This window comes from Serratia plymuthica, from assembly GCF_018336935.1.
GTDB lineage: Bacteria > Pseudomonadota > Gammaproteobacteria > Enterobacterales > Enterobacteriaceae > Serratia > Serratia plymuthica_B.
The window spans coordinates 1,209,667-1,321,690 of the sequence record NZ_CP068771.1 but is presented as its reverse complement, the minus strand read 5'-3'; the positions used below and the strand labels follow the sequence as shown (position 1 = coordinate 1,321,690).

Genomic DNA, 112,024 nt, shown 5'->3' with positions numbered 1-112,024 from the left:
CTTGAGCAGGCGTTGGAGAAGATGCTCGGCCAACTCTCCCCTCTGCAGCAGACCGAATCCATCCCCCTGAACGCCGCCGCCGGCCGCATTACCGCCGCGCCGGTGATTTCACCGATCGACGTGCCGCCGTTCGCCAATTCGGCCATGGACGGTTATGCGGTACGTATCGCAGACCTGCATGCCAACGCCCCGCTTCCGGTCGCAGGCAAAGCCTTTGCCGGTGCGCCGTTCAACGGCGACTGGCCGGCCGGCACCTGCGTACGCATCATGACCGGCGCGCCGATCCCAACCGGCGCCGAGGCGGTGATCATGCAAGAGCAGGCTGAGGTGAGCGATGCCGGCGTTCGCTTCAATGCCGTAGTGCGCGCCGGGCAAAACATCCGTTTGGCGGGAGAAGATATTCAACAGGGCGCCGGCGTGTTGCCGGCCGGCGTCAAACTGGGCGCCGCGCAGTTGCCGCTGCTGGCCTCGCTCGGCGTCGCCGAGGTGCTGGTGATCCGCAAGTTGAAGGTCGCGGTGTTCTCCACCGGCGACGAGTTGCAACCGGTAGGCCAGCCGCTAGAGGCCGGGCAGATTTATGACACCAACCGCTTTGCGGTACGCCTGATGCTCGAACAATTGGGCTGCGAGACTCTCGATCTGGGCATTATCCGTGATGACCAAAATGCGCTGCGCGCCGCCTTCGAGCAGGCGGACAGCCAGGCTGACGTCGTGATCAGCAGCGGCGGCGTGTCGGTGGGTGAAGCCGACTACACCAAACAAATGCTCGATGAGTTGGGCGAGGTCAGTTTCTGGAAACTGGCAATCAAACCCGGCAAACCCTTCGCGTTTGGCAAGCTGAAGCACGCCTGGTTCTGCGGCCTGCCGGGTAACCCGGTTTCCGCCGCCCTGACCTTCTACCAGTTGGTGCAGCCGTTGCTGGCAAAACTGGCCGGCCACGGCGAATGGCGTCTGCCACCACGCCTGCGCGCACGCGCATTGACACCGCTGAAGAAGGCGCCGGGTCGTCTTGATTTCCAGCGCGGCGTGTTTGGCAGCAATGCCCAGGGCGAGTTGGAAGTGAGCACCACCGGCCATCAGGGCTCGCACGTATTCAGTTCGTTCAGCCAGGGTAACTGTTTCATCGTGCTGGAGCGCGAACGCGGTTCCGTGGCGGTTGGCGAAATGGTGGAAATCGAGCCATTCAACAACTTGCTGAGGAGCTGAACATGCTGCCGGAATTAACCGACGCCGAAATGCTGCGCTATAACCGCCAGATTATCCTGCGCGGCTTTGACTTCGACGGCCAGGAAAAGCTGAAGGCCGCTCGAGTGCTGATTGTCGGCCTTGGCGGGCTGGGTTGCGCTGCTGCGCCTTACCTGGCCGCGGCGGGCGTCGGCCAGCTGACGCTGGTTGATTTCGACACCGTCGCCCTCTCCAACCTGCAACGCCAGATCCTGCATCGCGATGCGCGTCTTGGCATGACGAAGGTCGAATCGGCTCGACTCGAGCTCAGCGCCATCAATCCGCATATCCATATTGATACCCTGGACGGGCAGTTGAGCGACGAACAAATGGCGGAGCACATTGCCGCCTGCGATCTGGTGCTGGACTGTACCGACAACGTAGCGACACGCGATCTGCTCAACCGCCAGTGCCATGCGCAACGCAAACCGCTGGTTTCCGGCGCGGCGATCCGCATGGAGGGGCAGCTCAGCGTATTTACCTACCAGCCGGACGAGCCCTGCTACCGCTGCCTGAGCCGGTTATTCGGCGAAAACGCCCTGACCTGCGTCGAGGCTGGGGTTATGGCACCGCTGGTGGGCACTATCGGCACGCTGCAAGCTCTGGAAGCGATTAAGCTGTTGACGCATTACGGCCAACCTCTCACCGGAAAACTGCTGATGTTCGACGCCATGACGATGCAGTTCCGCGAGATGAAGTTGCCGAAAAACCCGCAGTGCGAGGTGTGCGGCGGAGAATAACGGAGACAAAAAAGGGCGGGATAATTCCCGCCCTGCTTTTTCGCTCTTCGTACTTAAACGATACCCTGGCTACGCAGATAGTCTTCGTAGTTGCCGGTAAAGTCGATAACCTTGGTCGGCGTCATTTCCAGCACGCGCGTCGCCAGCGAGCTGACGAACTCACGGTCGTGGGAGACGAAGATCAACGTACCTTCGTACATTTCCAGCGCCATGTTCAGCGATTCGATGGATTCCATATCCAGGTGGTTGGTTGGTTCATCCATAACCAGAATATTAGGGCGCTGCATCATCAGCTTGCCGAACAGCATACGGCCCTTTTCACCACCGGACAGCACCTTAACTTTCTTCTTGATGTCGTCCTGGCTGAACAGCAAACGGCCCAGCACGCTGCGCACCGCCTGCTCGTCGTCTTTTTCCTGCTTCCACTGGCTCATCCAGTCGAACACCGTCAGGGTATCATCGAACTCGTATTCGTGATCCTGAGCGTAGTAACCGATCTTGGCGTTTTCGGACCACTTCACGCTGCCGCTGTCCGGCTGAGCGTCGCCCACCAGCGTTTTCAGCAGGGTGGATTTACCGATACCGTTCGGGCCCAGCACCGCCACTTTCTCGCCGACTTCAACCATCAGGTTGAACTTGCTGAACAGCGGGCCGTTATCGAAACCTTTGCTCAGCGCTTCCACTTCCAGCGCGTTACGGAACAGTTTCTTGTCCTGATCAAAACGGATGAACGGGTTCTGACGGCTGGAAGCCTTCACTTCCTCCAGTTGGATCTTGTCTATCTGGCGGGCGCGAGACGTCGCCTGCTTGGATTTGGAGGCGTTGGCGCTGAAGCGGCTCACGAACGACTGCAGTTCGCTAATTTGTGCCTTCTTCTTGGCGTTGTCCGCGACCAGACGCTCGCGCGCCTGAGTGGCCGCAGTCATGTATTCGTCGTAGTTACCCGGATAAACGCGCAGTTCGCCGTAGTCCAGATCCGCCATGTGAGTACAGACCATGTTCAGGAAGTGACGGTCGTGCGAAATGATGACCATGGTGCTGTTACGATCGTTCAGCACCTGCTCCAGCCAGCGAATGGTATCGATGTCCAGGTTGTTCGTCGGTTCGTCGAGCAGCAGGATTTCCGGATCGGAAAACAGCGCCTGTGCCAGCAATACGCGCAGTTTGAAGCCCGGCGCGATCTCGCTCATCGGGCCGTAATGCTGTTCAACCGGGATGCCTACGCCAAGCAGCAGTTCGCCGGCGCGCGCTTCTGCGGTGTAACCGTCCATCTCGCCGTAAGCCACTTCCAGATCGGCCACTTTATAGCCGTCTTCTTCGCTCATTTCGGCCAGACCGTAAATGCGGTCGCGCTCTTCCTTCACCGCCCACAGCTCGTGGTGGCCCATGATGACGGTGTCCAGCACGCTGTATTGTTCGAAAGCGAACTGATCCTGACGCAGTTTGCCCAGGCGTTCGTTCGGATCGAGGAACACGTTGCCGCCGCTCGGCACCAGATCGCCGCCCAGAATTTTCATAAAGGTGGATTTGCCGCAGCCGTTGGCCCCGATCAAACCGTAGCGGTTACCGCCGCCAAACTTAACGGAGATGTTTTCAAACAACGGCTTACTGCCAAACTGCATAGTGATGTTGTTAGTGCTTAACACAGCGCTCGCTCTTCATATCATTGGGAATGTGATTTGGCGCGCATTATGCCATAACGGGCAACAGAGATCGCGGGAAGTTTCGGTGACAATTTGAGCAAAGGTGCGGCGATTGGCCGGGTAAGGAACCGCCCCGCCCACCAACATGCCGAATGCGATAATCCCCCATCCGGCAAGCTGACTCGTTAATCGGGAAAACAGCCGTTGATGCGCGAGTAAGGCGCTGCGTCACCGAACAGCGGTTCGGAACTGCCATCGGCCAGAAAACCTGCCGCCAATCTGGCGGTGTGCGTCCACAGGCTTTGCGGGATCCATGAGCCGACGCTCACCCGACGTACGCCAAGCGCGGCAAGTTGCTCCGCCGGCAAAAGACCGGGCCAGGCGATCACATTAAGCAGCAGATCGGTTTGGCCGGCAATTTTACGGATCTCTTCCGGATCCGTCACGCCCAAAACAAACAACCCATCAGCCCCCGCCTCGTGGTAGCTCTTGGCTCGACTCAGCGTTTCACTGACGCGCATGGCGGCAGGGACCAGGCTGCGCGCATAAACGTCCGTGCGCGCATTGATATAAAGTTTAACCCCCATGCGCTCCGCGACATTGCGCACCTGGGTGATTTTCTCGCACAAGATCTGCGGCGAATCCGCCCCATCCTGAATATTGACGCCCACCGCACCGGCGTCAATAAAGCGCGCCACCCGGCTTTCCAGGCTGCCTTCCTCATCCGGGTAGCCACTTTCGATATCCACGCTGAGCGGCACTTTAATGACGCGCGCGATCGCCGCAATGCTCGCCAGATGCGGGGCTAACGGCAACCTGTCGCCATCGCGATAGCCCAGCGACCATGCGACACCGGCGCTGGTCGTGGCGATCGCTGCGGCGCCGAGGCTTTCAATCAACAATGCGCTGCCGGCGTCCCAGGCATTGGGCAGGCGCAATGGGTGTGGCTGGCGGTGCAGATTGGCAAAAACGACGGCGTTATTGTGAGTATCCATAAGGTTCTCCCGATAAAAAACCCATTCTAACCACTGCCAATTTGGATGATAATAGCCACAAATTTCAGACATTCATTCCCCAGGAGAACGAATGGAAGAGCCTTCCCTGCAACTGGTAAAAGCCTTTGTCGCCGTGGCAGAACATCAGAGCTTCGTCAGAGCGGCACAAGCGCTGAATATGACGCCTTCTGCCGTCAGTCGCCTGGTCAAAAAGCTTGAACAACAGGTTGATATGTTGCTTATCAACCGCACCACCCGGGCGATGTCGCTGACCGACGCCGGCCAGCGCTACTTCACGGACTGCAGCGCCGCCCTGGAACAATTGAGAATGGCCTATGAGCGAATGCGCGATGAGCAAAGCCAGCCACAGGGAACGTTGCGTGTCAGCACGTCGCTGTCGTTTGGCCGCCTGCACGTCGCGCCGCATCTGGCGGCATTTATGACGCAGTATCCCCAACTGCGAATAGACCTGCTGATGACCGATCGTTATGTCGACATTGTTGCGGAACGCGTGGCAGTCGCTATTCGCATTGGCCGGCTACCGGATTCAAGCCTGGTGGCACGCAAGCTGCTCGACAACCGGCGGATCCTGGTCGCCTCACCGCATTATCTGCAACGGCACGGCATACCGACAACGCTTGAGGAACTGCGGCAGCATCAATGCCTGGTCTCGACGGCGAGCCACGACGGCGAGAACTGGCGCCTGTTCGGGCCCCAGGGAGAAATAATGTTTCAGCCCAAGGGCCGAATGCGGGCGGATAATGGCGATGCGGTCAAACAATTTTGTATCGACGGCCAAGGCATCGCATTTCATTCCGCCGTGACGATGGCCGAATCGATACGTTTGGGGGAATTGGTGCAACTGCTGCCGCAATGGACAGGGAGAGAAACCGGGGTTTATTCCGTTTACCCGCCGGGGCCGGTGGGGCCGGCAGCGCGGGCGTTAGTCGATTTCCTGACCCTGAGATGGCAACAGGAACCTTGCCTGCAAACGCACAAAACAGCAGTTTAAGAAAAATCAGCGGGGCTTGGCCACAACCTTCGATAGCCCCGCCTTTTGCATGACGGGCACAAAGCCTGTACCGGCATCGGGGCACAGCAAGCCTGGTTCGAGACGCCTTAATATCCTGGATGACGCGTATCCCTGCCTGCGCGCGCGAAAACACATTTGTATTCACCACTACGATTATTTAAATAAATTAAATTTACACAAAATATTAATCACTCACAGACAGGCCTAAAAAATCATCGAATTTATCACCTGAGCGATAGAGAGAGACAATATTTACGTTAAACATCTCAACAAAAAAATAACCTCAGCCTGCGGGTGATAAACCATTATTCCCGTAGATTAAGTAAATGCGTTGCCTTTACTCTCTCCTTCAGGTCGAGTAGCCATTTTTATTGCTACGGCAGAACCTCATCACCCTAGATCCCACTCTACGATTAAAATTGTGATTCACCTCTTAAAACCCACAAGGAATCGGATCCTTTGTGTGTGGCAGGTCACTAAATCGTCAATCAGTCAGGGGTAACACCCTGACCAGACACAAAACAAACTATTTAATAAACAATTAATTAAGTTGATTATTATCCGGTTTTACGCCACGAGAAACCTGTATTGCATATAATTGTACATACAAGTATATGTAAACAAGAGGTTGCAATAGTGTGAACGCAACAAACAGCATCCCTCAGGTATCACTGGTGAAACTTTAACAATAAAAACATGCCACCCATCGAGAGAGATAGAGATAATGACGAACACTGTTGAAAACGGATTATCCGAGAAACGGACGATCGACAAGAAAACGATAAATTATAAAATCATCTTGGGTGCCAGTCTCGGTAATGGACTGGAGATTTTCGACTTTACCGTTTACAGCTTCTTCGCTGCCATTATCGGAAAACTGTATTTCCCCAGCGATACGGCCTACGGTTCTTTATTAATGTCGGTGGCCGTGTTTGGCGTTGGTTTTATTATGCGTCCGCTAGGCAGCATGGTGTTGGGTGCCTACGCCGATCGGGTCGGCCGTAAGGCTGCGATGTTAATGACCATTGTCCTGATGGGCGTCGGCACCGCGCTGATCGCCTTTGCCCCCACTCATGCGCAAATTGGCATTTTCGCGCCGATGCTGATCGTGGCCGGGCGCTTAATTCAGGGCTTTGCCGCCGGCGGTGAAGTAGGGTCGGCAACCACCCTGCTTCTGGAGTCGGCCGGAGCCAATCAGCGCGGGTTCTTTGTCAGTTGGCAGGCGATCAGCCAGGGTATCAGCGCTTTGCTCGGCGCCTCTTTCGGGCTGCTGTTGACCTATTTTCTGCCGGAAGAAGCCCTCTATTCCTGGGGCTGGCGCGTGCCTTTCATCATCGGCCTGCTGATTATTCCCGTCGGCGTGTATATCCGTAGACACCTGGAAGAAACCTATAACGGCGAGGTTATGGATCAAGAACGTCCGCCGGTCAACCCGGTCTGGGATGTGCTGCGCAATCACTTTAAGGACCTGCTGCTGGGGATGCTGATCATCATGTCCGGCACCGTGATGGTTTATATTGTGCTGCTGTATATGCCGACCTATATGATGCAGACCTATCATATTGCCGCGCCGACCGCCTATCTCTTCAGTTGCATTGCCTCCGTGGTGCAAATCGTCGCCGTTTATTTCGCCGGCCGTTATGTCGATCGGGTACAAAACTACAAAAGGCCGCTGCTTTTCTCTATCTTTGCCTCCCTGATACTGATTTATCCCACATTCTGGTTCCTGGGCGCCACACACTATCTGTGGCTGGCAATCCTCTTTCGCATCTTGCTGATCGGCGCTTTAGGGATCAATATGCTGTCTAGCACCATGCTGATCGTCTCTGCGCTACCGCGCCAGGTACGCGCTACCGGCACCTCGATGATTTATGCCTTCGGCGTTACGCTGTTTGGCGGGTCGGCGCAGCTGGTCGTCACCTGGCTGCTGGACGTCAGCGGCAATCCTATGGCACCGGCCTGGTATGTCACCGGCATGCTGACTATCAGCCTGATTGCCACCAGGGTGTTCAAGGAGCGGCACAAAAACTGACGCAATAGTCCTATTCCTGGAGCGAAAAGAAGTATGGATACCCCTTATAATTTGGCATTACTGACGGGCGCAGGACTGAGCGCCACTGCGGCCCTGGTGCATATTTGGGTGATCAAGGCGGGGCCGCGCGGATATCGCCTGTGCGGCGCCGGCGATCGCTTTATCCGCGCTTCCGAAGCCGGCAAGAAATTTCCGGCCATCGTGACCGCAGGTATCGCCCTGGTGCTGTTTATCTGGGCACTGTACGCTTTGGCCGGTGCCGGCATTATTGCGCCGCTGCCGTTGCTGCGCCCCGCGTTGTGCCTCATCACGTTTATCTATCTGTTGCGCGGCGTTGCCGGCCCCCTGGCGTTGCGCAATACCGGCCGCAGTCACGGATTCATCGTCATAAGTTCGTTGATTTGTCTCTGCCTGGGCCTGGTTCATCTGCTGGGGCTTGCGCAGCGTTGGAACGCGTTGGCATAGCTTTCCGTTAACGCGGGAATAACACCCGCTCTGCACCGCAGAGCGGGTCGCTGTCGATAGCGCGTTTGAAACCACATCGCTCAAACGGCTGGCTCAGGCATGATCGGCGTATCTGACCACGGTCAGCCGCTCTTCCTCAGCAGGGGAAACAAAGTAGCGGGTAAGCAGATCGAAGGTGTCTTCGCTTAGCACGAAAGGATGATCGCCCTGCTCGTTTCTCAGTTTTATCCGGCTCTTGCATTGCACATCGCTGACGTCCAGAAAATGCAGACAATGGCCAACACCGGCGGCGTCCGCCAATTGTCTGGCCCAAAGACGGCTTACCGGCGTGTTCATCGGAAAATCGAGCACCACCGACAGCCCATGACGCAGCAGCTGTACGATGTGTTCACTCAACGCCTGCCGCAGCCGGGCCGAATAGCGGACGTAATCCTGCAACCCGGCCATCTGTTGTTCATACAGCGTCGCCAGCCAGCTGTCCTCAACAATCAACAGCGTGTGTGGCTGCTGCGACAAGCGGTTTGCCAACGTTGACTTGCCTGAGCCGGCTTTGCCGCACATCAGATGTAAAACAGCCTGGGGGTGATTTTCCATGACGTCCTCCTGGGTGATGGCCAGCAGGAGGAGAGATTGCCCCGCCTTACTGGCGGGTTTTGGCTTGAAAGAGACGCGCTATCCCACCACTCTGAGAATGGTGATAATAATCTGCGCGAATACAAGCCGGTTTTTGTTCATCCACTATCAATAGAATAAAATCGGGAGTGCTGTCAACGGCAAAACCGGCTTTGCATCAATCTGCGTGATAGCCGCAGCTGTCCTGCGGCACTTGATCGCGCTGCTCCAAACCATAGTCGCGCACCACCTCAGCTACCCGCAGGCGATACTGCGCCAGCACATCATGGCGGCCACGCGCCTGCGCAGCCCGGTGCTGCTCGAGATTGCGCCACTGTTTTACCGCCTCCTCATCCCGCCAGAAGGACAGCGACAGTAACCGCTGCGGATCGGCCAGGCTTTGAAAGCGTTCGATGGAGATAAATCCGTCAATCTCCGCCAACAGCGGCTTTAGCTCTGCCGCCAGCTTAAGATAGGTTTCGCGCTGCCCGTCGGCGGCCTGCAGTTCAAAAATAACGGCAATCATAGGAAACTCCTGTCAGGAAGATTGCCCCTATCCTGACGCTGGACCTACAGCCATACTTCGCCTAATCTCGAATTATGAATGACATCGATATTGAAGATCGCCTGGCGGCACTGACCGCCGCTATCGCCGACCGCACTCGTGCGCGCATGTTGTGCCTGCTGATGGACGGGCGCGCCTATACCGCCACCGAGCTCAGCGCCGCCGTGGACGTCGCCGCCTCTACCGCCAGCGGGCATTTGGCGCGCTTGCAGGAACAGAGGTTGATCGCCTGCGTCAAACAGGGGCGCTATCGCTATTTCCGCCTGGCGGGGCAGCCGGTGGCCGATGCGCTGGAAACGCTGATGGCACTGGCCGGCGTCGAACGGCCGACGGTGAAAAGCACGGCCCCCACCTCGCTGCAATTCGCCCGTACCTGCTACGATCATATGGCCGGTGAAGTGGCGGTAAGACTGCATGACCGTTTGCATCAGTTGGCCTGGCTGGCGGGCGATGAAGACTACCGGCTGAGCGACGCGGGGCGGACGGCCCTGACGCGGTTGGGCGTCGACTGCACGCCTGCGCCTTCACGACGGCGCTTCGCCTGCGGCTGCCTGGACTGGAGCGAGCGCAAGGCTCACCTTGGCGGCGCACTTGGCGCAGCGGTGCTGAACGCTTTTATCGCGCGCGGCTGGATAAGGCGCCGGCTCGATAGCCGCGAGCTGCAGCTCACCGCCGCCGGCAAGAATGCGCTGAAAGCACATTTTGACCTCACGGTTTAACCCCGCAACACGTTAGCTTTGGTGCAATACTCAATAGGCAAACCGTCAACCCGAGGACTCTTCATGCTCGATCAAACCCAATTCCCCATCACCAAATTGTGGCCGGCACAGCACCCGGAACGGCTGCAGCTTTACTCGCTGCCAACGCCTAACGGCGTAAAAGTCTCCATCATGCTGGAGGAAATCGGCCTGCCGTATGAAGCGCATCTGATCGATATCGGCAAGAATGAAACCTGGACGCCGGAATTTCTGTCGCTGAACCCGAACGGTAAAATCCCGTCGATTATCGATCCCGATGGCCCAGGCGGCAAGCCGCTGCCGCTGTTCGAATCCGGCGCCATTCTGCTGTATCTGGCGGAGAAAAGCGGTCAATTCCTGCCGCAGGATCCTGCGCAGAGCTACGAAACCATCCAGTGGGTATTTTTCCAGATGGCCGCGGTCGGCCCGATGTTCGGCCAGCTCGGCTTCTTCCACCGCTTCGCCGGGCGTGAATACGAAGATAAACGCCCGCTGGAGCGTTATAAAAATGAATCCAAACGCCTGCTCGGCGTGCTGGAAAGCCGCCTCGAAGGCCGCGACTGGATCATGGGCGAGGACTACACCATCGCCGACATTTCGCTGCTGGGCTGGGTGCGCAACCTGATCGGTTTCTACGAGGCGCGCGAACTGGTGGAATTCGACAGTTTCCCACGGGTGGGGCAGTGGCTGGAGCGCGGTTTGGCGCGCCCGGCAGTACAACGCGGCCTGAATATTCCCGCGCGTAACGAATAATTTATTGCCTGGGATAGCCGCCGGCTATCCCATTTTCGCCCCCGCTTATCGTCATAAAAATGTCACACCTCTGCACTACTCTCCCTGCGTAACAAAATGATGCTATTTATGTTTTATTATTACGACAAGGAGCTTTCCCATGCTGCAGCCCGTTTCTTTGATCGCCGGCGCCGTGTTATCCGCCCTGCTTTGTTCCACCGCCTTCGCCGATGAAACACCGGCCAATACCGTCGGTTTTTCCGAGCGCGCGGCGCGCGGTAACATCGCGGAGCCGGGCGGCGCACGCCGTCTGAGCGGCGATCAAACCGCCGCGCTGAAAGCCTCGCTGTCTGACAAAACGGTCAAAAACGTGATTTTGCTGATCGGCGACGGCATGGGCGATTCCGAAATCACCTCGGCGCGCAACTACGCAGAAGGCGCGGGCGGCTATTTCAAAGGCATTGACGCCCTGCCGCTGACCGGCCAATACACCCATTACTCGCTGGACAAGAAAACCCACAAACCGGATTACGTGACGGATTCCGCCGCCTCGGCGACCGCATGGTCAACCGGCGTAAAAACCTATAACGGCGCGCTGGGCGTTGACGTCAACGGCAAGGACCAGCCGACGCTGCTGGAAATCGCCAAGGCGGCGGGTAAAGCCACCGGCAACGTCTCCACCGCCGAGCTGCAGGACGCCACGCCGGCCGCTCAGGTTTCGCATGTCACCTCTCGCAAATGTTACGGCCCGGAAGAAACCAGCGAAAAATGCGCCACCAACGCGCTGGAGAATGGCGGCCGTGGCTCGATCACCGAGCAATTGCTCAAAACCCGCGCCGACGTCTCGCTGGGCGGTGGAGCGAAATCCTTTAATCAGCTGGCGAAAAGCGGCGAATGGCAGGGAAAATCATTGAAAGACCAGGCAACCGCACTGGGTTATCAGTGGGTGGAAAACCTCGACGGCCTGAATGCCATCAGCGTAGCCAATCAGCAAAAACCGCTGCTCGGGCTGTTTGCCGCCGGCAATATGCCGGTGCGCTGGCAGGGCCCGAAAGCCTCGCATCACGGTAATATCGACCAACCGGCGGTCACCTGCGAGAACAACCCGGCACGTACGGCCGACATTCCGACGCTGGCGGCAATGACCGAAAAAGCGATAGACCTGCTGAAAAACCAGCAGAACGGTTTCTTCTTGCAGGTGGAAGGCGCATCGATCGACAAGCAGGACCATGAGGCCAACCCGTGCGGCCAGTTCGGCGAGACGGTCGATCTGGATGAAGCGGTACAGAAAGCGCTGGCCTTCGCCCGCGCCGACGGCAACACCCTGGTGATCGTCACCGCCGACCACGCCCACTCCAGCCAGATTATTGCCGTCGATGCCAAAGCCCCAGGCCTGACGCAAACGCTGACCACCAAAGATGGTGCGCCAATGACCATCAGCTATGGCAATTCGGAAGAAGGCTCTCAGGGACACACCGGCACCCAGTTGCGCGTTGCCGCCTACGGTCCGCATGCCGCCAACATCGTGGGCCTGACCGATCAGACCGACCTGTTCTACACCATGCGTGACGCCATGGCGATTAAGTAAGTTGGTTGCCAGGTAGCTCGCGCTGTCCCTTCTCCTCCTGAATATCAGGGGGAGAAGCGGCTCTAACAGGTTAAAAATGATCGATTAACGGCTATATTCCCCCTTGCGTCTTCACTTCGCGCCAACGCGCCCAGATGAAAGGATGAACCCTTGAAGTTGATTAGCCTGCCATTGACCACCGAACGCCTGCGGCTACGCCGCTTTACCCTTGCCGATCTCGGCGCCTACGCGGCTTATCACCGCCTGCCGGAGGTTTATCGCTATCTGTACGCCCCCACGCCGAGCGACGCTCAGCTGGAAGCGCTGCTTGCCCAGGCGGTGGCTTCGCGCTTCAGTGAGGATGGCGATATTTTTTATTGTGCGGTCACCTTGCGAGACAGCGGGGAACTGATCGGCGAAGTACTGCTGAAACTGGCCAACCGCGCGGCATTGCAAGGAGAGATCGGTTATATCTTCAACCCGGCCTACGCCGGTAAAGGCTATGCCGCAGAGGCGGTGCGTGCGGTGCTCGATCGCGGGTTCGGCGAAGTAGGTTGCCACCGCATCTTTGCCCGGCTCGATGCCGCCAATCAGGGCTCGATCGGCGTGGTCGAGCGGCTGGGCCTGCGCAAAGAGGCGCACCTGCGGCAAAACGACCGTTTCAACGGCGAATGGGGCGACGAGTTTATTTACGCCTTATTGAACGAAGAGTGGCAGCGCAGGCTGCCGTAGCGCGTTCTAGGCATCTGCCAGCACCTTCGCCGCCATTTGCTTATAGCTCTCCACCAGTTCGCGGCCCTCGTCGGGGCCGGTACTGACCGCCAGGCGCATCGTCGCTTCCCCCAGGTGCATCAGCAGAAAAGCGGCATTTTCAACCGCAACGGGATCCGCCTGCGGCCGCAAGCGCCGTATCGCCGCCGCCAGCAATGCACCGTTCAACCTGCTTTCCGCCACCTCTTCTTCGCGCAGCGTTTTGTTGGCCTGCGTCGCCGCCCAGATATCCCGCATGACGGGTTCGGCCATAAACAGGGCATAATATTCGTCAATCAGGCAGCCAAAAGCCTCGATCAGTCGAGGAAAGTCTTGTACCTGAGTTAAACACTGCTCAATGCATTCGCGCGCTTCCTGGTTATAACGCTGTGCCAGCACGCGCACGATAGCGGTCTTGTCCGGAAAGTACTGATACAGCGCCCCAATGGAAATACCGGCATTTTGCGCCACTTCGCTCATGCGCATCGCATCGCTGCCCTGCTGGGCTATCAGCGCGGTGGCGCAATCCAGGATCAGCGCCACCTTCTCGCGGCTCCGCGTCTGGCTGGGTTTACGCCGCAACGCGGGCGGATTTTTTTGCTTGTCATTCATCAGCATCGTCCTTTGAACCAAAAACTACCTTGACAATAATACGAGGGTTTATCATATTTACAAAACATGAGCATTACTCACATTTGGAGACGAACGATGGACAACAGCGATAAGACCTCACCGATACTGGTTTTAGGGGCTACCGGTAAAACCGGCAGCCGTGTAGCGGCACGTTTGCAACAGCAAGGCGTGGCCGTACGCCCCGGCCATCGTGGCGCCGCCATTCCTTTTGACTGGGAAGACAGCGGCAGCTGGCAACCGGCCTTACAGGATGTGAAAAAGGTGTATCTCAGTTTCCAGCCCGACCTGGCGGTGCCGGGCGCCATCGACACCATTGAACGTTTTTGCCGACAGGCGGCCACGGGTGGCGTGCAAAAGATCGTATTGCTCAGCGGGCGCGGAGAAGACGAAGCACGCCAGGCAGAGGAAGTGGTAGCGCGTAGCGGCGCGGACTGGACGATATTGCGCGCCAGCTGGTTTATGCAAAATTTCAGCGAAAGCTTTATTCTCGATGAGCTGCTGAACGGCACGGTTTATTTGCCGCCGGGCGAAATTCCAGAACCCTTTATTGATGCCGATGATATCGCCGACGCCGCAGTCGCCGCTCTCACCCAACCCGGCCACAGCAAGAGAGTATATGAGCTAACCGGCCCGCGACTGATGACGTTTGAACAAGCCATTAGCGAAATTGCCGCCGCCAGCGGACGCGAGATTCTCTATCGGCAGGTGCCGATAGCCGATTATGTCGGTTATCTGCGCGAAGCGCAGTTGCCGGAGGAGATGGTCAACCTGCTGGAGTATTTATTCAGTACGGTACTGGATGGGCGCAACGCGTCACTGACCGACGACGTTCAACGCAGCCTTGGGCGCCCGGCGCGTGATTTCGGCGCCTATGCCGCCGACACCGCAACCCGCGGTATTTGGCAGCCGCGCTAATCGGATGCCGGCCGCCAAAACGGCGGCCATTTTCTTTTTGTTACCGGCTACCCTTTGCAATTCATCGCTAAATATTGTGTGATAATGAAATATCGTTTAAATCAACGGCAATTAAACCCTGCTAATTTAACGGTTATATTTAACCCGCAATAATAAATGAATTATTCCTGCCCATATTTCTCTTTTTTTAGTTACAAAAGTAGTTTTTAACATTCTTGCAAACAATAATATCCCCTCAGTAACCTGAGTTGAACAATCCGCCTCCAGGCAGCCTGTAATAATCCACTTTTCGTTAAAGAAAACTATTAACAAAAAGACATTATCACTGCAATTCGGCTCATGTCTGGCGGTCTGTTTTGGCTTATTTCCAGGGTAACTCCCGATAAATTCTTTCACCTGCAATGAGTAGAATTTACACATAAGAGATTTGATTTAATGAGAAAATTACTCGTCCTGATCTTCTGTCTGAATCTGTTCGGCGTCACGCAACAGGCTGCGGCAGAAGAGAATAAGACCGTCGATGTGGTACTGATTGGCGGCGGCATCATGAGCGCCACCCTGGGGACTTATCTGCATGAGTTGGAGCCGAACTGGTCCATCGACATGTATGAACGCATGAACGGCGTTGCGGAAGAAAGTTCCAACGGCTGGAATAATGCCGGTACCGGCCACTCCGCTTTCGCCGAAATGAACTACACCCCGGAGAAAGAAGACGGCACCATTGATATCAGCAAAGCCGTGGTGGTTAACGAGTCTTTTGAAATTTCTCGTCAGTTCTGGTCTTATCAGGTAAAAAATAACGTCCTGAAAGATCCAAAATCCTTTATTAACAGCGTACCGCACATGAGCTTTGTCTGGGGTGACGATAACGTCAATTTCCTGCGCAAACGCTATGCGGCGCTGCAGCACAGCACCCTGTTCCGCGGGATGGAATACTCCGAAGACCCTAACCAGATTAAACAGTGGGCGCCGCTGGTGATGAACGGCCGCGATCCGGCGCAGAAAATTGCCGCGACCCGCATGCCGTTGGGTACCGACGTCAACTTTGGCGTGATCACCCATCAACTGGTGGATACGCTGACCAAAAATCCTAACTTCAAGCTGAACCTGAGCCATGAAGTGCGCGATATCAAACGCAACGCCGACAACACCTGGCGCGTGACCGTGGCCGATCTGAACCGTGACGGTAAAGAAACCACCGTTAACGCCAAATTCGTGTTTATCGGGGCAGGCGGCGCCTCTTTGACGCTGCTGCAGAAATCCGGCATTCCTGAAGCCGACGGCTACGGCGGTTTCCCGGTCGGCGGCCAGTTCCTGGTGACCAGCAATCCGGAAGTGGCGAATCAGCATCTGGCCAAGGTTTACGGTCTGGCCAGCGTAGGTTCGCCGCCAATGTCGGTTCCGCATCTGGACACCCGCATGCTGGATGGCAAGCGCGTCGTACTGTTCGGGCCGTTCGCCACCTTCTCCAGCAAGTTCCTGAAAAACGGTTCGCTGTTCGATCTGCTGCACTCTCTGAGCACCTCTAACCTGTTGCCGATGACCCACGTCGGGCTGGATAACTTCGATCTGGTGAAATACCTGGTTGGCCAGTTGATGATGAACGACGATGACCGTTTCGCTGCGCTGAAAGAGTACTTCCCTGAAGCCAAACAGGCCGACTGGAAGCTGTGGACCGCCGGACAACGCGTGCAGATCATCAAGAAAGATGATGAGAAAGGCGGCGTGTTGCAGTTCGGCACCGAAGTGGTCAGCTCCGAGGACGGCAGCATCGCCGCCCTGCTCGGCGCATCGCCGGGCGCCTCTACCGCTGCGCCAATCATGCTGCACCTGATGGAAAAAGTGTTCAAAGATAAAGTGGCGACGCCGGAATGGCAGAGCAAGCTGAAAGAGATCATTCCATCCTATGGTCACAAGCTGAACGGCGATATTGAAATGACCAACAAGATCCGCGGCTATACCAGCAGCGTCTTGCAGTTGGACTATATCGAAGTGAAGCCGGAAACTGACTGATCCGACGTTTGTTTCCCCTGCCATCAAGGCCGCCTCGCGCGGCCTTTTTTGTTTCCCCGCGGCGGTAAAAGCACGTTTAGCCACCTTTAGCCCGCCAGTTAACACTTGCGTAACCCGATTCAGCGGCCTATTATCAAAGAACTGGCTTGGATAATTACTCTTACCTACTGTGACCTGAATGCCGTACCGCGGGAGAACTTAAACAATGGATCGCGTCAATATCATTCACGATTTGCTGAACTGGATTGAAACTCACCTGGATCAACCGCTGCTGTTGGACAACGTGGCGGCGAAGTCAGGCTACTCTAAATGGCACCTGCAAAGGATGTTCCGCAGCACCACCGGCCATGCGCTGGGCAGCTATATCCGCGAGCGCCGCCTGTCACAGGCCGCGCAGGCGCTGCGTTCGACCCCACGCCCTATTCTCGACATCGCCCTGCAGTTCCATTTTGATTCCCAACCGTCATTTTCACGCGCGTTTAAAAAACAGTTCGGCAAAACGCCGGCGGTGTATCGCCGCACTACGCGCTGGGACGTGGTGGAAATGCGCCCGCAACCCATCGCGCCGCTGAACGGGCACCGGCACGAGTCGCCGGGCGTACATTTATGGTATGCGGGGAAATGCGTGGACAGCGCCTGCACTCATTGGATGGGCCTGCGCTGAGACGGCTAAACAACAAAAAGCCAATGGGCAACCCCATTGGCTTTTTTAATGCCCGCAATACTCAGTTGTATTCGATGGTAAAGGTTGCGGTCGACTTGATATTACCGCCTTTGATCGTGTTACCGGTGCGATAGTAACGGGCTTTCAGCGGCAGGGTCAGGGTGTTGGCCTGGTTTGGCACGGTGCGGCCGGCATTGACCACATCGCCATTCTTGATAGGTTGCGTCGTGGTGCCCGTCAACAGCTGCACGGCAACGCCGGAAGCCGTATTGGCGCCCGGCTGCGATTTGATCACGCCTGGCGCATTGGAGGTATCCTGATCGTAATTGAAACGCACATTCACAATCCCCTGCCCGGCACTGCCCGGCAGCAGATCTTCGCCGATGCCGCCAACGCAATTAATGTTGATATCAAAGGCTTTTTCACCCTGAGTTGAGCCGACGCCGCCAAAAGAGGCTGCCGTGACGCTATCCAGATTGACCACCTTGTCCTTTGAACCACTGTCGACGTTACAGGTTGAGGTGACAATCGTCAGGCTGTTGGCGTCGACAATCGATTGCAGCAATGGCAACCCAGGACCGGTACCGTCCATGTAGTAGTTGGTATAGAGCCCGGTAGTCAGTTGGCCGGTGCCTGTCTGAGCCGCAGTTTTCACGATATCGATCTTGAAGTAACCGCCGTTCAGGTTAACGGTCGTGTTCCCGCCCAGCCGCAAGGTATGCGGGTAAAAGGTACTGATCGATCCGGCTTCACGATACAAACGGATACCAATTCCCGGAATATTGGTGCTCCAGACGTTGGCAAGCGTAGAGCGGCTCCCCTGCAATATCTGGCCGATGGCGCTACCGCCACTGCTGCTGCAACGACCGATACCGTTCACGGCATTAATCGGGAACTGGCCGGTGGTCAGGGTATCACCGACCTGGCTGCCAGGCGTGACCAGCACGCGCCCGAGCCTCATATTGATCACCTGAGCCTTGTAACCGTTGGTGACCGTACAGCTGGCGTAAGCGCTCTGACCGGCGGCCATCAACAAGCCGAACAGCGCCAACCGTTGGGCCGCCGTTTTGTTCAGCGAAAGAACCCGCGTTAATTTCATCATTTGCAACTCGCCTCAATAATTTCGTAGTCAGTATTGCCCTGCGCTTTCGCGCTGTAGCTGACAGAACACTGCTGCGTAGGCTGCGTGCCCCATTTCACCTGCAACAGCCCTTTTTGCGCTTCGGTACGCAAGTAGATGCGGCTGCCCTGACCCACGATGCCCACCACCTGATTGCGGGTATCCAGCACTTCCGAGCCAAATGGCAACGCGTTGCCGTCCGGGCCGAGGGCATGGATGATCAACGCCTGGCCTTTGGTGGTCTTGAACTCCAGCCGTGCGATGGCTCCGGCATAAGGCGCAACCTGCTGGCTGCTGCTTTCCAGTTCCACATCGCGCGACATGCCGCTGGGATCGAGCGTAACGTTGGTCATGCGATAAGGCGCCACATAAGGCACTACCGCATAACCGTTGTCATCGATACGCACGCCCGGCGAGTTGGTCACGATAGCCCCGGCGGCGTCCGGCGCCTCTACCAGCACCATGGTCTGGCCGCGCTGCGGCGTCATGGTCACCCCGCCGCTGTGGGCCACGACGCTGCCCGATGCGCCGATCGATGACTGGCGATAATCTTTGCCGTAGCTGTAAGAGCCGTTCAGCGTCGAGAACCGGCTGCGGTATTCGCCGCTTACGCTGCTGTTGGTGCCGCCGGATTGATCGTTGGCCAGCGTCGCGCTGTAGCTGACGTTGTTATCTTCACCGGTAGAACCGTTGATACCCACGCGGCTGCTGTCGTAGCCGTTATCGGTATAGCCCAGAGAACTGTTCAGGCTCAGGGTCTGCGAACCGACGCTGAACGGAACCGACAGCGTCAGGTAATAACGGGTCTCATCGCGGTTATACATGTCCGAGGTGCGCATGGCGGACAGACCATAGGTGACGCGGCCATAGTAGTTGTTATAGCCCACCTGATATTGCTTGGTGCTGCCGCCCCGGTTCCAGTAATCGCGAACCGAACCGGTGATATACAAAGAGCCGTAGTTATCGCCCAGCCCCTGATTCAGGGTCAGCTGGTATTCGCTGCGCTGGCGGTTAACGGCGTCGGCGCTCATGTTCCTGCGTTCGTTGTCGCGCGAGTAAACGGCGTCACGCAACGAGAGGTAACCGGAGGTGGAATAGCGATAAGCGGCGATGGTGAAGTTGGTGTTGGTTTCAGTCATCAACTTGCTGTAGCTGAGCTTATAGCTCTGGCCGGATTGGTCGCCCTGCTTCAGACGGGTATTGGCCTGGGTCACGTCCAGGGCAAAGGCGCCGATCGGCGTTGCCACCGCGCTCCCCAACAGCACGGCACCATAGCCGTCACTGGCGATGGCCCCCGTGTAACCGGTGATGATATTGGTGAACCCGCGCTGATAAGTCGCCTGGAACATATCGGGTTCCTTGCTCAAATTATCATCGCGCACTCGGCCGGCGGTCAGGGAATAACGCTGGATCCCCGGACGCAACATCTGCGCTACCGAAGCGTAAGGCACGCTGAACTGGCGTTTGCTGCCGTCGGCCTCGTTGACGGTGACGTCCAAATCGCCGCCGTAGCCGGTAGGGTAAAGATCGTTAATCACGAATTCACCCGGGGCGACGGTAGTCTGGTAGATCAACTGGTTATTCTGGCGGATCTCCACCAGCGCGTTGCTCTGCGCCACGCCACGCACCACCGGCGCATAGCCGTTCAGAGAGTCGGGCAACATGCGGTCATCCGTCGCGACCTGCACGCCGCGAAAACCGATAGAATCAAAGAAGTCGCCGCTGGTATAGGTATCCCCCAACGTCAGCATGCCGCGCACGGCCGGGATGGCGCGCTGTGCGTAAGTGGCGGTGTTTTGCCAATGGGTGCTTTCGTTGGAGCGCCAGTTGACGTTCGAGTCGTGGCGCAACTGCCAACCGGCCACGTTTAACCCGGCGTTCAGGGTCAGATAAGCGTTGGTGGAATCCGCGTTGCTGCCGTTGGCAGAATTGTGGGTATTAAAGGCATTAAAATTATACGAAAGGCTGCCGGCGGTAATGCCGCGATCCCAGAATTTCGGGTCAACGTAACCGCGCGCACTGCGGCGCAGCGACGCCTGCGGAATACTGATATCCATACGCAGCGAACTGGTATCGAGGCGATAATAAGCTTCCGGCACCCACTGCGGCAGGCTTTTGCAGGTATCGGTATTGACCGACGGATCGCTGCTCAACGCCGCAGTATCCACACCGAACTCATCCAACGACAGCAAAGAAAAACAGGTGTCGGCGCTGTTTTTACCCGGCACGTTTTTGAAATCGATACTTTTCTTGCCTTTCCACTCCCCGTTAACATAAACGTCGAGTGAGTATTTGCCTGCCAGAATAGGATTGCCGTCGCGAAAACGCGAAAGATCGACGCCCTGCGCCTCGCCAATCAGGAAGCTGCTGTTGAAGGACGCTTCAACCGGGGCGGTGGGCTTTTTGCTGTCGACAACGATTTCCGCCCGGGCAAAACCGGGGGCAGCCAGGAAAAGCGCGCCACCGGTCAGCAGCAGAATCGATTTACAGTTAAATAGCGCCAGTTTAATGGCCGCAGAAATAGGCAACTCTTTCATATAAAAGCATTCCTTTACCAAATTAAGCTCACCCCGCCGACAGCCTGCGCTCGGGGATATGAGTCTCTCTTCCAAGAGTTACTTTTGCTTATTCTTAGTGCGGGACACCCGTCCGCCAAAATCGTTAATAGTGGTAAATGCAACGTCCGCAATGCGCGAGCTGTCACCGGAAAACGACAACGTTTTTTCCTGGCCTGGGGCCAGCATGTCGCCGTGTGGCGCCAACGGCACTTTCTTCTGGTTGACGACGGCATTGATTTCAGTGAACGACACGTAATAAGGCGTTGGGTTTTTCACGCTGACGCCGGCGCCGCTAAAGCGCCACTGCAGTTTTTCAGGCGCATCGTTCGCTTCGCCAGTCAGGCCGGCCGGACGATACAGCAGTTTGACGCGGGTGCGGAAAGCCACCTGTAAAAAGTTTTCAGGCGTGCTGCTGTTTGCCCCGGTCGGCGCTGGAGGGATCTCCAGTACGTTCAACCAGAACAGGGATTCTTTATCTTGTGCCAATGCTGACGTGGTCAGTGAAACACGCAGCGCCTGGCCGGTAGCCGGTTCAACACGGCTGATTGGCGGGGAAACGATAAACGGCGCCTTGCTGTTCTCTGGCGTGGTTTTCGCATCGCCTTCGTCAATCCAGGATTGGATCAATGCCGGTGAAGTTCCATTATTTGATAATTGGACGGTAACTTCCCGTTGTTTTCCCGGATAAATAATGCGAGTACCGTTAATGATGACACTGGAAAAAACGCTGCTGCTGAATAGCGTGGCGATCAGCAATACACTGTATTTTTTAAATGAGTTTTTCATTATTTTATCACTACGGTAGGGAAAAACGGCGGGAGTATTATCCCCCGCCCGAATAGGAATATGACTTATTGGTAAATGATGGTGTACTGAACGCTTGAAGTCACATCACCGGCACCGGCAGCATTGGTCGCGTAATATTCAGCGTAGTAGTTCAGGTCAGCAGAATCGCCTTCGTTAGCCACGGTAACCCACTGGGAGTTATTCTGCGCGCCATTGGTGCCGGCTGCCAGAATTGGCAGGAACTGGTTGTTGCTGCCCAGCAACTGAATTTGCACGTTGGTCGCTGCATCAGTCTGCGCCTGGTTGTTCAGACGGCCAGTGTTGAAATCAACAGTTGCGCCTGGTTCGAAATAAGTGGCTACCTGGCCTTTAGAACATTTGGTCAGGTTGATTGCAAATGGAGTACGGCCGGCAGTCGCGCTCTGAGTTGCCAGAGTTGAAGCAGAAACGGTTGGCAGAGTTACGGTGAAATCTTTACCGCCTGGGGTGCTGATAGTACAGGTCTGGTCAGTCACTTTACCGTTGAAAGTAATAGTACCGTCAGTCGCTTGTGCAGAGAAAGAAGAAATGGTAGCGGCGCTTACAGCCAATGCCAATACGGCAGACAGTTTAGAAATTTTCATATTTAGACTCTCGATGAATTAATACAACTATTAAGTACATTCAACGATGCTACTCCTTGTCAGGAATGAAGCCCCGATGAATCCATTGCCCGGCGAAATATAGACTAGGCGCATTCTTATTGTTAAATCGTTTATAACATTCATATCACCCCTCTTGATAGGAAAAAACTATCAACAAATACCTATCGATCGATGTTGACGATTTAACTGAATAGGAATAATCTGTGTTTTGAAAAGCCAGGTAGTGCAACATTTTACTTTAACTCATGATTATCAGGGTATTATCCTGTAAATTTACATTCAGTTACTTTTGAAACCATTTGGACTTCACGAAAAATTGCGCGTTTAATGGTCTGCGAGCGACCTGACACGTCCCGGCGCCAATAAATAAGATAATTACCAATAAACACCGTGTTTTTAATTTTTTTATTGTTAAAAAACAAATAGTTATATATCAATCAAGGGATTGAGGAATGAGCAGTTCTTTTAGAGCGAAAAATAACGGAATTAATTACGTTTTTCAGCCTATGTTCGGAAAATCCGGACAATTGCTGGCCGTTGAATGCTTATCCCGATTCACTTTCAATAGCGAATATGCTCATTTTTCCCCTGAGCAATTTTTTCGTTCTGCCGATAGCGCTACCCGGATTGAGATTCTGTTAGAACAAGTCAGTCTGATAGAAAAATATAATCACTGGTTTCGCGAAAATCAGGTTATCGCCACATTGAATGTGGACGATCATTCTCTGAAATCGCTGGCCAACGACCATTTTGCAGAAAGAATTCGCGCCACTCATTGTATTCATTTTGAAATCAGCGAGAACTCAACCCGACTGGTGAAAGATCGGGTTCATGGCGATCCTTCGCTGAAAAGCTATTCGTTTTGGCTGGATGATTTTGGTTCTGGTTACGCCGGTTTTTCCGCGTTGTATAACAGCCAGTTCCGCTTCGTTAAGCTCGACCGTTTTTTGTTATGGGACTTTATGAAAAAGTCCGGCGGCGACGGCTTAATGCGCGCTTTATTGCGTTTTTTTTACCTTAACCATTACAAGGTAATCATCGAAGGAGTTGAAACTCCCGACCATAAAAAATGGCTGGACGAAATGCCATATTACGCACTGCAGGGAAAGCTGTGGAAGGAATCCGACATCAAGGATTTGAACTCGCTTCTTACAGCTGAATACTTTTAACTCATTATTGGTGTCTGCCATTATGTCTAAAAACAATGTCCTTGTTATTAGTGAGTGTAAGTACAGCTATGTCGGCCTTTCGGTGTTAGTGAAAAAACATTACGGCAAGTACGATATCAGACTGTTTTCGGATTTTATGCAGGGCGGGTCCAAGGCGGAAAAGATAATTAAGCACGATATTGCGCTGATCTTTACTTCGCGAAATCTGGAGCAAAGCGTCAACGTCGTTGAAAGCCTAGTGTCAATGCATCAGCAATACAACACCAAAACGCGGATCCTGGTGTTTTATGATGATGAACGCGTAGTGAAACTGCTGTCGATACTGGGTATTTCCGTTGAATTGGTCTCAACCCGCATTCCACTTTATTCGCTGCAGGAAAAAATACAAAACCTGTTGGAAAGCAAAGAGGCAGGCGGGATAAAAATGCAGAAAACCCGCGAGCTCAGCCCGGCGGAAAGCGATGTCATCTTCAATCTGCTGCGTGGCGACAGCCTGCTGCATATTGCCCAGAAGCGCGGCACGCACCCCAAAACCATTTTCTCGCAAAAATACAGCGCGATGAAAAAACTGCGTTTGCGCAGCATGAGCTCCATCTTCGTCGCCAGTAAATAACCCTTCAGGCCGCGACCTCGCGGCCTGGCTTCATCACGCCAGGTTAAATTAATGTAACAATAAACGACAAAGCAGTAACAGCCACATAACACTCCTGGCTATTGATTACGATTTGCCCACGGGATTTTCCCGCGAGTCATGTCGTGGATTAAATAAAAACATCAGGAGATGTCATGAAATCATCCTTATTCAGCCGTTATACCTGCTTTGTTTTGAGCATCTTGCTGGCGCTGACGTCATTGGCGCTATCGCCGCAACAGCCCTGGTTTTGGTTGCCGACCATCATTTTCGGTTGCCTGAGCGCACTGGGCATTTACGATCTGACTCAACAACGCCACGCCATCTGCCGTAACTACCCGATCATCGGCCGCCTGCGCTTTTTCTTCGAATTTATTCGCCCGGAAATACGCCAGTACTTACTGGAAGAAGATAACGCGCAGATCCCGTTCTCCCGTACTCAGCGCACGCTGGTCTACCGCCGCGCCAAAAATGAAATGGGCGACAAACCCTTCGGTACCCAACTGGACGTTTATCAAACCGGCTATGAATGCATCGGCCATTCCATGCGCCCGGTAGCGGCATCCGATCCCACCAGTTTTCGCGTGGCGATCGGCGGCCCGGATTGCCGCCAGCCCTATTCCGCCTCGATCTTTAATATCTCCGCCATGAGCTTCGGCGCGCTGTCGGCCAACGCCATCCGCGCCCTCAATCTTGGTGCGGCAAAAGGCAATTTCTATCATGACACCGGCGAGGGCAGCATCAGCCGCTATCACCGCGAGAACGGCGGCGATCTGGTGTGGGAACTGGGCAGCGGCTATTTCGGCTGCCGCACCGCCGACGGCCATTTCGATCCGCAGCGCTTCGCCGAGCAGGCAAAAAGCCCGCAGGTGAAAATGATTGAAATCAAACTCAGCCAGGGCGCAAAACCGGGCCATGGCGGCATTCTGCCGGCGAAAAAAGTGGATGCGGAAATTGCCGCCACGCGCGGCGTGCCCGAAGGGGAAGACTGCATTTCTCCAGCCTCGCACAGCGCCTTCAGCACGCCGGTGGAAATGATGCATTTTATCCAGCAGTTGCGCGAATTGTCCGGCGGCAAACCGGTGGGATTCAAGCTTTGCATCGGCCACCCGTGGGAGTTTGTCGCCATCGCCAAGGCGATGTTGCATACCCATATTTTGCCGGACTTTATCGTAGTAGACGGTAAGGAAGGCGGCACCGGCGCCGCACCGCTTGAGTTGTCCAACTATATGGGCATGCCGCTGCGCGAAGGGTTGCTGTTCGTCCACAACACCCTGGTGGGCTGCGGGCTGCGCGACAAGGTCAAAGTCGGCGCCAGCGGCAAAATCATCAGCGCCTTCGACATCGCCAGCGTGCTGGTGCTGGGCGCCGATTGGGTTAACTCGGCGCGCGGTTTCATGTTCGCCGTCGGCTGCATCCAATCGCAAAGCTGCCACACCAACCACTGCCCCACCGGCGTCGCCACACAGGACCCACTGCGCCAGAAGGCATTAGTGGTGCCGAACAAAGCGGAACGCGTTTACCACTTCCACCAAAATACGGTCAAAGCGCTGGCGGAAATGCTGGCCGCGGCCGGCGTCAGCCGCCCGGAGCAACTGACGTCTCACCATATGCTACGCCGCATCACCTCAACCGAAATCAAGGTCTACGCGGATATCTATTACTACCTGGAGCCGGGCGCATTGCTGGAAAAAGAGATCCAAAGTGATTTTTATGCGCGTATGTGGCGCATGGCGACGCCCAACAGCTTCGATCAGGCGATCTCGCTGCCGGCTTAAGCGGTACCCTATAGCTTTCGAGTTTGGCGCCTGGCGGCAGCTTGATAGATGACGGGTATGAATTGCCCCCTCGCCTTGGGGAAGAGCATTGGAGAGGGGTGCTTGCTACAGCGGCCCTCCCCCTCAGCGGCGAGAGGGCATGTAGGTTATTGCTTGCGCGCCGGGGCGTCGCCCGCCACGTAATACTCTGCGGTACTGCGTGGCAACGGCGCACGCTGGCGAATGTTGTCAGCAATCTTCTCGGCAATCATGATCGTGGTGGCGTTCAGGTTACCGGTAATGATCAGCGGCATGATGGACGCATCCACCACCCGCAACCCTTCCATGCCGTGTACCCGGCCCTGGCCGTCGACCACCGCCATCTCGTCTTCGCCCATTTTGCATGAGCAAGAAGGGTGAAAGGCGGTTTCAGCATGTTCGCGCACAAAGGCGTCCAACTGCTCGTCGGTCTGCACCTCCGGCCCCGGGCTGATTTCGCGACCGCGGTACGCATCCAGCGCCGGCTGAGCCATGATTTCACGCGTAATACGGATCGCATCGCGGAACTCCTGCCAGTCTTGCTCTGTCGCCATATAGTTGAACAGGATGCTCGGATGCTGGCGCGGATCTTTCGATTTCACCTGCACCCGGCCACGGCTTGGAGAGCGCATCGACCCGACATGAGCCTGGAACCCGTGCTCTTTCACCGCGTTGCTGCCGTTATAGTTAATCGCCACCGGCAGGAAGTGATATTGGATGTTCGGCCAGGCGAATTCCTCGCGGCTACGGATAAAACCGCCGGCTTCAAACTGGTTGCTGGCGCCGATGCCGGTGCCGTTGAACAGCCACTCTGCGCCAATCTTCGGCTGGTTGAACCATTGCAGCGCCGGATACAGCGACACCGGTTTTTTACAGGCGTACTGCAGATACATTTCCAGGTGATCCTGCAGGTTCTCGCCGACGCCCGGCAGATCCTGCACCACATCGATATCCAGGCTTTTCAGCAGCTGCGCCGGGCCAACGCCGCTGCGTTGCAGGATTTGCGGCGACGCAATCGCCCCAGCGCACAGCAGCACTTCGCGCCGCGCGCTTGCGCTGGCGATCTGATTGCCGTCGCCCTGCAAGTAATCAACACCCACCGCGCGTTTGCCGTCGAAGCGGATACGATCGGTCAGCGCATGGGTAACGATTTTGAGATTTGGGCGTGAACGCGCCTGATCCAGATAACCGCGAGCGGTGCTGGCGCGGCGGCCTTTCGGCGTCACGGTGCGATCCATCGGGCCGAAGCCTTCCTGCTGATAGCCGTTCAGATCCTCGGTACGCGGGTACCCTGCCTGCACGCCGGCTTCCACCATCGCGTGGAACAGCTCATTGTTGCCGGCTTTCGGGGTAGTGACGCTGACCGGGCCGTCGCCGCCGTGATAGTCGTTAGGGCCGATGTCGCGGGTTTCCGCCTTGCGGAAATACGGCAGGCAGTCCAGATAGCTCCAGTTTTCCAGACCCGGCGCTTTTGCCCAGTTGTCGAAATCCATCGCGTTGCCGCGGATGTAACACATGCCGTTGATCAGCGAAGAACCGCCCAGGCCTTTGCCGCGGCCGCATTCCATACGGCGGTTGTTCATGTGCGGCTCAGGATCGGTTTCGTAGGCCCAGTTGTAGCGGCGGCCCTGCAGCGGGAAGGCCAGCGCGGCCGGCATTTGGGTACGGAAATCCATCCGATAATCCGGGCCGCCGGCTTCCAGCAGCAACACGCTGACATCAGCGTCTTCGGTTAAACGGGTGGCTAATACGTTACCGGCAGAGCCGGCACCGATGATGATGTAATCGAATTCCATCGATATCTCCTTATACCCTTCGTCTTTCAAGCCACAGCGTTGTTGGCTGCGTACGGCCACCCCAGTCACTGACTTAAGTAAGCTCCTGGGGATGCCCGAACTTGCCGCCTGGCTGCAGCTTGAAATCCATTGGGTATATATGTAGGGTCAAAAACTTGAGGGCCTCGGCATTTGGAAGCCCCAACAACGCTGTAGCTCGAAAGACGACGGGGATATCAGAACACCGAGGTGTATTCGCCCAACTCGACTTGCACCGATTTGATCTGGGTGTAGTGCTCCAGCGTGCTCAGGCCGTTCTCGCGGCCGACGCCGGATTGCTTGTAGCCGCCAACCGGCATTTCCGCCGCCGACTCGCCCCAGGTGTTGATCCAGCAAATGCCGGCTTCAAGCTGGTGAATCACGCGGTGAGCGCGGGTCAGATCGTTGGTCACCAGACCGGCGGCCAGGCCGAAGGTGGTGTCGTTGGCACGGCGCACCACTTCTTCTTCGCTGTGATAGCTGAGGATGCTCATCACCGGCCCGAAGATCTCTTCACGCACAATTTCCATGTCGTCGCGGCAATCGGTAAACACCGTCGGCGCCACATAGGCGCCCTTGGCGTATTCGCCTTCGGTCACGCGCTCACCGCCGCACAGCAAACGCGCGCCGCTGTTCTTGCCGCTCTCGATAAAGCGCAGCACGGATTCCATATGCGCGAAGCTGACCAGCGGCCCAAAGTTGGTTTGCGGATCGGTCGGATCACCCAGGCGAATACGCTTCACGCGCTCGAGAATTTTCGCTTCAAACTGCGCCTGCAACGCCGCCGGGACAAACACCCGCGTACCGTTGGTGCACACCTGGCCGGAGCTGTAGAAATTGGCCATCATGGCGATGTCGGCGGCGCGATCCAGATCGGCGTCGTCAAAGACAATCAGCGGCGACTTGCCGCCCAGCTCCATGGTGACTTCTTTCAGCGTGGAGCCGGAGGCGTTGGCCATCACTTTCTTGCCGGTTTTCACCCCGCCGGTGAAAGATACCTTGGCGATGCCCGGGTGATCGGTCAGATACTGGCCGACGTCTGCGCCGCTGCCGGTGAGCACGTTGAACACGCCGTCCGGCACGCCGGCTTCGGTGTAGATCTCGGCCAGTTTCAGCGCGGTCAGGGAGGTTACTTCGCTCGGTTTGAAGATCATCGCGTTGCCCGCCGCCAGGGCCGGCGCGGACTTCCACAAGGCAATCTGAATCGGGTAGTTCCAGGCGCCGATACCTGCCACCACGCCCAGCGGTTCACGGCGGGTATACACGAAAGAGGTGTCGCGCAGCGGGATCTGCTGGCCTTCGATAGCCGGGATCAGCCCTGCGTAGTATTCCAGTACGTCGGCGCCGGTGACGATATCGACCGCGGTGGTTTCCGACATCGCCTTGCCGGTATCCAGCGTTTCCAGCGCCGCCAGTTCGTCATTGCGCTCGCGCAGAATATCCACCGCGCGGCGCAGAATGCGCGAACGCGCCATCGCCGTCATCGCCGCCCACACCTTCTGCCCGCTGGCTGCGCTGGCAACCGCACGGTTGACGTCTTCAGCGCTGGCGGACTGGATCTCGGCAAGCACTTCGCCATTCGCCGGGTTCACTGCGTTGAAGGTTTTCCCCTCGGTACTGTCTACATAGGCGCCATTGATATAGAGCTTCTGCAAGCCAAAACGGGACATAGGTTCTCCTTGGATTGTCCTCAGGGTGGCGTTTGCCCCCGGAGTTGAAACGTAATGTAATCGGTAGTGAGCGCGATCGCCTGCGCCTGGTTAAACGCCGCGCCGCGCAGTGCGCTGCGCAACCACAGACCGTCGATCAATGCCGCCAGCCCTTTGGCCGCCAAACGCGCCTGCGCCTGCGGTAAGCTGCGCCTGAACTCGGCGCACAGGTTGGAATACAGACGGCGGCCGTTCACCTGCTGTAGCCGGTTAAGCTGCGGCTGATGCAGGCTGCTGGCCCAAAAGGCCAGCCAGGTTTTCATCGCTGCGCTGTTGATCTGGCTGTCGTCGAAGTTGCCGGCGACGATCGCCTGCAGCCTCGAAGCCGGGCTCTGGTCGTTCAGCGCCTGCAACCGCAGCTTCACCGCTTCGCCCAAATGGCTGATCAAATAGCGCATCGTGGCTTCCAGCAAGCCGTTCTTGTCCTTGAAATAGTGGCTGATGATGCCGTTGGAAACGCCCGCCCTGCGCGCTATCTGCGCAATGGTGGCGTCATGCATTCCGACTTCGTTTACCGCGGCCAGCGTGGCATCAATCAACTGCTGCCTTCTTATTGGCTGCATTCCTACCTTTGGCATAATTCGACTCTCACAAAACCGACTTCGGCCTCATCTCAGCGGCGAATTTCATCGACCTTTCGCCTGCTGAACTTGGTCTTCATGCGGACTATTAAACTTTTTTTTGATTGAACGTTCAATAAAAATTGCATATATTTTATTGCTGCCTGGTTACAAAAATGTACTTTTCGGTTGTGGAACTGGCTGATTTTTGTGAGGTATTTAACGAATCTGACCAAAATCAGTGTCTGTAAGCGGTTCCCACCACGAAACGATTTCCCGTTTCGTTAACAGGCTAAACGGCAAGCAGTGCCGCTTTTTATCCGCACTTTCCGGACGACGCCTGCGCGTCGTTCAGAGCAGAAATGTGGGCACGATTTTACTCAGTTGTTAAAAACAGAGGACGACGATGACAACCAGCGAAACCTCCTCAAAACCGCAAAAGGATCGCCTTAATCCTGTGGTTTTCTTTACCTCGGCAGGGCTGATTCTGGCCTTCTCGCTGATGACCATCTTTTTTACCGATTTCTCCGGGCGATGGATCACCCGTACCCTGAATTGGGTTTCAACCACCTTCGGCTGGTATTACCTGCTGGCCGCCACCCTGTACATCGTATTCGTGGTATTTATCGCCGCCTCGCGCTTCGGTTCGATCAAGCTCGGGCCGGAACAGTCCAAGCCCGAGTTCAGCCTGATGAGCTGGGCGGCGATGCTGTTCGCCGCCGGTATCGGCATCGATTTGATGTTCTTCTCGGTCGCCGAACCCGTGACGCAATATATGATGCCGCCGGAGGGCGATGCCCAAACGTTGGAAGCCGCGCGCCAGGCCATGGTGTGGACGCTGTTCCACTATGGGTTAACCGGCTGGTCGATGTATGCGTTGATGGGCATTGCCCTCGGTTATTTCAGCTACCGCTATAACCTGCCGCTGACTATCCGTTCGGCGCTGTACCCGATCTTCGGTAAACGCATCAACGGCCCGATCGGCCACAGCGTGGATATCGCGGCGGTGCTGGGCACTATTTTCGGCATCGCTACCACGCTCGGCATTGGCGTGGTGCAGCTCAACTACGGATTGAAGGTGCTGTTCCAGGTACCGGAAAACCTGACGGTTCAAAGCGCGCTTATCCTGCTTTCGGTGATTATGGCCACCATTTCGGTGACCTCCGGCGTCAACAAGGGCATTCGTATTTTGTCGGAACTCAACGTATTGCTGGCGCTGGGGCTGATCCTGTTCGTGCTGTTCTGCGGCGATACCGAGTTCCTGCTCAATGCGCTGGTGCTCAACGTCGGCGATTACGTCAACCGCTTTATGGGCATGACGCTCAACAGCTTCGCCTTCGATCGTCCGGTGGAATGGATGAACAACTGGACCCTGTTCTTCTGGGCATGGTGGGTGGCATGGTCGCCGTTTGTCGGCCTGTTCCTGGCGCGTATTTCACGCGGGCGTACCATCCGTCAGTTTGTGGTCGGCACGCTGATCATTCCTTTCGTGTTCACCCTGCTGTGGCTGTCGATATTCGGCAATAGCGCGCTGTACCAGATTATCCACGGCAATGCCGCCTTCGCGCAGGAAGTGATGCAATACCCGGAGCGCGGTTTCTATAGCCTGCTGGCGCAATACCCGGGCTTCACCTTCAGCGCCTCGGTGGCCACCATTACCGGCCTGCTGTTCTATGTGACCTCGGCGGATTCAGGTTCGCTGGTGCTGGGCAACTTTACCTCGCGCCTGGTCGACATCAATAACGATGCACCCAACTGGCTGCGGATTTTCTGGTCGGTGGCCATCGGCCTGTTGACCATCGGCATGCTGATGACCGACGGGGTGCCTGCGTTGCAGAAAACGACGGTGATCATGGGCCTGCCGTTCAGCTTCGTGATCTTCTTCGTGATGGCCGGGTTGTATAAATCGCTGCGGGTTGAGGACTATCGCAAGGCCAGCGCGCTGAACACCAACGCCCCCATGCCGATATCCAGTAATGACGTACTGAACTGGAAGCAGCGCCTGTCGCGGGTGATGAACTACCCCGGCACCCAGTACACGCAAAAAATGCTGGATACCCGTTGCAGACCGGCCATGCAGGAAGTGGCGCGCGAGCTGGAACTGCGCGGCGCCAAAGTGGAATTTACCGAAGTGCCGCCGGCAGAAGATGAGCGTTTGAACCACCTGGAGCTGCTGGTGCATTTGGGTGAAGAGCAGAACTTTATCTATCAGATTTGGCCACAGCGTTATTCGGTGCCGGGCTTCACCTACCGCGCCCGCTCAGGCAAATCGCACTATTACCGGCTGGAAACCTTCCTGATGGAAGGCACCCAGGGTAATGACCTGATGGATTACAGCAAGGAGCAGGTGATCGGCGACATTCTCGATCAGTACGAGAAGCACCTGAACTTCCTGCATATTCACCGCGAAGCGCCGGGCAATACCCTGACCTTCCCGGATATGTAACCCGGCTCAGGCACGGCAAAAAGGCGCAGCGGGTTTCGCTGCGCCTTTTTTATTACTGCCCCATCGCATCTTTTATTACTGCCCCATCGCATCCTTTTTCATGGCGTCTTTCTTCATAGCGTCTTTCGCCATGTGGTCCTTTTTCATCGCGTCATGCTTCATGGCGTCTTTCTTCATGCAATCCTTGCCCATGCAATCTTTCTTCATACCGTCCTTAGCCATACCGTCTTTCGCCATGCCGTCATGCGACATCTGGCTCATGCCGTCCTTCTTCATCGCATCCTTACTCATGCTGTCTGCGGCATTGGCACCGGCCACGCCCAACATCAACGCGCTGCACATCATCATTGCGAATAACTTTTTCATGGTATTTCCTTCTTTCATGTCAAAGACACCTGAGGTGTCAGGGGATAGTTGCGGCCGCCGTCAGCTGCCGCCAAACCAGTTATAACCTTGGTCTTCCCAGTAACCGCCCGGGAAGCGATTGGTGATTTCAATCACCTGAATGTGTTTCGGATTCTTGTAACCGAGTTTGGTCGGCATGCGCAGCTTCATCGGATAACCGTATTTGCGCGGCAGAATCTGGCCGTCATAGGTCAGCGCCAGAATGGTCTGGGGATGCAGCGCGGTAGCCATATCGATGCTGGTGTAGTAATCGTCGGCGCATTTAAAGCTGACATAGCGCGCGTTCAAATCCGCGCCAATCGCCTTGAGAAAGGTCGCAAAGGGCACGCCTCCCCACTTGCCGATGGCGCTCCAGCCTTCGACGCAGATATGGCGCGTCACCTGACTGATTTGCGCCATCCGGTGCAACTGCGGCAATGTCCAGGCGCTTTTGTCCAGCACCAGTCCGCTGACTTCCAACCGATAGTCGTCGCCGTTGATGTCCGGCGCCTCTTCTTCGCCGTAAAAGGCGTTGAACGGAAACGGCCGGGTCATCATGGATTCGGGATAGACCGGCGCCAGATGGTCGGCGCTGAACAGCCAACCCTGCACCCGATCGTTAAAACGCGAAATGCGACTCAGCGCCTGCTCGACGTTGGCGTTGCTGCTGAGATCGCAGCCGGTGAGCATCGCTATGCCGCCCAGCGTCAGACCGTTGCGCAGAAAACGGCGGCGTGACGAAGACGCCAGCAACCGCTGCGCCTCTTTGACAATCTCCTGCCCCTCACTCACCGTAATGGATGGCTTATCCGTTTTCATTGCGATCCCCTTAACGTCCGCGCAACATGGCCAACAAGGTGCGGGGCACCAGCGCCACCATCACCAAATGAATCACGACAAACCCCACCAGCGCCGACATGGCGAAAAAGTGGATGTAACGCGCCGTGTCATAACCGCCAAGCAGTTCGCGCAACAGCGGAAACTGCACCGATTTCCACAGCACCAGCCCGGAGAGCGCCATCAGGATGCTGTCGGCCATCACGAACAGATAAGCCGCGCGCTGCACCATGTTGTAGTGGCGCAAATCGGCATGCTGCAGCCGGCCACGCAACGCGGCGCTCAGATCGGTGAAAAACTGTCTGGGGCTGAGCGGCCAAAATTTGCGTTTGAAACGGCCGCTGACCAGGTTAATGAGCAGGTAACACAGCCCGTTAAACCCAAACAGCCACATGCCGGCAAAGTGCCACTGCAGTGCGCCGCCTAACCAGCCGCCGAGCGTCAGCTCGTTGACAAAGCTGAAGTTGAACAGCGGCGAAGCGTTATAGATGCGCCAGCCGCTGGTCACCATGATCAGCATCGCCAACGCGTTCAACCAATGCGTCAACCGCAACCACAGCGGATGCACAAGCGGTGGCTTTTCCGGTGCGCGAGTCATGCTCATGATTTTCTCCTGGCGGCCAAGGTGGCGATGAACCCAGTATTTCGCGAATTTGTTCCCCAAGACCTCACGCAAAGTTAAATAAAATGTGATAACTCCCCGCACCGCGCTTGTGTAGACTTCAGAGAGAAGCGGGTCATCGGTGGCGGAAAAGATGGAAAAACCAAAGAGAATTTTAATCGTTGAGGATGACGGCGATATCGCCGAACTGCTGCAGTTGCACCTGCGCGATGAGGGCTACAGCATCAGCCACGCCGCCGACGGCAATCTGGGCATGACGATGCTGGAACAGGGCGGCTGGGACGCCCTGATCCTCGATCTGATGCTGCCGGGCATCGATGGGCTGGAGATCTGTCGCCGGGCGCGCAACATGACGCGCTACACGCCGATCATCATCACCAGCGCGCGCTCCAGCGAGGTGCATCGCGTGTTGGGGCTGGAGCTTGGCGCCGACGATTATCTGGCCAAGCCTTTCTCGATGCTGGAGCTGGTGGCGCGGGTCAAGGCGCTGTTCCGCCGCCAGGAGGCGATGAGCCGTAACCTGCGCCTGGACGCCGGCACGCTGAGCTTTGACGGCCTGACCATCGATCCCATCGCCCGCGAGGTGCAATTGAATCAGCAGCCGATCGATCTGACGCCGCGCGAGTTCGACCTGCTGTATTTCTTCGCGCGCCATCCGGGCAAGGTATTCTCCCGCCTGAGCCTGCTCAATCAGGTGTGGGGTTATCAGCATGAAGGGTATGAACACACGGTGAATACCCATATCAACCGGCTGCGCATCAAGATAGAAAGCAACCCGGCGGAACCCCAGCACATCCTCACCGTGTGGGGCATGGGCTATAAATTCGCGGCGTCGCCGCAAGAGTAAAACATGAAAAATCTCACGCTGACACAGCGCCTGACGCTGATCTTCGCCCTGCTGCTGCTGCTCTGCAGCGCCTTCTCCGGCTGGCTGCAGGTGCGCAGCAACACCCAGTTCAGCCAGGCGACCATTCAACGGCTGTCCGGCAATCTGGCGCAGCATATCGCCGCCAGCAACCCGCTGCTGGGCCAGAACGGTTTGAACCCGCAGTCGGTGCATACTCTGTTCGATCAACTGATGGCGGTAAATCCCAGCGTAGAGGTCTATCTGCTCGACAAAGGGGGCAATATCATCGGCAACGCCGCGCCGGCCGGCCACCTGAAACGGCAAAAGGTCGACTTGTTGCCGCTGCAGGCGCTGCTCGACGGCGCACAGATGCCGGTGTACGGCGACGACCCGCGCAGCGCCGACGAAGAAAAAGTGTTCAGCGTCGCACCGCTGAAGGTTAACGGCCAGGTCGAAGGTTATCTGTATGTCGTACTGCTGGGCGAGAACTACAGCGCGCTGGCCAACAACGCCCAGTTAAGCTCGGCGGTCAGGATGGCGCTGTGGTCGATGGGGCTGGTGGTGCTGTTCGGCCTGCTGGCCGGCGGCTTCGCCTTCCGCTGGGTCACGCGGCCAATCCGCCAACTCACTCGCCAGGTCAGTGCGCTGGACAACGGCGGTATCGCCGCGGTGCAAGCCTATGCGGCGCAGCCGCTTCCCAACGCCGGGCGAGATGAAGTCAGCCAGTTGCAGCAGGCGTTTCGCAGCATGGCGCAGCGCCTTGCCGAACAGTGGCAGTCGCTCTCTCAGCAGGATCAGCAGCGGCGTGAATTTATCGCCAACATCTCTCACGACCTGCGCACCCCGCTCACCTCGCTGCACGGCTATCTGGAAACGCTGTCGGTAAAATCCGCCACGCTGAGCGAAAACGATCGCCGGCGCTATCTGGACATCGCGCTGGCGCAGAGTCGCAAGGTGGGCAAGCTGGCGCAAGAGCTGTTCGAGCTGGCGCGGCTCGAGTACGGCGTGGTGAAACCGCAAAAAGAGCCGTTCTCGCTCAGTGAACTGGTACAGGACGTTTTCCAGAAGTTCGAGCTGGCGACCGAAGCGCGCCACCAGCGCTTGCGCGCAGACATCGCCCCCGGCATTCCGCTGGTGTTCGCCGATCTGAGCATGATCGAACGGGTGCTGACCAACCTGTTGGACAACGCCATTCGCCATACGCCGCAGGGCGGTGAGATAGACGTGCGGCTGTGGCAACAGGAAGACAAAGTGCTGGTGCAGGTCAACGACAGCGGCCCCGGCATTCCGCAGGAGCTGCGCGCCGATCTGTTCGTGCGGCCGTCTATCCTGAGCGGGGCGCGACGCCACACCGGCGGGCTGGGGTTGATGATCGTCAGGCGTATTCTGCAGCTGCACGGCAGCGATATTCAGTTGGTGGATCAAGCGCAAAGCGGCGCCTGCTTCCGCTTCGCCATTGCGCCGCGCGAGTAGACGCCGGCGCTGAAGATTCAGCCGATGAATACGCGATAATAGCTTAGCCCGATGTTGGAAATATCAGGCTAAAGGTGATGCAGGCCGACGGGGGCTCGCCGGTGCAATGCACGCCGGCTTCACCGCCGTGCAGCGTCATAATGGCACGGACGATCGACAGCCCCAGCCCGCTGGCGTGATTACCGGCGCTGCGCGCGGCATCGGCGCGGTAAAAACGGTCAAACAGTTTGCTTAAATGAGCGGCGGCCAGCGGCGGCCCCTGATTGCTCACCTGAACCACCATCGCCCCGGCCTGGCGGTTAACCCGGAGCCATATCCGGCTGTTTTCGTCCGAGTAGCGCACGGCGTTGGCCACCAGATTGCTCAGCGCCCGCTGAAACAGCATGGCATCCGCCCGTAATACGCCTTCGCCTTCGCAGCACAACGTGATGCCGCGCTCCTCCGCCAACCCATCGAAATAGTCCGCCACACGCTGAAGCTCCTGCGCCACATCCAGGCGGCTATAGTTCAGCACCGCCTGCCCTTCCCCGGCGCGAGCCAGAAACAGAATGTTTTCCACCATGCGCGAAATGCGCTCCAGCTCGTCCATATTGTTCGACAACAGGGTTTCATATTCTTCCACGCTACGCGCTTGATACAACGCCACCTGACAATGGCCCATCAGCGCGCCCACCGGCGTGCGGATTTCATGCGCCAGATCGGCGGAGAATTGCGTCAGGCGCTGATAACCTTCATTCAGCCGATCGAGCATGGCATTAAACGAACGGGTCAGCTGTTGCAGTTCTTTCGGCGCCCCCTGCTCGCTCAGGCGGGTCGACAGCGTATTCGGCGTGATCACTGCCGCCTGCGCCGCCATGCGCCACAGCGGCCGCAACCCACGGCGCATCACCCAGTACCCCAGCAAGGCGATCAGAACAAACGCCACCGCCACGGCCGCCACAATTCGCCAAAGGTAACGCGCCAGCATCTTCTGTTCATTGACCATCACGTGGGCCGCCGAGATCTGCAGCAGGTTACCGTCATCCAGCCTCACCAGCGCCGATGCGACGCGCAACGGCACGCCTTGCGCCGTCTCCCCGCTTCGTATCGCACTCAGCAGCTGCGGCGCATCGGCCGGCGTCGGCGTAACGGGCGGCAGGATCAACCTGGCCGGATTAACGTTGATTAACGGTTTTTGCCCCGGCTGCTGAAAAATCAAAACGTCCTGTTCATTGCCCAGCATGTTTTCAAACAGGCCGGTATTGGCCACCAATCGATCGAGCGGAAAGCGCTGGCTCAGCAAATGGCGAAAATACGCCACCCGGCCGGTAACCTGGAAATCGCTGCGGATGGTCATCTCCTGACGCATCGCGCCATACAGATACCAGCCTGCGCCACTGACCACCAGCGCCGCCACCAACGCAAACAGCATGGCGCTGCGCAACGTCAGCGACAGGGTGCGCCAGCGTTGGGCCAAGGCGTTCATGAACGCGGCTCGCAGACATAGCCAATGCCGCGCACGGTATGGATCAGCTTGATATCGAACGGCCGGTCAATCTTGGCGCGCAGACGTTTGATCGCCACATCCACCACGTTGGTATCGCTGTCAAAATTCATGTCCCAGACCTGGGAAGCGATCAGGGTACGCGACAATACCTCGCCCTCGCGCCGCACCAACAGGTGCAACAGCATAAACTCCTTATTGGTCAGCGGGATCACCACATCCTGCCGCACCGCCTTGCGGCGCAATACGTCGAGTTGCAGATCGGCAAGGGTATAGTGATCGGCTTCACGCACCGTGCCGCGTCGCAGCAGCGTACGGATACGCAACAACAATTCCGTGAAAGAAAAGGGTTTAATCAGATAATCCTCGGCCCCCAACTCCAGGCCATGAATGCGATCCTGCACCCCGTCACGCGCAGTCAGAAACAGGATCGGCACGTCGCTTTTCTTGCGCAGCACTTCAATTATCTGCCAGCCGTCCAGCCCCGGCAGCATCACGTCGAGCACGATGGCGTCGTACCCATGCTCCAGCGCCCGGAACAACCCGTCAGTGCCGTTACGCGCCAGATCGACGCCGTACCCCGCCTCTCCCAGCCCTTTCTTCAGGTAATCACCCGTGCTGATGTCGTCTTCAACCACCAGTATCCGCATTGTCGTCACCTCATTGCACTTGCGGAAATATTAGCAGTTTCGGCGGACATTCTTGATGACATTAATGTCATCAAACGGACATGGTGCTGTCCCTATTGTTCAACCATGCTTAACCGGCAACCCATACAAAGGAGAACTTTATGATTACCCGTCATCGTTTTGCCGGTTTACTGCTGTCCACCCTGATGCTGTGCAGCGGTGTTGCCGCCGCCGCCCCGGCGCCGGGGAAAGTCATTGCCCCACTGCGCGGCACTATCGATCAGATCACCGACAACAGCCTGCAATTGACCGACCGTAAAGGGGAAAAGGTCAGCGTAAAAATCAACGATCAAACCAAGGTGTTCAGCGTTTCGAAAGGCACGCTGGAGGATATCAAGCCGGACAGCTTTATCGGCACCGCGGCCGTGCCGCAAGCGGATGGCACCCTGAAAGCGCTGGAAGTGCACGTGTTCGCCGCCAGCCTGCGCGGCACCGGCGAGGGCCACTCGGCCTGGGAATCCGCCGACGGCAAGGTAGACACCATGACCAACGGCACCGTCGGTAAACTGGTGAAATCCAACGGCCGCACCCTGACCGTGACCTACGGCAACCAGCAGAAAACCGTCACCGTGCCGGAAGACGTGCCGATCGTCACTCTGGATCCCGGCGACCGCAGCCTGTTGAAACCGGGCGCGCATATCGTGCTGTTCTCCGCCGCTGACGATAAAGGCGAACGCGTCGCCACCCGCATCTCCGCCGGCAAAGACGGCACCGTTCCGCCAATGTGATTCGGGAGAAAAAGATGACAACCAACGCGCCGCGGCCGGTGCATCGCTGGCCGGTTCGGATCACCCATTGGGTTAACCTGTTCGCCATGGTTTGCATGTTCATGAGCGGCTGGGAAATCTACAACGCTTCACCGCTGTTCGGCTTCCGCTTTCCACCGCAGATGACGCTCGGCGGCTGGCTGGGCGGCGCGATTGGCTGGCATCTGGCGGTGATGTGGCTGCTGGCCTTTAACGCACTGTGCTACCTGCTGTGGAGCCTGTTCAGCGGCCATTTCCGGCGCGATCTGCTGCCGCTCGGCATCGGCGCGCTGCGGCGCGATATCGGGCAGGCGCTGACGCTGCGTTTGAAGCATCAACATGGCCGCTATAACGCCATTCAGAAGTTGATGTACCTGGGCGTACTGTTACTGGGGCTGCTGCTGGTGCTCTCAGGACTGGCCATCTGGAAACCCGTGCAGCTACAAGGCCTGGTGCGCCTGTTCGGCGGGTTTGACACCGCGCGCTACGTGCACTTTTTCGCCATGTCCGCCATTGGGTTATTTGTGGTGATTCACCTGCTCATGGTGATTATCGTGCCACGCACGCTATGGGCAATGATTACGGGCGGCAAACATGAATGATAAACCACGGCGCCCTTCGACGCCGGCCCTGGAACCGGATCAGAAAAAACAGCTGGTCAATCTGCAACGTCGGCTGATGCTGCGCTCCGGCCTGACGCTGGGCGGCATCGCCATGCTGACCGGCTGCAACATGCAAGACGGCGATCAGGTGGATAAAGTGCTGTGGGCCATGTCGCGCTGGAACGATCGGGTGCAGGCCTGGCTGTTCAGCGGCCAGCGGCTGGCGCAAACCTATCGGCCGGATCAGATTACCCATCCCTTCCCGTTCAACGCGTTTTACCCCGAATACAACGTACCTGAGGTGGATCTCGCCGGTTATCGGCTGGAGGTTTCCGGCAAGGTGGAGAAAACCGTGCCCTGGACGCTGGAACAATTGCAGCGCCTGCCGCAGCAAAGCCAGATAACCCGATTGATCTGCATCGAGGGCTGGAGCGCCATCGGGCAATGGGGCGGCGTACCGCTGCGCAGCTTCCTGCAGCATGTCGGGGCGGATCTGAATGCCCGCTACGTCGGTTTTAAATGCGCGGATCGTTATTACTCCAGCATCGACATGGCCACGGCACTGCACCCGCAGACGCTGCTGGCGCTGGATTTCGGCGGCAAGGCGCTGCCGGCGGACTATGGCTACCCGTTGCGGCTGCGGGTGCCCACCAAGCTGGGCTTCAAGAACGCCAAGCATATCGCCGCCATTTTTGTCAGCGATACCAATCCCGGCGGCTACTGGGAAGATCAGGGTTATAACTGGTTTAGCGGTATTTAGTTTTCTGCGCAACACATCGACCGCCAAAGCCCCCTTTCTCCATCGGGGGCTCTGTTTAACTTCACTCTCTGGTCGTCATCAGCGTGATATCCGCCTGCAGGATCGCTTCGCGCGCCGTGGCAGGTAGGTTGCCATCGGTAATAATAGTGTCAAACACCGTAATCGGCAGCGCCAGATAGGTGGCTATTTTGCCGTATTTGGAGGCGTCGCTGAGCAGGATACAGCGGCGGCTGGCCTCGACAATGGCCTTCTTCACCATCACCTTGTCTTCATTCGGCGTCGACAGGCCGCGCATTCCCCATGACGAAGCGGAAATGAACGCCAGATCGATAAACAGCCCACGCAGTGCCTGAGCGGCCGCTTCGCCGACGCACGAACGGTTCTCGCGGCAGACAGTGCCGCCGGTATGAATGATCTTGCACTGACTATGTTCGATCAGATAGCCCGCGATCACGAAATCATTGGTGACCACCGTCAGATCTTCGCGCTCACTGATGTGCTTCGCCAGCGCCAGCGTGGTGGTGCCCGCATCCAGATAAAGGCAGCTGTTGGGCGGGATCTGCCGGGCAGCCAACTGACCGATGGCCGCCTTTTGTTGGCTGTACATCCCTTCTTTATCCTGATGAGAAGGTTCAATAGCGATCCGTTCAGCGGACTGTACCCCTCCCGACACCGCCAGTACCGCTCCCTGCTCCTCAAGCTTTTGCAGATCGCGGCGGATAGTCATGTGCGACACTCCCAGCCGCTCGGTCAGTTCAGCAATGCTGACCACCCCGCGTTCTGATACCAGCGCTAAAATTTGCTGATGGCGTTCTACAGGTATCACGATTCTCTCTCTTTATCGCAGTGATAATAATTGTGATTTTACGTCAATTATCGTTCGATGATAGCAACCTTTTTACAGGCCGTGAGATCGGTCATGTTATCGAATATTTTTTTAACTACTTTTAAAACAGCAAGATAAATAGAAATCACTCTTTTTCGTCGAATGTGTTCAGGCTGCGTTCAATGTTAATAATTGTGATGGCGATCGCTGACCCGGTGCGACAACCTGCTTATATTTAACACAACAAAACAAATATTAACTAAATTTAACACGAGGTTTGTATGACACAACCAGGGGATTTTGCAGTGTGCATCGTAGGACTAGGTTCCATGGGCTTGGGGGCGGCGAAGTCGTGCATCAACGCCGGGCTGACGACTTACGGCGTCGATCTTAACCCTCAAGCACTGGCCACCTTGCAGCAGGCCGGGGCGAAACAAGCAGCCACCAGCGCAGACGATTTCGCAGCCGAGTTGGATGCCCTGCTGCTGCTGGTGGTCAATGCCGCGCAGGTGAAACAGATCCTGTTCGGCGATAACGGCCTGGCGGCAAAATTGAAACCGAATACGCCGGTGATGGTCTCTTCCACCATTTCCGCAGCCGACGCCAGGCAGATCGAACAAAAGCTGCTGGCACTCGGCCTGAACATGCTGGATGCACCGGTTTCCGGCGGGGCGGCAAAGGCCGCGGAAGGCCAGATGACGGTAATGGCTTCCGGCGCAGACGCTACCTTCAGCCAGTTGCAACCTGTCCTGGACGCCATTGCCGGCAAGGTCTATCGCATTGGCGAAGAGATTGGTCTGGGAGCTACGGTGAAAATCATCCACCAACTGCTGGCGGGGGTACATATCGCCGCCGGAGCTGAAGCCATGGCGCTGGCTGCCCGCGCTGGCATCCCCCTGGACGTGATGTACGATGTCGTCACCCACGCCGCCGGCAATTCATGGATGTTCGAGAACCGCATGCGCCACGTCGTCGACGGCGACTATGCGCCAAAATCGGCGGTGGATATCTTCGTGAAGGATCTGGGGTTGGTGGCAGATACCGCCAAAGCGTTGCATTTCCCGCTGCCGCTGGCGTCTACCGCTTTCACTATGTTCACCGCCGCCAGTAATGCCGGTTTCGGTAAAGAGGACGACAGCGCAGTGATCAAAATCTTCGCCGGCATCAATCTGCCGCAAAAGAAGGAGAACGCATGATGCTGCTCGGCGTGATTGCAGATGATTTTACCGGCGCCACCGACATTGCCGGCTTTCTGGTGGAAAACGGCCTGTCGACGGTGCAGTTAAACGGCGTACCGCAAGAGACGGTGCGGGTCGACGCGCAGGCGGTAGTCATTAGCCTGAAATCAAGATCTTGCGAGCCATCGCAGGCGATTGAACAATCGTTACAGGCGCTGGCGTGGCTCAAGCGCCAGGGCTGCCGGCAATTTTATTTCAAGTATTGTTCGACCTTCGACAGCACCGCTCAAGGCAATATCGGCCCGGTGACCGACGCATTGCTTGAAGCGCTGGGCGAGAGTCAGACGGTGATCTCCCCGGCGCTCCCGGTCAACGGCCGTACCGTGTATCAGGGTTATCTGTTCGTGTTGGGGCAGCTGTTGTCGGAGTCCGGTATGCGCCATCACCCGGTTACGCCGATGACCGACAGCAACTTGCTGCGGCTGATGGAGGCGCAGGCTCAAGGGAAGTGTGGGTTGGTAACGGCCGCAGAAATGGATCGCGGTGCCGAAGCCGTGACGGAAAAGCTGCAGTTACTGGCGCAACAGGGTGTGCGCTATGTCGTGCTGGATACGCTGAATGAGCGGCACTTACTGACTCAGGGCGAAGCGCTGAAAAATATGACGCTGGTAACGGGCGGCTCCGGCCTGGCTATCGGCCTCGCACGTCAATGGGCTCAACCGGGGCAAGGCAGTCCGCAGAATGCGGGCGCCCCGCAGGGGGAAAAAGCGGTGGTACTTTCCGGCTCCTGCTCCGTCATGACCAATCAACAGGTCGCACGATACCGTCAGCAGGCTCCTGCCATGGCTATCGACGTGGCACGTTGCCTGACCGAGGCCGACCGCACGATGTATGTCAAAGAACTGGCCGACTGGGTGCAGCAGCAGGCGAACGCGCCATTGGCTCCGCTGCTGTATGCCACCGCAGAGCCTGAAAAACTGCGGCAGGTGCAGCAACAATACGGGATGGCAGCCACCAGTCAGGCGGTAGAGTCGCTGTTTGCCGGGGTGGTTAAACAGCTCCGGCAACATGGATTCAGCCGCTTTATCGTTGCCGGCGGCGAAACTTCCGGTGTGGTGACGCAGGCGCTGGGCATTCGCGGCTTCCATATCGGCCCCAGTATCTCTCCCGGCGTACCTTGGGTTCGCGCCATCGAACAACCGGTTTCACTGGCCCTTAAGTCGGGCAACTTTGGCGATGAAAACTTCTTCGCACGGGCGCAAACGGAGTTCCCATTATGACAATCACGACTGAACAACAGGCACGCGAAGAGATGGTGCGCCTGGGGGCCTCATTCTTCCAGCGCGGTTACGCCACCGGTTCTGCCGGTAACCTTTCGTTGCTGCTGGCGGACGGCACGCTACTGGCGACGCCGACAGGATCTTGTTTGGGCGAACTGCAAGCCGAGCGTTTGTCGAAAGTCAGTCTGAACGGCGAATGGCTGTCCGGCGATAAACCGTCGAAAGAGATCAGCTTTCACCGGGCGCTGTATCTGAATAACCCGGAATGCAAAGCGGTGGTCCATCTGCACTGTACCTACCTCACGGCGCTGTCGTGCCTGCAAGGGTTGGACGTCGAGAACGCGATCAAACCCTTTACCCCTTATGTGGTGATGCGGGTCGGCGAAGTGCCGGTGGTCCCTTACTACCGCCCCGGCGATCTGCGGCTGGCGGAGGATTTGGCCAAACTGGCACCGACCCACCGAGCCTTTTTGCTGGCCAATCACGGCCCGGTGGTGACGGGGAAAGATCTGCGAGCGGCAGCAGACAATACCGAAGAAATGGAGGATGCGGCCAAGCTGATTTTCACCCTCGGCGACCGCCCTATACGTTATTTGACCGATGACGAAATTACCGAGTTACGGAGCTGAACCATGCCTAAATTTGCTGCCAATTTATCGATGATGTTCAACGAGCTGCCGTTTTTGGCGCGGTTCGAGGCCGCGGCCGCACAAGGTTTTAACGCCGTGGAGTTCCTGTTTCCCTACGACTATCCGGCCGCGCTGCTGGCGGAAAAATTGCGCAGCAACGGTTTGCAGCAGGTGCTGTTCAATACCGCTCCCGGCAATGTCGAAGCCGGTGAGTGGGGGTTGGCGGCAATACCGGGCCGCCAGCAAGAGGCGCGCGCGGATATCGACCGCGCCCTGACCTACGCCATTGCACTGAACTGCCCCAGCGTACATGTGATGGCCGGCGTCGTTCCCCCAGGCGAAGACTGGCAGCGCTACCGTGATACCTTTATCGACAATATCCGCTATGCTGCGGACAGCTTCGCCAACCACGGCGTCAAGGTGCTGATCGAAGCGCTCAGCCCAGCGGTCAAACCCCATTACCTGTTCTCCAGCCAACACCAGGCGGCAGAGCTGCTCGAAGCCATCGATCGACCGAACGTCTTCGTTCAGTTCGACTTTTTCCATGCCCAACTGGTGGACGGCAACATCAGCGGACTGATGCACTCCCTGGCCAGACGCTACGCTCATATTCAGATTGCCTCGGTGCCGGATCGCCATGAACCGGATGACGGCGAACTGAACTACCCGTGGCTGTTCGCCCAACTGGATGCCATCGGCTATCGAGGCTGGATCGGTTGTGAATATCGCCCGCGCGGCGAGACCTGCGCCGGGCTGGGTTGGATAAAACCTTACCTGTAAGAGGCCGGTCTACCAGCCGCTAGCCTGCAACGACATAAAAATTAAACTCACCCGTATCGCCCACCGGCGATCGCGGTGCCTGACTCTTACCCGAATAAGGCTATTCCATGTCTACTTCTATGCTTTTGACGATTGCCGTATTAGGTGTGGTGCTGCTCCTGCTGATGGTCATAAAGGCCAAGATCCAACCCTTTGTCGCCCTGTTGGTGGTCAGCCTGCTGGTGGCGTTGGCCAGCGGCATTCCTACCGGTGAAGTAATGAAAGTGATGACCGCCGGAATGGGCGGCGTACTGGGTTCGGTGACCATTATCATCGGTTTGGGCGCCATGCTCGGCCGAATGATCGAGCATTCCGGCGGCGCAGAATCGCTGGCCCAACGCTTCAGCAAGGCTTTGGGGCCAAAGCGCACCGTTGCCGCACTGACCACCGCCGCATTTATTCTCGGCATCCCGGTCTTTTTCGACGTCGGCTTTATCATCCTGGCACCGATCATCTACGGTTTTGCCAAGGTCGCTAAAGTTTCACCGCTGAAGTTCGGTCTGCCGATGGCCGGCGTGATGCTGACGGTGCACGTCGCCCTGCCGCCGCATCCCGGCCCGGTCGCCGCTGCCGGATTGTTGAACGCTGACATCGGCTGGCTGACCATTATCGGCCTCGCGATCTGCATTCCGGTAGGCGTTATCGGCTATTTTGCGGCGAAGTGGTTAAACCGCAAAACCTATCCGCTGTCGATCGAGGTGCTGGAACAGTTGCAACTGGCGGCACCGGAACCGGCGCCTGAAGGCAAAGCGCCGTTAAGCGATCGCATCAATCCACCTGGTGCCGGCCTGGTGGCCGCGCTGATCGTAATCCCGATAGCAATCATCATGCTGGGCACCGTTTCCGCCACGCTGCTCGCACCGGGTTCGGCGTTGCGCGATACATTGTCGCTGCTCGGCGCACCGGCGGTGGCGTTAATGATTGCCCTGCTGCTGGCGTTCTATTTTCTGGCGATGCGTCGCGGCTGGAGCCTGCAGCATACCAGCGACGTCATGGGCGCGGCGCTGCCTACTGCCGCCGTGGTGATCCTGGTGACCGGCGCGGGCGGCGTGTTCGGTAAAGTCCTGGTGGAATCCGGCGTTGGCAAAGCCTTGGCCGATGTCCTGACCACCATCGGCCTGCCGTTGATTCCGGCGGCCTTTATCATCTCGCTGGCTCTGCGTGCCTCACAAGGATCTGCCACAGTGGCTATCCTGACGACCGGGGGTTTGCTGTCGGAAGCGGTCAGCGGACTGAATCAGCTACAACTGGTGCTGGTCACTCTCGCCACCTGCTTCGGCGGACTGGGCTTGTCGCATGTGAATGACTCCGGTTTTTGGATCGTCACCAAATACCTCGGCATGTCGGTCGCCGATGGCCTGAAAACCTGGACGGTACTGACCACACTACTCGGCCTGAGCGGTTTCCTGTTTACCTGGTTGCTGTGGCTGGCGGTGTAATTTCTCTGGCATACTGCACAGACCGCTTTTGGTTCTGTGCAGGAAAAAACAATGCCGCTTATCACCACCGCCCCACCGCTGCTGACCGAACGTTTACGCCTGGATGCGCATACACTTGACGACTTTGAATCGCTGGCCGCCATGTGGGCCGATCCCGAGGTGGTGCGCTATATCGGCGGCACCCCAAGGGATGGTGAAGACTCCTGGGGCCGCCTGATGCGTTACGTCGGCCACTGGGCGCTATTAGGTTATGGCTACTGGGCGGTACGCGATAAAATCAGCGGCGCTTATCTTGGCGGCATCGGTTTTTCCGACTTCCAGCGCACTATTACCCCGGCGCTCGACGCCCCGGAGATGGGCTGGACGCTGGTTACGGCGGCTCAAGGCAAAGGGTATGCCACCGAAGCGTTGCGGGCGGCGTTGGCCTGGGGGAAAGAGCACTTACCCAGCGATAAGGCGGTATGCATTATCTCGCCGGAGAACCAGCCTTCGCTGGCATTGGCGAGAAAAGTCGGTTTTAGCGAAAGTCACCGCAGTGAATACCACCAGAAGCCGATTGTGGTGATGCACTGCTCCTTATGAACGAGGGCTTTAAGGCACCTGCACCGTCGCCAGCGCAACCTGAATAAAATTATCCCGCAACGCGTCGGGTTGCTGCGGGTTCCAGGCAATGCCCACCTGCCATTCGGTCGCCTCACCGCTTAACGGCAAGATATCGATGCCCGTCGGCACAATATGGGTGACGCTGTGCGGCAACAGCGCCACGCCAATGCCCGCGGCGACCAACGCCAGCAGCGTCTGGATGTCGCCGGCCTGCTGCACCACATTCGGCGTCAATTGATGCGCGGCAATAAAGCGCAACGACTGATCGCTCAGACCGCGCCCGCGTTTTGGCGTCAGTTGCAACAGCGGCAACGAGTTAAATCGCGCCATCAGGGTTTCCGCTCGCAGCGCCAGCGCCGATGGCGCCGCCAATACCAGCCGATCGCTCAGCAATGCCGTGGCCCGCAACGGCGCACTGACCGGTAACCGCACGAACCCCACCTGCAATTCGCCCTGCAATAACAGCTGATATTGCCGCTCCGAAGGCAAATCCTCCAACCCCACGGCAACCGCGGGAAAACGTTGGCGGAAGGCGGCGACCAACTGCGGCGCCAAATGGAAGCTGGACAGGCCAAACCCGAGCGCCAGCCGCCCCGCAGCCCCTTGCACCACCCGCAGAGCGTGCTGCTGAAACTGCAGATGCCGATCGACCAACGCCTGGGCTTCGGGATACAACCGCTGCCCGCTGGCGGTAAGCTGAGCGCCCTGACGGCCACGGTTAAACAGCCGGGTCCCCAGCAGTGTTTCCAGCGCCTGTATCTGTTTGCTCAACGCCGGCTGAGTGATGCACAGCCGCTCCGCGGCCAGGCGATAATTACCCTGTTCGACCAGCACCACGAAGGCGCGCAGTTGTTTTATATCCATTCCACCAGGTTATCGATTCAGGAATTTAATTGATTATACAGTAATCAATATGCCTGCTGTAATCAACGCAAGATAACAGCCAAAGGTAACCTTATGACAACCTCTCTGCGCGCCGCGACGGTGCAATTTCAGCATCGCGCCAATGATAAAAACTACAACCTGTCGGTGATGGAGGGCTTTATCGCCCGCGCCGCCGCCGAACAGATCCAGGTATTAACCTTTCCGGAAATGTGCATTACCGGCTACTGGCACGTAAGGCACCTCAGCGCCGGCGAAATTGGCGCGCTGGCGGAACCTATCGCCGACAGCCCTTCGCTGGCGCGCATTCGTCCGTTGGCGGAACGCTATAATATGGCAATCGGCGTCGGGTTGATCGAGTTGGGCGAGGATGGCAACTATTACAACGCCTACGCCGTATGCCTGCCCGACGGCGCCCTTCACGTCCACCGCAAACTGCACGCCTTTGAACATGAGGCGATAGCCAGCGGCGACAGCTTTACCGTGTTCGATACTCCCTGGGGGGTGCGGATGGGCGTTCTGATTTGCTGGGACAATAACTTGGTGGAAAACGTACGCGCTACCACCCTGCTGGGAGCGGACGTGCTGCTGGCACCGCACCAGACAGGTGGCACCCACTCGCGCAGCCCACACGGCATGAAACCGATCCCGCTGGCGCTATGGCAGCAGCGCAAAGACCATCCGGCGGCGATAGAAGAAGCCTTTCGGGGCGAACATGGCCGTGGCTGGCTGATGCGCTGGTTACCGGCGCGCGCACATGACAACGGCCTGTTTATTCTGTTCAGCAACGGCGTGGGTCGCGATGACGACGAAGTGCGCACAGGCAACGCGATGATCCTTGATCCCTATGGCCGTATTCTGGCGGAGACCTGGGCGGCAGAAGATAACATGGTGATCGCCGATCTCGATCTGTCGCTGATCCCGCTCAGCACCGGGCGCCGCTGGATCCAGGGTCGTCGGCCGGCGTTATATGACATCCTTACGGAACCGCAGGGTTACGAGCGCGATGCCCGGAGCGCCCGCTTCTCGTCGCAACCGACGCAAAAACTGGGTAAATAGCGCCGAATTTCAGGCAAAAAAAATCCGCCCGAAGGCGGATTTTTATCCGGTACGGCCAACTGCGCCGTACGCTCACGCCCGCAGGCATGGAGAAATCTTAGAAACGGTAGCCTACGCCAACCATCCAGGTGCCAACGTCAACACTGCGGATGCGGCTCTGCTCGTAACCTACGTCCAGAGCAACTTCCTGGATTGGGTTGAACTGCAGACCAGCGCCGTAAGTGAAGCCGTAGTCGCTGTTGCCGTTACGATCGGTGCCATCTTGTGCATTATCGATGTTTTTGCCGTAGCCAACACCAACTACACCGTAGATGCTTGCCCAGTCGTTGAAACGGTAAGCTGGACCGGCAGTGATAGAGTTGTACTGCGCTTTACCGTAGTAACCGTCTTGAGAACCGTTCTTTTCCAGATGGGTAAAGGAACCGATCACGCCCAGTGGGCTGTTGTCGAACTCGTAACGGTACTTCAGGTTGAAACCGTCGGCTTTGTTGGCAACGCCTTGGAAGTCACCCTGCGCATAGCCAGCGGATACGGTGCTCTGACCAGCGAATGCGGTACCTGCGGTTACTGCTAATACACAGGCTGCTACTGCGGAAAGACATGCAATTTTTTTCATAACCACCTCAAACGCGTTATATTTTTAAGTAAATCCATTTGTTCATGCATTGAAAATATAGCAAAAATTAGCGTGAAACTCTGCCTTAAAATGAGTGTCTAACGCTTTATATCGTGTAACATAAGATTTCAAGAACAGTGTATCTGCTTCTTTTCGCTCTATTTTCGAGCCGCATTCTACTCGTTTGTGTGACAACAATCACCTATTTAATATCCAGACAATTCCGAAATAAATGCGCATTTTTTGACCACATCTGCTTGTTTGGTGCAGGAAGGTGGCAGCTTTTATCGTTTTGTACGCTTTTCGCAGACACATTTGCCCCATTTCATTTACACTGCCCTCATCCGGATTTCGACTGTCTTCCCAAGGCTGTGGAAGGCGAACAAAAGGCTCATAAGGATGTCTGCGTCTACACCCGCTAAAGCGCCTTCCGCGCTGCTCCCCATCTGTTTGCTGGTCATCGCCATGGTATCGATCCAGGGCGGCGCCTCGCTGGCCAAAAGCCTGTTTCCGCTGGTCGGCGCGGAAGGGATCACTACCCTGCGCCTCAGCATCGGCACCTTGATTCTGTTTATTATCTTCCGCCCATGGCGCATGCGTTTCGCCGCCGGCAGCCGCCTGCCGCTGCTGGTCTATGGCCTGGCGTTGGGCGCCATGAATTACCTGTTTTACCTTTCGCTGCGCACCCTGCCGCTCGGTATCGCCGTGGCGCTGGAGTTCACCGGGCCGCTGGCGGTCGCCATGTTTTCCTCACGCCGCGCGATCGACTTTTTATGGGTAGCGCTGGCGTTGGTCGGGTTGTGGTTCCTGTTGCCACTTGGCCATGATATGGGCAGCATCGACCCGTTTGGCGCAGCTTGTGCGCTTGGCGCAGGCGCCTGCTGGGCGGTCTATATTATTTTTGGCCAGAAGGCCGGCGGCGATCACGGGCCGGGCACGGTGGCGGTCGGTTCGCTGATAGCCGCTTTGGTATTCTGCCCGATTGGGGCCTGGCAAGCCGGTAGCGTATTGCTGAATGTCGATATTCTGCCCACGGCGCTGGCGGTCGCGATCCTCTCCACCGCACTGCCTTATTCGCTGGAGATCATCGCGCTGCCCAAAATCCCGGCGCGCACCTTCGGCACGCTGATGAGCCTGGAGCCGGCAATGGCGGCGCTTTCCGGCATGCTGTTCCTTAATGAGCACCTGACAGTCGCGCAATGGCTGGCTCTGGCGGCGATTATCACGGCATCGATGGGCTCGACTCTGACCATCAAATCCAAACCGCAAATCGAAAAACTGTCCTGAAAATCGGAGACGCCCACATTTGTCAGAAGCGCAATGCCGGGGGTTATCGAGAAAGCGGGGGTGAACGCGCATTGCATTACAGCCTGCTGCCGTAACCGATTACCCTTGGGGCAAAGAACGAATAAACCTCAGGGTCTGCCTGGGTGAACGCAGCCGAATAAAACGGATGTGTCCATACCGGGCATCATTCATATCGTCGAGGTAACCGGTCCGGTTTTTACGGTAGGTTTTGAGAGTCCACAGAATTATCGAATCGCGGCTGAAAAAAGAGCGGCGAAAACTCTCGCGATTCCCGGTGTCGGGCCACAATTCAGTGCGGGTCCAGGCGCGCATGGCTGCACGGCGCACAGCCTGAAACAACGTGCGGCAGAACCCGTAGTCCACCCACACGACCCAATCGACCTCACGCCATTTGAGCGATTTGGTTCGGGTATAATTGCCGTCCAGCACCCAGCCGCTGTCCGCATCGCCCAATACCTGTGCGAGACGGGCCAAAAACTCGTCATCCGGCGTGCCTTGCCAGTCCCGCCGCCAAAACAGCGTATCCAGTTCGATATAAGGAACGGCAAATTTCTCTGCCAACTGACGCGCCACCGTGCTTTTGCCACTGCCGCTGGTTCCCACTACGTTAATTTTCATAGGATTATAGCGATAAATAATGAGGAGAAATTATTTTAACCAGATGTTATCAAGCTATCAACCTGAATTGACAGTCAATTAACGTGCTGGAAAAATAATTAACCGTTAAAAACACACTCTTATTGAAAATAAAAACCCTAACGCTAATCGCCCTCACACATCAATTATCCCCCTTGTTCTCCTCACACTTCCCAATCAAAACAAAAACCATATAATTCAATTAATTATAAAAACAAAAGGTAGGAAAATAGTATTTTCACTTTTAATTCCCATTTTCCATTCGTTATGACCTATTTATCCAATAGCCATTTTTTGTGCTGCAAGAACGAATATGGCTGCTATAATTACCTCCGTGACCAAAATAGGACAACGACCCAAAAAGAGGATATCTGATATGAGTACCGCTAAACTGGTGAAAACGAAATCTTCTGATCTGCTTTACACCCGTAATGACATGGACGAAAAAACGAAACTGGCCGCGATCAAGGCCCTGAACCATCAGGTCGTGCAGTTTATTGACCTGTCGTTGATCACCAAACAGGCACACTGGAATATGCGCGGCGCCAACTTTATTGCCGTCCATGAAATGCTGGACGGGTTCCGCACCGCGATCATCGATCATCAGGATACCTTCGCCGAGCGCGTAGTGCAGTTGGGCGGCGTGGCGCTGGGTACCGTGCAGGTGGTAAACGATAAAACCCCTCTGAAAAGCTACCCAACCAACATCCACAGCGTGCAAGAACATCTGAAAGCCTTGGCGGATCGCTATGGCGCAGTGGCGAACGACATCCGCAAAGCCATCTCCGAAGTGGAAGATGAAGACACTGCCGATATGTTCACTGCGGCATCACGCGATCTGGACAAATTCCTGTGGTTTATCGAATCCAATATTGAATAACCCCGGGTAAGGGCTATCCCCCACCCCGCATCGCGGGGTTTAAACAGGCTGCGGGCTTTTTCCCGGCCTGTTTTTCTTTTTGTGCCGCTTGAATTGCTCAAAAAAACGCCCATAGTAGGTTTAATCAGAGAGCGACCGGTGGCGTTATCTGCAGAGGAATGCGGCGAAGACACCGAAGCGAGGTCACCATGGCAAACGGATGGGCGGCGGATGGCGCCGTACAGGATCAAATCGACTCCACCGTTGATGACGCTGTGCAACGTGCACGACATGCACTGGGTCAAGGTGAAAGCGAACGTTATTGTCAGGAATGCGGCGAAGAGATCCCTCTGGCGCGCCGCCAGGCGTTAAAAGGCGTCCGCTATTGTCTGGCCTGCCAAGCCGAACAGGACAAAAAACAGGCCGACGGCGGCTTATATAACCGGCGCGGAAGCAAAGACAGCCAGTTGCGCTAAGGTAGCGGCCAATCAAGAGCGCCGGCTTCTGAAACCATTTTCTGTACTTATCGAACACTCCTGCACCATATGCAACAATCGTGAATCATAAAAGTTAGAGTTAGTTATCAATATTGAAGCGAAACTGTTAACTATCGGTTGTTTCACCCCCATTATTTGGTTAATGATAGGCCGATGCACCAGCACGAAACCCAAAGCACCATTTTGGGGCCTCAATTTGGTGCATAAAAATAATAATACGCCTTTGCGGCACAACATCGCATCACAACTCTTTGTTTTTATAGTAGTTGCAAACATGGCACGATTTTTTCATGGCACCAACTGCAATATAAAAAATGGGTAATCCGCAACCTGTACAGGAAATTCCTCATATGAAGTCAATTTTCAAAGTCTCCCTGGCCGCACTTTCGCTGGCTTTTGCCGTAAGCTCTCACGCAGCAGATAAACTGGTCGTCGCAACCGATACCGCATTCGTTCCTTTTGAATTCAAACAAGGCGACAAATACGTTGGCTTCGATATCGACCTGTGGGCCGCGATCGCTAAAGAACTGAAACTGGATTACACCCTGAAACCTATGGATTTCAGCGGTATTATCCCGGCGCTGCAAACCAAAAACATCGATTTGGCGCTGGCGGGCATCACCATCACCGAAGAACGTAAAAAAGCCATCGAGTTCTCCGACGGTTATTACAAAAGCGGCCTGTTGGTTATGGTTAATGCCAACGACAACAGCGTGAAAAGCGTGAAGGATCTGGACGGTAAAGTGGTGGCGGTGAAGAGCGGCACCGGCTCGGTGGATTACGCCAAGCAGAACATCAAAACCAAAGATCTGCGTCAGTTCCCGAACATCGATAACGCTTATATGGAACTGGGTACCAAGCGCGCCGATGCGGTACTGCACGACACACCAAACATCCTGTACTTCATTAAAACCGCAGGCGCAGGCAAGTTCAAAACCGTCGGCGAATCACTGGAAGCTCAGCAATACGGCATCGCCTTCCCGAAAGGCAGTGACGAGCTGCGCGTGAAGGTGAACGGCGCGTTGAAAACGCTGCGCGACAACGGCACCTACAACGAAATCTACAAAAAATGGTTCGGTACCGAGCCTAAATAACGGCTGAAGCCAGCCATTGTTTAACTTGAGCACAGGGGTTGTGCCTTAGCCCCTGCGCTTTGTTGTATCTGATTCCCAGCGTTGGGATCATCGGGAGAAAACACCATGCAGTTCGACTGGAGCGCCATCTGGCCCGCCATCCCCATTCTGTTAGAAGGCGCCAAAATGACCCTGTGGATTTCGATCCTCGGTCTGACTGGCGGCCTGATTATCGGCCTTGTCGCCGGCTTTGCCCGTACCTACGGCGGTTGGATTGCCAACCATATCGCCCTGGCGTTCATCGAAGTGATCCGCGGTACGCCAATCGTGGTGCAGGTGATGTTTATTTACTTCGCCCTGCCAATGGCGTTCAGCGATTTGCGTATAGATCCGTTCAGCGCGGCGGTGGTCACCATCATGATCAACTCCGGCGCCTACATTGCGGAAATTACCCGCGGCGCGGTGTTGTCGATCCACAACGGATTCCGTGAAGCGGGCCTGGCATTGGGTCTGTCGCGCCGTGAAACCATCCGTTACGTCATTATGCCGCTGGCGCTGCGCCGCATGCTGCCGCCGCTGGGTAACCAGTGGATCATCAGCATCAAAGACACGTCGCTGTTCATCGTGATCGGCGTAGCGGAACTGACCCGTCAGGGCCAGGAAATTATTGCCGGTAACTTCCGTGCGCTGGAAATCTGGAGCGCCGTGGCGGTTATCTATCTGATTATCACCCTGGTGCTGAGCTTCGTTCTGCGTCGTCTGGAAAGAAGGATGAAAATCCTGTGATTGAATTTAAAAACGTCTCCAAGCATTTTGGCCAAACCCAGGTGCTGCACAATATCGACCTGAAAATCAACCAGGGTGAAGTCGTAGTGATTATCGGGCCTTCCGGCTCCGGCAAATCCACGCTGCTGCGCTGCATCAACAAACTCGAAGAGATCACCAGCGGCGATCTGTTCGTCGATGGTCTGAAAGCCAACGATCCCAAGGTTGACGATCGCCTGATCCGTCAGGAAGCCGGCATGGTATTCCAACAGTTTTACCTGTTCCCGCACTTGACGGCGCTGGAAAACGTCGCCTTTGGCCCGATCCGCGTACGCGGTCTGAAAAAGTCGGAAGCGGAAAAACTGGCGCGGGAACTGTTGGCCAAAGTGGGCCTGGCGGAACGCGCGCATCACTACCCTTCCGAACTGTCCGGCGGCCAACAGCAGCGCGTGGCTATCGCCCGTGCGCTGGCGGTAAAACCGAAAATGATGCTGTTCGATGAACCCACTTCGGCGCTTGACCCGGAACTTCGTCACGAAGTGCTGAAGGTTATGCAAGATTTGGCCGAAGAAGGCATGACCATGGTGATCGTGACACACGAAGTCGGCTTTGCCGAAAAAGTGGCGTCGCGTCTGATCTTCATCGACAAGGGCCGTATAGCCGAAGACGGCAACCCGCACGATCTGATCAACTCGCCGCCAAGCCCGCGCCTGCAAGAATTCCTGCAGCACGTTTCCTGATTTATCCTGCTCAGCGGCGGGCGCATTCTGCGCCCGCCGTTTCCAACGATTTTTTCTTAGCAAGCGATCAATACATCGCCGCTTGGCGTAATTGATCCCCTGCGGGACACACAAGCGGCGGCAGTAGAGTTGAAAGGAAAATGCGAAGTTTTATTGGCGCTGGTTAGCTGACCAGCGCCTGAGGAATCAACGCCAGCGTTCCGCCGCCCAGGCAGCCTGCTGCTCGGCGTCATGGAAGGTCCAGGCAACGAAACGACTGATTTTTTGCCCCTGCGCCATCTCGATGGTGCGCACTTCCACCGCGCCCGCCAGCTTCAGCGCATGGTAAATGCTTGGCAGAGTGGCATTTTTGGAGATAAGCGAGGTAAACCACAGGCAGTTCCGTGCCTTGCCGACGCTCTCCTCAACCATCTTGCGTACGAAGGCTTCTTCGCCGCCTTCACACCAGAGTTCGTTATTCTTGCCGCCGAAGTTCTGTATCGGCTTATCGGCCACTTCGCCTTTGCCCAGTTTGTGCAGTTTAAGGCGGGTGCTGGCGCGCGCTTCCTGTTCTGAACCGTGGAACGGCGGGTTACACAGCGTGGCGTCAAACTTCTCCGCCGCGCCGATAATGCCGTTAAGGATAAACTCCGGCTGTTTTTGCAAACGCAGGCGCACGCTGTTTCTCAGTGTCGGGTTCATCTCTACGATCATCTTGGCCGAATTGAGCGATACCGGGTCGATCTCCGAACCGGTGAAGCGCCAACCGTACTCGCGCAGGCCGACGATCGGATAAATGCAGTTGGCGCCGATGCCCACGTCGAGAATAGCCACGCCTTTACCGCGCGGGATCTCGCCACCGTTGCTGGTGGCCAGCAGGTCCGCAAGATGGTGCAGGTAATCGGCTCGCCCAGGGATCGGCGGGCAAAGGTAGTCGGCGGGAATATCCCAGTGTTCGATACCATAAAAATGTTGCAGCAACGCACGGTTGAGCATTTTAACCGCCGCAGGATCGGCAAAGTCTACCGAGATATCGCCCCAGGCGTTCGGCTTGACGAACGGCTCCAGAGCCGGGCAACTGGCGATCAGCGCCGGAAAATCATAGCGTGAGCGATGACGGTTACGCGGGTGCAGACCGCTTTTCTGCTGCGGGAAGGTTTTCTTTTTTTCCACCGTGACGGGCTCTCTTTAAAGGCATTTCTGGCGCGTAAGATACCATAAAGCGACGTCAAACTTGCAGCCGACGAGAAACCCGTCAAAATAAAAGCTCGGTTTATCCACACCAGGTCGTTTATGAGCAGTGAGTCTCGTTATTACTATGAACCCGCCGCAGGCCACGGTCTGCCGCACGATCCGCTGAACGCCATCGTCGGCCCCCGCCCTATCGGTTGGATCTCCTCGGTCGGCGCCAACGGCCAGCGCAATTTGGCGCCTTACAGCTTCTTTAACTGTTTCAACTACCGCCCGCCCATCATCGGCTTCGCCAGCACCGGCTGGAAAGACAGCGTGGCGAATATCGTGGAAACCGGAGAGTTTGTCTGGAACCTGGCGACACGCCCGCTCGCCGAGGCCATGAACAACAGTTCCGCCAGCCTGGCGCGCGGCGAAGATGAATTTGCCTTTGCCGGCGTGACGCCGCTGCCCGGCCGGCGAGTGAAGGCCGAGCGCGTTGCGGAAAGCCCGGTTAACTTCGAATGCCGCCTGACGCAGTGCATTCAGTTGCAAAGCGCCACCGGCGAGAAGGTGGACACCTGGCTGGTGCTGGGTGAAGTGGTCGCGGTGCATATCGACCCCGCGTTGCTGGACGAGCATGGCGTTTATCAAACCGCCGCAGCCGAACCTATCCTGCGCGCCGGCGGGCCGAGTGCCTACTATGGCATTTCGGAACAGCACCGTTTCGATCTGCTGCGCCCGGATGCCCTGAAGCGCTGAACAAGCCCTCGCAATCCCTCGGGAGAGCGGGGGAATTAATGATCAAAAATTCTGAAAAAGATCATCAACACCCTCCGATTTCATCCTGCCTGTCACTGCGTAATAATCACTCCATCGAAAGGAAAACCCCTTTCCCCCTTACAAAATTGACAGGAATGACCCTCATGAAAAACATCAAAACTTTTGCTGCTGCTATCGCTCTAGCTACCGTATCTTTCACTTCTTTTGCCGCTGAACACGTCAGCGTACAAGATGCCGCCCAGTTCGAAAAAGCCGGCGTGATCACCGCCAGCGGCGCTACCGACCTGAGCAGCCTGAAAGCTCAGTTGGCAGCCAAAGCCGATGCGGCCGGCGCCAAAGCCTTTACCATTACCTCTGCCAGCGGCAATAACCTGATGCATGCCACTGCGGTCATTTACAACTAATCATTTGTTTCAGATAAAAAAAGCCCGCCGATACGCGCTATCGGCGGGCTTTTTTCAATGGCTTGTCAGGCCAGACGGGCGTTAATCGCCGCAGCGAAATCACGGCACATCCGCTCGTCCCCCCCGGCATTATCCGCCAGCACCTTATCGCCATCCACCACCCGGATATGCGCCGCCAGGTCGAAATCTGCCGCCGGCTGTGGCCGGGCGGCAGCATCGGCAATGGTCTGCCGCGCCTCCTGCCATGCCTGCGCTATCGTCTGGTTACAGGCCTGCGCCAGGTAGTCCGGGTTAAAACCTTCGCCGGTCAGGCTGCGCAGCGTATCGTCGTGGCTGACGCCGTTGCCCGGTAGCCAATAGTGGCGCGCCAGATCCGGGCCAATCGCCGGATTGTCGGTCAGATAACCGTCGCGCCGCAGGAAGAATTGGCGCGTCTGCTCAACCGCCATCAACGCCAGCAGATAGCCCTGATAAGAGCAGGCCGACTCCAGCGACAACAGATGCGGGATCGCCAGCGTCGGCCGCGGGCTGCCGCTAATCCCCAGTATTTTGCTTTCTACCTCGCGCGCCAGCGCGGTAATCGCCTCCGGCGTGCGTTGCTCATCCTCCCACTGGTACAGCGCCCATTCAAAGTAAGGCACCAGCAAGATATGACGTTCGTTGAACGCGCGCATCGGTTGGCGTGCGGCGATACTGGCCTCAATCAGCGCATCCGGCACCGGCTCGCCGGCGGCGTTCTTCGCATAGCGTTTCAGCCAATCGGCATCGTCCAGCAGGCTGTCGCAGAACATCGACTGGGTTTCGGCATAGGCCATTGACGTCGGCGGAAACTCCTGCGAGAAACAGGGCGCGTTCTGGCAAATATTGGCAAAGTGCGCGGCGTGCCCGCCCTCGTGGAACAGGGTGTTCAGGCCATGAGCGCCGCTGCCTACCTGATCCGGCTGCGCCAGGCTGGTAAAGTTAATTCGCGCAGGCAGCCATTTGCCCTGCTGGATAAACGGCGGCACCGGCCCGTGCATAAAGCCGTTTTCATACTTGCCTGCACGCACCAGCAGATCGAGATCCATCTGCGCGCCGCGAAAACCGATGTGCAGCCGTTTGAAACTGTTGATCCAACGTTCCAGCGACTGAGCAAACGGGAAATAGGGATCCAACTGGCGAGTCACGTCACCGGCGCTCGCAAAACGCAGGTTCCAGGGTTCCAGCGCCTGCGCGCCCTTCTCCGCCGCCAGCTGTTGCAAGCTGCGTGAATTGGCCTCCCGGGTCTGCAGCTCGAAACGATCGAGGATGGCGAACAGCTGTTCCGGCGTCATGCGCTCGGTTTTGTTCACCTTGTAGTCGAAATAGTTGCGAAAACCCATCTGGCGCGCAAAGCGGTTGCGCAGGCTTATCAGTTCCGGCAGGCCGTTGTGCAGCAGCCACTGTTCCAGCTCGCGCAGCGCGTCTTGCGAGCTGCGGCGGTAGTCTTCGTTTTCATTGGTAGCCTGATTGGTCAACAGCTCGCCGAGCGAAGCATTCACCCGCTGCCCGGCGGCATTCAGGTGGCTGACCGGATTGGCCTTGCGCCGGGTATAAAGGTCCGCCTCGGCGCTGATGATCTGATCCAGCAACGTCTGCGCCTGCGCATCTTCAATCGCGTTGCAGTCGAAGAAACGCAGCCAACCGTTCAGCCCATGTTGCAGCGCGTCTCGCTGCGCATCCTGCGGCAGGATCTCCAGCCCGGCCAGCAGCCGGCGAATTTCAGCCAACCGACGCGGTTCGCCGATAAAACGCTTGTAGGCGCTTTCCGCCGCCGAGAAGCGAGCCGAAATCTCCTCACCGCCCGTGCCCATATAATTCTGCCAGAACAGATCTTCTTTGGTGCGGTGAACGTCGAGGTAGTCCTGATTCAATTGATTGAAGTAATCGAGAGCCTGTTGCATAACCATCCTTTCGGCCAATATGCGTGATGTTCCAGTATAGCCAAGGGATTTACGCGCTGCGTAAACGCGCCAATCCTTGCTCCAGGCTGTCGACTTCACCGGCGGCCAGCAGACAGCAGGCAATCTGGCGTTGGATCGCCAGCGGAATGGCTACTTCTCCCGCCAGGCAACTTTCGGTCCAGCGCGCGGTGGTTTCGGCATCCTTCGCCGCCGGCAACTCCGGCGTCTCGTCCTGCGCCGGCCGCTCCAGCAGCACCCGCTGCTCACCGTTGACGATGTAATGGATCTGCGGGCAGCGCTGCGGGTTGGCGTAGGCTTCCCCTTCGGTGCCGTGCATCAGCAGCCCACGGGCGCCAATCTGGCGAAAGAACGATGCCACGCGGCCGACATATTCCGGATGCGACACGCTGGCGAGGCGCAGCACATCCTGCTCGGCAAAGGGCGTCGCCAGTTTGGCCAGCGTATGGGCGCTGTTACGCACCCCCATGCGCCAGCGCAGGCCAAGCTGCCTGTCCAGCGGGGCGGACAAGGCGCTGACCGGGATAAACACCGTTTCGCCGTTGTCCAGACGTTGCTGGGCATGAGCGGCGTCTTGCGACCAAGGCAGGCCCAGCGCACGGAAGGTTTCCGCGCTGGTGACGCGGGTGCTGTCATCCAGCACGCCGTGCACCACCACCGGCAGCCCGACGCGCGTCAGCAACAACGCCAACAGTGGCGTCAGGTTAGCCTGTTTACGCGCGCCATTATAACTGGGCAGCACCACCGGCATCGGTCGCCCCTGCGGCGCCTGCAGGCGCATCACCTGCTGTTGCATCGCCTGGTAAAAGCCCAGCATTTCCTCTTCGGCTTCCCCTTTAATGCGCATGGCGATCAAAATGCCGCCCAACTCCAGCTCACCCACCTCATCGGCCAGCATCTTTTGATAAAGCTGAAAAGCGGTTTCCCGGTCCAGATCGCGCGCGTGGTTCTTGCCACGACCTATTTCTTTGATAATTTTGGTGTAATCCATCGCCTGTACGCCCCCTGATTCAGTCTGGGATTAGCATACCCTATCCACGCAGCCGCTCAACCTCATCCGCCAACCGCTGCTGGTCGGCGTTACCGGCGCGCAGCCCGGCGATCACGCCGTCGACATCATCAGGGCTGCGGTTCTGGCTCATCTTCCATTTGCCCTCCCGCCGGGTCACCGCGATTTCGATACCGACAATGCCCTTGATCTGCGCGGCGATATAGTTCGCCGGGGCATCGTCAAGCCGCCAGGGTTCAGGCTGCCGGCCTTCCTGCAATGCCGTTAACCCTTCCAGTTGCCGGCGCAACCAGCCGGCATCTTCGGTTACCGTCGGTACGCCGTATAGCTGCACCAGGCTGTAATTCCAGGTCGGCACCGCCTTGCCGGTCTGGCGTTTGGTTTCGTACCAGCCCGGCGAGATATAACCGTCTGTCCCCTGAAATACCACCAGACACTCCTGCACCTTCTGTAACCCTTGCCAGTGACGATTGGCGCGCGACAGGTGCGCCCGCAAAAAGATGTTTCCCTGCGCGTCGGCATCAATCAAAAACGGCAGCGGATCCGCCACCAGCCCTTGCTCACCCTGGCTGATCAACATGCCCAGCGGGTTGGCGCGCACCAGCGCAATTTGCGTTTCCAGCTCATCTTCACGGAATGAAACGGGTTGATACATACGTTTGGCTCCTTTGACATCGGGTAGAAGCCATCAGCAATAACACCCGCCGGCGGTTTGCTAAAGAGCCAGTTTACGCTGTTGTTGGATGATCCACCTCAGCAACACAAAGGCCACCGCCATCGCCGACAGGTTGTAGATCATGGCGCCGGCAAATGCCTGCCCATAGCGATCCGCTCCGCCGCCCGCGGCCAACAGCGGGACAAAAAACGCGCCGCTGGCGGCAATGCCCAGCGCGCCGCCCACCTGCTGTACGGTGGAAATCACCCCGGCGGCCATGCCGGCCTGATGCTCCTTTGCCAGCCCGAGCACCAGGTTAAGCAACGGCGTCATACTCAATGCCTGACCAAAGCCCAGGATCACCAACCCCGGCAACAGTCGGAGCGGATTCGCCAGCGCCGTTCCCCACAGCACCTGCGCCACCAGCAACGTCATCCCGGCAGCGTAGACCGCTACGCCGCCGGCCAAGACGCCGTTACCCCAGCGCTGCGCCAGCGTTGGCGCAAGAAACGAAGCCAGCATAAAGGCCAGGCTGGCGGGCGCGAACAGGCTGCCCGCCTGAAACGGCGTCAGGCCAATCCCCGCCTGCAACAGCAGCGCAAAACACAGGAAGAACGAGGAGGCGGTAGAGTAAATCGCCAGCACCACCGCGACCCCGGGGCCAAAGCTTCCCTGCCGGAACAGCGCAGGATCGAGCACCGCGTCTCCGCTGTGCAGCGCCAACCGCCGCTCCCAACGCACAAACACCCAGAGTACCAGCGCCGCCAATGCCAGCGCCGGCCACACCCACCAGGGCCAGCCGCGCGACGGCCCTTCCAGCAACGGCACCAACAGCAGCAACAACCCCGCAGCGGCCAGCAACAGACCAACGCCATCCAGCCGCTGCGCCTGCTCGAGGCGCGATTCGGGGATACGCCGCGCCGCCAGCAAGGCCAGCGCGCCAATCGGCAGGTTGATCAGGAAAATCATGCGCCAGCCGCTGCCGAGAATATCGGCCTCAATAATGAACCCGCCGAGGATCTGGCCGAAAATCGCCGCCAGCCCCAGCGTCATGCCCAGCCAGGCAAAGGCGCGCCGCCGCTGTTGCGGGCCGTACAATACGCGCAACAGCGCATAGATCTGCGGGAACAACAGCGCCGCCGCCGCCCCTTGCAGAAAACGCGCCGCGATCAGCACGCCGAGCGACGTCGCCATGCCGCACAGCGCCGAAGTCAGGGAGAAACCCAACATGCCAAGGCTGAACAGCCGGCGACGGCCAAAGCGATCGCCCAAACGCCCGCCGGCTATCAACAACACACCGAAAGCCAGCTCATAACCGGCGATAATCAGCCCCACGCCGGCAAAATCGGCTGCGAACTGCTGCTGGACAACCGGCACCGCCACGTTCACGACAAACAGGTCAAACACCGTCACGAATCCGCCCAACAGCAACACCGGCAACCCAGGCAAGCCCCGATCGCCGCAAGATAATGTCTGCTCCATAACACCTCCCGAGATTACGATGGCGGCAGTATGGAACATGTCTTAAACTGTTACTATATAGCCATTTATACTATTACTGAGAACAACAGGACTGCCGTATGCCGCCACGCACCCTCAACCGAACCCGTCAGGATCTGGCGGACTTTCTGCGTCAGAAGCGCGAGAAACTGTCGCCGCAGGCTGTCGGCTTGCCGAGCGGTAACCGACGCCGCACGCCGGGGCTGCGGCGCGAAGAGGTTGCGGCGCTGGCGGGCGTGGGTCTCACTTGGTACACCTGGCTGGAACAAGGGCGGGAAATCAACGTCTCGGCGGATTTTCTGGAGAATCTGGCGCGGGTGTTAAAACTGGATGCGACCGGGCGTTACCATCTGTTTTTGCTGGCGCATCAGCGCCCGCCGGTGCCGGTCGGCCATCAGTGGTGCCAGGTTTCACCGCTGGTACGCCGCCTGCTGGACGACCTGCAGTTGCGCCCGGCTTACGTGATGAACCTGAGTTGGGACATCATCGCCTGGAATCCGGCAGCGGAAAGGCTGTTCGCCATCGCCGAGCGCCCGGCGGAACAGCGCAACATGCTGTGGATGCTGTTCGCCGATCCGCAACTCAACCAACGGCTGGTGGAGTGGCAGGCACAGGCGCCGCAAATCCTCGCCAGCTTTCGCCGCGACTATGCCCGCGCACCAGATGACGCCACCATGCAGCAACGGATACAGGCGCTGGAGCAGGTATCGCCGCAGTTCCGGCAGCTATGGCAACAGCATGACATTCACGGCCGTTGCCAGGGGCAACGCACCTTCAACGTGCCGGGGGCCGGACAGGTGACCTTTGAGCACGCGTCGTTTATCGTCGATGAGGAAAATCATTTGCGGCTGGTGATGTACAGCGCGCTGGCGCAATGCCCGGCCAGCGCGGCGTTTGAGGCGTTGTTGCAGGCGTGAGGCTATTTGCGGCTGTCAAAAAGCAGCTTGCAGGCCAACCCAGCGAACACGCCGCTGAGCAGATAGTTCGGCCAACGCGCGCTGAAGCGGCGGCCGACAAAACGGCTTTTCATGCTGCTGACCGCCAGGATCACCCCGCCGTTAATCAGCAGCCCCACCAGATTCAGTACCGTCGCCAGCAGCAGCATCTGCACCACCACCGAACCGGCATGCGGATCGAGAAACTGCGGGAACAGCGCCAGAACGAACAGCGCCATTTTCGGATTGAGTATGTTGGTGAACAGCCCCTGGCGGAAAATTCGCGCTGCCGGCACAGCCGCCAATCCGGCCGATGCCTGTAAACTGCTGCCTGATCGCAGCGTTTTCCACGCCAGATACAGCAAGTATGCCGCACCCAATATTCTCACCGCATCATAAGCCAGCGGCACCGCGACGAACAGCTGCGACAGGCCCAACGCCGCCGCCAACGCGTGGCAGTAAGTGCCGAGCTGGATCCCCGCCAGTGACGCGAAACCGGCGCGGCGCCCCTGGCTGACGCTGCGCGAAGCGATTAGCAGCATATCCGGGCCTGGCGTTAGCGCTAGCGCCAGACAGGCGCCGGAAAACAATAAAAGCGTGGAAGCATCAACCATAAATCACCTGAGCGGAACGTGGCGGGAGCGAAGCTTTATCATAGCCACGCCATCGGCTTTTACCAGCGCCAAATCATTGCCGCGGAGCGTTGGGCAGGAAGCCCCGATCGCATTCGGCACTGGCCGGTGATGCTGTCGTTACTGACATTGTCACCGTTCGGATGCCTGCTTGCCGCCTGGCGTAGCCGCTAATTTCACCTTGCGCTCTCCCAGCAGATTCATGCCCGCCGCCGCCAACAGGATAATGGCGGCGCCGGCCAGCTGCGGCGCGACCAGCCGATGGCCGAACGCCAACCGGTCCACCAGCACGGCGGCAATCGGATAAATAAACGACAGCGATCCGATCAGGTTGGTTGGCAGTTTTTGGATCGCGCCATACAGCAGCACGTACATCAACCCGGTATGCAGCACGCCCAGCGTGGCCAGCATACCCCATTGCCCGACAGTCGCCGGCGCGTGGAAATCCACCAGCGGCAACAGCATCACCACGCCGACCGTCACCTGAATCAGTGCGATCAGATGTGGCGGCGTGCCTTTCAGCCGTTTGGCCGCCAGGGCCATCAGCGCATAGAAAAACGCCGCACCGAGCGACAACAGAATGCCCATCAGGTAGTGGCTCTGATCGCCCGCCTGTTTGGGCTGAGCCAGCACCACCAGCATCATGCCGACAAACGCCAGCGCCAGCCACAGCAGCTTGCGGGCGGTCAGTTTTTCGCCGAGGAACAGCGCCCCCAGCGTCACCAGCATAAAGGGTTGGGTGTTGTACACCGCGGTGGCAATGGATATAGACGCATAAGAGTAGGCGGCGAACAGCAGCAGCCAGTTGATCACCAGCGCCACGCCGCCGGCAATCGCCAGCAACACAGTGGCGCGCGTCAGGCAATCGCGCCGCAGCTGGCCCAACGCCGCGCAGATCGCCAACAGCACCAGCGCGCCCACCGCGCAGCGCCAGAACACCACATTAATCACCGGCTGGCCGGACATCAGTACAAACCAGCCAATGGTGCCGGAAATCAGCATCGCGGCGATCATCTCCAGCGAACCGCGCTTTATCTCTGCGTTCATGATTATTTCCTCAAGGTTAAACCGATGCAGTTAGCTTGAGGTTTTTCCACACAGGTTTCCATCGCATAAAAAAGGTCAATATGCTTAACTGCCTTTTTATCGCAGGCGTAATAAACAAAATACCTAACGGAGAACTTATGGATGATATCGATCGCCAGATCCTGACCATTCTGGCGGAGGACGCGCGAGCGTCGCTAAAAACCCTGAGCGCCAGGGCCGGGCTGTCGTCGCCCAGCACCTCGGAGCGGCTGCGGCGGCTGGAGGAAAGCGGCGTGATCCAGGGCTACACCCTGAACGTCAATCTGCAGGCGTTGGGTTACGCGTTTCAGTCGCTGGTGCGCATCAAGCCGCTGCCGGGCATGCTGAAGAAGGTCGAGCAGATGATTCAGGAGATCCCCGAAGTGATCGAGTGCGACAAGGTGACCGGCGAAGACTGCTTTATCGTGCGCCTGGTGGCGCATTCGATGGAGCAGCTCGACCATATCCTCGACAAGCTGGCCGAGCGGGCGCAGAGCAACACCTCGATCGTCAAAACCACGCCGGTGAAGCGCCGCCTGCCGCCGCTGCTGTGATTAACGCGTGCGTCGGCGGATAAACGGGTTCTTGCGCTTTTTGTCTTTTTTCTCCGCTTCAGCGGCAGACTTGAGCGCGGCCTTGTGGGCCTTGTCCGCTTCCGGCACCTCGCGCTGCTCAATCGGAAACACCGGCAACGCCGCCAGCAGCCGCGAGCCGTAGCTTTTGGTCAACAGACGGCGATCGTAAATCACGATCTCGCCGTGGCACTCATTGCTGCGAATCAACCGGCCGACCTGTTGGATCAGGTTGAACGAGGCGCTGGGCAGGCTCTGCACTTCAAACGGATAACGTTTGAGCGATTTTAGCCATTCGCCCTCGGTGAGGATCACCGGGCTGTCGATCGGCGGGAACGAGATTTTGTGGATATGCACCTGGGTCAGCAGTTCGCCTTTCAGATCCAGCCCTTCGGCAAACGACTGCAAGCCAATCAACACGCTGGCCGTGCCCTTTTCAACCCGTTTGCGGTGTTCCTCCACCATCCGGTAGCGCGGCTGATCCCCCTGCACCAGCAGCATCAGGCGCAGATCGGTAACGTAGCTGAGGAAGGTTTGCATCGCCCGGTGGCTGCTGAACAGGATCAGCATGCCCTTGTGTTTGCCGCCGGCCTGCTCGGCGCGGAAGAAACGCGCCATTTCTTCCAGATGCTCGGCTTCGTTGGCTATCGCCGGTTCAAAGCGCATGTTCGGAATGACAATTTTGCCCTGTTCAACGTGATTGAACGGCGAAGACAGGGTTTCGAAGCGGTCACCGGCTTTTTCGCTCAGCCCGCTCATTTCCTGCAGACGCGCAAAGCTGTTGAGCGAACGCAGCGTCGCCGAGGTGATCACCACGTGCGGCACTTTGCGCCACAGCAACTTTTCCAGCTGATCGCTGACGCGAATGCCAACGCAGTGCAGATACAGGTGCGTCACGTTATCGCGCAGCTCGCGCGTGACCCATTTGGAGATCGGCGCGTTGGAGGATTTGTCCAGCGCCGCCAGCCGCCACAGTTTGCTCATCGCCTCCAGGTAGCCTAGCGTGCGGCTCATCTGAATGATCGAACGGTGCAGGCGCACGACGTCGTGCTTGCCGGTCTGTTCGGTGAGATCGTTCAAGATGAACTCCGCCACCCCGCGCAAGGCGTCGGTCAGCTTAAACAACCTTGCGCTGGTTTCCACCATCTCCGCCGGCAGCTCGCCCATTTCAAACCGGTGTTCGGCGGGAGCGTTGTCGGTGGGCAGATAGGCGCTGACCTGATGTTCAAAGATCTGGATCAGTTCACGCAACTCTTCGCAGTGGTTTTTCAGCCGTTCGTCGTTTGCCAGCCCCGGCGGGTTTTTCGGCCGGTATTGCGTCATGCACTGTTCGACGTGGCGCACGATCATATCCAGCTGAAGATTGGTCGACAGCGCGGTGATTTCGCCGTCAATCTCCAGCGCGTCGCGCGCCACCTCCGGCAAATGATGGCCTTCGTCCAGCACCAGCAGCAGCTCTTTCGGGTTCGGCAGCACCGATTCGGTTTCCAGCGCCGCCATCACCAACGCATGGTTGGCCACCACCACGTCGGCGGTTTCAATCTCTTTGCGGGCGATATAAAACGGGCATTCGCGGATGTAATGGCAGTTGCGCCCCAGACAGTTGGCTTTGTCGGTGCTCAGTTTGCCCCACAGCGGATCGTCGATCGACAGCTGATAATGGTCGCGCAGCCCGTCCCACTCATGGCGGCTGAGCGCCTTGGTCAACTTTTGGCACAGCGCCTGCTCTTCGCCGCTGGACGGCGCCAGTTCGTCATCGAGAAACAGCGTAAGGTCACCCTGCTCGCTGACGTCGGTGCTCAGCGCCGCCAGATTGCGCGGGCACACATAGCGCCCACGGCCAAAGGCACCGGTGAATTTCAGATCGGGGATGATCTTTTTCAGCAACGGCAAGTCTTTGCTGTAGATCTGATCCTGCAGCGCCACGTTGGCGGTGCTGACCACCAGCGGCTTGCTCTCCGCACGGCCGACGGCGATCCCCGGGATCAAATACGACAGCGTTTTGCCGACGCCGGTCGGCGCCTCAATCGCCAGGTGGCGCGGGTAATCGCCGGCCAGCGTCCTGGCGACTTCGGCAATCATCTGCCGTTGCGGCGCACGGGAAATAAAATCCGGTATTTGTTGCTGCAGGGCTTTGTACCACTGGCCAATCTGATCTTTTACTGCGGGGGAGAGCGCCATTCAACTCTATATCTAAACGAAATGATGGCGCTATTGTCCCACAGACCGCCGGCCGAGTCAGCCCGAGTTAGGGCTGGTTTTCAATCATTGAGGCACGGCCCGCACTGAACGACCACTCATCCCGTTGAGTGGTGGTGATGACGATCATCACATCTTCCGGACGCAGTTGCAGGTTTTCTCCCAGCAGTGACGCCAGCCGTTGATAAAAACGCTGTTTGGTGGCGGTGTCGCGCGGGCGGCCGATGGTGATGTAAAACAGCACATAATCCGCCGAACGCGGCCCGCCCAGGTAGTCGCGGTCGTATATCAACTCGCCGGGGCGGTATTGATCGATGGCCTGAAACTTGTCGGCCGGCGGCACGTTGAAGGTTTCGACCAGCGCCTGATGCAGGCTGTCGGACAGGGTTTGCAGATACTCCGCTGATTTTCCCTGATGCAAGGCAATACGGCTGAAGGGCATAACGTTACTCCTGTTCCAATTCACGCAGGCGTGCCACGGCGCTAGCCGCCGCCGGCCAGCCGGCATAGAACGCCAGATGGGTGATCAATTCGGCAAGCTGCTCGCGGCTTACGCCGTTGCGTTGCGCCAGTTGCAAATGAAACGGCAGTTGCTCTACGCGGTTCAGCGCCACCAGCGCGGCGACGGTAATCAGGCTGCGTTCGCGCGGGCCAAGCTCCGGCCGCTGCCACACGTCGTCGAATAATACGCTGTCGCTGAGCTGCGCCAGCTTGGGGGCAATATCGCCGAATGCCTGTTGGCCGGCCTGTTGGGAAGGTTGCATCGTTTTCTCCTGCTGTTAACGGATAGCCTTAAGCTACTCGCCATCATGGCAGGTGAAAATCGGGATTTTTTACACCCATGATTCACAAAAACAGGATGGTTATTCCCCCAGAGTCAGCCGGCAAACCTTGCGGATAGGTTACGCGGGTATCCAGCAATCTATAAGTCTCACACATGACTCCGGCTGAAATCAGGAACCGTATCGCCAGCTGCCGATCCGTCACGACACTCGTCCGGGGAAGAAATTCACACTTTTCACAACTTTTTTAATCGTTCGATATGGAAATGAATATTTTGTCATAAATAGATCACATAACTGAGGTAAAAATTCCTCGCCGCAAACAAACAGGCGGCACAGTGAAACAGCAGTACAACTGATGATAAGCGTCTTTCAATCGAATAAAGCAGGGTAAATCATGAAACGTAATCTTCTGGCCGTTATTATTCCGGCACTTTTAATTGCGCAGACAGCACAGGCAGCAGAAATCTACAATAAAGACGGTAACAAGCTCGATTTTTACGGTCGTGTAAAAGCACTGCATTATTTCTCTGACGATACCGGTAATGATGGCGATAAAACCTACGTGCGTATCGGTTTTAAAGGCGCGACTCAAATTAACGATATGCTGACCGGCTACGGCCAGTGGGAATATCAGATTTCAGCTAACCATTCCGAAGCCGACAGCGCGAAAGACACCAAGACCCGTCTGGGCTTCGCCGGTCTGAAATACAAAAATCTCGGCTCATTCGACTACGGCCGCAACTACGGCATTATTTATGACGTGGGCGCCTGGACCGATATGCTGCCTGAGTTCGGCGATGACGCTTACGTCAAAACCGACAACTTCATGAACGGCCGCGCCAACGGCGTGGCAACCTACCGTAACAACGACTTCTTCGGCCTGGTCGACGGCCTGAAGTTCGCGGTACAGTACCAGGGCAAAAACGAAAACGATGGCCGTGCCGGCAGCAAGGCGAACGGCGACGGTTGGGGCCTGTCTTCCAGCTACGAAATCATCGACGGTCTGAGCCTGGGCGGCGCCTATGCCTCTTCCAACCGTACTGCAGGCCAAAAAGCAGGCACCTTCGGTAAAGGCGATAAAGCCGATATCTGGGCCGGCGGTCTGAAATACGACAACAACAGTGTTTACCTGGCCGCGACTTATTCGCAGAGCCATAACATCGTGCCTATTTCCGGCACCGCGACCATCAATAACAACGCTACCTCCGTCAGCGGCTTTGCCAACAAGGCGGAAGGCGTAGAATTGGTTGCGCAATATCTGTTCGACTTCGGCCTGCGCCCATCACTGGGTTATGTTCAGTCGAAAGGGAAAAATATTGAAGGCGTCGGCGATGCCGACCTGGTGAAATATATTGACGTTGGCGCTTACTACTACTTCAACAAGAACATGTCGACCTATATCGATTATAAAATCAACCAACTCGACGACAACAATAAGCTGGGCCTGAAAACCGACGATGTTGTCGCCGTTGCCCTGACTTATCAGTTCTGATGTGACGAATAACCACCACTGCAATCTTTAGCTTCGGCTACTTGAAAAGATTTATTTCGCCGGGCGGCTGCGCCCGGCTTTTTTCATTTACGCTTTCTGCCCTGGTCCCCTGCCCGATTCCCGCTCTGCATCCCGTCACCGCACGCAGAAACTTGCCTTGTAAAACAATAAGGTCTAGATGTAATACCCTATGGCTTTCACGTTGCAGACCACAAGCTTGCAGCCTGAAAGATGACGGATATCGCCTCCCTTTCCCACAGGAATAAGCCATGCACAACGATGGGCCGTTTGAGTATCACAGCGCCCTGCGCTACAGCAGCGACCAATTGGCGCAGATCCTCTGCCACTGTTTTGAAAACTACATTGTGCGTTTTGTCATTGACGGCGCCACCTTCGCCAGCCGTTTCGGCGCCGAAGACCTCAGCCTGAACGACAGCCTGATCGTCACCCATCAACAACAGCCGGTGGCGCTGGCGCTGATAAGCCGCCGTGGCCTGCACAGCCGGATAGCGGCGCTGTCCATTCGCCCGGAAATGCGCGGCAAAGGGCTGGGGAAAGCGCTGATGCAGCGTATCGTCGCCGACGCGCATAAGCGTGGCGATCGTCGGCTGTCGCTGGAGGTGATCGAAGGCAACGAGGCCGCACTGGCGCTCTATCATCAGGCCGGGCTGCGCATCGTCCGCACCCTGACCGGCCACCAGGCCGATGAACCGGCAACCGCCGACGTGGCGGCGCTGCAAGAGATTGACCCGTTGACCGTCTCGCACCGCCTGACCGCCGAAGGCGCCACCGACCAGCCCTGGCTGATCGCACCGGAATCGCTCTACAAGCTGCACGGCAAACCGCACGCCTTCACCCTTGACCGCCAGGCCTATGCGGTGGTGCAGGCCGGGGCCGAGAAGTGTTTCCTGCGCATGATCTACGTGCCGCCGCAGCACCGTGGCAAAGGGCATGCCCGAGCGCTGCTGGCCGCGTTGCAGGCGCAGTTTTCGCCGCTGCCGCTGGCAGCCAACGTTTACGTTCCCGAGGTAGCAGCGCCCTTCTTTGACCGGCTCGGCTGGCGGCAAGACGCGCTACGCCAGTTTGAGATGGCGATGACGTTGAATACCGCACAATAACCACCCGAAAGTTATCCCTTAAATGCAGAGCAGGAGAAAACATGCAGAAAATGACCCTTGGCGCGGCGATCGGCATTGCGCTATTGACGCTGACCGGCTGCGCGCAGCCGCCGAAAACCGATCTGCAGGCCCAACAGCGGCTGGCGGACCAGTCGGTGCTGGCGCTGAACTGGTTCCAGCAGTCCGGTGAATACCAGGCGTTGGCGCACCAGGCGTTCAACAGCGGCAAACGCGCCTTCGATCAGGCCAAGGCCGCACCGGGCAAGAAGAAAGCCGTGGTGGTCGATCTGGACGAAACCCTGCTGGACAATAGCCCGTATTCCGGCTGGCAGGCGCAGCAAGGCAAGCCGTTCGCCGCCGACACCTGGGCCAAATGGTCGCAGGCCGAACAGGCGGGGGCCGTGCCGGGCGCGGTGCAGTTTGCCCGCTACGTCAACAGCCACCAGGGCACGATGTTCTACGTCTCCAATCGCAAAGTGTCCGAATACGCCGCTACGGTCGCCAATATGCAGAAACTGGGCTTTACCGGCATGTCGGAAAAAACCGTACTGCTCAGCAGCGACACGTCCAACAAGCAGGCGCGCTTTGACGCCATCAAACAGGCAGGCTATGACATCGTGGTGTACGCCGGCGACAACCTGAACGACTTCGGCGCGGCAACCTATCACAAGGATAACGCGCAACGTCGGGCATTCGTCAGCGATAATCAAAGCAGGTTCGGCACCGAGTTTATCGTGCTGCCTAACCCGCTGTACGGCGACTGGGAAAGCGGTATGGCCCGCGATTACAACAAGCTGACGCCGGAGCAGAAGCTGCAAATCCGCCAACAGGCCATCAAGGCCTGGAACGGGCAGTAATCGCGTAAAAGCAGCGTACTTTTTTCCATTACATTCGCGCTCTGCGCATACCCTATGGATTTCAAGTTACAGCTAGGCGGCAAGCTCGTTCAGCCCCAGGAGCTTACTCAAGTAAGTGACTGGGGTGAACGAGTGCGGCCAACAACGCTGTAGCTTGAAAGACGACGGGTATACTCACAATAATTTGTACATATAACTGGTGGCATCCAGCGCACCGCCATTGCTGGCGCGGGCGTACTGCGGAATGCTTCCCGCCAGCTGAAACCCGAGTTGACGGTACATGCCCTCGGCCGTGTCGCCGGTCAGGGTATCCAGCACCAATAAATGCCGCTGATGCTGAATCGCTCTTTGCTGAATTTGCAGCATCAGCTCACGGGCGATGCCCTGGCGGCGAGCCTGCGGATGCACCATCAATTTCACTACCTCGGCGCGGTGGCGGCCGTTGTCAGGCATGTCCAGCAGCAGTTGCACCGTGCCGACCACTCGCCCCGCTTGCCGGGCGACCAGCAGGAGCCTTTCCTCACGCTCAATCGCCGGCAGCAGACGGCGCCAGAACGCCTGTGCCTGTTCCAGGGTGAAAGGCATCACAAAACCAATGCTCGCGCCTTGCGATACGCTGGCTTGCAACATCTCGGCCAGCTCGGGAACGGCGCTTTGTGCCGCCTCGGCATTCAGTTGCTGTATCTCAATCATGATCAGGGCCTGCAGATAACAAGGGTGTAATGGGCCGGCACGGTGCCGGGCACGGCAAACCTGGAAGCGCCGAACAGCCGGTAACGCAGACAGTCGCCAGGTTCAAGCTGGAAGGTGCGGTCCTCAAGCGTCAGCTCGAGCCGGCCTTCCAACAGCCAAAGATGGTGCTCGAGCGCATGTACCGAAGGCGCGTCATAGGCGATTTCCGCCCCGGCTTCAAGCCGACACTCGATAAACTCCGCCTTGAACAGCGCGGCGGGCGGCGATACCGAGCGGCGATGAAAACCGCTGGCGCTGTCGACCCACACCGGTTGCTGCTCGCGGTGCAGCAGTTCCGGCGGCTCATCCTCGACCTCGCTCAGCAGACGTGACATGGTCAGCCCATACGCCGAGCACAGCTTGTTCAGCAACGAAGCGGTCGGGCTGGTTTCCGCACGCTCCACTCGCGACAGCGTCGCCCGGCTGATGCCGGTTTGCTGCGCCAATTCCTCCAGCGACCAACTCTGCCACTGACGCAAGTCAGACAACCGCTGCGCCAAGCGGAGATCGGCGCTTTCCATTCCGTTATCCATTCTCATGCTCCCGATGATAAATCCCATATAAGAGAAATAATCTCAAATAAGAGATTCGTCAACCGGATTTTAAAACAGGCCGCACAGGGTGATGAAAATCAGCATGCTCAGCAGCACCACCGCCAACATATTGCGCAAGAAAAACGCCAGTATCACCGCAAACAGCGCCCCCCACAGATAAGGGTTATCCGGCATCGCGCGCAGGGTATCGCCGCTGAAAGCCAGGATCGGTCCGCAGATCGCCGTCAGCACCGCCGGCACGGAAAAACTCAGCAGGCGCCTGTAGCGCGGCGACAGCCGCACCGGCAGGCCCGGCGCCAAAAAACAGTAACGATTGAAAAACACCACCAGCCCCATCAGCACTATCGTCAGCCAAATCATGGGCGCCCCTTGCTGCACAGCATGCCGGCGCCCATCGCCGCAACGGTGGTGATAATCAACGCGCCCGGCACCTGAAAATAATGCAGCGCCACCGACAGCGGCAACGCAGTCAGTACGCATGCCAGCACCGGCAGGCTACGGATCATCGGCACCACGATGGCGATAAACGTGGCGGCAATGGAGAAATCCAGGCCATAACGGTCCAGATCCTCGGCGCTGCCGGCGGCCAGCACGCCCAACAGAGTGAAAAAAATCCAGCTCAGGTAAAAGGTCAGCCCGGCGCCCAGCGCGTACCAGCGGTTAAAGCGCGCCGGAGCCTGGTTGCCGGTGAGGGCAAACAGCTCATCGGTCAACAGGAACCCCAACAGCAAACGCCAGCGCAAAGGGAGCGGCGCTACGCTTTCCCGCAGCCGCAGGCCATACAGAAAATGCTGGGCGGTGACAAAAAAGGTCGAGACCAAGATGGCCAGCAACCCCGCCCCGCCTTTGATCATGCCCATCGCCACCAGTTGCGAGGCGCCGGCAAAGACAATGGCCGACATGCCCAGCCCCTGCGCCGCCGTCAGGCCGCTCTGGATGGCCATCGACCCCGCCAGGATGCCCCAGGGCAACACCGCCAGACACAGCGGCAGAATCGCCGCCGCCCCTTGCAACGCCGGGCGCAGCCGGGACACCGGCGGTTCGCTGAGGATTGATAAATGCGTCATGCTGTTCTCCTTCGTTTGAAGGCACAGCCTACGGCAGGATGCTTCCGGGGTATTGCACAGGATTGCGCTGCTATTTCAGCGACTTAACATAGTCGCCGGGCGTGATGCCCATAGATTTGCGGAAATGGCGGTGGAAATGGCTTTGATCGTGAAAACCGCTGCTCAGCGCACTGTCCAGCACGCCGTGGCCGGCCTTCAGCATTTGGCGCGCCTTGCGCAGCCGGGCCTGGATTTGGTAAGCATGCGGCGGCAAACCTGTGGCCAATTGAAACTGACGCAGCAGATAGTAAGGGCTGAGCGCCACCCGTTCCGCCAGCTCCAGCAACGAAATGTCCGCCTCGGGGAAATCATCCAGAAAAGCCTTTACCTGCGTGACCTGGCGCTGCGCCTTACTCTGCGGCGCGGGGTCGATGCGGTTTTTCCCGTGCCGCAGCATCAGCCAGGTGAGCGCGGAAAACACCATGGTTTCTTTCAGCAGACGGTTTTCATCGCTGCGCAGCAGGCTGAACGCCAACCGCAACTGGCCGGCAAGGCCGACATCGTGAATCACCGGACTGGGGAAATAAGGCGTTGCCCCGGCGCCGGTTTTCAAATCTCGCGAGAGAAACGCCAGCAACTCCGGGGTAGGATACATCGCCTGATAAGACCAGCCGTCTTCGCTGGCGGCGCTGCCGGTATGGATATCGTCGGCGTTGACCAGAATAATGCTGCCCAGCGGCGCCACGTGCTCGCCGCCGGTCCGATAAAAACGCTGGGCGCCGTCGTCGATCACCCCCACGCAAAAGCCTTCGTGGCTGTGGCGCGAGAAAGTCTGACGGCGATAGGTGGCCTGCAGCACCCCCAGCCCGCCGAGTTCGTCGACGTGCATAAAGCTGGCCTGCTCCCGACGAGCGTTACGCCCTGCGCTTTCCACCATAATATCCGCCTCCGCTGAATGAAGTTTATTCTATCATTCAGTGGACGGATGGTTTTGTACAAAATTGCCCGTCTCGTCGGCCGGCGGCGCGATGGCCGCACAGCGCCAGGCGCTGAACACCGCCAGCAACGGCGCCAGGGCAAACAGCAGGAATAACCAGCGTGCGGCATTGGCCGCCCCCACCGCGCCGCCCGGCTCGTTCAACCCGGCCAGATTCGCGATCATCCCGGCCAGCGCCGCGCCAAAGGCAGTGGCAAACAGCTGCACCGTGGTGATGGATGCGCCGGCGATATCCTTATCCGCTTCAGGGGCGACCTGCAGGATCCGCGTCAACAGATGCGGCCAGCCGAAACCGATGCCGAATCCCACCAGCGTCAGCGCGATCACGATCGGCGTCAACGCCAGCCAGTGGCCGCCGGAAGAGGTCGGCATCAGAATAGCCAGCGCCAGCAACCCCACCAGCACGAACAGCGGCCCGCTGATGATCGCCCGGCGGATGCCCGCGCTGCGCCAGCCGGAACTGAGGATTTCCGACAGCGTCCACCCCGCCGCCATGGTGGCCGCAATGTAGCCGGAGATCAGCGGCGATTGGCCATGCAGGGTTTGCAGGAAGTAAGGCACGAAGATTTCGCTGGTCATGCCAACCACCAGCAGGGAGACGGTGATATACAGCGAGGCCAGTTGGGAGCCGCGACGCAGAGCGCCCTGCGGCAGCAGCCGTGCACGAGAGTGCGCCTCACGCTGTATCAGCCAGGCCATCAACAGCAGCGCCAGAGCAATGCCACCCAGGTTGATCCACGCGCTGTCCGCCAGGCTACCGGCGGACACCACCAGCACCGCCGTCGCCAACAGCAGCAGCTGAGCCGCCGGCAGCGGTGCCGCCTGTTGCTGGGGTTTGCCCTTGGGCAGGATCAGGAAAGTGAAACCGGCGTACAGTACCATGATCGGCAGCAGGATGCCGAAAGCCCAGCGCCAGGCATGCAGTTCGGCAAAAATCCCGCCCACCGCCGGCCCCACCAGCGTCGCAATGCCCCACATCGCCGACACCAATGCCATCGCGCGCGGCCACAGCTTTTGCTCAAATACCAGGTTGATCATGGCATAGGACAACGCAAAGATCAGACCGCCGCCAAACCCCTGCACCGTTCGGCCGATCAACATCACCGGCATCGACGGCGCCAGCGCACACAGCATCGCCCCGGCGATAAAAAACAGCGACGCCACCAGATAGGCGCTGCGTGCGCCATAGCCGCTGAGCAACCGCGCGGATAAGGCAGAGCCGAGAATGGACGCCACCACAAACAGCGTGGTGTTCCAGGCATAGAGATTCAGGCCGCCGATATCCTGCACCACCGAGGGCAAAATGGTGGTGGCGACCAGAATATTGATGGCGTGCAGCGCGACGCCGAGTGAGAGCGCGATCGCACTGGCACCGTTTTTGCCGGAGAAAAGATCGCCCCAGCGGCTATCATCGTTAGTTATCACGGTTATCGTCCTGTTTTCAGAGTAATGGCATTGAGTTGCGGGTGATATTGCGCTAAATTTAACAAGTGTTAACTTGGAATAATGGTAGGGCGAGGCGGAGAAATATGTCAAGAATAAACTTGGAAAATAGCGATGGCACCACACAGTCGGTCAGTGACCGTTTGTTGACGCTATTGAAAACCCGCGGCCCACAACAGGCGTCTGATGCAGGGAAAGTCCTTGGCACCACCGGTGAAGCTGCGCGCCAGCAGTTCGTCAAGCTGGCGAAAGAGGGCTTGGTTGAAGCGGTGGCGGAAACGCGCGGCGTCGGCCGCCCGGTGCAGCTGTGGCACCTGACCGTCGCCGGCAATGCGCGTTTTCCGGATACCCATTCCGAATTGACGGTGCAACTGCTGCGCACCGTGCGCGACAAACTGGGCGAACAGGCGATCGACTTGCTGATCGATACCCGTGAACAGGAAACGCGCATTAACTACAAACAGGCAATGATCGGCGCGATCGATTTGCAAGAGCGCGTCGCGCGCCTGACGGCCATCCGTACCCGCGAAGGCTACATGGCCGAATGGCACGCCCAGGAAGACGGCTCGTTTCTGTTGGTGGAAAATCACTGCCCGATCTGCGCCGCCGCCACCGTCTGCCAGGGATTCTGCCGCGCGGAACTGAGCATTTTCACCGAGGTGCTGCAGGCGCAGGTCGAGCGTTCCGAGCATATCCTGGCCGGCGCGCGCCGTTGCGCTTATCGTATCTCGTTGCTGTAAACAGGCCCACCCCCATGCACCGGGCGAAACCGCAATGAAAACGCATGCCGGATTCTGGCTGGCGACGCTGGGGATCAACGTCGCCTGGCTGTTGGCGGTCCTGGGGCGCGATCGGGTCAATGCCGTACTGCTGGCCGGCGCGGTGCTGGCGCTCATCTTTACCCCGGCGCACCGGCGGCGGTGGGCGCTGTTGGCCGCCCTGACCGGTATCCTGATGGACAGCCTGTGGAGCTACGCCGGCGTGCTGCATTTCAGCGGCCACAGCCTGTTGCCGTTATGGATGATTGCCCTGTGGCTGGCCTTCGGCTGCTGGTGGTTTTGGCTGCTGGATCTGATCAAAACCGCCCCTTTGCCGCTGGCGGTCCTGGGTTCCATCGCCGGGCCGCTGGCGGGCATCGTCGGCTGGAAGTTGGGAGCAATACAGCCGGGCGCCGCGCCGGAAATCATGCTGTTGCTGCTCTCTGTCGGTTGGGCCGTCTTTCTGCCCGCCGTAAGTTGGCCGCGTCTGAACAAGCCGGCCCCGTAACGGCGCAGGCTTGCCTGCCATTCCTTTTTCACCGGCACTTTTCCCATTAAAAAAGTACTGAAAAGCGTTGCTTATCCGCCACCCGATCGGGTTTACTGAGTCCTCTAATAATAACCTTCCCTGCAGAATAAAAACCCATGCTTAGCCAACATAGCCGTAACGTCCTGCCGTTAATCGGGGCGCTGTTCACGTTATATATTGTTTGGGGGTCGACCTACTTCGCTATTCGTCTGGGCGTAGAGAGCTGGCCGCCGTTGATGATGGCCGGTATCCGCTTTCTGGTCGCCGGGATCGTGCTGTTCAGTTTCCTGGCGCTGCGCGGCCATGCCCTGCCAACGCCAAAACAGTGGCTGGCCGCCGGCGCCATCGGCATTTTGCTGTTGGCGGTGGGCAATGGCCTGGTGACCGTGGCGGAGCATCAGAACGTGCCTTCCGGCATTGCCGCGGTGATGGTGGCGACGGTACCGCTGTTTACCCTGTGTTTCAGCCTGCTGTGGGGCATGCGCAATACCAAACTGGAATGGGCGGGCATCGCGCTGGGCCTGGTGGGGATCGTGCTGCTGAATACCGGCAATAACCTGGTCGGCAACCCGACCGGCGCGCTGCTGATCCTGCTGGCTTCCGCCAGTTGGGCGTTTGGATCGGTGCTGGGATCACGCATCTCTCTCCCCGCCGGGCCGATGGCCGGCGCGGCGGAAATGCTGGTCGCCGGCGTGGTGTTGCTGGCGGTAAGCCAACTGAGCGGCGAACGCCTCACCCAGATGCCCAGCGCCAAAGGCTTCTTCGCGCTGGGTTACCTGATCGTCTTCGGCTCCATGCTGGCGATCAGCGCTTACATGTTTTTGCTGAAAAACGTGCGCCCGGCGGTGGCGACCAGCTATGCCTACGTCAACCCGGTGGTCGCGGTGCTGCTCGGCATCGGCTTTGCCGGCGAGTCGCTGGCGCCGCGCGAATGGGTCGCGCTGGTGATTATCGTCGCTGCGGTGGTGCTGGTGACGCTGGGCAAATACCTGTTCACCCGCCCGGCAAGCCGTATAAACAGAAAATAGCATGCCCAAAATAGCGGGAGTGGCGGCAAGACCGTAAATCCCCGGGAGCTGAGTAAACCCAGTGACCGGGGTATGACCCGGGGCGAAGATATTCGCCCCTGCACCGCCGCCAACAAGGCTGCGACGGGAAACACCACGGGTATAAAAACCGGTCTTGTTTCACCCGACAAAGGGTCTATAATTCCCGCTGTTCCGAACAACCTGCGAAATTATTCCTATGCTGAAAAAAGCGTTTATCCTCGTTATCGCCCTGGCCGCCTTTGGTTCACTGGGTGGCGTATTCCTGGCCGGGCTGAATATGTACACCCGTTCCACCACGCCGCTCGAAGAGAGCAGCACCACCACCAGCGACGCCGCCGTCAGCACGGCTCCGGCAGACAGCATTCAGACCAAGTGATGCGCCATCCAGCCCTGGCAACGTTGCTGTAAAAAACGTTGCAACAGCCTGACGCGCTCCGATACCTGCGAACGGTGCGGGCACACCAGGCTGATGGGCACCGCATCGCTTTGCCATTCCGGCAATAGCTGCACCAGGCGCCCCGCGTGAATGTCCGCCACCACATCGATGGCCGATTTACGGACAATACCGTGCCCGGCCAGCGCCCAGCGCCGCGCCACCTCGCCGTCGTCGGTAAAATAATGGCCGTTCAACGGCACTTCAATGCACTCGTCCCCGCGCCACAAGCGCCATTCGGCCTGCCTGCGCCCGCTGGGCTGATAAATCAGAATGCCGTGTTGCGCCAGTTCCGCCGGCGTCTGCGGCGCGCCATACCTTTGCAGATAAGCCGGGCTGGCGCAGATTAAGCGCCGGTGCTGCGGCAAAATGGGCAGCGCCACCAGCGAAGAATCCGCCAGTTGGCCAAAGCGCAGCGCAATGTCTACCGGCTCGCGGAACAGATCGGCCTGGCGGTCGTTAATCAGCAATTGCAGCTGAATATGCGGGTGCTGAAGCTTGAATTCGTCCAGCCATCCCAACAACAGGTTGCGGCCAAAATCCGACGGCGCAGAAATTTGCAGCACGCCGGATAGCCCCTGGTGTTTCTCGCGTATCGCCTGTTCCCCTTCCGCCAACGCGCCTAACGCCAGCCGGGCGCTATCAAGATAACGCCGCCCTTCCTCCGTCAACCGCAGGCTGCGGGTGGATCGCACCAACAACCGTACCCCCAGCCGCTGCTCCAGCCGTTTAACCGCAATGCTGGCCGCCGCCGGGGTGATATCCAGCGCGCGTGCCGCCTCTGAAAAACTGCCGCCGTCAACCGTGCGAACGAACACGTCGAGATCGATAAAGGATGTCATGGGGATCCTGGCGTTGCGCCTATTATTAAAAATAATTTACAAGTGTTTGCCATTTAGGCTGATTGTTCGCGGATTTTCAATGGCTGATGATAGATAACATCGACATTCATGGCAATCGAGGCACTATCATGACCATCTCTCCTTCTTCCCTGAACCGGCAAAAGCTGGTGATCATCGGCGGCAACAGCGGCATCGGCGCGGCGGTGGCTTACGCCGCCGTGGCAAAGGGCGCCAGCGTAGTGCTGGCCTCACGCCGCAGCGGGTGCATGCAGCACTATCAACCTGCCGACGGCGGCAACCTGCGGGTAATGCAGGCGGACGTCACCGACGAAGATTCGCTGCGTGTGCTGTTCGCCGAGGTCGGCGAGTTCGATCATCTGGTGTTCACCGCCGGGCCGGTGGTCCAGGCCAAACTGCTGGCGGATACGGATTTTGACGAGGCGCAGGCCAATTTCGACGTCAAACTGTGGGGCGCATTGCGCGCCATACAGGCTGCGCTGCCTACCTTGTCACCGCAGGGCTCCATCACCCTGACCTCCGGCCAGCTGTCGCGCAAATACCTCAGCGGGCAGTTGATTAAAACCGGCATCAATGCGGCGCTGGAGGCCATTGGCAAACAGTTGGCGAAAGAGTTGGCGCCGCGACGGGTCAACGTGGTCAGCCCCGGCGTTACCGTCACCGAAGCTTACGATGCCCTTGGCGCCGAACAGCGTCAGGCGATGTTCGCCAACATCGGCGCCGGGCTGCCGGTCGGGCGCGTCGGCCAGGCGGCGGACGTGGCGGCAGGGTATCTGCTGGCAATGGAAAACGGCTTTATCACCGGCAGCGTGATTGATATCGACGGCGGCGGCCTGCTGTAAATGTGGAAAGCGCCGCCTGGGGGATCGCCTACAGCGCCGTCACCCCCAGCGCGGCAGCCTGTTGTTCCAGTGCGGTGATTTTTTGGTACGCCGAACGGGGGACCAGCGTGAAATCGCCGATCAGCAGGCTGTCGCTCACCGCTTCCCCCACCATCGCCTTCGCTCCGGCGCGCAATATTTGCAGCTGTTCCGGCGGCGTATGCGCGGAGGTAATCAGCGGCAGCCCCGGAACGACGGCCGTCCGGCCAATAATTTTCAGCCCCGCCAGCGCCTGCGGTTGCGCCCGTTTGAGCAATTCCAGGCTGACGCAGTCGATGGCCGCAATGTCCGCTTCGCGGTTTTGGATCAGTTTGAGCGATTGATAATGCGCGCCGGAGGCGATGGCGGCGCGAAAGAATTTTCCGTCTTGCGCCAAAGGCGCGATCAGCGCGCGCAGGCTGTTATGGCCTGACTGCGAATCGGTGCTGTTATAGGCCGCGACCCGGCCGCGGAAATCCGCCAGGCTTTCGCCCGGCTCATCATCGCGTACCACCAACCAGCTGCTGTACTCCGGCCCCTCGCAACCCTCGACGCGATAGTGATAAGTGCCGACCAGTTGTACCTGCGGCAGGCTGCTGACCAGCGGATAACCGCAGGTCTGGCTGAGCAAGAGATCGTCCTGCTGCCAGTGCCGCGCCAAGTCCTGCGGCCAACTCAATTGCGGCGGCAAATCCGCCAGCCCCAAATCTTGAAGTTTTTCGCGCAGCACCTGCCAAAAGGCCTCGGCCGGTTGATGCGTAACGCCGTACATCGGCAAAGATACCTGCTTCATGTCCCTTACCCCACAGAAGGATCCGCCAGCGTCTGCTGACGCCAGGCGGTAAGATAGCGCACCCAACGCTCAAACAGCATATCGGTGATGATCGCCAGCAAGGCCACCACCGCCGCCCCCTGGATCACATAGGCGGTATTGAAACCGCTCAGGCCGATGATGATCGGCGAACCCAGCGTTTTGGTGCCGACGGTGGAGGCGATCGCCGCCGTACCTATGTTAATGATCACCGACGTGCGGATACCGGCGACAATCACCGGTGCCGCCAGCGGCAGCTCGACCCGCCACAGGATCTGCCTGGCGTTCATCCCCACTCCCTGCGCAATCTCGCGCGTGGCGCTGGGCACAGATTCGATCCCCGCCAGCGTCCCCTGCAAGATCGGCAGCAGGCCGTACAGCACCAGGGCAATAATCGCCGGCTGCTCGCTAAAGCCCATCACCGGCACGGCAACCGCCAGCACCGCCACCGGCGGGAAGGTCTGACCGACCGCTACCAGGGTTTCCACCAGCGAGCGGAACTCCCTGCCGGCCCGGCGGGTCACGCAGACCCCTGCCGTCACGCCAATCACCACGGCGATCAGGCTGGAAACCGCCACCAGCAACAGATGCGCCCACACCAGCGAGATAAAGCTGTCTTGCTGATAGATCGGCCGGTCCAGCTCGGGGAACCAGGCGGCGAACAGCCCGTGCAAATGATTCATGCCGAACACCAGCGCCAGCAGCAAAGCCAAGGTCCAGGGCAGCGGATCGCGCAGCCAGCGCGTGAAACGCTGCGCACTCATGACAGCGCCTTTTGGTTAATCAGATCGTTGAAATGCAGCACGCCGAGCGCTTCGCCCTGTTCGCCCACCACCGGTAAACGTTCACTGCCGCGCGCCACAAACACCGACAGGGCTTCGCGCAGGCTCATGGCGGCAGCGATCGGCTCGCCGTCGGCACTGCCGGGGCGCATGCGCTCCGCCACCGTTCCCAGCGACAGCAGCTTGATGCCGCGATCGCTGCGGCCGAAGAAATCGCGGACAAAATCGTTGGTCGGCGCGGTCAGCAGCTCCAGCGGCGTGCCCTGCTGCACAATGCGCCCCTGATCGAGCAAGACGATGCGGTCCGCCAGCGCCAGCGCTTCGTCGATATCGTGCGTCACCAGCACGATGGTGCGCCCGGAAAGATGATGAATGCGCGCGATCTCCGTTTGCAGCGCCGCCCGCGTCACCGGATCCAGCGCGCCGAAAGGCTCATCCATCAGCAGTACCTCGGGATCGGCGGCCAGCGCCCGCGCTACCCCAACCCGCTGCTGTTGCCCGCCGGAAAGCTGGTGCGGGTAGCGGCGGCGGAACAGATCCGGCTCCAGGTGCAGCAGCTCCAGCAGTTCGGTCACCCGATCACGAATGCGCGCTCGCGGCCATTTCAGCAGTTGCGGCACGGTGGCGATGTTCTCCTCCACCGTCCAGTGCGGAAACAGCCCGATAGACTGAATGGCATAACCCATCCGGCGGCGCAGATCCTGCGGTTTGAATTTCTGGATCTCCTCGCCGGCAAAATAAATCTTGCCCCGATCGTGCTCGATCAGCCGGTTGATCATTTTTAACGTCGTGGATTTACCGGAACCCGAGGTGCCGATCAGTACGGCAAATTCGCCCTCGGCGATCTGCAGCGTAAGGTCGTCCACCGCCGGCTTGCCCTGAAAAATCTTGCTGACCTGGTTAAAGTGAATCATCGGCGTGACACGTCCAATAGTGAAACCATAAATTTAAACAGCGAATCGACGATTACCGCCATCACGACAACCGGGATCACCCCCAACAGCACCAAATCCAGCGCGCTGCTGAGCAGGCCCTGGAAAACAATGGCGCCAAACCCCCCGGCACCGATCAGCGCCGCCACCACCGCCATGCCGACGGTTTGCACCGCCAGAATACGCACGCCGGTCAGAAACAGCGGTAACGCCAGCGGCAACTGCACGCGGAAGAAAATCTGCCCGCGCGTCAGGCCCATGCCGCGGGCAGACTCGATCACGCTGGCCGGCACGCTTTGCAGCCCGGCCACTACGCTGCGCACCAGCGGCAACAGGGCGTACAGCACCAACGCAACGATCGCCGGCGCCATGCCGATGCCGCTGACGCCGTGCTCCGCCAGCCAGGGCACCGCCGTCGCCAATCCGGCCAATGGCGCGATCAGCAGACCAAACAGCGCAATCGAGGGCACGGTCTGAATAATGTTCAGGGTCGAGAAGATTGGCGTTTGCCAGCGGCGGGAACGGAAACACAGCACCCCGAGCGGCACGCCAATCAGCAACGCCGGCACCAGCGTCGCCAGCAGAATGGTCAGGTGCTGCAACAGCGCGGCGTCAAATACGTCCTGCCGGTTGTAGTACTCCTTCAGCAACGAAAGCTGATCCAACCTATGCCCAAACAGCAGCGCCAACGCAGGCAGCACCACCAGCAGATTGCCGAGGATACGCCACAGGTGCGAGGCGGCGAGGCGGGTCATGGCGTCCGCGGCCATCAGCAGGCTCAACGCCAATATCAGCCAGCAGCCGCTGCCCAAGGAGGTGCGCGCCAGTTTGGATCCTTCCTGCGCCAGTTGTTGCGCGGCATGCCCGCTCAGCCAGAAGGCCAGCGTCAGCAGCACCGAAGCGGCCAACGCGGTGAGCAACGCATTACGCCGGTTCGGCGCCAACAGGCTGAGTACCGCCAGCACCAGCATCGGCACCAACAACCACAACGCCGGGCCGTGCAGCAGGGAGATCAGGGATATGGGCTTGCCCGACAACAGGCGATTGGGGGCATAGCTGAGAAACGGCAGGCCAAATGCGGCCAGCAGCAACAGAATAAGCAATGTCAGTAAAACGCGGTTTTTTACGGCAATAATCAAAGAAACTCTCCGGCTCCATGTCTGATGGGCCCTATCCCGCCCCTCTCCCAAGGGGAGAGGGGGAATATCGGCGTTATCCCTTAACAAATCCTTTCTCTTTCAGATAAGCGGCCGCAACCTGTTTGGCATCCTGGCCTTCTACCGCGATCTGCGCGTTGAGTTTCTGCAACGTCGGGCCATCCAGTGAGGCAAATACCGGCTTCAGCAGTTCGTCGATATTGGCGTGCTGTTTCAGCGCCGCCTCGCGGATAATCGGCGCCGGCGCGTAAATCGGCTGCACCCCTTTTGGATCTTCCAGCGTTTGCAGCCCCAGCGCCGCCACCGGGCCGTCGGTGCCGTAGGCCATCGCCGCGTTTACGCCGGAGGTTTGCTCCGCCGCCGCCTTGATGGTCACGGCGGTATCGCCGCCGGCCAGCGACAGCAGTTGATCCTGATTCAGTTTAAAGCCGTAGGCATTTTGGAACGCCGGCAGTGCATCCGGGCGTTCGATAAACTCCGCCGACGCCGCCAGCTTGAACTTGCCGCCGCCGTTGATCCACTTGCTCAGATCGGCCAGGGTTTTCAGGTGGTTGGCGTCCGCCACGTCCTGACGGATGGCGATGGTCCAGGTGTTGTTGGCCGGCGATGGAGCCAGCCAGACGATTTTGTTTTTGTCGTAATCGAGCTTCTTCACCTTCTCGAAACCGGCCTGAGCGTTTTTCCACGCCGGATCTTTTTCATCGGAGAAGAAAAATGCGCCGTTGCCGGTGTATTCCGGGTAGACGTCAATCTCGCCGGAGGTGATCGCCCCGCGCAGCACCTTGGTGGTGCCGAGCTGCAATTTGTTGGTGGTTTTGATGCCGTTGGATTCCAGCACCTGCACGATGATATTGCCGAGCAGCGAACCTTCGGTATCGATTTTTGACCCGACGCGCACCGTATCGGCCGCCTGCGCCACGCCGACGCTCGCGGCGAGCATGGTCAACGCCAGAGCAAAGAAACGTCCACGTGATGGGGTGATAGCCATACTTTTTCCTCTTGTTGTGTATTTTCCGGCTATTTGGCCAGATCGATTGGAAAATCCTGAGAAGCGCGCTTCCATCGCGCAATCAATGTCTCTGCCGGCCAGGCGTCATATTCGCCCTGGTGCGCCGCCGGCGTCTCACCGCCGCTGAAAGGGTGAACCTCAACGGCCACCGGGGTAAACGCGTAGTCGCTCACCCACCGGCCATAGCCCTGCACCACAAATCCCTGGCTGCGCTGCCGGTACGCGCCGCGCTCCGCCAGATACACTTCCCGTAAACCGTACCACGGCAAGCCGGGCAGATCATGGTGAACTAAATGATAGTTCAGATTGAGAAACAACAGCCGCCACGGCCACGCCGCCTCATTAATAATAGAACGTGCCTGCGGAGCTTCAACGGCGCGATGCTCAAAAAACGATCTCACTTTGGTCAGCGCCAGCGCCGGGTAGCTGACGGCCAACAGGTAGAACACCGCGCCAATGCCCTGCTGTTGCAGCCAAGCCAGCACCGCCACCAACAGCAGCAGATGCGCCAGCCACATCGCCAGCGTACGCAGTTCGCCGGCGGCAATAGCCTTCAGCGCGTTGACCAGCGTAGCGATAATATCCAGCGCCGGGCCAAGCAGCACTCGCCCGACCAGCGTATTGCGCACCTTCGCCAACAGCGGAAACAGCCGGGGGAAACGCCGCCATTGGGCCTGGCTGAAATAGTAGCTTTCGGGATCTTCGTGCGGATCGGTCAGATGTTCATTGCGGTGGTGCTGAATATGCGAATCGCGATACAGGCCGTAGGGATACCAGACCGCCAGCGGCAACAGGCCAAACAGCTGGTTGACTCGCGGCCAACGCGTTGGGTGGCCATGGATAAGTTCATGTTGCAGCGACATATACCAGGTGGTCAGCAGGATCAGCAGCGGTGTGCCAAGCCAGGGCCCCAGCGTCTGCCAGTAGTGCGCCACGCCAAACCAGCCGCCGTAGACCGCCGCCATAATGCCCCAGGTCGGCAGTTCCAGCCGCCAGTACCAGCGCCGGTTCAATTGCCGGATCCAGTTACGCTGGGCAGAATGCAGATAGTGGCTGTGGCTTTGGGTCGAGGACATGCTGCGGCTCGCTGTAGGAAATTTTCCTCAGTATCTGCGAGCCGCATGGGCGCTCAAAATAACGAAAGCGGTAAAGCAAAGTTAAAAATCAGCTATTTGCGTAAACGGCCTGCGGCTGACATTCGATAGGGAAATTGACCGAGTTGGCGATAAAGCACAGGTGGTGCGCTTTTTCATGCAGTTGCTGCGCCAGTTGCAGATCGTCGCCGTCCCGCACCGTTACCCGCGGGCGTAGCGTAACCGAAGTAAAAAACCCGCCGCGCTGGGCGTCTTCACGCATGATGCCGATGGCGTTGTCCTGATAGGCCAGCACCGAAATGCCTGACGTGGCGCACAGATGCAGATACCAGAGTTTGTGGCAGGCGCTGACTGACGCCACCAGCAGATCCTCCGGGTTCCAGCGTGCGGCGTCGCCGCGAAAGGCCGGGTCGGCGGAGCCGGCAATATCCGCCTTGCCTGCGGCGCTGATGCGATGATCGCGGCCGTAAGATTTGTAATCCGGCGTACCGGCGCCCAGGTTGCCTTCCCAGTTCACTTCCACGTCGTACTGATGTTCACCTTTCATTGCCCGATGTTCCTTTTGCCATGCATCAAAAAACGCTAATCAAAGAAAGACCCGCGCCAACTATCGGGAAAAACAGGCAAAGGTACAAGCAGCGTCTTCATCCGGCAGCACCATAATATAGCGCAGTGACGCGTACTCGGTTTCACTCTGCGGGGTACGCCTCTCCGGCATCGGCATACTGCTGCAACCGTTCGCGCCACCATTTTGCCGCCAGGCCGGTGGCGCTTTCACGCCAGCCAAAATAGGCGATATCGCTGCAACGTTCCGCTTCGACGTTTTTCGCCACCAGTTCGCCGCTTTTAAGGTAAGGTTCGGCCAGATAGCGCGGCAGATAACCGCAGCCAAGGCCGCGGAGCTGCGCCCGTAGTTTGGCGTCAAAGCCAAAGACCGTCAGTTGATCTTGCTCTTCGAGGATATTCAGGTTCTGCGGTGCATTCACTCGCGAGGTATCCCGCACCACCACTGCCCGGTGCTGCCGGATATCGGCCTTCAGCAAGGGCTCGGACAGCGCCGCCAGCGGATGCTGCGGGGCCACGGCAAACACGTAATCCAGCCGGCCCAATTGACTGAAAGCATAGCCGACGCGCGACGGCGGTTCACAAATAGCGCCGATAATAATGTCCGCGCAGCCATAAACCAGCGACTCCCAGGAGCCGGCCAGCACCTCATGACTGAAGCTCAGCCGGGTATGATGATGGCGCTGATAAAACTCTTCAATCAGCGGCAACAGCCGTTCGAACGGGAAGGACGCGTCAATGCCCAGCGTGATCTCGCTCTCCCAGCCGTTCTCCACGTAGCGCGCCTGCTGTTCCAGATCCTGCGCCGCCCGCAGCAGCACCCGGCCCTTTTCCAACATCAGTTTGCCGGTATCGGTGAATTTCGCCCGGTGGCCGGAACGGTCGAGCAGAGTAATATCGAGGTCGCTCTCCAGTTTTTGCACCATATAGCTCAGCGCCGATGGCGTTTTGAACAGGGCCGAAGCCGCAGCGGCGAAAGAGCCGTGCCGATCCAGCGCATCCAAAATCAGTAACGCTTCCAGGTTTAGTCTCACCGTATTCCCCCGTGTATAAAAAAACTCAACAAGATGGCAAAAATTCTGCGCTATCTTTGAAATCAGCCCCTGTCTACCCTGCATTTTATCGGCTTTGCATTACGGCGGTTAATTCGCAGTAGGATTGGGAAAGTAAATCATGTCTGAATTTCAATTACTTGATAAAGATAACTCCGCACTGATTTTTATCGACCACCAGCCGCAGATGGCCTTTGGTGTGACTAATATTGATCGCCGGCTACTGAAAAACAACGTTATAGGTTTGGCCAAAGCCGGCAAGATTTTTAACGTTCCCACCCTGTTCAGCGCGGTCGAAACCGAGGGTTTCAGCGGCGATATCTGGCCGGAACTGCTGGCAGTTCACCCAGAAATCGCCCCCCTTAAACGCACCTCAATGAACGCCTGGGAAGACGCCGCTTTCATAAAAGCCATTGAGGCCACCGACCGCAAGAAGCTGGTGGTTTCCGCACTGTGGACCGAAACGGGTTTGACCTTCCCGGCATTGATGGCGCTGGAAGCCGGTTACGAAGTTTACCTGGTTACCGATGCCTCCGGCGGCGCCTCGAACGAGGCGTACGAGCGCGCTATCGCCCCGCTGATCCAGGCCGGCGCCGCTCCGGTGACCTGGCAGCAGGTCTTGTTGGAATACCAACGTAACTGGGCAAGCAAAGAAACCTACGACGCGGTGATGGCGCTGATGCGCGAACACCGCGGTACTGACGCACAGGCGCCCGCTGCTCCGGCACGCACGGCAAAATAATCTTCTGCCCCGGCTGCACGCAGGGTTTTTTGGGAGTTGATTTAATGGTTCATCAGCAACATGTCACGTTAGTGATCACCCATCGCCTGGCGCCGGGTCAGGAACAGGCCTACGAGGCCTGGCTGAAACGTATTATGCCGGAAGCCGCCGGCTTCGCCGGCCACCTGGGCGTTAACGTGATCCGCCCTACCGGCAGCGAGCAGGCCTATACGATATTGGTGCGTTTCGACAGCATCGAAAATCTGAACCAGTGGAACAACTCGCCGCTGCGCAAGAAATACATCGAAGAAGTGGCACCGCTGTTGCTGGAAGACGACCACGTAGATATTCGCCCCGGCGCGGAATTCTGGTTTACGCCGCCGAGCGCCACTACCCGGCCACCCGCCAAGTGGAAACAGTTTTTGATCACCCTGCTGGTGATCTTCCCCTCCACCAATCTGGTGCCCTGGTTCTGGGGCAAGCTGCTGCCGCAATTGGGCGGTACGCTGCCCGGCCATTTTCTCAATGACGCTACCGTGGTCGCGCTGGTGGTTTTCCTCTGGATGCCGATCGTGACCCGCGTATTCCATCGATGGCTGATCCGCCACTAGGCGGTCTGCCAGGAGAGCAAATCACGGAGATTGAAAGGGTGATTGCGGGGAGTCGACAGGGAAAGGGTTACGCCGCCGACGGCGTGCGCAGGCTCTGTTGCGCATGCTGTGCGTTTTTAATCACATCAAGCTACCAACTTAACAACTTATTAAGCTGGTAGCTGATTAACATCCCAGGCCATGGCCTTTTCAGCCCGAACGCGCCACTACCGGCCGCCTAGTCGCGATTGATATCCAGCCAGCGACGCTGCTCGGCGGAGGCGGCTATCGCATCCAGCACGCAGGACACTTTCCAGCCTTCTTCAAAATCCGGCCACATGCGATCGCCGGCGGCAATGCCGTTGACCAGATCGCGGATCTCCACCGTCTTCTGATCGTTAAAACCGATACCGTGCCCGGCACTGATGCAAAACGCCGCGTAGTCCGGGTGCTTCGGCCCCACCAGCAGCGTTTTGAAGCCCTGCCGCTCTGCCGGTTCGTCGTGACGATACAGCTTCAGTTCCGCCATTCGCTCCTGGGTATAGCTGAGCGTGCCTTTGGTGCCGGTCACTACGTAGGTCAGCCCCATCTTGCGCCCGCAGGCAATGCGCGAGGTTTCGATAGTGCCCATGGCGCCGCCGGCAAAACGCACCAGGGCGCTGGCCTGATCTTCATTTTCCACGTCGTGCATCACCGTCGGGTCTTTGGCATCCGGCCGCTGTTTGATAATGGTCTGCATGTCGCCGGAGACCGCCACGATATCGCCCACCAGGTAATGCGCCATGTTAACGATGTGCGCCGCCAAATCCCCCAGCGCGCCCAATCCGGCGCTGGCCTTGCGGCAGTGCCAGTCTATCGGGGTGCGCGGATCGGCGAGATAGTCCTCATTGTGGGTACCGTAGAAATGCACCACCTCGCCAATCTCGCCGTTGGCGATAATTTCGCGCGCCAGTTGGCTGGTCGGGTTCTTCATATAGTTGAAACCCACCAGCGTTTTAACCCCTTTGGCCCGGGCTGCCTGCACCATTTCGGCGGCATCATTGGCGTCCAGCGCCAACGGTTTTTCGGAATAAACATGCTTGCCGTGGCGGATCGCCTCCAGCGCCATCTCCTTGTGCAGGAAGTTTGGCGCGCAGATATCCACCACATCAATGGCCGGATCCGCCACCAACTGCCGCCAGTCGCCGGTAGAGCGTGAGAAACCAAATTCGGCGGCGCGCTGTTGCGCCAACTCCGGCGTCACTTCCGCCAGCATTTCCAGCACCAGTTCGCCTTTCAGTGGAAATACCGTGGCCGCCTGCGCATAAGCAATCGCGTGGCAACGCCCAATGTAGCCGGTGCCAATTAACCCAACGCGTACCTGTTTCATCACCTTCTCCCCTGCCGATATCCGTAATGTGGCCAGCGCGTCGCTTAATGAAACGCGCCATCTGAGACAAGGTTATATGAAATATAAATTTCAATAACAAGCCGAAGGAAAAATAAAACTCATATCCGTGATGCCGTTCATGAAACCCTGCAGACCATGATGCAACGGCGCGACGATCGCGATACGCTGCACCCGGCGCTGAAGAGCGCACGAATAAAATGGATATTTTATTTCATATCACGGCAAACCGTTGGCGCCATACAGCAAGAACCCCGGCCGCTGTTTAAGCCGCTGCAGATACGCATTCAGCTGCGGGTAATCCGGGCGCGAGAACGGCGTCATCAACCAGCGGTTCAACGACAGCCCGATCACCACGTCCGCCAGACTAAAAGCCGCACCGGCCATATAAGCCTGCCCCTGCGCCAGGTGCTGCTCCAGTATGCCCATCAGCCGGTTCCACTCCCTTTCGGCGTCCGCCAAGCGGGCCTGATCCTGATAAGCGGCATCCTGACGCACCCGCGACATGAAAACATAGCGCCAGGCATTGTTCAGATCGGTAGCCTGCCAGTCCATCCACATCTCGACCCCGGCCCGCGCGCCCGGCTCCAGCGGCAGCAGATCCTGGCGCCCTTCACGGCCCGCCAGGTAGCGGCAAATCGTATTGGATTCCCACAGCACCCGCTCGCCGTCGATCAGTACCGGCACCAGTCCGTTGGGGTTAAGCGCCAAAAACGCCGGTTCCTGGGTGGAACGAAAACCGCTGCCCCAATCCTCCCGCTGCAATGCCACATCCAGTTCATGACAGGTCCACAGCACCTTGCGCACGTTAATAGATGACGCCTTACCCAATAATTTCAGCATGCCGTTTCCTTATTATTCCAACCAAAAAGGTTTACGCCCTTCCCGCCGCGCATCGGCGCGCGTCAGACCGACATCCGCCAACTGCGCGTCGTCCAGCAGCAACAGCGATTTACGCGTACGGTGGCGTTGCAGGTACAAACGCCAGCGGAAAAAGAGTAACCGGCTCCTCGCCGGCGCGCCATCTGCAAACAGGGTCATCATTGCCTTCTCCTTCGGTTTAGCCTCGGCGTTCATGATGCGGCGCGGGGGTAAAACGGTACAGATTCAAGACGGCGGTATTTTTTCCATACAAAAGCTGTCTCTGCATATCTGAATGGTTTAATTTAATCCCATCTGTGCCGGTTATTTTCCCACTCACTCTCATTTTGGGTATCTGTATGACACGCTACGCCACGCTGGCCGCCATCCTTAGCCAACGCATCGAACAGGGGCTTTATCCCACCGGCGAACGCCTGCCGTCGGTACGCACGTTGAGCCAGGAACACGGCGTCAGCATCAGCACGGTGCAACAGGCTTACCGCCTGCTGGAAGAGAGCCACCTGGTGGAAGCGCGGCCGAAATCGGGCTACTTCGTGCGGGGGCTGCGCACCTTGGCCGAGCTGCCTGCCGTTACCCGCCCGGTGCAGCGGCCGGTGGACATTTCGCAATGGGAGCAGGTGCTGGAACTGATCCGCACCAAACCGCGTGAAGATTTGGTGCAGTTGGGGCGTGGCATGCCGGATATCAGCGAGCCGACGCTGAAACCGCTGGTGAAGGCACTGGGGCATATGGGCCGCCACGGCGATCTGCGCAGCCTGTATTACGACAATATTCAGGGCGTGATCGGCTTGCGTGAGCAAATCGCTCGTCTGCTGCTCGATTCCGGCTGCCAGATAAGCGCCGACCAGTTGGTGATCACCACAGGTTGCCATGAGGCGTTGTCCGCCGGGCTGCGCGCCGTGTGCCAGACGGGGGATATTGTGGCGGTGGACTCTCCCTGTTTTCACGGCACCATGCAAACGCTGAAAGGGCTGGGCATGAAAGCGCTGGAAGTCCCGACCGATCCGCTGACCGGCATCAGCCTGGAAGCGCTGGAAATGGCGCTGGACCAGTGGCCGATCAAGGCGATTCTGCTGACGCCCAACTGCAATAATCCGCTGGGCTACATCATGCCCGAGGCGCGCAAGCAACGGTTGCTGACGCTGGCGCAGCGCCATGATGTGGCGATCATCGAAGATGACGTCTACGGCGACATCGCCTACCAGTATCCGCGGCCGCGCACCATTAAATCCTTCGACGACGATGGCCGCGTGCTGCTGTGCAGCTCCTTCTCCAAAACGCTGGCGCCCGGCCTGCGCATCGGCTGGATTGCCCCCGGCCGTTACCTGGAGCGCGTGCTGCACATGAAATATATCGGCACCGGCTCCACCGCCACCCAACCGCAATTGGCGATTGCCGACTTTATCCGCCACGGCCACTACCTGCAGCATCTGCGGCGCATGCGTACCCGCTATCAGCAAAACCGCGATCGGATGACCGGTTGGATCATGAAATACTTCCCGCCCGGCACCCGTGTCAGCCAGCCGCGCGGCGGTTTTATGCTGTGGATTGAGCTGGACGACGAATTCGATACCCTGCGGCTGAACCGCTATCTGGAGCAACAGGGCGTGCAGATTGCCGTCGGCAGCATTTTTTCCGCCTCAGGCAAATACCGTAACTGCCTGCGCATCAACTATGCGCCGAAACTGACGCCAGAGATTGAACAGGCGATTAGCCGGGTCGGCAAAACCATCCAAAGTCTGCTGTTGGCGCCGGTAGCCGACATCGAAAGCGCCCTGGCGCAGCGGGAGTAAAGCTTGTCGCAATCGGATTATCCGCGCCTGCCCTAACCTTTTACACTGGAGCCTTTCTTCACAGGCAGCCAAAGGAATCATCATGAGCAGCGATCAAATTCCGGTTTCCGGCGCGCTGGCGGTTCGCTTCGCGGCGCTGGGGGTGGATATTGAACAGGTTGGCCAACTGGCCGGTCTTCCCAGCGGGTTGCTCAGCGACGGACGCGAAAAAGCCAGGCTTTCCACCCACCAGTATTTTGAAGTCTGGCGTGCGCTCGCCAGGCTGACCCATGACGCCGCATTCGGTTTACGCCTCGGCGGTGAGGTGGCCCCGGAGCACTACGATATCGCCTCGGTCGCGGCGCTGCATTCCGCCACCTTGGGGGAAGCCTTGCAGAAGGTGGCCCGCTATAAGCGGCTGGTGTGTCCGGAGGAACTGATGCTGACGGAAGACGGCAACGGCGTGCGGCTGCATACCCGCTGGCTTATGGCCGAAGGCCACGCCCCCGATCTGCTGATTGACACCATGTTTGCCTACATCACGACCCTGTGCCGCCGTGGCACCGGCATGGCGATCCAACCCCGGGCTATCGAGCTGACGCGCCGCCATGATCCCGCTTCCCCGCTGCTGCGCTATTTTTCCTGCCCGATCCATTTCAACGCGCCGCTGGACGTGCTGGTGTTCGACCGCGCGCTGATGAAGCAGCCGCTGATTACCTATAACCAGGACAGGCTGGCCGTTTTGCTGCCTGGCCTGGAAGCCGAACTTGCCAGGGCGCAGCAGGATGACAACCTGCCCGCCCAGGTCATGGCGATCCTCGCTCGCAGCATGCGCGGGCAACGGCCCAGCGTGAACAGCGTGGCCGCCGAACTGTACGTCAGCCCGCGTACCCTGCAACGACGGCTGCAACAACAGGGCTACAGCTATCAGCAGTTGCTGGACAAAACCCGCCACCGCACTGCCTGCCACCTGCTGTCAGACACCGATCTGGAGCCGGGTGAAATTGCCTTCGTGCTGGGATTTGAAGAGTTGAATTCGTTCAGCCGCGCCTTTATGCAGTGGGAATCACAGACGCCGAACCGTTGGCGCAGCCGGCGCATGGCCGCCCGTCAGGAGAACAGATGATGAAAGTGATAATCTTCGGTGCCAGCGGTATGGTCGGCCAGGGCGCGTTGCGCGAATGCCTGCTCGACCCGCAGGTCACAGACGTGCTCAGCGTCGGCCGCAGCCCGCTGGCGCAAAGCCACGCCAAACTCAGGCAGTTGACGACGCCCGCGCTCAACGACCTGTCGGCGCTGGAGCCGCAGTTCGCCGGCTACGACGCCTGTTTGTTTTGCCTCGGCGTTTCGTCCTTCGGCATGAGCGAAGCCGACTATCGCGCGGTGACCTACGATCTGACGCTGGCCGCCGCCCGTCCGCTGGCGCGGCTGAACCCGGCCATGACGTTTATCTACGTTTCCGGCGTCGGTACCGACAGCAGCGAACAGGGCCGCAGCATGTGGGCCAGGGTCAAGGGGGCGACCGAAAACGCCCTGCTGGCGCTGCCGTTCCATGCGGTGATGTTCCGCCCCGGCGCTATTGTGCCGTTACACGGCATCCGTTCCAAAACCCGTGCTTATCATTTGCTGTATACGCTGTTTAAACCGCTGTGGCTGGGTGCCTTGCGGCTGTTCCCCAATCAGGTCACCACCACCGAAAGGATCGGGCTGGCGATGCTGGCGGTTGCGCGACGCGCGACACCGCTGCTCATCGTCGAACCGGCAGAAATTAACCGGTTGGCGCTGCCATCGGCAGTATGATTCTGCTATGTTAACGCCGCGCGCGCGGGCCGTTTGCCCGCGCTTTCGCCCCCGTGACAGAAGACAGCTATCATGCCGCAAAAGATTTTATTCAGCGCCTGCCTGGCCGGTTTTAAAGTTCGTTATAACGGCTCCGACAAACCGCTGATCAACGCGACCCTGCAACGCTGGCAGCGCGAAGGCCGCCTGGTGGTTTGCTGCCCGGAACTGGCCGCCGGTTTTTCCACCCCGCGCCCCAGCGCAGAAATTACCCCGGCCGCCAATGGCGCCACCGTCCTCGCCCAGCAGGCGCAGGTGATGGAGGCCGGAGGCGGCGACGTCACCGACAGCTATCTGCTTGGCGCCCATCTGGCGCTGGAAACCGCACGGCGGCACGGCTGCCGCTTTGCGCTGCTCACCGACGGCAGCCCGTCCTGCGGCAGCCAGTTTATCTATGACGGTTCTTTCAGCGGCCAGACCAAACCCGGCAGCGGCGTTACCGCCGCATTGCTGCGCCGGCATGGCATTGAAGTGTTTTCCGATCGCCAGCTCGCGGCGCTGGTCGCCCGGGTTGAGGCCACGGAACGGACCTAGCGGCGCAGATACGCCGCCAGCCGCTGCTGCAGGTGAGAAATGCCCTGTGGATGGGTAATAAAACGGTCGATGGCCATCATCTGCCAGCATTGCCCCTCATCGCCAAAGCGGATGGCGGCAATTTGCGCCGGCGTGATTTCGCCCACCATAAACCAGGTGGGCGGATAGCCGGCCAGAATGCCGTCATAACGCTGTTGCAGGCTCACCTGCCGGGCGGCAATGCGCAGGCCAAACTCCTCGAAGGTTTCCCGTTGCACGCATTGCAGCGGCGTTTCATCGCCTTCGCGCCCGCCGCCGGGCAGATCCCAACAGCCGGGCCAGGGGATGCCGATTTTGTCATCGCGCCGATAGGTCAGCAGGCTATCGCCGCACAGCAGCGCGATTTTGGCGCCGCCGAAGCTGTTGTTGTCCATTACGCCTCATGATTATCCGCCCCGTTCGCCAATCATCTTACCTCATCCTCCCACCTGCTGGTGTATAGTGAAAATCCGTTTTCACAACAGGCGAACAATAGCGATGAACTCTCCGTTTCTGGTTACTCCACAATGGCTTGCGCAGCATATCAACGATGAAGATCTGGTGGTGGTTGATGTCAGGATGTCCCCGGTCGGCCAGGTGCCGAAAAAGGATATGCTCGCCGAGTTCGAACGCGGCCATATACCGGGCGCGGTGTACTTTGATATCGACGACGTAGCCGACAAAAACACCGCCCTGCCGCACATGTTGCCGACGGCGGCGGAATTCGGCGCGGCAGCGGGCAAGCTGGGTATCAAGGATACGCACACCATCGTGTTTTATGACGAGGGCAATCAGTTTTCCGCACCGCGCGGCTGGTGGACCTTCCGCAACTTTGGCGCGCAGCAGGTTTACGTACTGGACGAAGGCCTGAACGGCTGGACCGCATTGGGCCAGGCACTGGAAACCGGCCCGGCACAGCCTGAACCGCAAACCTTTAACGCCCGCTTCAACGCCGATGCGGTAGTGAATATGCAACAGGTGGAACAGGCGCTGAACACGGAGGTGCAGATTTTGGACGCCCGCGCCGCGCCGCGTTTTTACGCCGAAGCGCCGGAGCCGCGCCCCGGGCTGCATCGCGGCCATATCCCCGGCAGCATCAATATTCCGTACGGCGAACTGCTGGAAAACGGCCGCTTCAAATCGCTGGAAGCGCTGAAGAAAACCTTCAGCGATAAAGGGGTGGACATCAACGGACCGATCGTCACCAGCTGCGGCTCCGGCGTCACCGCCGCGGTGCTGGCGTTTGGCCTGCTGTCGCTCGACGCGCCGCAGGTGAAGCTGTATGACGGCGCCTGGACCGAATGGGGTGCGCTGAGCGGCAACCAGCCGATCGAACAGGACTAACCGTCGATCCGTTCGGCCACGATCTGCGCCAGCCGCTCAATAGCCGCAGAGGGGTGTTCTTCGGCCCGGTGCAGCACCACGCCGATGTGGCTAAGCGCCGGCAAGGCACCGGGAGCCAGGCGGAGCAGTCCCGAAGGCAACCCGGCATCGGTGCGTACCGTGACCCCCAGCCCGGCGCTGACCGCCGCCCACACGCCGTTCAGGCTGCGGCTGGTGAAGGCGATGCGCCACGCGATACCGGCGCGATCCAGCGCGTTGGTCGCCGCACTGCGCATCAGGCAGGGGGCGTCGAACATCACCAGCGGCAAGGGTTCATCACCGCCCTGCCATTGGCTCAGATCGAAATTCGGCGAGGCGATCCAGTGCATCATGCGATGGCCCAAATCCTGCTTAAACGGCGTGCTGATGCCGCCGTCCCACGCCAGCGACAAATCCAGCTGCCCTTTCAGCACCCAGTCGATCAGTTCCGCATTGCGCGCGATGCGTGCCTCTATGCGCACCTTCGGATGGGCGCGGGTAAAACTGCCCAGCACCTGGGGCAAAAAGGTTTCACCGAAGTCTTCCTGCAGCCCAAGCCGCACGGTTCCTTGTAAATCCAGCCCGCGCACCGCAGCGGCAGCCTCGTCGTTCAGTTCCAACAGCCGGCGGGCGTAGCCCAGCAGCGTTTCGCCCGCCTCGGTCATCACCATACCGCGCCCGGATTTTCGCAAGATCGGCGCACCGATCTGCTGCTCCAGTTTTTTCAGGTGCGCGCTAACCGCCGAGGTCGATCGCCCCAGCCGCTCCGCCGCCCTGGCGAAACTGCCCAACTCAATGCCGGTAACGTAACTGCGCAGATCGTCGAGATCGAAAGTGACTCGCCCCATGCTGACCATCCCGTTTTTAAGAACCATTAATCAAAATAATGCCGATTTTACTGATAAAGATGGCGTGTCATGCTCGCCGGGTCAATGCCTTTCAGGAGAATCATCATGCTTGCCATGCAATACAACTTCCCCCTGCCAGCCGATTACGATATGGCGATTATCCGCGACCGCATCGGCCGTTTTGGTCACCTGCTGGATAACTGTCCGCAGTTATTGATTAAAGCCTATCTCTATGCGCAGAAGGGTGAACACAGCGGCGAAAATCTCTATGCGCCGTTTTACCTGTGGAACAGCAGTGCCGGCATGAGCGATTTTCTGACCGGCGACGGCTTCAGGGGCGTAAGCCAGGCCTTTGGCTGGCCGCAGGTGACCCATTGGCTACCCTGGCTGACGCATTTTGACCGCCAAAGGCTCGCCGAAGCCACCTGTGCCACGCGCCAAACGCTGCCGATTGCGCCTTACAGCGATCTGGCCGCGTTGCGCCGGCAGCAGCAGGCCGACCCCGTCGCCCTGGGCAGCAATGCCGTGGCCAGCATAGTGGCCTTTGATCCCGCCGCCTGGCAGTTGGTGAAGCTGCATCTGTGGCGGGAACTGCCGCCGGCGCCGGAACCCGGCACCCAATGCTACCGGGTTGGCCACCTTTCCGCCCCCTTTGACCACACAGCACCGCGGGTTGACAGCCAGACTTGATATTGATAATCATTATCAAATAAGTCATTCAACCAGGCTCCGCAGGATGCCGATCGTCAGGGCCAACCGCTATGCCACAGTCGCCTGTCACACCTTACGCCACCTCTTGCTGCATCGTCGGCGGTGGCCCCGCCGGGCTGATGCTCGGCTACCTGCTGGCGCGAGCGGGGATTAACGTCACCGTGCTGGAGAAACACGCCGATTTCCTGCGCGATTTTCGCGGCGATACCCTTCACCCTTCCACGCTGGAAATCATGCATCAGCTTGGCCTGCTCGATGAGCTGCTGGCGTTGCCGCACCAACGCGCAGAAACGCTGCAGGCCGAGATCGCCGGACGCGATATCACGCTGGCAGACTTCACCCGGCTGCCGACGCGCTGCAAATTTATCGCGTTCATGCCGCAGTGGGAGTTTCTCAACTTTTTGGCAGAAAAGGCGGCGGCCTTTCCTGAATTCACGCTGATCAAATCGGCGCAGGCGCACCAGTTGCTCTACGATCGCGGTCAGGTGTGCGGCGTGCTGGCGGATACGCCCGAAGGCCCGATCCGCGTGCGCTGCCGGTTGGTGGTCGGTAGCGACGGGCGCAACTCGGTGGTGCGCGAACAGGCGGCGCTCAGCAGCCGTGCATTCGGCTCGCCGCGCGATGTGCTGTGGCTGAAGCTTGATAAAAAACCCGGCGATCCGGCCTGGTCGATGGGCCACACCGGCCCGAAGCAGAACTTCATCATGATCGACCGGGGCGAATATTGGCAGTGCGGATACTCTATCGATAAAGGCAGTTTCGCGGCGATTGAGCAACACGGCCTGGAGAAGTTTTTACTGCGCATCGCCGAAGTGGCGCCGTTTCAGGACGATCGCCTGCAGGATATCCAAAGCTGGCAACAGGTAAAGCTGTTGAGCATTCGCATCGACAGGCTCGACAGTTGGGCCAAACCCGGCGTGCTGTGCATCGGCGACGCCGCACACGCCATGTCGCCGATTGGCGGCGTCGGGGTGAATCTGGCGATTCAGGATGCGGTCGCCACCGCCAACAGCATCATTCCTCCGCTGCGCAGCCACAGCCTGCAACTCAAACACCTGCGGCAGGTACAGCGCCGGCGCAATTTCCCCACCAAGGCCACCCAATTCCTGCAGATCACCATGAGCCAACGCAGGCCGAAAAAACGCCGTGCCGGCGGCGGTGCCAGCCTGATGACCCGCGTCGGCAACAGCCGCTGGCTGCCACGCCTGTTCGGCCGCATTATCGGGCTGGGGTTTCGTCGGGAAACGCCGAAGCATCTTGACGGGTGAATCACTATATTGCGGGCTGGAAAACTTGACGAAAATGGACGACAGAATGCATGACTCTACAGATACGGCAGGCTGTGCCAAGTCTGCGTTAAATCAACCCTCTTCCAGGAGGGTAATCCCCATTTGATCCGCCAGTTGCAGGAGATGTATCACCACTTTTCTCTTCGTTACAGGCGGGGTTTCCCCCACAATAGATAATGCGTTTTCGCTCAACCTATCGCCAGTATTCTGGCCATAACCCACAATGAGGCCCCCTATGTTCACTATCCGCCAGGCTTTGATCGGCGATTTGTTGCTGGTTCGCGATGTCGGCATTCGTACCTATCAGGCGCACTTCGGCGAACTTTGGCACTATAAAGAGGAATTGGACGCTTTTTTGGCGCAGGATTTTGCGGTTGAGGCGTTAGAAAAAACGCTGCAGGATCCGGACATTTGCTGGCTGCTGGGCTATGAAGGCGAGGATCTGGTGGGTTATGCGCGGCTGAATTTCAACAGCCTGCTGGCGCCGACGCAAACCACCGGTGCCGAACTGCAGAAAATCTATTTTCTGCCGGAATACGCCGGCCGGGGTTATGGTCAGCGTTTCTTTGAGCAGGTACAGCAACGGGCTGTTGAACGGCAACAACCCATGCTGTGGCTGGAGGTGCTGCAACGCAACACCCGCGCTCAAGGCTTTTACCAACGTCAGGGGCTGAAGATCTGCGGCGAAACCTGCTACACCAGCGCACAAGGTTCCATCGGCATCTGGTATATGAACAAAGCGCTGTAATCACAGCGCTTGCCCCGCCCTATCAGGCCGGAAACTCCAGCGCGTCGGTCAAATCCCCCAGCGGTTTTTGGCCACGTGCCGTCATCGCTTTATCGCGTTCGACCAATCCTTCCAGCGTCGGCAGATCGAATACCCGGCTGATCAAGCGCAGGATCGAGCCAGTATCGTAGACCTTGTGATCGACATAGCCTTTACGGGCGAACGGCGAGACGACCAACGCCGGAATGCGCGATCCCGGTCCCCAACGATCGCCCTGCGGCGGCGCAACGTGATCCCACCAGCCACCGTTTTCGTCGAAGGTGATCACCACCACGCTGTTGCTCCACTGCGGGCCGTTACGCAGGCTGTTGATGATATGGGCGATATGACGATCGCCGGCTTCCACATCGGAATAGCCGGCATGCATATTGAGGTTGCCCTGCGGCTTGTAGAAAGTCACCGGCGGCAGCGTGCCTGCCTCTACCGCCGCCAAAAAGGCGTTGGTGGCCGGCGAGTCGCCAATGCCGCCGTCGCGCAAATGGGCTTCGCGGGCCTGCGGGTTGCCCGGCCCCAGGTTTTCGAAGTAATTGAACGGCTGATGATGATACTGGAAGTCCGGCGCGCCGGGAAAATCCCCCTGATCCTTGCGGTTGTCCAGCGCATACTGCCAGCCGCCGGCGTACCACGCCCAGTCGACGCCCTTCTGATTAAGCAAGTCGCCGATGTGCAGGTGCTTTTGCGGCAGCAATACATTGGGCTGAGTGGCATCCGCCAGCGTAGGGTCCTTTTCATCCCGGGTCCACGACGGCCAGTACGGCGGCGCCATGGTGTTTACCGCATAACCGTCCGGCGTCAGCAGGCTTTTGCCAAACAGCGGGATGCCGAACGAGGCGCTGACCGGCGAATCGCCCAGCGGCTTCAGGCGTGGGTCGGCCGCGTCATCGCTTTCAAGCTGGGCAATGCCCTCTTTGGCGATGGAGTTTTGTACGTCGGGGTAAAACGGCGGACGGGCGCAGATCAGATACTGATGATTGAGGAAGGAGCCGCCAAAGGCGCCCTGGAAAAAGTTATCGCACAGGGTGAATTCCTGCGCCAACGTCCACAGCCGCAGGTTATAGGCGCCGTCACCGTAGTAGCCCATGGTCAGCGCGCCGGAATCCGCCCAGGCGACAAACTTGTCGTTTTTGCCGCCGTTGATCTGCATCTGGTTTTGATAGAACACGTGCCACAGGTCACGCGTCACCACGCCGTGCGGCAGGTTCTCCCCTTGCGGCCCGGTCAAGACAAACGGCTGATTCGGCAGTTGATTGGTGAATACCGCATCCTCGCCAATGCTGTAATTAACGTGCCCGACTTCCTGCGCCTTCGGCACCAGCCCTTTCCAGATTGGCGGCAGCGTCTCCAGCAACCGATCGTCGCGGTCACGCTGCTGGTATTCTTCGGGCTTGAGCGCCGACAGCGGTTTTTCCACGCCGGGGAAATTGGCGAACAGGTTATTGAAGCTGCGGTTCTCGGCGTAGATCACCACCACGTTTTTCACATGGCGACGCAACAGCGGGTTTTGCGCACCTTCCGGCAGGCCGCTCAACAACAGTTTCTTATTGCCTTCACCGGCAGCATTGGCCAGCGGCGCAAGGGTGGCGCCGACGCCCAACGCCGTCGCCCCCGCCAGAAAACGGCGGCGCGCCGGGTTAGCGGGTTGTTGCTCGTTGTCGCCCGCGGACGGCGGCAGATCGTTATGCGGTTTATCGCTCATGTGCCTTCCCTCTGAAATTTTAACCTGTTGATTTGTTATAAATTTATTTAAGAGACATTATGCTAGGGCACAGTTATGAACGAAATGTGACAGCGGGCGGCAGGTTAGCATTTGGCAACAATTTCGCGAGGATTGCCGCAGTTTAATCGCTCTCCCGCCTGGCTGCCGGCTAGCGGGCGTCCCGTTGCATCATCAACAGCATCAACGCCAGCGCGTTAGGCAACATATACAGCAGCGCGCCCAACTGCACCGCCAGCGGGTTGTCCCTGGCCTGCCAGGCCATAAACCAGTCGCCGGCCACCACCATAAAACCGAGGCCCCACACCGCGATCGCGCAAAGCGCGCCCAGCATCGCCCAGGCTTTGCCTTTGGCAAACGCCGCATAAGGGTGGCCCAGATTCTTCACCATCAGCACAATGCCAAAGGCGGCGGTGATACCGGCCGCAGACTCCAGCGCAGTGATCATCGCCAGCCCAACCTGCCCCGCCCATTCAACGGTGATAGCCCGCCACATCAGCCCAGGCACCTGATAGGTATCCTGCATACTGAGCAGCGGCGCGACGGCATGGCGAGCGGTGCCGGCAAAATCTGCCGTATTGTTCAGCAGGCTGAAGATGCCCCACAGGGCCGGGAACAGTGACAGGACGATGCAAGACAGGCGTGACACAGTGATTTCGTTCATAATTATCCTTAATTATTTTATGTGTATGTCCGATTCCCCGAGATGACTGCGGTTTACAGTCGGTAACTTCCTGGAGTATCTTAACGAACATATTGTAAGAATTAATCTTACAACAGTAGACACCCTTGACGGAGGCTCACAATGGGCAGAACACTAACGGTAGATCTGGGTGAAGAGCTGCGTAGTTTTGTCGAAGGCCTTGTAGCTAGCGGCGACTACCGCACCCCCAGCGAAGTCATCCGCGAATCGGTACGTACCCTGCGTGAACGTACGGCAGCATCGAAGCTGGAAGAGCTACGCCGCTTGATCGCCGAAGGTGAAAATAGCGGTGATGCCGTAGAATGGGATCGTGATGTGTTCATGGAAAGAATACGGAGCAAAGTAAAAGGATGCACAGAAAAATAACCGTCCACCCAAAAGCGCTGGATGATATGGAAGGTATTTATTTCTATGGCTTGGAACGGTATGGATTACAGGCCGCCGAAGACTATCTGAGCCATATTCAATAATCTCAGTCATTTTCAGCTTGGCAGACACATGGCCTCGATTGCACAAGACCTATGCGCTCTGCCAGTCGCTGAACACATCATTTATTTTCGTCAAAACATTCATTGGGTGAGAATCATCAGGATATTGCATCACTCCCGAGACCCAACCAGTACGCAATTTATTGAATAGCCCCAACGCTTAGATCGCCACCAGCCCGCGCACCCCATCCAGCTCCATCGCGCTACCTGCGCCGCGCTGTACGATGCTGCCGCGCGACATCACCAGATAGCTGTCCGCCAGCTCGGCGGCGAAGTCATAGAATTGCTCCACCAGCAGGATCGCCATGTCGCCGCGCGCCGCCAGCTGTTTGATCACCGCGCCAATCTCTTTGATCACCGAAGGCTGGATCCCCTCCGTCGGCTCATCGAGGATCAACAACTGCGGCCGGCAGGCCAATGCGCGGCCAATCGCCAATTGCTGTTGCTGCCCGCCGGAGAGATCGCCGCCGCGCCGATCCTTCATCTGCCGCAGTACCGGGAACAACTCATAGATGTTCTCCGGCACGCTGCGTGCTTCGGCGCCGGAAAAGCGCGCCAATCCCATCAGCAGATTCTCCTCCACCGTCAGGCGTGGAAAGATCTCCCGCCCCTGCGGCACATAGGCAATGCCCGCCTGCACCCGCTGATGCGGTTTTCTGCCGTTGATCACGCTGCCCTGCCAATGGATGGTGCCGCTCTTGGCCGGGATCAGCCCCATCAGGCATTTCAGCAGCGTGGTCTTGCCCACGCCGTTGCGCCCCAGCAGGCAGGTCACTTCGCCGATATTGGCCTCAAACGACAGGCCACGCAGAATGTGGCTGCCGCCGTAGTATTGATTCAGTTCGTTTACTTGCAACATGGTGGCTCCTCAGCGTCCCAGATACACGTCGATCACCTGCTCATTGGCCTGCACTTGCGCCAGTGAACCTTCCGCCAGCACCTGGCCCTGATGCAGCACGGTGACGTGGTCGGCGATGGTTTCGACAAATCCCATGTCGTGCTCCACCACCATCAGCGAATGCTTGCCCGCCAGCGAGCGAAACAGCTCGGCGGTGTACTCGGTTTCCGCATCGGTCATGCCCGCCGCCGGCTCGTCGAGCAGCAGCAAATGCGGCTCCTGCACCAGCAGCATGCCGATCTCGAGAAACTGCTTCTGCCCGTGGGACAGCAGCCCGGCAAGCCGGTGCCGTTCATGGCTTAGCCGCAGGGTTTGCAGCATTTCATCGATACGATCGCGCTGTTCGCCGCTCAGCCTGGCGCGCAGGCAGGCCCACACCGACTTCTGGGCTTTCTGCGCGATCTCCAGGTTTTCGAACACCGTCAGCGCTTCGAACACCGTCGGTTTTTGAAACTTGCGGCCAATGCCGGCCTGGGCTATCTGCATCGGATCCAGCGCGGTCAGATCGACGGTTTGATCGTAAAACACGCTGCCGCTGTCCGGCCGGGTTTTGCCGGTGATCACATCCATCAAGGTGGTTTTGCCCGCGCCATTGGGCCCGATCACGCAGCGCAGCTCACCCACGCCAATCTGCAATGAAAGATCGCTCAGCGCGCGAAAGCCGTCGAAGCTGACGTTGATGTTATCGAGCACCAGCACCGGGTCGGTTTGCTGGCGGTGCCTGTCGGCAGGCAGCGGCTGGGTAAACAGATCGTCGGTCATTTGCAGCGAATTCATTGCGGTTTCCCCTTGCGCAGCAGGCCGATAACCCCTTTCGGCAGGAACAGCGTGACGATGATGAACATCAGGCCAAGGAAGAATTGCCAGTATTCCGGGATCGCCACGGTGAACCAGCTCTTGGCGCCGTTAACGATACCGGCGCCGAGCAGCGGGCCCACCAGCGTGCCGCGGCCGCCCAGCGCCACCCAGATAGCGGCCTCGATCGAGTTGGTCGGCGACATCTCGCCCGGGTTGATAATGCCCACCTGCGGCACATACAGCGCCCCGGCCAGCCCGCACAGCACCGCCGACAACGTCCAGACGAACAGCTTGAAGCCTTTGGGATCGTAACCGCAGAACGTCAGGCGGTTTTCCGCATCGCGAACGGCGGTCAGCACCCGGCCGAACTTGCTGCGCGCCAGAGCGAAGCCGATAGCCAGGCTGGCGACCAGCAGCAGCACCGTCGCCAGAAACAGCGCCACCCGCGTGCCGGTGGCGGTAATCGGGAACCCCAAGAGCGTGGTGAAGCCGGTGAAGCCGTTGTTGCCGCCAAAACCGGTTTCGTTGCGGAAAAACAGCAGCATACCGGCATAAGTCAGCGCCTGGGTCATGATCGAGAAATAGACGCCCTTGATTTTTGAACGGAAAGCGAAGTAGCCAAAGACAAAGGCCAGTACACCTGGCACCAATATCATCAGGCACAGCGCCCAGGCGAAATACTGGGTGCCGCTCCAGAACCAGGGCAACTCGCTCCACGACAGAAATGACATGAACGCCGGCAGGCCGTCTCCCGCCGCCTGGCGCATCAGGTACATGCCCATCGCATAGCCGCCGAGAGCGAAAAACAGCCCGTGCCCCAGCGACAGCAGCCCGGCATAGCCCCACACCAAATCAAGCGCCACCGCCACCACGGCGTAGCACAGGATTTTGCCCGCCAGCGTCAGGGTATAGGTGGAGATCGCCAACGGGTGGCCCGCCGGCAGCAGCGCGAGAAACGGCATGATTAACAGCGCCAGCAACGCCAGCCCGCCGATGCCCAGCGCCAACCGGGGTGCCTTCTGCACGCCGGTGAGAGTTAATGGTTGGCTCATCAGTCGATCACCCTGCCCTTGAAGGCGAACAGCCCCTGAGGACGTTTTTGAATAAACAGAACAATCAACGCCAGGATCAGGATTTTACCCAGTACGGCGCCAATCTGCGGTTCAAGAATTTTGTTGACGATGCCGAGGCCAAAGGCCGCCACCACGGTGCCTGCCAGTTGCCCCACGCCGCCGAGCACCACCACCAGGAACGAGTCGATGATATAGCCCTGGCCCAGCTCCGGCCCCACATTGCCCAGTTGCGACAGCGCCACCCCGCCCAGCCCGGCGATGCCGGATCCCAGACCGAACGCCAGCATATCGACACGCCCGGTGGGCACGCCGCAACAGGCGGCCATTGCACGGTTCTGCGTCACGGCGCGCACGTTCATGCCAAGCCGGGTTTTGTTCAGCAGCAACCAGGTGAGCGCCAGCACCAGCACCACAAACACGATCACCGCGATGCGGTTCCACGGCAGCACCAGGTTAGGCAGCAGTTGAATGCCGCCCGACAGCCAGGCCGGGTTGGCGACCTCCAGGTTTTGCGCGCCGAACAGCACCCGCACCCCCTGGATCAGCACCAGGCTGATGCCCCAGGTCGCCAGCAAGGTTTCCAGCGGCCGGCCGTACAGGTGGCGGATCACCGTGCGCTCCAGCGCCATGCCGATGCAGGCGGTAATGGCGAACGCCACCGGCAGCGCCACCAGCGGATACAACGCTAGCCACTGCGGCGCAAACTGTTGAAACAGCCCCTGAACCAGGTAGGCCGAGTAGGCGCCCAGCATCAGCATTTCGCCGTGCGCCATGTTAATCACCCCCAGCAACCCATAGGTAATCGCCAACCCGAGCGCCGCCAGCAGCAGGATCGAGCCGAGCGAAAGGCCGGTAAACGCCTGGCCGATCAGATCGCCAATCAGCAACCGGTGTTTCACGCTGGTCAGGCTTTTCAAGGCTTCGGCACGCACTGCGGCGTCCGGCTCGTGGGCGGCGTCAGTCAATGCCTGCAACCTTGGCTGCGTCTCCGGCGCACCCGAGCTGCCCAGCAGCCGCACGGCATTGAGGCGCACCTGTGGATTGGCGTCGGCCAATTGCAGATTCGCCAATGCGATGCCCAGCGCATCATGCACCTGGGCGTTTTTTTCCTGCGCCAGCCGCTGGGTCAGCAGCGGCAACTGATCGCTTTGCGCCTCGCGTTGCAGGGCCTGCGCCGCCTGTAAACGCACTGCAGGATCGTCGCTGACCAGCCGATGCGCCGACAGTGCGTTGGCGATCAGAATGCGCAGCCGGTTGTTCAACCACACTTTTTTCGGCGTGCCGACCGGCAGGACAGCGCCATCCAGCGGGTGATAAGCGTCGCCCTGCTGAATAAAGGCATGTTTGGCCTCGTCGATCACCACGTTTTCCTGCTTCAGCCCCTGCAATAACGGCAGGCGCGCAGCCTCCGGCGCGGCAGCCCACGCCTGCAACAATTTGGCCTGCTGCGTACGATTGGCCGCAGCAAAGTCATCGGCCGGCCCCGCCTGCGCGAACGTCGGCAAACAACACAGCAACCATAACCAGGCGCGGAAATGGAACAAGAATGGGGATTGCATCAGCGGCCTCCTCTGTAGGGGCCGGGCGGCATGCCCGGACCCTACCTGTTACGACGGGCGCAGCCTGCGGCGCCCCTGCGAGATTGACGACGGTTACTTACCGCCTTTTACCGGGTGATCCGGCTTTTTGTCGTTGCCGGCGATGTACGGGCTCCACGGCTGTGCGCGCACCGGGGCATCGGTCTGCCACACCACGTTGAACTGGCCGTTGCCTTCAATCTCACCGATCATCACCGGCTTGTGCAGGTGATGGTTGGTGGCATCCATGGTCAGCGTGAAGCCCGACGGCGCGGCAAAGGTCTGCCCCGCCATCGCCGCACGCACCTTGTCGACGTCGGTGGTGCCGGCTTTCTCGACAGCCTGCGCCCACATGTGGATACCGACATAGGTGGCTTCCATCGGATCGTTGGTCACGGCAGTGGCGTAGTTCGGCAGGTTGTGCGCCTTGGCGTAGGCTTTCCATTCGCTGACGAACTGCTTGTTGGTCGGGTTATCCACCGACTCGAAGTAGTTCCAGGCCGCCAGGTTGCCCACCAGCGGTTTGGTGTCGATGCCGCGCAGTTCTTCTTCACCCACCGAGAAGGCGATCACCGGCACGTCGGTGGCCTTGATGCCCTGATTGGCCAGCTCTTTGTAGAACGGCACGTTGGAGTCGCCGTTGATGGTAGAGATCACCGCCGTTTTGCCGCCGGCGGAGAATTTCTTGATGTTGGCGACGATGGTCTGGTAATCGCTGTAGCCGAACGGCGTATAGACTTCTTCGATGTCCTTGTCCTGGATCCCTTTAGTGTGCAGGAAGGCGCGCAGGATCTTGTTGGTGGTGCGCGGATACACATAATCGGTACCCAGCAGGAAGAAGCGCTTGGCCGAACCGCCGTCTTCACTCAGCAGGTATTCCACCGCCGGGATCGCCTGCTGGTTAGGGGCGGCGCCGGTGTAGAACACGTTTGGCGACATCTCTTCCCCTTCGTATTGCACCGGGTAGAACAGCAGCCCGTTCAGTTCTTCAAACACCGGCAGTACCGATTTGCGCGACACCGACGTCCAGCAACCGAACACCGCCGCCACTTTATCCTGGGTCAGCAACTGGCGCGCCTTTTCGGCGAACAGCGGCCAGTTGGAGGCGGGATCCACCACCACCGGCTCGAGTTTTTTGCCCAGTACGCCCCCCTTGGCGTTAATGTCATCAATGGTCATCAGCGCCACGTCTTTCAGCGGCGTTTCAGAGATAGCCATGGTGCCTGACAGCGAGCTCAGGATACCGATTTTAATGGTATCGGCCGCCTGCGCGCTCCAGGCCATACCCATGCCGATCACGGTGGCGGACAACGCAAAAGCTTTTATAAAGTGACGACGTTGCATAATTCAAACTCCCGGTGAATGTTAGGAAACCAACCTTCGTTAAGAAAAACTAACCCTATGGATTTCGAGTCGCAGCCAGGCGGCAAGGGCGGGAGTCCCCGGGAGCTTACTCAAGTAAGTGACCGGGGTGAGCGCCCGCAGCCAACAACGCTGCAGCTCGAAAGACGACGGGTTATTGCTAGAGCCTTGCCTGGTGCAACATATGCAGGGTTATTTTCCGTACTTCCGCCTTGCTGACGGCTATGTGGTTGCTGAGCAGCGTTTGCGCCTCCTCGGTCTGGTGTTGCAAGATCGCCCGCAGAATGGCGGCGTGTTCGTTATAGGTGGCCTCGACCCGGGTTCCCTGGGTGAAGTCCAGCCGGCGGATGATGCGGATCTTCTCGGTCAGGTCGCGATGAATGCGCGCCATTTCCCCGTTGCCCGCCGCTTCCACCAGCGTCATATGGAACTGCTCGTCGTGCAGCGAGACGGTTTTGCCGTCCTCCAGCCGCGGCTCGTCGATCCAGAAGCCATTGAGCGCCGCCAGCGGCGGCGGAACTTCTCCCGCCGGGCGAGCGCACAGCCGTTTGACCGCTTCGCACTCCAGCACGATGCGCAGATCGTAGAGTTGCTCGAAGTAGTCGAAATCGAAGGGGCGCACCTGCCAGCCGCTGCGAAAATGCACTTCGACGTAGCCCTCGCGCTCCAGCCAGAACAGCGCCTGGCGCACCGGCGTACGGCTGACGTC

General features: G+C 58.4%; 116 protein-coding genes (2 of these 116 running past the window's edge). 57 read left to right on the top strand and 59 right to left on the bottom strand.

The features are described from left to right. Together moeA and moeB are read left to right on the top strand one after the other, a co-directional pair. Positions 1–1,206, top strand: partial view of a molybdopterin molybdotransferase MoeA gene (moeA, locus tag JK621_RS06330; protein WP_212559086.1) — the 3' portion only. It extends 33 nt beyond the left edge of the window; 1,206 of the gene's 1,239 nt are visible here — the last part of the coding sequence; its start codon lies beyond the left edge, outside the window; it ends in the stop codon at positions 1,204–1,206. Positions 1,207–1,208: 2 nt separating this feature from the next. Next, positions 1,209–1,964, top strand: coding sequence for a molybdopterin-synthase adenylyltransferase MoeB (gene moeB, locus JK621_RS06325; protein WP_212559085.1), 756 nt, complete (start codon positions 1,209–1,211; stop codon positions 1,962–1,964). Between the two features lie 53 nt (positions 1,965–2,017). Here moeB and JK621_RS06320 read toward each other — a convergent pair whose 3' ends face one another. Together JK621_RS06320 and JK621_RS06315 are read right to left on the bottom strand one after the other, a co-directional pair. Then, positions 2,018–3,610, bottom strand: coding sequence for an ABC-F family ATPase (locus JK621_RS06320; protein WP_212559084.1), 1,593 nt, complete (start codon positions 3,608–3,610; stop codon positions 2,018–2,020). 182 nt (positions 3,611–3,792) lie between these two features. Next, on the bottom strand, positions 3,793–4,602 hold the full coding sequence (locus JK621_RS06315) for an isocitrate lyase/PEP mutase family protein (RefSeq protein WP_212559083.1): 810 nt from the start codon (positions 4,600–4,602) through the stop codon (positions 3,793–3,795). Between the two features lie 91 nt (positions 4,603–4,693). Between JK621_RS06315 and JK621_RS06310 the strand changes: the two genes are divergently transcribed. The 3 genes from JK621_RS06310 to JK621_RS06300 all read left to right on the top strand — a co-directional run bounded on the left by JK621_RS06310 (position 4,694) and on the right by JK621_RS06300 (position 8,132). Next, positions 4,694–5,614 (top strand): LysR family transcriptional regulator, encoded by a 921-nt coding sequence (locus JK621_RS06310; protein ID WP_212559082.1) that lies wholly within the window; start codon positions 4,694–4,696, stop codon positions 5,612–5,614. A gap of 745 nt (positions 5,615–6,359) precedes the next feature. Next, positions 6,360–7,667, top strand: a complete 1,308-nt coding sequence (locus JK621_RS06305) for an MFS transporter (protein ID WP_212559081.1) — start codon at positions 6,360–6,362, stop codon at positions 7,665–7,667. Between the two features lie 33 nt (positions 7,668–7,700). Next, positions 7,701–8,132 carry a hypothetical protein gene (locus JK621_RS06300; RefSeq protein WP_212559080.1) on the top strand — a complete coding sequence of 144 codons (432 nt, stop codon included), beginning with the start codon at positions 7,701–7,703 and terminating at the stop codon, positions 8,130–8,132. A 93-nt stretch (positions 8,133–8,225) separates the two neighbouring features. Here the strand turns inward: JK621_RS06300 and JK621_RS06295 are convergent, their stop codons facing one another. Together JK621_RS06295 and JK621_RS06290 are read right to left on the bottom strand one after the other, a co-directional pair. After that, positions 8,226–8,726 (bottom strand): AAA family ATPase, encoded by a 501-nt coding sequence (locus tag JK621_RS06295; protein ID WP_212559079.1) that lies wholly within the window; start codon positions 8,724–8,726, stop codon positions 8,226–8,228. Between the two features lie 196 nt (positions 8,727–8,922). Further along, a complete protein-coding gene (locus JK621_RS06290; RefSeq protein ID WP_212559078.1) occupies positions 8,923–9,270 on the bottom strand; it encodes an antibiotic biosynthesis monooxygenase family protein in 348 nt (115 codons plus the stop codon). 74 nt (positions 9,271–9,344) lie between these two features. Between JK621_RS06290 and JK621_RS06285 the strand changes: the two genes are divergently transcribed. From JK621_RS06285 to JK621_RS06270, 4 genes are all read left to right on the top strand, one after another. Next, the gene (locus tag JK621_RS06285; protein WP_212559077.1) at positions 9,345–10,028 is read left to right on the top strand and encodes an ArsR/SmtB family transcription factor; all 684 of its coding nucleotides are present in this window, start codon (positions 9,345–9,347) and stop codon (positions 10,026–10,028) included. A 63-nt stretch (positions 10,029–10,091) separates the two neighbouring features. Then, positions 10,092–10,799 carry a glutathione S-transferase N-terminal domain-containing protein gene (locus JK621_RS06280; protein ID WP_212559076.1) on the top strand — a complete coding sequence of 236 codons (708 nt, stop codon included), beginning with the start codon at positions 10,092–10,094 and terminating at the stop codon, positions 10,797–10,799. A gap of 139 nt (positions 10,800–10,938) precedes the next feature. Then, positions 10,939–12,366 (top strand): alkaline phosphatase, encoded by a 1,428-nt coding sequence (gene phoA, locus JK621_RS06275; protein ID WP_212559075.1) that lies wholly within the window; start codon positions 10,939–10,941, stop codon positions 12,364–12,366. Between the two features lie 150 nt (positions 12,367–12,516). Then, on the top strand, positions 12,517–13,077 hold the full coding sequence (locus JK621_RS06270; RefSeq protein ID WP_212559074.1) for a GNAT family N-acetyltransferase: 561 nt from the start codon (positions 12,517–12,519) through the stop codon (positions 13,075–13,077). A gap of 6 nt (positions 13,078–13,083) precedes the next feature. Here the strand turns inward: JK621_RS06270 and JK621_RS06265 are convergent, their stop codons facing one another. Continuing rightward, a complete protein-coding gene (locus tag JK621_RS06265; protein ID WP_212559073.1) occupies positions 13,084–13,707 on the bottom strand; it encodes a TetR/AcrR family transcriptional regulator in 624 nt (207 codons plus the stop codon). 96 nt (positions 13,708–13,803) lie between these two features. Between JK621_RS06265 and JK621_RS06260 the strand changes: the two genes are divergently transcribed. From JK621_RS06260 to JK621_RS06250, 3 genes are all read left to right on the top strand, one after another. Further along, complete coding sequence (locus JK621_RS06260; protein ID WP_212559072.1) at positions 13,804–14,643, top strand: NAD(P)H-binding protein; 840 nt, start codon at positions 13,804–13,806, stop codon at positions 14,641–14,643. A 435-nt stretch (positions 14,644–15,078) separates the two neighbouring features. Continuing rightward, positions 15,079–16,656: a malate dehydrogenase (quinone) gene (gene mqo / locus JK621_RS06255; protein ID WP_212559071.1), complete on the top strand. Its 1,578-nt coding sequence runs from the start codon at positions 15,079–15,081 to the stop codon at positions 16,654–16,656. A gap of 205 nt (positions 16,657–16,861) precedes the next feature. Further along, positions 16,862–17,320, top strand: a complete 459-nt coding sequence (locus JK621_RS06250; RefSeq protein ID WP_006322135.1) for a helix-turn-helix domain-containing protein — start codon at positions 16,862–16,864, stop codon at positions 17,318–17,320. 61 nt (positions 17,321–17,381) lie between these two features. On the opposite strand, the gene JK621_RS06245 is transcribed toward JK621_RS06250, so the two are convergent. The 4 genes from JK621_RS06245 to JK621_RS06230 form a co-directional block, all read right to left on the bottom strand. Further along, positions 17,382–18,422 (bottom strand): fimbrial protein, encoded by a 1,041-nt coding sequence (locus JK621_RS06245; protein ID WP_212559070.1) that lies wholly within the window; start codon positions 18,420–18,422, stop codon positions 17,382–17,384. Then, a complete protein-coding gene (locus JK621_RS06240; protein WP_212559069.1) occupies positions 18,419–20,977 on the bottom strand; it encodes a fimbria/pilus outer membrane usher protein in 2,559 nt (852 codons plus the stop codon). Before JK621_RS06240 ends, JK621_RS06245 begins: the two co-directional genes overlap by 4 nt. A 78-nt stretch (positions 20,978–21,055) precedes the next feature. Beyond that, the gene (locus JK621_RS06235; RefSeq protein WP_212559068.1) at positions 21,056–21,784 is read right to left on the bottom strand and encodes a fimbrial biogenesis chaperone; all 729 of its coding nucleotides are present in this window, start codon (positions 21,782–21,784) and stop codon (positions 21,056–21,058) included. Positions 21,785–21,849: 65 nt separating this feature from the next. Continuing rightward, complete coding sequence (locus JK621_RS06230) at positions 21,850–22,407, bottom strand: fimbrial protein (protein WP_004942285.1); 558 nt, start codon at positions 22,405–22,407, stop codon at positions 21,850–21,852. Between the two features lie 473 nt (positions 22,408–22,880). On the opposite strand from JK621_RS06230, the gene JK621_RS06225 reads away from it, so the two are divergent. From JK621_RS06225 to JK621_RS06215, 3 genes are all read left to right on the top strand, one after another. After that, positions 22,881–23,597: an EAL domain-containing protein gene (locus tag JK621_RS06225; RefSeq protein ID WP_212559067.1), complete on the top strand. Its 717-nt coding sequence runs from the start codon at positions 22,881–22,883 to the stop codon at positions 23,595–23,597. Positions 23,598–23,619: 22 nt separating this feature from the next. Next, entirely contained in the window at positions 23,620–24,210 is a 591-nt protein-coding gene (locus tag JK621_RS06220) for a LuxR family transcriptional regulator (protein ID WP_212559066.1), read from the top strand. Between the two features lie 173 nt (positions 24,211–24,383). Beyond that, complete coding sequence (locus JK621_RS06215; RefSeq protein ID WP_212559065.1) at positions 24,384–26,006, top strand: FMN-binding glutamate synthase family protein; 1,623 nt, start codon at positions 24,384–24,386, stop codon at positions 26,004–26,006. Between the two features lie 146 nt (positions 26,007–26,152). Here the strand turns inward: JK621_RS06215 and betA are convergent, their stop codons facing one another. From betA to betI, 3 genes are all read right to left on the bottom strand, one after another. Next, positions 26,153–27,820, bottom strand: a complete 1,668-nt coding sequence (betA, locus tag JK621_RS06210) for a choline dehydrogenase (RefSeq protein ID WP_212559064.1) — start codon at positions 27,818–27,820, stop codon at positions 26,153–26,155. Positions 27,821–28,035: 215 nt separating this feature from the next. Further along, positions 28,036–29,508, bottom strand: coding sequence for a betaine-aldehyde dehydrogenase (gene betB / locus JK621_RS06205; RefSeq protein WP_212559063.1), 1,473 nt, complete (start codon positions 29,506–29,508; stop codon positions 28,036–28,038). A gap of 20 nt (positions 29,509–29,528) precedes the next feature. Next, positions 29,529–30,125 (bottom strand): transcriptional regulator BetI, encoded by a 597-nt coding sequence (gene betI, locus JK621_RS06200; protein ID WP_212559062.1) that lies wholly within the window; start codon positions 30,123–30,125, stop codon positions 29,529–29,531. Positions 30,126–30,513: 388 nt separating this feature from the next. Between betI and JK621_RS06195 the strand changes: the two genes are divergently transcribed. Beyond that, the gene (locus tag JK621_RS06195; protein WP_212559061.1) at positions 30,514–32,553 is read left to right on the top strand and encodes a choline transporter; all 2,040 of its coding nucleotides are present in this window, start codon (positions 30,514–30,516) and stop codon (positions 32,551–32,553) included. Between the two features lie 75 nt (positions 32,554–32,628). Here JK621_RS06195 and JK621_RS06190 read toward each other — a convergent pair whose 3' ends face one another. From JK621_RS06190 to JK621_RS06180, 3 genes are read right to left on the bottom strand one after another with little or no spacing between them, the layout of a single operon-like run. Then, positions 32,629–32,919: a pentapeptide MXKDX repeat protein gene (locus JK621_RS06190; protein WP_212559060.1), complete on the bottom strand. Its 291-nt coding sequence runs from the start codon at positions 32,917–32,919 to the stop codon at positions 32,629–32,631. 60 nt (positions 32,920–32,979) lie between these two features. Further along, entirely contained in the window at positions 32,980–33,756 is a 777-nt protein-coding gene (locus JK621_RS06185) for a molybdopterin-dependent oxidoreductase (protein WP_212559059.1), read from the bottom strand. A gap of 10 nt (positions 33,757–33,766) precedes the next feature. Continuing rightward, positions 33,767–34,378, bottom strand: a complete 612-nt coding sequence (locus JK621_RS06180; RefSeq protein WP_212559058.1) for a cytochrome b/b6 domain-containing protein — start codon at positions 34,376–34,378, stop codon at positions 33,767–33,769. A 151-nt stretch (positions 34,379–34,529) separates the two neighbouring features. Between JK621_RS06180 and JK621_RS06175 the strand changes: the two genes are divergently transcribed. Next, on the top strand, positions 34,530–35,243 hold the full coding sequence (locus JK621_RS06175; RefSeq protein WP_212559057.1) for a response regulator transcription factor: 714 nt from the start codon (positions 34,530–34,532) through the stop codon (positions 35,241–35,243). A gap of 3 nt (positions 35,244–35,246) precedes the next feature. Continuing rightward, entirely contained in the window at positions 35,247–36,716 is a 1,470-nt protein-coding gene (locus tag JK621_RS06170; RefSeq protein WP_212559056.1) for a HAMP domain-containing sensor histidine kinase, read from the top strand. A 43-nt stretch (positions 36,717–36,759) separates the two neighbouring features. On the opposite strand, the gene JK621_RS06165 is transcribed toward JK621_RS06170, so the two are convergent. Further along, positions 36,760–38,181: a heavy metal sensor histidine kinase gene (locus JK621_RS06165; RefSeq protein WP_212559055.1), complete on the bottom strand. Its 1,422-nt coding sequence runs from the start codon at positions 38,179–38,181 to the stop codon at positions 36,760–36,762. Further along, positions 38,178–38,849: a heavy metal response regulator transcription factor gene (locus JK621_RS06160; protein WP_212559054.1), complete on the bottom strand. Its 672-nt coding sequence runs from the start codon at positions 38,847–38,849 to the stop codon at positions 38,178–38,180. The genes JK621_RS06165 and JK621_RS06160 overlap by 4 nt, the downstream gene beginning before the upstream one ends. Before the next feature lie 140 nt (positions 38,850–38,989). On the opposite strand from JK621_RS06160, the gene JK621_RS06155 reads away from it, so the two are divergent. The 3 genes from JK621_RS06155 to JK621_RS06145 are packed head-to-tail and all read left to right on the top strand — an operon-like array spanning position 38,990 to position 40,996. Beyond that, entirely contained in the window at positions 38,990–39,616 is a 627-nt protein-coding gene (locus JK621_RS06155) for a hypothetical protein (RefSeq protein ID WP_212559053.1), read from the top strand. 14 nt (positions 39,617–39,630) lie between these two features. Further along, positions 39,631–40,236, top strand: coding sequence for a cytochrome b/b6 domain-containing protein (locus JK621_RS06150; RefSeq protein ID WP_212559052.1), 606 nt, complete (start codon positions 39,631–39,633; stop codon positions 40,234–40,236). Next, complete coding sequence (locus tag JK621_RS06145) at positions 40,229–40,996, top strand: molybdopterin-dependent oxidoreductase (RefSeq protein WP_212559051.1); 768 nt, start codon at positions 40,229–40,231, stop codon at positions 40,994–40,996. The genes JK621_RS06150 and JK621_RS06145 overlap by 8 nt, the downstream gene beginning before the upstream one ends. Before the next feature lie 61 nt (positions 40,997–41,057). Here JK621_RS06145 and ygbI read toward each other — a convergent pair whose 3' ends face one another. Continuing rightward, complete coding sequence (gene ygbI / locus JK621_RS06140; protein ID WP_212559050.1) at positions 41,058–41,822, bottom strand: DNA-binding transcriptional repressor YgbI; 765 nt, start codon at positions 41,820–41,822, stop codon at positions 41,058–41,060. Between the two features lie 281 nt (positions 41,823–42,103). Between ygbI and ltnD the strand changes: the two genes are divergently transcribed. The 6 genes from ltnD to JK621_RS06110 all read left to right on the top strand — a co-directional run bounded on the left by ltnD (position 42,104) and on the right by JK621_RS06110 (position 47,749). Then, positions 42,104–43,018 (top strand): L-threonate dehydrogenase, encoded by a 915-nt coding sequence (gene ltnD / locus JK621_RS06135; protein ID WP_212559049.1) that lies wholly within the window; start codon positions 42,104–42,106, stop codon positions 43,016–43,018. Continuing rightward, positions 43,018–44,280, top strand: a complete 1,263-nt coding sequence (gene otnK, locus JK621_RS06130) for a 3-oxo-tetronate kinase (protein ID WP_283249355.1) — start codon at positions 43,018–43,020, stop codon at positions 44,278–44,280. The genes ltnD and otnK overlap by 1 nt, the downstream gene beginning before the upstream one ends. Continuing rightward, positions 44,277–44,909 carry a 3-oxo-tetronate 4-phosphate decarboxylase gene (gene otnC / locus JK621_RS06125; RefSeq protein ID WP_212559047.1) on the top strand — a complete coding sequence of 211 codons (633 nt, stop codon included), beginning with the start codon at positions 44,277–44,279 and terminating at the stop codon, positions 44,907–44,909. The genes otnK and otnC overlap by 4 nt, the downstream gene beginning before the upstream one ends. 3 nt (positions 44,910–44,912) lie before the next feature. Then, a complete protein-coding gene (locus JK621_RS06120) occupies positions 44,913–45,689 on the top strand; it encodes an HPr family phosphocarrier protein (protein WP_212559046.1) in 777 nt (258 codons plus the stop codon). A 107-nt stretch (positions 45,690–45,796) separates the two neighbouring features. After that, positions 45,797–47,167 (top strand): GntP family transporter, encoded by a 1,371-nt coding sequence (locus tag JK621_RS06115; protein WP_212559045.1) that lies wholly within the window; start codon positions 45,797–45,799, stop codon positions 47,165–47,167. A gap of 51 nt (positions 47,168–47,218) precedes the next feature. After that, the gene (locus tag JK621_RS06110; protein ID WP_212559044.1) at positions 47,219–47,749 is read left to right on the top strand and encodes a GNAT family N-acetyltransferase; all 531 of its coding nucleotides are present in this window, start codon (positions 47,219–47,221) and stop codon (positions 47,747–47,749) included. Between the two features lie 9 nt (positions 47,750–47,758). Here JK621_RS06110 and JK621_RS06105 read toward each other — a convergent pair whose 3' ends face one another. Continuing rightward, positions 47,759–48,634 carry a LysR family transcriptional regulator gene (locus JK621_RS06105; protein WP_212559043.1) on the bottom strand — a complete coding sequence of 292 codons (876 nt, stop codon included), beginning with the start codon at positions 48,632–48,634 and terminating at the stop codon, positions 47,759–47,761. 93 nt (positions 48,635–48,727) lie between these two features. On the opposite strand from JK621_RS06105, the gene JK621_RS06100 reads away from it, so the two are divergent. Continuing rightward, positions 48,728–49,711: a nitrilase family protein gene (locus tag JK621_RS06100; RefSeq protein WP_212559042.1), complete on the top strand. Its 984-nt coding sequence runs from the start codon at positions 48,728–48,730 to the stop codon at positions 49,709–49,711. Between the two features lie 97 nt (positions 49,712–49,808). On the opposite strand, the gene ompX is transcribed toward JK621_RS06100, so the two are convergent. Beyond that, positions 49,809–50,327, bottom strand: a complete 519-nt coding sequence (gene ompX, locus JK621_RS06095) for an outer membrane protein OmpX (RefSeq protein WP_126481313.1) — start codon at positions 50,325–50,327, stop codon at positions 49,809–49,811. Positions 50,328–50,726: 399 nt separating this feature from the next. Here ompX and rhtA point away from each other — a divergent pair, with 399 nt between their 5' ends. Then, positions 50,727–51,614 (top strand): threonine/homoserine exporter RhtA, encoded by an 888-nt coding sequence (gene rhtA, locus JK621_RS06090; protein WP_212559041.1) that lies wholly within the window; start codon positions 50,727–50,729, stop codon positions 51,612–51,614. A gap of 99 nt (positions 51,615–51,713) precedes the next feature. Here the strand turns inward: rhtA and JK621_RS06085 are convergent, their stop codons facing one another. Beyond that, positions 51,714–52,253 (bottom strand): shikimate kinase, encoded by a 540-nt coding sequence (locus JK621_RS06085; RefSeq protein WP_212559040.1) that lies wholly within the window; start codon positions 52,251–52,253, stop codon positions 51,714–51,716. 394 nt (positions 52,254–52,647) lie between these two features. Between JK621_RS06085 and dps the strand changes: the two genes are divergently transcribed. The 5 genes from dps (at position 52,648) to glnQ (ending at position 56,205) form a co-directional block, all read left to right on the top strand. After that, positions 52,648–53,151, top strand: coding sequence for a DNA starvation/stationary phase protection protein Dps (gene dps, locus JK621_RS06080; protein WP_212559039.1), 504 nt, complete (start codon positions 52,648–52,650; stop codon positions 53,149–53,151). 188 nt (positions 53,152–53,339) lie between these two features. Then, a complete protein-coding gene (locus tag JK621_RS06075; RefSeq protein WP_212559038.1) occupies positions 53,340–53,606 on the top strand; it encodes a DksA/TraR family C4-type zinc finger protein in 267 nt (88 codons plus the stop codon). A gap of 371 nt (positions 53,607–53,977) precedes the next feature. Continuing rightward, complete coding sequence (gene glnH / locus JK621_RS06070) at positions 53,978–54,721, top strand: glutamine ABC transporter substrate-binding protein GlnH (RefSeq protein ID WP_126481301.1); 744 nt, start codon at positions 53,978–53,980, stop codon at positions 54,719–54,721. A 105-nt stretch (positions 54,722–54,826) separates the two neighbouring features. Then, positions 54,827–55,486 carry a glutamine ABC transporter permease GlnP gene (gene glnP / locus JK621_RS06065; RefSeq protein WP_212559037.1) on the top strand — a complete coding sequence of 220 codons (660 nt, stop codon included), beginning with the start codon at positions 54,827–54,829 and terminating at the stop codon, positions 55,484–55,486. After that, positions 55,483–56,205, top strand: coding sequence for a glutamine ABC transporter ATP-binding protein GlnQ (gene glnQ / locus JK621_RS06060; protein WP_006322077.1), 723 nt, complete (start codon positions 55,483–55,485; stop codon positions 56,203–56,205). Before glnP ends, glnQ begins: the two co-directional genes overlap by 4 nt. A 186-nt stretch (positions 56,206–56,391) precedes the next feature. Here glnQ and rlmF read toward each other — a convergent pair whose 3' ends face one another. After that, the gene (gene rlmF, locus JK621_RS06055) at positions 56,392–57,357 is read right to left on the bottom strand and encodes a 23S rRNA (adenine(1618)-N(6))-methyltransferase RlmF (protein ID WP_212559036.1); all 966 of its coding nucleotides are present in this window, start codon (positions 57,355–57,357) and stop codon (positions 56,392–56,394) included. Positions 57,358–57,477: 120 nt separating this feature from the next. Between rlmF and JK621_RS06050 the strand changes: the two genes are divergently transcribed. Next, positions 57,478–58,116: a flavin reductase family protein gene (locus tag JK621_RS06050; protein ID WP_212559035.1), complete on the top strand. Its 639-nt coding sequence runs from the start codon at positions 57,478–57,480 to the stop codon at positions 58,114–58,116. Between the two features lie 164 nt (positions 58,117–58,280). Further along, positions 58,281–58,541: a multiple stress resistance protein BhsA gene (gene bhsA, locus JK621_RS06045; RefSeq protein ID WP_212559034.1), complete on the top strand. Its 261-nt coding sequence runs from the start codon at positions 58,281–58,283 to the stop codon at positions 58,539–58,541. Between the two features lie 65 nt (positions 58,542–58,606). Here the strand turns inward: bhsA and JK621_RS06040 are convergent, their stop codons facing one another. From JK621_RS06040 to JK621_RS06025, 4 genes are read right to left on the bottom strand one after another with little or no spacing between them, the layout of a single operon-like run. Next, a complete protein-coding gene (locus JK621_RS06040; protein ID WP_212559033.1) occupies positions 58,607–60,463 on the bottom strand; it encodes a M3 family metallopeptidase in 1,857 nt (618 codons plus the stop codon). Between the two features lie 49 nt (positions 60,464–60,512). Beyond that, entirely contained in the window at positions 60,513–61,472 is a 960-nt protein-coding gene (gene ybiB, locus JK621_RS06035; RefSeq protein ID WP_212559032.1) for a DNA-binding protein YbiB, read from the bottom strand. Between the two features lie 40 nt (positions 61,473–61,512). Beyond that, complete coding sequence (locus JK621_RS06030) at positions 61,513–62,145, bottom strand: FMN-binding negative transcriptional regulator (protein WP_212559031.1); 633 nt, start codon at positions 62,143–62,145, stop codon at positions 61,513–61,515. Positions 62,146–62,205: 60 nt separating this feature from the next. Next, positions 62,206–63,627 (bottom strand): MFS transporter, encoded by a 1,422-nt coding sequence (locus JK621_RS06025; RefSeq protein ID WP_212559030.1) that lies wholly within the window; start codon positions 63,625–63,627, stop codon positions 62,206–62,208. Positions 63,628–63,725: 98 nt separating this feature from the next. Here JK621_RS06025 and JK621_RS06020 point away from each other — a divergent pair, with 98 nt between their 5' ends. Then, positions 63,726–64,562, top strand: a complete 837-nt coding sequence (locus JK621_RS06020; protein ID WP_212559029.1) for a helix-turn-helix transcriptional regulator — start codon at positions 63,726–63,728, stop codon at positions 64,560–64,562. Positions 64,563–64,564: 2 nt separating this feature from the next. On the opposite strand, the gene JK621_RS06015 is transcribed toward JK621_RS06020, so the two are convergent. Together JK621_RS06015 and JK621_RS06010 are read right to left on the bottom strand one after the other, a co-directional pair. After that, positions 64,565–65,194 (bottom strand): LysE family translocator, encoded by a 630-nt coding sequence (locus JK621_RS06015; protein ID WP_212559028.1) that lies wholly within the window; start codon positions 65,192–65,194, stop codon positions 64,565–64,567. Positions 65,195–65,344: 150 nt separating this feature from the next. Beyond that, the gene (locus JK621_RS06010; protein WP_212559027.1) at positions 65,345–66,259 is read right to left on the bottom strand and encodes a DMT family transporter; all 915 of its coding nucleotides are present in this window, start codon (positions 66,257–66,259) and stop codon (positions 65,345–65,347) included. Positions 66,260–66,396: 137 nt separating this feature from the next. Between JK621_RS06010 and JK621_RS06005 the strand changes: the two genes are divergently transcribed. Beyond that, complete coding sequence (locus tag JK621_RS06005; RefSeq protein ID WP_013812106.1) at positions 66,397–66,831, top strand: Lrp/AsnC family transcriptional regulator; 435 nt, start codon at positions 66,397–66,399, stop codon at positions 66,829–66,831. On the opposite strand, the gene dinG is transcribed toward JK621_RS06005, so the two are convergent. The 3 genes from dinG to JK621_RS05990 form a co-directional block, all read right to left on the bottom strand. Continuing rightward, positions 66,832–69,030, bottom strand: a complete 2,199-nt coding sequence (gene dinG, locus JK621_RS06000) for an ATP-dependent DNA helicase DinG (RefSeq protein WP_212559026.1) — start codon at positions 69,028–69,030, stop codon at positions 66,832–66,834. Between the two features lie 67 nt (positions 69,031–69,097). Then, complete coding sequence (locus JK621_RS05995; protein WP_212559025.1) at positions 69,098–69,490, bottom strand: tautomerase family protein; 393 nt, start codon at positions 69,488–69,490, stop codon at positions 69,098–69,100. 4 nt (positions 69,491–69,494) lie between these two features. Beyond that, entirely contained in the window at positions 69,495–69,812 is a 318-nt protein-coding gene (locus JK621_RS05990) for a carboxymuconolactone decarboxylase family protein (RefSeq protein ID WP_004942194.1), read from the bottom strand. A gap of 415 nt (positions 69,813–70,227) precedes the next feature. Between JK621_RS05990 and ompC the strand changes: the two genes are divergently transcribed. The 3 genes from ompC (at position 70,228) to JK621_RS05975 (ending at position 73,300) form a co-directional block, all read left to right on the top strand. Next, entirely contained in the window at positions 70,228–71,325 is a 1,098-nt protein-coding gene (gene ompC / locus JK621_RS05985) for a porin OmpC (protein ID WP_212559024.1), read from the top strand. A 269-nt stretch (positions 71,326–71,594) separates the two neighbouring features. Then, a complete protein-coding gene (locus tag JK621_RS05980) occupies positions 71,595–72,443 on the top strand; it encodes a GNAT family N-acetyltransferase (RefSeq protein WP_212559023.1) in 849 nt (282 codons plus the stop codon). Positions 72,444–72,484: 41 nt separating this feature from the next. After that, positions 72,485–73,300, top strand: a complete 816-nt coding sequence (locus JK621_RS05975) for a 5'-nucleotidase, lipoprotein e(P4) family (protein WP_212559022.1) — start codon at positions 72,485–72,487, stop codon at positions 73,298–73,300. A gap of 174 nt (positions 73,301–73,474) precedes the next feature. On the opposite strand, the gene JK621_RS05970 is transcribed toward JK621_RS05975, so the two are convergent. The 6 genes from JK621_RS05970 to JK621_RS05945 form a co-directional block, all read right to left on the bottom strand. Next, positions 73,475–73,993 carry a GNAT family N-acetyltransferase gene (locus JK621_RS05970; RefSeq protein WP_212559021.1) on the bottom strand — a complete coding sequence of 173 codons (519 nt, stop codon included), beginning with the start codon at positions 73,991–73,993 and terminating at the stop codon, positions 73,475–73,477. A gap of 2 nt (positions 73,994–73,995) precedes the next feature. Beyond that, positions 73,996–74,565, bottom strand: a complete 570-nt coding sequence (locus JK621_RS05965) for a helix-turn-helix domain-containing protein (protein WP_212559020.1) — start codon at positions 74,563–74,565, stop codon at positions 73,996–73,998. 69 nt (positions 74,566–74,634) lie between these two features. Further along, complete coding sequence (locus JK621_RS05960; RefSeq protein ID WP_212559019.1) at positions 74,635–74,946, bottom strand: AzlD domain-containing protein; 312 nt, start codon at positions 74,944–74,946, stop codon at positions 74,635–74,637. Then, positions 74,943–75,653, bottom strand: coding sequence for an AzlC family ABC transporter permease (locus JK621_RS05955; RefSeq protein ID WP_212559018.1), 711 nt, complete (start codon positions 75,651–75,653; stop codon positions 74,943–74,945). The genes JK621_RS05960 and JK621_RS05955 overlap by 4 nt, the downstream gene beginning before the upstream one ends. A 70-nt stretch (positions 75,654–75,723) precedes the next feature. Then, a complete protein-coding gene (locus JK621_RS05950) occupies positions 75,724–76,569 on the bottom strand; it encodes an AraC family transcriptional regulator (protein WP_212559017.1) in 846 nt (281 codons plus the stop codon). Between the two features lie 33 nt (positions 76,570–76,602). Continuing rightward, a complete protein-coding gene (locus tag JK621_RS05945; protein ID WP_212559016.1) occupies positions 76,603–78,054 on the bottom strand; it encodes an MFS transporter in 1,452 nt (483 codons plus the stop codon). Between the two features lie 104 nt (positions 78,055–78,158). Here JK621_RS05945 and JK621_RS05940 point away from each other — a divergent pair, with 104 nt between their 5' ends. From JK621_RS05940 to JK621_RS05925, 4 genes are all read left to right on the top strand, one after another. Continuing rightward, positions 78,159–78,812 (top strand): helix-turn-helix transcriptional regulator, encoded by a 654-nt coding sequence (locus tag JK621_RS05940; protein ID WP_212559015.1) that lies wholly within the window; start codon positions 78,159–78,161, stop codon positions 78,810–78,812. Between the two features lie 34 nt (positions 78,813–78,846). Next, positions 78,847–79,338 (top strand): DUF2878 domain-containing protein, encoded by a 492-nt coding sequence (locus tag JK621_RS05935; protein ID WP_212559014.1) that lies wholly within the window; start codon positions 78,847–78,849, stop codon positions 79,336–79,338. Positions 79,339–79,475: 137 nt separating this feature from the next. Next, positions 79,476–80,387, top strand: coding sequence for a drug/metabolite exporter YedA (gene yedA, locus JK621_RS05930; RefSeq protein WP_212559013.1), 912 nt, complete (start codon positions 79,476–79,478; stop codon positions 80,385–80,387). Positions 80,388–80,604: 217 nt separating this feature from the next. Beyond that, on the top strand, positions 80,605–80,784 hold the full coding sequence (locus JK621_RS05925) for a hypothetical protein (RefSeq protein WP_212559012.1): 180 nt from the start codon (positions 80,605–80,607) through the stop codon (positions 80,782–80,784). Here the strand turns inward: JK621_RS05925 and JK621_RS05920 are convergent. Next, positions 80,772–81,683 (bottom strand): LysR family transcriptional regulator, encoded by a 912-nt coding sequence (locus JK621_RS05920; RefSeq protein ID WP_212559011.1) that lies wholly within the window; start codon positions 81,681–81,683, stop codon positions 80,772–80,774. The two genes, JK621_RS05925 and JK621_RS05920, sit on opposite strands and share 13 nt — an antisense overlap. Before the next feature lie 128 nt (positions 81,684–81,811). On the opposite strand from JK621_RS05920, the gene JK621_RS05915 reads away from it, so the two are divergent. Beyond that, positions 81,812–82,543 carry an SDR family oxidoreductase gene (locus JK621_RS05915; RefSeq protein ID WP_212559010.1) on the top strand — a complete coding sequence of 244 codons (732 nt, stop codon included), beginning with the start codon at positions 81,812–81,814 and terminating at the stop codon, positions 82,541–82,543. A gap of 28 nt (positions 82,544–82,571) precedes the next feature. Here the strand turns inward: JK621_RS05915 and JK621_RS05910 are convergent, their stop codons facing one another. The 8 genes from JK621_RS05910 to JK621_RS05875 form a co-directional block, all read right to left on the bottom strand. After that, on the bottom strand, positions 82,572–83,354 hold the full coding sequence (locus JK621_RS05910) for a phosphate/phosphite/phosphonate ABC transporter substrate-binding protein (protein WP_212559009.1): 783 nt from the start codon (positions 83,352–83,354) through the stop codon (positions 82,572–82,574). A 5-nt stretch (positions 83,355–83,359) separates the two neighbouring features. Next, positions 83,360–84,136, bottom strand: coding sequence for an ABC transporter permease (locus JK621_RS05905; protein WP_212559008.1), 777 nt, complete (start codon positions 84,134–84,136; stop codon positions 83,360–83,362). Further along, positions 84,133–85,068: an ABC transporter ATP-binding protein gene (locus JK621_RS05900; protein WP_212559007.1), complete on the bottom strand. Its 936-nt coding sequence runs from the start codon at positions 85,066–85,068 to the stop codon at positions 84,133–84,135. Before JK621_RS05900 ends, JK621_RS05905 begins: the two co-directional genes overlap by 4 nt. After that, complete coding sequence (locus JK621_RS05895; RefSeq protein ID WP_212559006.1) at positions 85,065–86,225, bottom strand: ABC transporter permease; 1,161 nt, start codon at positions 86,223–86,225, stop codon at positions 85,065–85,067. Before JK621_RS05895 ends, JK621_RS05900 begins: the two co-directional genes overlap by 4 nt. Before the next feature lie 73 nt (positions 86,226–86,298). Then, positions 86,299–87,231, bottom strand: a complete 933-nt coding sequence (gene osmF / locus JK621_RS05890) for a glycine betaine ABC transporter substrate-binding protein OsmF (RefSeq protein WP_212559005.1) — start codon at positions 87,229–87,231, stop codon at positions 86,299–86,301. Positions 87,232–87,260: 29 nt separating this feature from the next. Next, on the bottom strand, positions 87,261–88,328 hold the full coding sequence (locus JK621_RS05885; RefSeq protein ID WP_212559004.1) for a fatty acid desaturase: 1,068 nt from the start codon (positions 88,326–88,328) through the stop codon (positions 87,261–87,263). An 88-nt stretch (positions 88,329–88,416) separates the two neighbouring features. Continuing rightward, positions 88,417–88,893: an OsmC family protein gene (locus JK621_RS05880; RefSeq protein ID WP_212559003.1), complete on the bottom strand. Its 477-nt coding sequence runs from the start codon at positions 88,891–88,893 to the stop codon at positions 88,417–88,419. Positions 88,894–89,035: 142 nt separating this feature from the next. Then, positions 89,036–89,944 (bottom strand): LysR substrate-binding domain-containing protein, encoded by a 909-nt coding sequence (locus tag JK621_RS05875; protein WP_212559002.1) that lies wholly within the window; start codon positions 89,942–89,944, stop codon positions 89,036–89,038. A gap of 139 nt (positions 89,945–90,083) precedes the next feature. Between JK621_RS05875 and JK621_RS05870 the strand changes: the two genes are divergently transcribed. Continuing rightward, positions 90,084–90,704: a hydrolase gene (locus JK621_RS05870; RefSeq protein WP_212559001.1), complete on the top strand. Its 621-nt coding sequence runs from the start codon at positions 90,084–90,086 to the stop codon at positions 90,702–90,704. Positions 90,705–90,748: 44 nt separating this feature from the next. After that, positions 90,749–91,294, top strand: a complete 546-nt coding sequence (locus tag JK621_RS05865) for an antibiotic biosynthesis monooxygenase (RefSeq protein ID WP_212559000.1) — start codon at positions 90,749–90,751, stop codon at positions 91,292–91,294. Between the two features lie 217 nt (positions 91,295–91,511). Here JK621_RS05865 and JK621_RS05860 read toward each other — a convergent pair whose 3' ends face one another. The 3 genes from JK621_RS05860 to JK621_RS05850 form a co-directional block, all read right to left on the bottom strand. Next, complete coding sequence (locus tag JK621_RS05860; RefSeq protein WP_212558999.1) at positions 91,512–92,642, bottom strand: Gfo/Idh/MocA family protein; 1,131 nt, start codon at positions 92,640–92,642, stop codon at positions 91,512–91,514. A gap of 237 nt (positions 92,643–92,879) precedes the next feature. After that, the gene (locus tag JK621_RS05855; protein WP_212558998.1) at positions 92,880–93,503 is read right to left on the bottom strand and encodes a glutathione S-transferase family protein; all 624 of its coding nucleotides are present in this window, start codon (positions 93,501–93,503) and stop codon (positions 92,880–92,882) included. A 12-nt stretch (positions 93,504–93,515) separates the two neighbouring features. After that, the gene (locus JK621_RS05850; RefSeq protein ID WP_006324292.1) at positions 93,516–93,704 is read right to left on the bottom strand and encodes a DUF1127 domain-containing protein; all 189 of its coding nucleotides are present in this window, start codon (positions 93,702–93,704) and stop codon (positions 93,516–93,518) included. Positions 93,705–93,880: 176 nt separating this feature from the next. On the opposite strand from JK621_RS05850, the gene JK621_RS05845 reads away from it, so the two are divergent. From JK621_RS05845 to JK621_RS05830, 4 genes are all read left to right on the top strand, one after another. After that, a complete protein-coding gene (locus tag JK621_RS05845) occupies positions 93,881–95,335 on the top strand; it encodes a PLP-dependent aminotransferase family protein (protein ID WP_212558997.1) in 1,455 nt (484 codons plus the stop codon). A gap of 82 nt (positions 95,336–95,417) precedes the next feature. Then, entirely contained in the window at positions 95,418–96,440 is a 1,023-nt protein-coding gene (locus JK621_RS05840) for an AraC family transcriptional regulator (RefSeq protein ID WP_212558996.1), read from the top strand. After that, positions 96,440–97,114: an epimerase gene (locus tag JK621_RS05835; RefSeq protein WP_212560137.1), complete on the top strand. Its 675-nt coding sequence runs from the start codon at positions 96,440–96,442 to the stop codon at positions 97,112–97,114. The genes JK621_RS05840 and JK621_RS05835 overlap by 1 nt, the downstream gene beginning before the upstream one ends. Before the next feature lie 72 nt (positions 97,115–97,186). Next, complete coding sequence (locus tag JK621_RS05830; protein WP_212558995.1) at positions 97,187–97,687, top strand: DUF523 domain-containing protein; 501 nt, start codon at positions 97,187–97,189, stop codon at positions 97,685–97,687. On the opposite strand, the gene JK621_RS05825 is transcribed toward JK621_RS05830, so the two are convergent. Next, the gene (locus JK621_RS05825) at positions 97,684–98,100 is read right to left on the bottom strand and encodes an NUDIX hydrolase (RefSeq protein WP_212558994.1); all 417 of its coding nucleotides are present in this window, start codon (positions 98,098–98,100) and stop codon (positions 97,684–97,686) included. The genes JK621_RS05830 and JK621_RS05825 overlap by 4 nt on opposite strands. A 103-nt stretch (positions 98,101–98,203) precedes the next feature. On the opposite strand from JK621_RS05825, the gene sseA reads away from it, so the two are divergent. Next, positions 98,204–99,049 (top strand): 3-mercaptopyruvate sulfurtransferase, encoded by an 846-nt coding sequence (gene sseA, locus JK621_RS05820; RefSeq protein WP_212558993.1) that lies wholly within the window; start codon positions 98,204–98,206, stop codon positions 99,047–99,049. Here the strand turns inward: sseA and JK621_RS05815 are convergent. After that, positions 99,046–99,915, bottom strand: coding sequence for a LysR substrate-binding domain-containing protein (locus JK621_RS05815; RefSeq protein WP_212558992.1), 870 nt, complete (start codon positions 99,913–99,915; stop codon positions 99,046–99,048). The genes sseA and JK621_RS05815 overlap by 4 nt on opposite strands. Before the next feature lie 105 nt (positions 99,916–100,020). Here JK621_RS05815 and JK621_RS05810 point away from each other — a divergent pair, with 105 nt between their 5' ends. From JK621_RS05810 to JK621_RS05800, 3 genes are all read left to right on the top strand, one after another. Continuing rightward, positions 100,021–100,605 (top strand): DUF4865 family protein, encoded by a 585-nt coding sequence (locus JK621_RS05810; RefSeq protein ID WP_212558991.1) that lies wholly within the window; start codon positions 100,021–100,023, stop codon positions 100,603–100,605. Positions 100,606–100,676: 71 nt separating this feature from the next. After that, entirely contained in the window at positions 100,677–101,894 is a 1,218-nt protein-coding gene (locus JK621_RS05805; protein WP_212558990.1) for an FAD-dependent oxidoreductase, read from the top strand. 256 nt (positions 101,895–102,150) lie between these two features. Beyond that, positions 102,151–102,663, top strand: coding sequence for a GNAT family N-acetyltransferase (locus tag JK621_RS05800; protein ID WP_212558989.1), 513 nt, complete (start codon positions 102,151–102,153; stop codon positions 102,661–102,663). Positions 102,664–102,685: 22 nt separating this feature from the next. Here JK621_RS05800 and acpA read toward each other — a convergent pair whose 3' ends face one another. Further along, complete coding sequence (acpA, locus tag JK621_RS05795; RefSeq protein WP_212558988.1) at positions 102,686–104,398, bottom strand: acid phosphatase; 1,713 nt, start codon at positions 104,396–104,398, stop codon at positions 102,686–102,688. Positions 104,399–104,567: 169 nt separating this feature from the next. Next, positions 104,568–105,080 carry a DUF2165 family protein gene (locus JK621_RS05790; RefSeq protein ID WP_212558987.1) on the bottom strand — a complete coding sequence of 171 codons (513 nt, stop codon included), beginning with the start codon at positions 105,078–105,080 and terminating at the stop codon, positions 104,568–104,570. A 141-nt stretch (positions 105,081–105,221) separates the two neighbouring features. On the opposite strand from JK621_RS05790, the gene JK621_RS05785 reads away from it, so the two are divergent. Continuing rightward, complete coding sequence (locus JK621_RS05785) at positions 105,222–105,485, top strand: type II toxin-antitoxin system ParD family antitoxin (protein ID WP_212558986.1); 264 nt, start codon at positions 105,222–105,224, stop codon at positions 105,483–105,485. 282 nt (positions 105,486–105,767) lie between these two features. Here JK621_RS05785 and urtE read toward each other — a convergent pair whose 3' ends face one another. The 6 genes from urtE to JK621_RS05755 form a co-directional block, all read right to left on the bottom strand. Continuing rightward, positions 105,768–106,466 carry an urea ABC transporter ATP-binding subunit UrtE gene (gene urtE / locus JK621_RS05780; RefSeq protein WP_212558985.1) on the bottom strand — a complete coding sequence of 233 codons (699 nt, stop codon included), beginning with the start codon at positions 106,464–106,466 and terminating at the stop codon, positions 105,768–105,770. A 9-nt stretch (positions 106,467–106,475) separates the two neighbouring features. Then, positions 106,476–107,282, bottom strand: coding sequence for an urea ABC transporter ATP-binding protein UrtD (gene urtD / locus JK621_RS05775; RefSeq protein WP_212558984.1), 807 nt, complete (start codon positions 107,280–107,282; stop codon positions 106,476–106,478). Further along, positions 107,279–108,355 (bottom strand): urea ABC transporter permease subunit UrtC, encoded by a 1,077-nt coding sequence (gene urtC, locus JK621_RS05770; protein WP_212558983.1) that lies wholly within the window; start codon positions 108,353–108,355, stop codon positions 107,279–107,281. The genes urtD and urtC overlap by 4 nt, the downstream gene beginning before the upstream one ends. Continuing rightward, positions 108,355–109,935 (bottom strand): urea ABC transporter permease subunit UrtB, encoded by a 1,581-nt coding sequence (urtB, locus tag JK621_RS05765; RefSeq protein ID WP_212558982.1) that lies wholly within the window; start codon positions 109,933–109,935, stop codon positions 108,355–108,357. The genes urtC and urtB overlap by 1 nt, the downstream gene beginning before the upstream one ends. A 93-nt stretch (positions 109,936–110,028) precedes the next feature. Next, on the bottom strand, positions 110,029–111,297 hold the full coding sequence (urtA, locus tag JK621_RS05760) for an urea ABC transporter substrate-binding protein (RefSeq protein ID WP_212558981.1): 1,269 nt from the start codon (positions 111,295–111,297) through the stop codon (positions 110,029–110,031). Positions 111,298–111,475: 178 nt separating this feature from the next. After that, positions 111,476–112,024: the 3' portion of a GntR family transcriptional regulator gene (locus JK621_RS05755; protein WP_212558980.1), read on the bottom strand. 141 nt of this gene lie beyond the right edge of the window; only the last 549 of its 690 coding nucleotides appear in the window; its start codon lies beyond the right edge, outside the window; it ends in the stop codon at positions 111,476–111,478.

Coding starts and splice junctions, on each gene's coding strand:
- urtD (WP_212558984.1), bottom strand. CDS start 107,282: ATGAATTCGCTGCAAATGACCGACGATCTGTTTACCCAGCCGCTGCCT.
- JK621_RS06010 (WP_212559027.1), bottom strand. CDS start 66,259: ATGAACGCAGAGATAAAGCGCGGTTCGCTGGAGATGATCGCCGCGATG.
- JK621_RS05910 (WP_212559009.1), bottom strand. CDS start 83,354: ATGAAGCAGGTATCTTTGCCGATGTACGGCGTTACGCATCAACCGGCC.
- JK621_RS06230 (WP_004942285.1), bottom strand. CDS start 22,407: ATGAAAATTTCTAAACTGTCTGCCGTATTGGCATTGGCTGTAAGCGCC.
- JK621_RS05860 (WP_212558999.1), bottom strand. CDS start 92,642: ATGAAACAGGTACGCGTTGGGTTAATTGGCACCGGCTACATTGGGCGT.
- JK621_RS06305 (WP_212559081.1), top strand. CDS start 6,360: ATGACGAACACTGTTGAAAACGGATTATCCGAGAAACGGACGATCGAC.
- JK621_RS05940 (WP_212559015.1), top strand. CDS start 78,159: ATGTCAAGAATAAACTTGGAAAATAGCGATGGCACCACACAGTCGGTC.
- JK621_RS05825 (WP_212558994.1), bottom strand. CDS start 98,100: ATGGACAACAACAGCTTCGGCGGCGCCAAAATCGCGCTGCTGTGCGGC.
- JK621_RS06020 (WP_212559029.1), top strand. CDS start 63,726: ATGCCGCCACGCACCCTCAACCGAACCCGTCAGGATCTGGCGGACTTT.
- JK621_RS06005 (WP_013812106.1), top strand. CDS start 66,397: ATGGATGATATCGATCGCCAGATCCTGACCATTCTGGCGGAGGACGCG.
- acpA (WP_212558988.1), bottom strand. CDS start 104,398: ATGAGCGATAAACCGCATAACGATCTGCCGCCGTCCGCGGGCGACAAC.
- JK621_RS06260 (WP_212559072.1), top strand. CDS start 13,804: ATGGACAACAGCGATAAGACCTCACCGATACTGGTTTTAGGGGCTACC.
- betA (WP_212559064.1), bottom strand. CDS start 27,820: ATGGAATTCGATTACATCATCATCGGTGCCGGCTCTGCCGGTAACGTA.
- JK621_RS05920 (WP_212559011.1), bottom strand. CDS start 81,683: ATGACATCCTTTATCGATCTCGACGTGTTCGTTCGCACGGTTGACGGC.
- JK621_RS06285 (WP_212559077.1), top strand. CDS start 9,345: ATGAATGACATCGATATTGAAGATCGCCTGGCGGCACTGACCGCCGCT.
- urtC (WP_212558983.1), bottom strand. CDS start 108,355: ATGAGCCAACCATTAACTCTCACCGGCGTGCAGAAGGCACCCCGGTTG.
- JK621_RS06015 (WP_212559028.1), bottom strand. CDS start 65,194: ATGGTTGATGCTTCCACGCTTTTATTGTTTTCCGGCGCCTGTCTGGCG.
- JK621_RS06025 (WP_212559030.1), bottom strand. CDS start 63,627: ATGGAGCAGACATTATCTTGCGGCGATCGGGGCTTGCCTGGGTTGCCG.
- JK621_RS06160 (WP_212559054.1), bottom strand. CDS start 38,849: ATGCGGATACTGGTGGTTGAAGACGACATCAGCACGGGTGATTACCTG.
- urtA (WP_212558981.1), bottom strand. CDS start 111,297: ATGCAACGTCGTCACTTTATAAAAGCTTTTGCGTTGTCCGCCACCGTG.
- JK621_RS05805 (WP_212558990.1), top strand. CDS start 100,677: ATGCCACAGTCGCCTGTCACACCTTACGCCACCTCTTGCTGCATCGTC.
- JK621_RS05950 (WP_212559017.1), bottom strand. CDS start 76,569: ATGGTGGAAAGCGCAGGGCGTAACGCTCGTCGGGAGCAGGCCAGCTTT.
- JK621_RS05855 (WP_212558998.1), bottom strand. CDS start 93,503: ATGCTGAAATTATTGGGTAAGGCGTCATCTATTAACGTGCGCAAGGTG.
- JK621_RS06245 (WP_212559070.1), bottom strand. CDS start 18,422: ATGATGAAATTAACGCGGGTTCTTTCGCTGAACAAAACGGCGGCCCAA.
- JK621_RS05785 (WP_212558986.1), top strand. CDS start 105,222: ATGGGCAGAACACTAACGGTAGATCTGGGTGAAGAGCTGCGTAGTTTT.
- JK621_RS05790 (WP_212558987.1), bottom strand. CDS start 105,080: ATGAACGAAATCACTGTGTCACGCCTGTCTTGCATCGTCCTGTCACTG.
- JK621_RS06040 (WP_212559033.1), bottom strand. CDS start 60,463: ATGCAACAGGCTCTCGATTACTTCAATCAATTGAATCAGGACTACCTC.
- JK621_RS06185 (WP_212559059.1), bottom strand. CDS start 33,756: ATGAAAACGGATAAGCCATCCATTACGGTGAGTGAGGGGCAGGAGATT.
- JK621_RS05995 (WP_212559025.1), bottom strand. CDS start 69,490: ATGCCCTTCAGCCGTATTGCCTTGCATCAGGGAAAATCAGCGGAGTAT.
- JK621_RS06145 (WP_212559051.1), top strand. CDS start 40,229: ATGAATGATAAACCACGGCGCCCTTCGACGCCGGCCCTGGAACCGGAT.
- betB (WP_212559063.1), bottom strand. CDS start 29,508: ATGTCCCGTTTTGGCTTGCAGAAGCTCTATATCAATGGCGCCTATGTA.
- JK621_RS06120 (WP_212559046.1), top strand. CDS start 44,913: ATGCCTAAATTTGCTGCCAATTTATCGATGATGTTCAACGAGCTGCCG.
- bhsA (WP_212559034.1), top strand. CDS start 58,281: ATGAAAAACATCAAAACTTTTGCTGCTGCTATCGCTCTAGCTACCGTA.
- JK621_RS06085 (WP_212559040.1), bottom strand. CDS start 52,253: ATGAAAATTAACGTAGTGGGAACCAGCGGCAGTGGCAAAAGCACGGTG.
- JK621_RS05965 (WP_212559020.1), bottom strand. CDS start 74,565: ATGGATAACGGAATGGAAAGCGCCGATCTCCGCTTGGCGCAGCGGTTG.
- JK621_RS05905 (WP_212559008.1), bottom strand. CDS start 84,136: ATGAGTGCGCAGCGTTTCACGCGCTGGCTGCGCGATCCGCTGCCCTGG.
- JK621_RS05975 (WP_212559022.1), top strand. CDS start 72,485: ATGCAGAAAATGACCCTTGGCGCGGCGATCGGCATTGCGCTATTGACG.
- JK621_RS05815 (WP_212558992.1), bottom strand. CDS start 99,915: ATGGGGCGAGTCACTTTCGATCTCGACGATCTGCGCAGTTACGTTACC.
- JK621_RS05835 (WP_212560137.1), top strand. CDS start 96,440: ATGAAAGTGATAATCTTCGGTGCCAGCGGTATGGTCGGCCAGGGCGCG.
- JK621_RS06115 (WP_212559045.1), top strand. CDS start 45,797: ATGTCTACTTCTATGCTTTTGACGATTGCCGTATTAGGTGTGGTGCTG.
- dinG (WP_212559026.1), bottom strand. CDS start 69,030: ATGGCGCTCTCCCCCGCAGTAAAAGATCAGATTGGCCAGTGGTACAAA.
- moeB (WP_212559085.1), top strand. CDS start 1,209: ATGCTGCCGGAATTAACCGACGCCGAAATGCTGCGCTATAACCGCCAG.
- JK621_RS06105 (WP_212559043.1), bottom strand. CDS start 48,634: ATGGATATAAAACAACTGCGCGCCTTCGTGGTGCTGGTCGAACAGGGT.
- urtE (WP_212558985.1), bottom strand. CDS start 106,466: ATGTTGCAAGTAAACGAACTGAATCAATACTACGGCGGCAGCCACATT.
- JK621_RS05955 (WP_212559018.1), bottom strand. CDS start 75,653: ATGACGCATTTATCAATCCTCAGCGAACCGCCGGTGTCCCGGCTGCGC.
- JK621_RS06180 (WP_212559058.1), bottom strand. CDS start 34,378: ATGAGCATGACTCGCGCACCGGAAAAGCCACCGCTTGTGCATCCGCTG.
- JK621_RS05845 (WP_212558997.1), top strand. CDS start 93,881: ATGACACGCTACGCCACGCTGGCCGCCATCCTTAGCCAACGCATCGAA.
- sseA (WP_212558993.1), top strand. CDS start 98,204: ATGAACTCTCCGTTTCTGGTTACTCCACAATGGCTTGCGCAGCATATC.
- rhtA (WP_212559041.1), top strand. CDS start 50,727: ATGTCTGCGTCTACACCCGCTAAAGCGCCTTCCGCGCTGCTCCCCATC.
- ompX (WP_126481313.1), bottom strand. CDS start 50,327: ATGAAAAAAATTGCATGTCTTTCCGCAGTAGCAGCCTGTGTATTAGCA.
- phoA (WP_212559075.1), top strand. CDS start 10,939: ATGCTGCAGCCCGTTTCTTTGATCGCCGGCGCCGTGTTATCCGCCCTG.
- JK621_RS05885 (WP_212559004.1), bottom strand. CDS start 88,328: ATGTCCTCGACCCAAAGCCACAGCCACTATCTGCATTCTGCCCAGCGT.
- osmF (WP_212559005.1), bottom strand. CDS start 87,231: ATGGCTATCACCCCATCACGTGGACGTTTCTTTGCTCTGGCGTTGACC.
- JK621_RS05880 (WP_212559003.1), bottom strand. CDS start 88,893: ATGAAAGGTGAACATCAGTACGACGTGGAAGTGAACTGGGAAGGCAAC.
- JK621_RS06310 (WP_212559082.1), top strand. CDS start 4,694: ATGGAAGAGCCTTCCCTGCAACTGGTAAAAGCCTTTGTCGCCGTGGCA.
- JK621_RS06165 (WP_212559055.1), bottom strand. CDS start 38,181: ATGAACGCCTTGGCCCAACGCTGGCGCACCCTGTCGCTGACGTTGCGC.
- ltnD (WP_212559049.1), top strand. CDS start 42,104: ATGACACAACCAGGGGATTTTGCAGTGTGCATCGTAGGACTAGGTTCC.
- JK621_RS06050 (WP_212559035.1), top strand. CDS start 57,478: ATGAGCAGTGAGTCTCGTTATTACTATGAACCCGCCGCAGGCCACGGT.
- JK621_RS06220 (WP_212559066.1), top strand. CDS start 23,620: ATGTCTAAAAACAATGTCCTTGTTATTAGTGAGTGTAAGTACAGCTAT.
- JK621_RS05800 (WP_212558989.1), top strand. CDS start 102,151: ATGTTCACTATCCGCCAGGCTTTGATCGGCGATTTGTTGCTGGTTCGC.
- otnC (WP_212559047.1), top strand. CDS start 44,277: ATGACAATCACGACTGAACAACAGGCACGCGAAGAGATGGTGCGCCTG.
- JK621_RS06290 (WP_212559078.1), bottom strand. CDS start 9,270: ATGATTGCCGTTATTTTTGAACTGCAGGCCGCCGACGGGCAGCGCGAA.
- ompC (WP_212559024.1), top strand. CDS start 70,228: ATGAAACGTAATCTTCTGGCCGTTATTATTCCGGCACTTTTAATTGCG.
- otnK (WP_283249355.1), top strand. CDS start 43,018: ATGCTGCTCGGCGTGATTGCAGATGATTTTACCGGCGCCACCGACATT.
- JK621_RS05915 (WP_212559010.1), top strand. CDS start 81,812: ATGACCATCTCTCCTTCTTCCCTGAACCGGCAAAAGCTGGTGATCATC.
- JK621_RS06315 (WP_212559083.1), bottom strand. CDS start 4,602: ATGGATACTCACAATAACGCCGTCGTTTTTGCCAATCTGCACCGCCAG.
- JK621_RS06190 (WP_212559060.1), bottom strand. CDS start 32,919: ATGAAAAAGTTATTCGCAATGATGATGTGCAGCGCGTTGATGTTGGGC.
- JK621_RS06075 (WP_212559038.1), top strand. CDS start 53,340: ATGGCAAACGGATGGGCGGCGGATGGCGCCGTACAGGATCAAATCGAC.
- JK621_RS06250 (WP_006322135.1), top strand. CDS start 16,862: ATGGATCGCGTCAATATCATTCACGATTTGCTGAACTGGATTGAAACT.
- urtB (WP_212558982.1), bottom strand. CDS start 109,935: ATGCAATCCCCATTCTTGTTCCATTTCCGCGCCTGGTTATGGTTGCTG.
- JK621_RS05970 (WP_212559021.1), bottom strand. CDS start 73,993: ATGATTGAGATACAGCAACTGAATGCCGAGGCGGCACAAAGCGCCGTT.
- JK621_RS05935 (WP_212559014.1), top strand. CDS start 78,847: ATGAAAACGCATGCCGGATTCTGGCTGGCGACGCTGGGGATCAACGTC.
- JK621_RS06235 (WP_212559068.1), bottom strand. CDS start 21,784: ATGAAAAACTCATTTAAAAAATACAGTGTATTGCTGATCGCCACGCTA.
- JK621_RS06030 (WP_212559031.1), bottom strand. CDS start 62,145: ATGTATCAACCCGTTTCATTCCGTGAAGATGAGCTGGAAACGCAAATT.
- JK621_RS05960 (WP_212559019.1), bottom strand. CDS start 74,946: ATGATTTGGCTGACGATAGTGCTGATGGGGCTGGTGGTGTTTTTCAAT.
- JK621_RS05870 (WP_212559001.1), top strand. CDS start 90,084: ATGTCTGAATTTCAATTACTTGATAAAGATAACTCCGCACTGATTTTT.
- JK621_RS06100 (WP_212559042.1), top strand. CDS start 48,728: ATGACAACCTCTCTGCGCGCCGCGACGGTGCAATTTCAGCATCGCGCC.
- JK621_RS05980 (WP_212559023.1), top strand. CDS start 71,595: ATGCACAACGATGGGCCGTTTGAGTATCACAGCGCCCTGCGCTACAGC.
- JK621_RS06225 (WP_212559067.1), top strand. CDS start 22,881: ATGAGCAGTTCTTTTAGAGCGAAAAATAACGGAATTAATTACGTTTTT.
- JK621_RS06240 (WP_212559069.1), bottom strand. CDS start 20,977: ATGAAAGAGTTGCCTATTTCTGCGGCCATTAAACTGGCGCTATTTAAC.
- dps (WP_212559039.1), top strand. CDS start 52,648: ATGAGTACCGCTAAACTGGTGAAAACGAAATCTTCTGATCTGCTTTAC.
- yedA (WP_212559013.1), top strand. CDS start 79,476: ATGCTTAGCCAACATAGCCGTAACGTCCTGCCGTTAATCGGGGCGCTG.
- mqo (WP_212559071.1), top strand. CDS start 15,079: ATGAGAAAATTACTCGTCCTGATCTTCTGTCTGAATCTGTTCGGCGTC.
- JK621_RS06280 (WP_212559076.1), top strand. CDS start 10,092: ATGCTCGATCAAACCCAATTCCCCATCACCAAATTGTGGCCGGCACAG.
- JK621_RS06300 (WP_212559080.1), top strand. CDS start 7,701: ATGGATACCCCTTATAATTTGGCATTACTGACGGGCGCAGGACTGAGC.
- JK621_RS06155 (WP_212559053.1), top strand. CDS start 38,990: ATGATTACCCGTCATCGTTTTGCCGGTTTACTGCTGTCCACCCTGATG.
- JK621_RS05850 (WP_006324292.1), bottom strand. CDS start 93,704: ATGATGACCCTGTTTGCAGATGGCGCGCCGGCGAGGAGCCGGTTACTC.
- JK621_RS06175 (WP_212559057.1), top strand. CDS start 34,530: ATGGAAAAACCAAAGAGAATTTTAATCGTTGAGGATGACGGCGATATC.
- JK621_RS05925 (WP_212559012.1), top strand. CDS start 80,605: ATGCTGAAAAAAGCGTTTATCCTCGTTATCGCCCTGGCCGCCTTTGGT.
- glnP (WP_212559037.1), top strand. CDS start 54,827: ATGCAGTTCGACTGGAGCGCCATCTGGCCCGCCATCCCCATTCTGTTA.
- JK621_RS05990 (WP_004942194.1), bottom strand. CDS start 69,812: ATGCAACCTTCCCAACAGGCCGGCCAACAGGCATTCGGCGATATTGCC.
- JK621_RS05900 (WP_212559007.1), bottom strand. CDS start 85,068: ATGATTCACTTTAACCAGGTCAGCAAGATTTTTCAGGGCAAGCCGGCG.
- JK621_RS06150 (WP_212559052.1), top strand. CDS start 39,631: ATGACAACCAACGCGCCGCGGCCGGTGCATCGCTGGCCGGTTCGGATC.
- JK621_RS06195 (WP_212559061.1), top strand. CDS start 30,514: ATGACAACCAGCGAAACCTCCTCAAAACCGCAAAAGGATCGCCTTAAT.
- ybiB (WP_212559032.1), bottom strand. CDS start 61,472: ATGGATTACACCAAAATTATCAAAGAAATAGGTCGTGGCAAGAACCAC.
- JK621_RS06110 (WP_212559044.1), top strand. CDS start 47,219: ATGCCGCTTATCACCACCGCCCCACCGCTGCTGACCGAACGTTTACGC.
- JK621_RS06170 (WP_212559056.1), top strand. CDS start 35,247: ATGAAAAATCTCACGCTGACACAGCGCCTGACGCTGATCTTCGCCCTG.
- JK621_RS06295 (WP_212559079.1), bottom strand. CDS start 8,726: ATGGAAAATCACCCCCAGGCTGTTTTACATCTGATGTGCGGCAAAGCC.
- betI (WP_212559062.1), bottom strand. CDS start 30,125: ATGCCAAAGGTAGGAATGCAGCCAATAAGAAGGCAGCAGTTGATTGAT.
- glnH (WP_126481301.1), top strand. CDS start 53,978: ATGAAGTCAATTTTCAAAGTCTCCCTGGCCGCACTTTCGCTGGCTTTT.
- JK621_RS05840 (WP_212558996.1), top strand. CDS start 95,418: ATGAGCAGCGATCAAATTCCGGTTTCCGGCGCGCTGGCGGTTCGCTTC.
- JK621_RS05830 (WP_212558995.1), top strand. CDS start 97,187: ATGCCGCAAAAGATTTTATTCAGCGCCTGCCTGGCCGGTTTTAAAGTT.
- JK621_RS06215 (WP_212559065.1), top strand. CDS start 24,384: ATGAAATCATCCTTATTCAGCCGTTATACCTGCTTTGTTTTGAGCATC.
- JK621_RS06265 (WP_212559073.1), bottom strand. CDS start 13,707: ATGAATGACAAGCAAAAAAATCCGCCCGCGTTGCGGCGTAAACCCAGC.
- JK621_RS05865 (WP_212559000.1), top strand. CDS start 90,749: ATGGTTCATCAGCAACATGTCACGTTAGTGATCACCCATCGCCTGGCG.
- JK621_RS05810 (WP_212558991.1), top strand. CDS start 100,021: ATGCTTGCCATGCAATACAACTTCCCCCTGCCAGCCGATTACGATATG.